The sequence below is a fragment of the Flavobacterium aquidurense genome (assembly GCF_002217195.1).
Taxonomy (GTDB): domain Bacteria; phylum Bacteroidota; class Bacteroidia; order Flavobacteriales; family Flavobacteriaceae; genus Flavobacterium; species Flavobacterium frigidimaris.
Genome location: NZ_MUGR01000026.1, coordinates 11,176 through 126,518 on the forward strand (window position 1 = coordinate 11,176; position 115,343 = coordinate 126,518).

Genomic DNA, 115,343 nt, shown 5'->3' on the forward strand with positions numbered 1-115,343 from the left:
GCTAAGTTTCTGAGTTTTTTTGCTACGGGGGTGCTAAGGCACAAGGTTTTTTAATTTCAAATCTTAAATAATCTTATGTAAATTCATGAATACAAGTTTGCGACTTTGCTCCCGATCACTATCGGGATTGCGAGATTTAATCGATACATAGTTCTTTAAAAACCTTAGAACCTTAGCATCTCAGTGTCTCAGAACCTTTAAAAAAAAGCTATCCCCCAATCATTTCGCCGCCATTAACATGAATAAATTGTCCCGTAATATAACTGCTGTCTTCGCAGGCGAGAAATACATAAGCAGGAGCAACTTCTGAGGGCTGGCCGGCTCTTCCCATCGGATTGTCTTTTCCGAAATCAGATAATGTATCAAAACTCGCTACAATCAACGGCGTCCAGATTGGTCCCGGAGCAACCCCATTTACACGTATTTTTTTCTTGGCAAGCATCGTAGATAAGGATCTGGTAAAACTAACGATCGCTCCTTTTGTACTGGCATAATCAGCAAGATGTTCACTGCCGCGATAAGCTGTAACAGAGCTCGTATTAATAATAGTATCGCCTTCTTTTAAAAAGGGTAATGCTGCTTTTGTAATATAAAAGTAAGGATAGATATTCGTTTCGAAGGTCTTGTGAAGCTGTGCTGCAGTTATCTTCTCGAGTTCATTTTGAGGGAATTGTACGGCTGCATTATTGACTACAATATTGATCTTTTTGAATAAAGTGTGGCACTTTTTTACTGCGCTTTTGCAAAATTTCTCATCCTTCAAATCTCCGCTAATAATCAGGCATTGTCGGCCTTCTTTCTCAATGAGTTCTTTAGTTGCCAGTGCGTCTTTATCTTCCTTTAGGTAAACGATAGCAATATTGGCGCCTTCTCTCGCAAAATGAACAGCGACGCTGCGACCAATACCGCTGTCGCCACCGGTTATAAAAGCCACTTTTCCCAGAAGTTTTCCGCTTCCAACATAATTTTCTCTTATAATTTCAGGTTCCGGATTCATTTTATATTCGTTACCCGGAAGATTTTGCTTTTGTTCCGGAAATGTCTTTGTCTTTTTCATAATACTTGAATTTATAGTAATTAAGCTGACTCTAAAATAGTTAAGTGAGAGATAAAACATTAACCGAAAGAGATTTAAGATTGCCTCAATAAAACAGTTACAGAATTCGAATAGCAAACATGGGAATTATGTAACTAATTTGCATTTCAATTAAAAGGCACGCATACTTTTTTTTTATAAATTTGAAGGTTTGACTGACGTTATTTAAAAATAGAATCAGCTATTTTAAATAGTATTTTTCGAAGCGATTTTCAAATTAAAAACAAATTTATTCATAGAACTTTACTCCCCCAATACAGTATGGTATTAATCGTAGACGATATAAAGGCAAATATTATTGCTTTGAAGAAAACATTAGAACTACATGATATTGATGTGGATACGGCCGAATCCGGTGAAGAGGCCCTGAAAAAAATCCTGAAAACAGATTATTGCCTGATCATTATGGATGTCCAGATGCCGGGACTTGATGGTTTTGAAGTAGTAAAAATTCTATCCGGTAATAAACGCACTAAAGACATTCCCGTTATCTTTCTCTCTGCACTAAACATCGAAAAGAAATATATTTTTAAAGGATATGAAACCGGTGCTGTCGAATATATTACCAAACCCGTTGATACTGATTTGCTGATGTTAAAGGTGAAAACCTTTCTTAAAATCTACGAACAGCAAAGGGAATTAAAAGGAATAAAAGAACTTCTTTCTAAAGAAATTCTAATAAGGAAAGAAGCACAGGATAATCTCGAAATTAAAATCGCTGAAAGAACCAAGGAACTGGTTTTGAAAAATGAAGAATTAGAGATGAAAAATCACGAACTGCAGCAATTCTCCTGGGTAGTTTCGCACGATTTAAATGAACCCATCCGAAAAATCCAGATTTTTATAAAAATCATCAAAGAACTTTATCTCGCAGACGATGTAAAAGCAGTTGATTATGTAAATCGTACAATTAAATCAGCAGAAAGAATGCAGACTTTAATTACAGATTTATTGGCCTACTCAAGATTGTCATCACAGGTAAAACCTGAACTAACAGATCTGAATGTGGTTTTGCAGGAAGTGCTTTCGGATTTTGATTATCTGATCGAAAGAAAGAATGCCACGATAAAAACAAATGAACTCCCAACAATAGATAGTATTCCGAGTCAGCTGAGGCAGGTTTTTCAAAATTTGATAGGAAATGCACTCAAGTTCTCCGGAAACTCTCAACATCCGTTGATTGAAATTACCTCTGAATTAATTGCCGATAAATCTTTTGACAGTCCTGTTGCTGCGGAAGGTAAATTTTGCAGAATTACGGTAAAAGACAACGGAATTGGTTTTGATGAAATTTATCTGGACCGGATATTCATTATTTTTCAGAGTCTCAATGACCGTCAGTCTTACGAAGGAACGGGAATTGGATTGGCGATTGCCAAAAAAATCATAGAAAAACATAACGGATTAATCACAGCAAAAAGTCAGGTAGGCAAGGGCGCAAGTTTTATTATTGTTCTTCCTTTAAAATACGAATAATTATAACCAAAAAACATGAAGAATAACTTTAAAAGAAATTTATTGATAAGTTCACTGATTTCGTTACTGGTTTTAACGGTCAGTTCTACGGCTTCATTTCTGAGTATAAAAAGCTTATTGAACAGTAATTTCTGGGTCAACCACACTCAGGATGTCATTTATAATCTGAACGAAGGTTCTGCTATAATTACGGAAGCTCAAACCAGTATGCGTGGTTATTTGATCACAGGTGACGAACAATTTATAACAAGGTACAATGACGCCGAAGTAAAATCGAATAGTTATTTTGAAAAAGTATCAGAACTGACGCTTGATAATCCGGCCCAGCAAACACAGTTAAACGAATTAAAAACCCTTCGTTCTAATTTTTTTAAATACCTGAACAACCAAATCGTAAAAAAACGTCTCGGAAAAAATGCTGCGACATTTGATCTCACTGAGGGGAGAAATATGATGAATGATTTGCGCGGGCAAATTAAGAAAATTGAAAACACAGAACAAAATCTTCTAAAAGAGCGCAACGATAACTCAGAGCGTTACGGTAAGTACAGTATCATTCTGATTATTGTTGCTTTTGTAATTGCCTTTATAATTTCGATTGTATTTTTAATCAGAATTTTAAAAGATTTTAATGAACGTGCTTTACTTCAGGCTGAATTAGAGAAAAAAGATCGCGAGACTGCTCAAAGAATCGAAGCGATAAGCTCTATCGCCAGTAATATTTCGAACGGAAATTACGACATTCGTGTAGACGATACTAAGGCTGATGCATTAGGAAGCGTGGGAGAATCCTTGAATAGTATGGGAATTTCGTTAAAGAGTTCTTTCGATTTATTATCTCAAAAAGAGTGGCTTCAAACAGGTATTGCCAGTCTAAACAATGTAATGTTAGGCGACAAATCACTGCAGAAATTATCAAAAGATGTTATCGAATTTGTGTGTCAGTATACGAATAGCAGCGCCGGGGTTTTGTATGTTCTGGAAGAAAATGAACTTTATGTTGCCGGAGGTTACAGTTATATCCCAAGCAAAAACCGCGAGCGAATTCAAAAAGGCGAAGGTTTAATTGGTCAGGCAATTGTTTCGGGAAAAATTCTGCAATTAAAAGCTTTATCTCCGGATGATATTCAGATTAATTATGCTTTAGGCCAGATAAAACCAACACATATTGTTGCGATTCCCTTATTGGATACAAGAGTTGAGGGAGCGATTGAACTGGCGAGTATTTACGGATTTTCGGACTTGCATTTAGAATTTTTGAAAAGCGTTTCCAACAACATCGGAATTGCCATTAAGTCGACTCAGAACAGAAAAAGAGTTTTAGAATTATTAGAAGAAACCAAATCTCAATCTGAAGAATTACAAGTACAACACAGCGAACTGGAAGCAATTAACGCTGAATTAGAAGCACAAACAGAAAAATTGCAGGCTTCTGAAGAAGAACTGAGAGTACAACAGGAAGAGTTGGAGCAAACCAACGAAGAGCTGTCTGAAAGAAGTGTCTTATTGGAAGAAAAAAACAACGAAATTCAAAAGAAATCTGAAGCATTAGAACTAACAACGCGTTATAAGTCAGAGTTTTTGGCAAATATGTCGCACGAATTGAGAACGCCTCTGAATTCAATTTTACTTTTAAGCCGTTTGTTATCTGAGAATAATAACAAAAGCATGGTCGAGGAAGAAATTGAATTTGCTAAAGTGATTCAGAGTTCCGGGAACAGTTTGTTAGGATTAATCGATGAAATTCTGGATTTATCTAAAATTGAAGCCGGTAAAATGGAGCTTGAATTTTTAGATGTTTCTACTAAAGAAATTACAGATACTTTATGGAATTTGTTCAATCAGGTGGCAAAAGAAAAAGGAATTAAGTTTGAAATTCTTTCAAAAGATGCGCCAATTGTGATCAAAACCGACAAAATGCGTCTGGAGCAAATCTTGAAAAACCTGATTTCGAATGCGATTAAATTTACAGAAAAAGGAACAGTAAGCTTAGAAATTAAAATTAATGAAGACGATGATAAAATCATTTGCTTTATTGTAAAAGATACCGGAATCGGAATTCCGTTAGAGAAACAACCTTTGGTTTTCGAAGCATTCCAACAAGCAGATGGTTCGACAAAACGTAAATATGGAGGAACCGGTTTAGGATTATCGATCAGCAGAGAATTGGCAAAATTACTTCGCGGCGAAATAATCCTGCATAGTAAAGTGCAGGAGGGAAGTACGTTTACATTGTGTCTTCCGGTTTTTGGATCCGCTATTCATAAAATTAATGTAGAGAGAATTCCGCCAACAGAATTTACAGAAGTAGAAGAAACAGAAAAAGCTCCGGTAAAAAATAAATATTTAAGCGCTACGATTCCCGATGAGATTGAAGACGACAGAAATTCGATTTTACCAACAGATAAAGTAATCCTGATTGTTGAGGATGACATTAATTTTGCGAAATCCCTTTTGACTTTTACAAGAAAAAAAGGATATAAAGGAGTTGTTTCGGTTCGTGGGGATTATGCTTTAAACTTTACTTTATTGTATAAGCCGGTTGGCGTTTTATTAGACATTGAGCTGCCAATAAAAAGCGGCTGGGAAGTGCTGGAAGAATTAAAAAATCACAGCGAAACCAAACATATTCCGGTACATATTATGTCATCGCATAAATTAAAACAGGAAAGTCTGCTCAAAGGTGCCGTAGATTTCTTAGACAAACCGGTGGCTTTCGAGAAAATTCCGGATGTGTTTTTACGAATTGAACACATTATAAATAAAGAAGCACAAAAGGTTTTAATTATTGAGGACAATCCGAAACATGCAAAAGCACTGGCTTATTTCTTAGAAACCTATAATATAAATTCAGAGATAAAAAGCGAGGTTTCGCAAGGACTTGACGCCTTAAATAAAACAGAAGTGGATTGCGTGATTCTCGATATGGGAATTCCGGACAAACATGCGTATCAGATTCTCGACGGAGTAAAAAAATCTCCGGGATTAGAAAACTTGCCTGTAATTGTTTTTACAGGAAAAAGTTTATCGATGAAAGAAGAAGTGAAAATTAAAAAATATGCCGATTCTATTATTGTCAAAACAGCACATTCGTATCAAAGAATGCTTGACGAGGTTTCGTTATTCCTTCATTTAGTTGAAGATAAAAAAGAAGGAAATGATAAGAAAGAAAGCTATAAAAAGCTAAATTTACTAAACAATATCCTTCATGAGAAAAAGGTATTGATTGTAGACGATGATGTTCGTAATATATATTCGCTGACAAAAGCGCTTGAAGTTTTTAAAATGAATGTAATTACTGCTTTTGATGGTAAAGAGGCGATCAAGATACTGGCAGAACATCCTGATACTGATATCGTTTTATTAGACATGATGATGCCTAATATGGACGGTTATGAAACGGCTGAAAAAATACGCGCCAACCCTAAATTTCTAAATTTACCGGTTATTGCCGTAACAGCCAAAGCCATGACAGGTGACCGTGAAAAATGTATCAAAGCCGGAGCCTCAGATTATATAACCAAACCAGTAGATATCGATCAGCTGCTTTCGTTATTGCGAGTGTGGTTGTATGATAAGATTTAGAGAAGGAAGAGAAGGAAGAGAAGGAAGAGAAAAGAGAAAAGAGTATAGAGGAAGGATTATAGAGGAAAGAAGTTTGGTTACAGATTAAATCTAAAAATCCTTTTTAACCTCTGAATCCCGATAGCTATCGGCAGTTGCAAAAAAATAAACTGTACAAATAGTAAAAAAATAATTCCTGGAATTAGTGGCGAAAAAACAAACCAAATTAAAAAGTAGACGAAATGAATAAAAAAAGACTTTTGATTATTGATGACGATTCTAGAAATATTTTTGCTTTAGAACACACTTTGCGTGCAAAATCATTTGATTGTTTGTCTTGTTTAAGTGCCGAAGAAGCTTTAAGAATACTAAGTTCGGATGAAGTTATTGATGGGATTTTGATTGATATGATGATGCCGGAAATGGATGGTTATGATGCAATTCCGCTTATAAAAGCACTTCCCAACAGAAGATCGGCTTTTATTGTGGCGGTAACGGCTCAGGCAATGATAGGCGACAAAGAAAAATGTTTGGAGGCCGGGGCAGATGCGTATATTTCAAAACCGGTTGATGTAGATAAATTACTGCTAATTTTAGGCAAAATTTGAGGGGATTATGATTGAGGATATCGAGTTAGAAACGCTTATTAATGAGGTTTATGAGTATTATGGTTTTGATTTTGGCAGCTATTCGAGAGCTTCATTAAAAAGACGTGTCAACAGGGTAATGCATTTAGATGGATTTACTCATTTTCATGAATTTCTTTCCAGGGTTCGTTATGATCCGGAGTACTATAAAAGAATGGTTGATGAGATCACGGTTAATGTAACTGAAATGTTTCGAGATCCTTCATTTTATGCTGTTGTACGAAATGAAATTTTACCCTTATTAGGTACAAAACCCTTCATCAGATTGTGGCATGCTGGCTGTTCTACAGGCGAAGAAGTATATTCGATGGCCATTATGCTAAAAGAAGCCGGTTTACTGCATAAATCATTAATTTATGCCACAGATATTAATTCGACCGTATTAGAAACAGCCAAAAAAGGAATTTTTCCTTTGCGGATGATGAAAGAATACTCAGAAAATTATCGTGACGCTGGCGGACAGGAAGATTTTTCGAATTATTACATTGCAAATTACGGTATTGCCAAGTTTAATGAAGAATTAGCTGAAAAGATGGTTTTCTCACAGCATAATTTAGTTTCAGATACATCATTCAATGAGTTTGATATGATATTGTGTCGGAACGTTTTAATTTATTTTGATAACGATCTCCAAAAAAGAGTTATTAATTTATTCGATGAAAGTCTGGCCGTTTTAGGATTTTTAGCATTGGGAACAAAAGAAACTATTAAATATTCGGTTACTCCCAACAAATACAAACAGCTGGATAAAGAAAAAATATGGAGGAAAGTAAAATAATATCAGGCTGTAAAGTCGTTATAATAGGAGGATCTGCAGGAAGTTTGAATGCTTTGATGCAAATCTTGCCGGAATTGCCGGAATTAAAAGGTTTTGCAATTGTAATTGTGGTACACAGAAAAAGTACAGACGATCAGACTCTCGAAGAACTGATTGCTTTAAAATCAAGTGTTTCAGTAAAACCTGTAGAGGATAAGGTGCCTCTTTTACCGGGTTTTGTTTATGTAGCGCCATCCAATTATCACTTGTTATTCGAAAAAAACGAGACACTTTCGCTCGATATTTCAGAAAAAATAAATTACAGCCGTCCCAGTATCGATGTTTCTTTTGAATCTGCAGCAGAAATTTACGGAGAATCATTAGTCGGAATTTTATTGTCCGGTTCAAATACAGATGGAACTTACGGTTTAAAAACAATTCAGGCCGCCGGAGGAACTATCGTAGTTCAAAATCCGCTTGCTGCTGATATGCCTTTTATGCCCCATAATGCTATTTTGAATACCCAGCCAGATTTTGTTTTGGATAATAACGAGATCCTGAAATTTATTAGTACGATCAATACGTAAGAATTTATTTTTCAGGTTTCATTTCATCTTCTGGAAGAACAATTTTGTTGAGTTCAGCTTCTTTGTCCGCCCTTCTTTGTGCTGCTTTACCTTTTCCAATTGGGAGCCCTGCAGTGACGTACAAAGATCTGTTGTAGACATTTGGGCCGTCTCCTTTCATTACAGGAACCAATCCGTAATAATACTGAACAGTTACGTTCAGACCATTTCCAATATTCATATGATACCCTGCGCCAAGAGCGATTCCGGCATCAATCACGCGGATCTGATCGCGGATATTCTTTTTATAAACAACATCATCTTTATTTACTTCCTTGGTAAACTCATCAAACGCTTTGGCCAATAAGCCAAACTGAGGTCCGGTTTTCAGATAGATATTATTCTTAAACTGATATTTGATCAAAATAGGAACATTGAAATATCTTATTTCACGGTTGACACTTCCTCCGGCAAAAGTATTGTCGAGATTGGTATCGTTTAGTGAATACACCGGAATTCCGTGTGCGCCCATCGGAGATTTTACAATTACTCCCGTATTAATCATCCATGCCGGATTTTGTTTCGATCGAAAATCAAAATAAAAACCAAGATTAAAGCCGGGATTTGTTCCCGAACTTTCCAGATCAGTAATAGTAGAAAAATTCACACCGCCTTCAAGGCCAAACTCCAGAAAAGGAGAATTAAGTTTGTCTCCAAAAATTAAGGAAATTAAAACTTGAGAGTGCGCAGGAGCCATACAAAACAATGCAATAAGTAATAATAAACCTTTTTTCATATGATCGGGTTTAAAGTCCAAAACGATACTGAAGCCCGCCCAAATATTGTGTACGGGTTCCTAAAAATCCAGCTTCTACTCGAAACATAATATGCTTGTTATATTGAAATTGAGATCCTACAATAAAATTCCACATATCCTTAGGTGCTTTATGTAACGAATACTGTACCGTTGATGATTCTGCCGTGCTCAAAGCACCATCTAATGTCGTCAGGAATGTTCCGGCTGATTCCAGCGCCCTGTTTGCAGTATTGTGCTTGGCAACATTGGCAGGGCTTTTTTGTTGAGAAGGAGTTAATCCGTCCCACCAGGTATCCACTTTTGTTTGGTTTTCAGATACTTTTGTCAATCCGTCATCTACTTTTTGTTGTGCATTGTCAAGATTTAAGACATCAGAGAGCGAAATGTTTCCTTTCGTATTTCCTTCAATATGTACTCTAAAACCACCTACCCAAACCGCAATATTTCTTTCGGGTTTTCGAAGCTTAAAAGTTTTACCTAACCTTGGTCCAAAAATATAAGAGAAAGCAGGTTTGTCCAGCGCACTAACATCGCTCCAGGACATATTCATATCCAGTGCCAGCCAGCCTCCGCCAATACCAATAGTAGGTGTTAATCCCAATCCAAATGTTGTAGCGCTAAAATTGGCTTTGGTATTAAAACTGGCTACTTGCGACCAGTTATTATCGGCATCAGGAATCCATATTCCTGCATTTATTTTAGTAGTTGGATTTGATTTTCCAAAAATTCCGTAGACATTTAAAAAAGGAAGCAGCCAAATGTCCGGTCTGATCGTAAGAGCTCCAACTTCAACAGACGATTTATCAAAACGAACAATTTCATCTAAATTATATAAGGGACCATTATTAAAGCCTACTTGTAAGTCTGTAATATTGATTTGAGAATCCTGCCAAAAGTAGTTTATAGAGAGTCCTGCAGAATAAGGTAATTTATAGCCTTTTTGAGCTACTTTTTCTCCCCAAATTGGTAAAGCATACGGGTATTTTTCTATGCAAGGCTGTCTTTTAATTCCTGATTTTTTGCTCCTACGATTTTTTCGGTGTAGACCTGCCCGAAAATTTGTATACTAAAGAATAATAATAAGGCTAATAGTAGTGTATTACATTTCATTGATTTCGTGTTTATAATTGTTAATTAATAGAACTGCGTAAAAGAAATATGTACTAATGGTATTATTAAAGGACTATATATGTATGTTTTTGGTTTGTAGAGGAATATATTTTTTCGGCTTAAAAGGATGAACTCAAAACATATGTTAATTATTGTTAAAGTTAACTAAAATTTTTTATCGGTAACCATATTTTTTTAAGAAACGCAATTTTTTATTTAAACGAAACGCAATCAGATTTTAAAGAATTAACCCTTTTTTGCCATGATGATTTATTAATTATTGGAGTTTGAATTGAAATAAATAGTATTTTTACGTCGTGAAATGGATAACTGTTATATTATCACTTTATTTAATGGCACTTTCAAATATGCCTTGTGCAGATATGGAAGTGAACAGTGCTGCTCACAAAATTGCCCAATTTTCTTCTGAGGCAAATCATTCACACGACAAACAAAACGATTTATGTTCCCCGTTCTGCGCTTGTAATTGCTGCGGAGCTCAGGTATTGACGTACCAAACTTCATTAAGTTTTGATTTTCCCGTGTCTTATTCTATTATTTCAATTCAGTTACCTGATTATACTTCAGTTGTCACTTCCAATTTCTTCGGGAGTATCTGGCAGCCGCCCCAAATAGCATAATGATGCCCGATTAGGTTCGGGATAGAGAGTTGTGGGTTTTCCACAGTATTTAATAGACATACCATGTCTAATTTCTCACGTCATTATACCATTAAAAATGTTAGATAAAATAATACAGTTTAGTATAAAGAACAAGTTCGTTATACTACTATTTACCCTTATATTAATAGCTTGGGGAAGCTATTCCCTTAAAAAACTGCCATTAGATGCTTTGCCTGATATTACCAATAATCAGGTGCAGATCATTACGGCGGCGCCAACTCTGGCAAGTCAGGAAGTCGAGCAATTGATTACCTATCCGTTAGAGCAGGCGGTAAAAACAGTTCCGGATATTATAGAACTCCGCAGTATTTCGCGTTTCGGATTATCGGTTGTCACCGTTGTTTTCGAAGATGATGTTGATATTTACTGGGCAAGAGAGCAGATTTTTCAACGCTTGAAACAAGCCGAGGAAAACATTCCCGCTTATGCCGGTTCACCTGAATTAGCGCCAATTTCAACAGGATTAGGTGAGATTTACCAATATGATGTTTATGCCAAAAAAGGGTATGAAAACAAATACGATGCTGTAAAACTAAGAACGATTCAGGATTGGATTATTATTCCGCAATTGCAAGGTGTCAAAGGCGTGGCAGATGTGAGTACCTGGGGCGGGAAATTGAAACAATACGAAATTGCCGTAAACCCAAATAAACTGAATAGTCTGGGCGTTACGATTACCGAAATTTTTGATGCTTTAGAAAAAAACAATCAAAATACGGGTGGTGCGTATATTGAAAAAGACCAGTATGCGTATTTTATACGTGGCGTTGGAATGGCAAAAGGCACAAAGGATTTAGGAAATGTGGTGGTTAAAAACCGAAATGGTTCCCCTGTTTTAGTTCGGGATGTTGCTGAGGTTCGTGAAGGTGTAGCGTTGCGTTACGGCGCATCGACCAAAGACGGAAAAGGAGAAATTGTTTCCGGAATGGTGTTGATGTTAAAAGGCGAAAACTCAAGCGCCGTTGTAGACAGAATCAAAGAGCGAATGATTCAGATCAATAAAAGTTTGCCTGAAGGCGTGGTTGCTGAAGCTTTTATCGACAGAGGTAAATTAGTAGATAATGCAATGGGAACCGTTACTAAGAACTTATTAGAAGGTGCATTGATCGTGATTTTTGTACTGATTTTATTTCTGGGAAATCTTCGTGCCGGTTTAATTGTAGCCTCCGTCATTCCGCTGGCGATGCTTTTTGCCGTTATTCTGATGAATGCCTTTGGCGTAAGCGGCAACCTGATGAGTTTAGGAGCAATCGACTTTGGGATTATTGTTGACGGTGCCGTGATTATTGTTGAAGCCACAATGCATCATTTACAAAAACTCAAACGAAAGAAAGACTTAACCCAAATCGAAATGGATGTCGAAGTCTATAATTCGGCTTCGAAAATTAGAAATAGTGCTGCCTTTGGAGAAATTATCATCCTGATCGTTTATCTGCCCATTCTCGCATTGGTAGGTACTGAAGGTAAAATGTTTAAACCTATGGCAATGACCGTTGGTTTTGCTATTGCAGGAGCTTTTGTACTTTCCCTTACTTATGTGCCAATGATGAGTGCTTTGTTTTTATCTAAAAATACAAAGCATAAAGAAAATTTCAGCGACAGAATGATGGCTTGGTTAGAGTCAGTATATGCGCCATTTTTAGAGAAAGCATTACAGTTTAAAAAGACCGTTCTGGCAATAGCGCTTGGTTTATTTGCATTTGGATTGGTTGTTTTTAATAGTATGGGAGGAGAATTTATCCCAACAATCGAAGAAGGCGATTTAGCAATAAATGCTACGATTATGACCGGAAGTTCGCTGACACAGATGATTGAAACGACTACTAAATACGAACAAATATTAAAAGCAAAATTTCCGGAGATTAAAACTATTGTCACTAAAATAGGAAGCGGTGAAATCCCGACAGATCCAATGCCAATTGAAAGCGGGGATTTGATTATTGTACTGAAAGACAAAAAAGAATGGGGCAAAAAATACCGCAACTGGGAAGAATTGGCTAATGCCATGAAAGAGGAAATGGAAGTAATCCCAGGTGCCAATATTGAGATTTCACAGCCTATTCAGATGCGTTTTAATGAATTGATGACCGGAAGCCGAAGCGATATTGCGATTAAAATTTTTGGTGATGATCTGGAAATTCTGGATGCTAAAGCGACAGAGTTAATTTCGAGAATTAAAAGTATCGAAGGAATTGGTGATTTAAAAGCGGATAAAGTAACGGGATTACCTCAGATTACCATCAAATATGATTATAATAAAATTGCTTTATACGGATTGAATATTTCTGATATCAACCAGATTATCCGTTCTTCATTTGCCGGAGAAAGTGCCGGAAAAATCTACGACGAGAGTAAACGATTTGATGTTGTAGTGAGAATGAATGAAGAACATCGCGCTGATATTACAGATGTAAGCAATTTATTTATTCCGTTGCCAAATGGCCAGCAGGTACCGCTTTCGCAGGTTGCGACTGTAGATTACGAGCAAGGTCCCGTACAGGTAACCCGTGAAGATGGAAAACGAAGAATTACAATTGGATTAAATGTTCGTGGCCGGGACATAAAAAGTGTTGTGGAGGAAATTCAGCAAAAATTAGACAAAGATTTCAAACTTCCTGCAGGCTATTATGTAACCTATGGCGGTCAGTTTGAGAACCTGATTGAGGCGACCAAGCGACTTTCGGTAGCATTGCCGATCGCTTTGGGATTAATACTGGTTTTACTTTATTTCACCTTTAAAAGTTTCAAACAGGCCGGATTGATTTTTACAGCCATTCCGTTGTCAGCCATCGGCGGTGTTTTTGCACTCTGGATGCGCGGAATGCCGTTTAGTATTTCGGCAGGAATTGGTTTTATTGCTTTGTTTGGAATTGCCGTTTTAAACGGAATCGTATTAATATCGTATTTCAATCAGCTCAAAAAAGAAGGAATATTAGATCCGCTCGAAAGGGTTCTTATAGGAACCAGAACAAGGTTACGTCCCGTTTTAATGACTGCAGCCGTTGCGTCTTTAGGATTTTTGCCGATGGCATTATCCACTAGCGGAGGAGCAGAGGTGCAAAAACCTTTGGCAACTGTGGTTATTGGAGGACTATTCACTGCAACTTTATTGACTTTAATCGTTTTACCGATTTTGTATTTGCTATTGGAGAAAAAAAACAACACCAAAGAGCGCGAAGATATACGCGAAGAACGCAATGATGATTAAAAAAGATTTTGTTTCACGCAGATTTTAATCCATAGAACTTTATGAAATTAAATCGGCTAAAATCTGCAGAATCTGCGTGAAACAAAAAATTAAGGCAAAGAAATTTAAAAAATAAAAAATGAATTCAATATATAATATAAACAGAAAACCCTTTGCGAACTTTGCGAAAAAGCTTTGCTCCCGATGGCTATCGGGATTGCGGTTAAGCATAATCTTATTGGTTAGCATGCTTTCGCAGGCACAAGAAAAAATCAGCTTAGAAAAAGCGATAGAACTCGCCAAATCAAACAACATCGACTTAAAAATTGCTGATAAAGAAATAGAAAGACAAACGGTTCTGAAAAAGACTGCATTTCAGCCGGAGGCACTTCAGGTGCAATATCAGGGAGGACAATTCAACAGCGTTGATTTTGACCATAATGTTTCCGTTCAGCAGTATTTTCCAATTGGGAATATTACAAAAGCAAACAGGCAATTGCAGGAAGAATTGGTAAAACTGGCCGAGAAACGAAAAGCATTGTCTTCTTATGAAACAGAAAAAGCAGTAACGCTGGCATATTATCAATACTTGTATGGAGTTTCTATGCAAAAATTAAACTCGGAACTGAATGATATTTATACCAAATTCCTAAAGAATGCAGAATTGCGTTTTCAGACCGGAGAAAGCGGAAACATCGAAGTAATTAGTGCGAAAGTAAGAGTGAAAGAGATTGAAACTCAAAAAGCACAATTAGAATATGATTTGGTGATTTACCAAAAGCAGCTGCAGTTCTTTGTTCAGACGGATGAAAACATTGTTCCTGATGATAAAACATTACTACAATATACTGTTCTAAGAGAAGAAGGAAATTCAAAAGCAGAAGGTTTAATGACGGATTATTATGAGCAGCAGATTTCGGTATTTCAAAAAGAAGCCAATACCTATAAAGCGATGCGAACGCCGAAATTAGGATTGGGTTATTTTGCGCAAACGATAGATACCAAATCGTTGTTTCAGGGATTTACGGCCGGATTGCAGATTCCGCTGTTTGGGGGAGTTAATACAGCAAGAGCACAGGCATCGGCAATCAGTATTTCGCAATCGCAATTGGCTTTAGATAAAAATAAACTAACGCTGAACCTGCAGAGACAGGAATTAGAGAACAATTTTGCAAAACAAAAAAAGGCATTAGACTATTATCAGAAAGAAGGCTTGCAATATGCGGATCAGATTATTAATACCGCGCAAAAAAGTTATGCTAATGGCGATATGAGTTACTGGTCGTACATCAGTTTTCTGAATCAGGCAATTGATATTAAAAAGCAATACACAGAGGCGACCCATAATTTTAATCAAAGTGCCATCGAAGTTCAATTTCCAACCATCAAAAACAATTAAAATGAAAATAAATTTAACTGCAATCCCGATAGCTATCGGGAGCAAAGCTTTTTCGCAAAGTTCACAAAGAAGATTAGCTTATAGCTTATTGCTTATAGCCTACAGCGGAATATTAATTTCGTGCAATGAAAAAAAGACTGAAGAAAAACCCGAAGAAGAAAAATCACAAACAGAAGTAGCTTTAAACGAATCCCAATATAAAACAGTCGGAATCGAAACCGGTTTTGTAGAAGACAGAAACCTGAACAAAGTCATAAAAGCCAATGGTTATACGACAGTTCCGCCACAAAATTCAGCCGAAGTTTCGACTTTGATTGGAGGAACGGTAAAAGACATTTTTGTTTTAGAAGGTACTTATGTCAACAAAGGAAAAGTTTTGGCGACCATCCAGAATCTTGAAGTGATCGAGATGCAGGAAGATTATCATTCGGCTACAGCCAATATCGAATATTTGCAATTAGAATACAATCGCCAGAAAACGTTAAGCGATGAGAATGTAAATCCGAGAAAAATTTTCCAGGAAGTAAAATCAAAACTAGCGGCAGAAAGAGCAAGGGCGCAGGCTGCAAAGAACAAATTAGAAGCTTTGCATGTGAGTACAAAAGGAAGTACATCGTTAGTACCCATTGTAGCACCAATTAGCGGTTATGTGGGAAAAATAAGCATTGCAAAAGGAGCTTATGCACAAACCGGCGTTGCATTGTTTGAGGTGGTTGACAATAGCCAGATGCATTTAGACCTGAATGTTTATGAGAAAGATTTGGGTTCTATTTCGGTAGGACAGGTAATTGATTTTGTCCTGACAAACCAATCGAATAAATCGATCAAAGGAAAGATTTTTGGAATCAATAAGTCCTTTTCTAATGAAAGTAAAACGGTTGCCGTTCATGCCAAAATCGAGCCGGCAGATGCAAAAGGACTGATTCCCGGAATGTATGTTTCGGCAAATATCAACATTACCAATGCTACGGTTCCTGCAGTACCAAAAGATGCTGTGGTTCGAAATGCAGAGAAATACTTTGTTTATATCCAGGAAGAAGAACATGAAGAACATGAGGAAGAGAAAGCAGCGCCAGGAAAACCTCACGAACATGAAATCCATTTTAAAGCAGTTGAGGTGATTCCGGGAACTACAGATTTAGGTTTTACCGAAATAAAATTTGTAGATAAAATTCCTCCTCATGCAAAAATTGTAACTAAAGGTGCTTTTTATCTGCTTTCAGCAATGAAAGGCGGAGGAGAGCATAGTCACTAATTTTTTGAGGCGCTAAGTGGCTAAGTTACTAAGATGCTAAGTTTTTTTTAGCGGGTGCAGAATTTGCAAGATTAAAATAAAACGCTACCTATAGACAATTGGCTCAAAATCCGTAATTTTAGAACATATTTAAACAAAGTTTAAAGTTTAAACTTGAAACAAATAAAACTTGAAACTCATTTTATGGAACATATACATAGAGAAGAAAAAATAATAAAAAAGAAACCAAAACAACCTACATGTTGTTGCTCACATGATGAGCCCGTTCATTCTGATGATGACGGACATGATCACGGAGACGGTCACGATCATGAACATAATGCGGAAGGCAGTTTGTTTCAAATATTTTTACCAGCCATAATCTCCTTTGTTTTATTGCTTATTGGGATTGGATTTGACAATTATTTTCCGCAAAACTGGTTTACAGGTTACGTCAGGATTGCCTGGTACATAATAGCGTATTTACCGGTTGGATGGCCAGTTTTGAAAGAAGCGTATGAAAGCATTATAAAAGGCGATGTCTTTTCGGAATTTTTTCTGATGTGTATCGCAACAATAGGCGCTTTTGCAATAGGCGAATACCCCGAAGGTGTTGCCGTAATGTTGTTTTATACTATTGGAGAAAACTTTCAGGGACTGGCGGTAAGCCGTGCCAAATCTAATATTAAAAGTTTATTGGATCAACGTCCGGATGAGGTCAGTATTTTAGAAAATAACATTGCCACAATAATCAAAGCAGCTGATGCAAAGATAGGATCAATAATACAGCTGAAAGCCGGAGAAAAATTAGGTCTTGACGGAGAACTGTTGTCTGATACCGCTTCGTTTAATACTGCGGCGTTAACAGGCGAAAGCAAGCCGGATACCAAAGTAAAAGGAGAAACAGTTTTGGCCGGAATGATCAACGGAAATACCGTTGCACTGGTAAAAGTAACCACAGCTTATAAAGACAGTAAATTGTCTAAGATTCTGGAAATGGTACAAAATGCCACGACCAAAAAGGCGCCTGCGGAATTGTTTATCAGGAAATTTGCCAAGATTTATACGCCAATCGTGGTGTATCTGGCGATTGCGATTTGTGTATTGCCATGGCTTTTTGTAGACAATTATGTCTTTAGTGACTGGTTGTACAGAGCTTTGGTATTCCTGGTAATTTCATGTCCTTGTGCCTTGGTCATCAGTATTCCGTTAGGGTATTTTGGAGGAATTGGTGCGGCGAGTAAAAACGGAATTCTGTTTAAAGGAAGTAATTTTCTCGATAGTATTTCAACCATTCAAAATGTGGTGATGGATAAAACCGGAACCATGACCGAAGGTGTTTTTAAAGTTCAGGAAGTTATTATTCAGGAAGGTTTTGATAAAGTTGAGATTCTGAAACTCGTTAATGTTCTCGAAAGTCAGAGTACACATCCTGTGGCAACGGCAATTCATAATCATGTGGGGCAGATTGATGCTTCAATTGAATTGAAAAACGTAGAAGAAATTTCCGGACATGGTTTAAAAGCCGAAATCAACGGAAAAGAATTGCATGTGGGGAATTTCAAATTGATGGATAAATTCAACATTTCATATGATATTGATCCAAATTCGGTTGTTTACACTACAATTGCCATTGCGTATGATAATAAGTTCGCAGGATATTTGACTATTGCCGATGAAATAAAAGGAGATGCACAGGAAGCAGTAAACAAACTAAAAGCATTAGGCGTTAAAGTAACCATGCTAAGCGGTGATAAAACCAATGTAGTGCAATTTGTTGCGGATAAATTAGGCATCGCAAATGCTTTTGGAGATTTGCTTCCGGAAGATAAAGTGAATAAACTCAACGAGATTAAAGCCAAAAACGAAACCGTAGCTTTTGTGGGCGATGGTGTAAATGATGCTCCTGTTATCGCCTTAAGTACCGTAGGTATCGCAATGGGAGGTTTAGGAAGTGATGCCACGATCGAAACGGCCGATGTTGTGATTCAGGATGATAAACCAAGTAAAATTGCGATGGCCATCAATATCGGGAAACAAACCAAAAAAATCGTATGGCAGAATATTACCCTGGCTTTTGTCGTAAAAGCTTTTGTACTGATTTTGGGTGCCGGCGGACTTGCCACAATGTGGGAAGCTGTTTTTGCCGATGTTGGAGTAGCGTTACTGGCAATTTTAAATGCCGTGAGAATTCAGAAGATGAAGTTTTAAATTACTTCATTCAAATAAAACAAAATCCCAATTCATTAATTTTGAATTGGGATTTTCTGTTTGAGTAATTATTTCTTCAAATGTGTGGGTTCCTGAATTTCTCCGTTACCAAAAGACCAATTCTCTAAACCATTATTTTCTAATAAAACAATGATCACATTATTGATCAAAATTTCGGTGGAAGTCGAAATTCTTGTCGCAATCTGATGGTATAACTTTTTCTTTTGTTCTACCGTTCTTCCTTGTCCTGCCGTGATTTGCACATAAATAATATCTTCAGAATGTGAAATACCAAGATAACTTTCAGGATATTTTATCTGATGCGATTCTAATTCTTCGATCACATGAAAATAATCGTCTTTTGGAATATTAAATTCGGCTATTAAAGACTCATGAATTGATGCTGAAATAGTATTTTTTGTTTCTAATGAAAGCTTTTTGGGAAGGCTGATTCTAACGAATGGCATTTTTTTGAAATTTAAATTTTTATAAAAATAAGGAATAGTAAGCGATGGAAATAAGAATCGTATTAAAAATTTAATTCTATTTTATTCCCTTTATTTTCAATTCTAACGGCTGTTTTATTACTTTCAGAAGGTGTTTGCGTCGGATACCAGTTTCTATTTGGTTTAACCATAATCAGCAAACCTTCATCATCACCAACGGCAGCAAAAAGTTCGCTATTAGCATTTTTAGAAAAGAATGCTAAACCGTGTTCTTTGATCAATTGTTTTCCTAATGCTAATGGATTATCATTTACGATTCCTATTTCACTAATATTCAGAATTGATTGAGAACTGAATGATTCTGTTTGCGCATTATCAAGGTCATGACGGGCAATAAATTCTAATAAATTACCATTATTATCATAGAAATAAACCGCATTGGCATTCCAGTTTTCGAAATTGGTAATGACTTTTTGATCTTCAATAAAAATTAAATCTACTTTGCTTTTACACCAATCAATGGCTTCGTCTAATTTGTTCTCAGGAATATTGAACGCAAAATGATAAATAGAACTAAATTGAGGATTTTCAACGAATTTTAGAATAGAATCTCCCGCCTGAATGCTAATCGATTCTTTGGTTTTTTCTATAATAGTAAGATCAAGAATGTCTTTATAAAAAGTGGCAGTTTGTTGTATATCGCTGGATTGAATTTGAATGTGTGCTAACTTCATGGTGGTATTTTTTATAAGAAGAAAAAGCTTCTTTCGTTTCAAACAAATTTAAGAAATGATGGAAGGATTATGATTCACAAGCTATTTTATACTTCAATGAAAGGATAGTAAATTATGATTAAAGTTTCTCTTATTGTAATGCCTAATTTTTTAAACACATAGAAACATAGATTTAAAACTGCAATTTAGATTCTTTTAGAAAATCATGATTTTTTCACAAAGTACTATGAGATTTATTTGTAGTGAAACGTCTTTCTACATTTATTTGAGCTATGTTTCTATGTGTTTAAAATTTAAAAAAAAAGCCCATTTCATATGAAAATGCCACAAAGGTTAGACACTGTTTGGGGTAATTTGCAAATCATTTTATTTCGGCATTGTTGGTGTTATAATTCTTCGTGTTGGCGTACTCAAAGTTTCTATAAAAGCCAAAAGATCGCTGATTTCTTCTTTGTTTAAATTCAGTTTTTTTAGCATAAGATCAGCTTTTGGAATTAAGGAATCTCTTGCCGTTCCCAGATATTTTTTCTGAACAGGAGAAGGGTTTCCTAAATTGTATAATTCTACAACATCCAGTAAAGTAGGAAAATGTCCGTGATGCATCCAGGGTTTAGTATTGGCTACTTCACGCAATGTTGGTGTTCTGAATTTACCAATGTCTTTTACGTCTTTAGTAACATTATACCGTCCGAAATCTTCATTTTTGGTACCAAATAAAGTTTGTCCGTCATTATGAAACTGATTGTCGCTGAAATAAGGCGTATTATGACAATTGATGCATTGCGCTTTCGTTCGGAACAAATGCAGGCCTTTTACCTGCGAATCGGTAAATGCTTCCGATTTTCCGCTAACGAAATTATCAAATTTGCTTTTCGGACTATTGATCGATCTTTCAAAAGTTGCAATGGCATATTGTATTCTTTGCAGATTTACTTTTTTGTCTCCAAAAGCGGCCTCAAACAGCGGTTTGTATCCTTTAATTTTAGCGATTTTATCAACGGCAATTGTCAGTTTTTCATTCATTTCAAGAGGATCACCAATCGGAAATTGTGCCTGATCTTCGAGACTTGAAGCACGACCGTCCCAGAATAAAGAGGTGGCATAGGCCGAGTTAAGAATCGTCATCGAATTGCGTTTTCCGGTTTGGCGATCATGACCAAAGGAGCGTGTTAAATTATCTGTCCAGCCCAATTCAGGATTGTGGCACGATGCACAGGCAATTTGTCCGCTAACGGATAATCTTGGATCAAAGAACAATATTTTGCCCAGACTTTCTTTTTCCTTCGAATACGGATTATAATCCGGATAGGGAACGGGAGGAAGCACGCCAATATCCTGAAATGTAGCTTTATCGACATTTTCGTGTAATGCTGCTGCGGGCCATTTTGTAACATCACCGCCGGAATATAGTTTTCGTAATTCCTGAATGTCTATGTAATCAGGCTGTTCAACGGTTTTGTAGGCCGTTAAACTCACGAGGAATAGGAGAGGGACGATTAGTTTTTTCAATTTTTTTGTTTTTGTTTGATTTGTTTCAGGTTTCAGTCGCAGTTTGCGTTTTTTTTTACTTGTAAACTTGTCAAACATAGCCCGTGGTTTCAACCACGGGCTATGTTTGAAGATAGAAATAAATTAGGTTACAACTTTGTCATTTATGAAATTATAAAACTGCGACTGAGAACTTTTAAAGCGTAACTTCTTTAGGACACGGAATATTTAAAGCCGCTGGTTTTGGATAAACCCTGTTGTTATACATTCTGTATTGTGTCGAAACGGTTCCTCCAAATAGTTTATCGTTTGTTAGTTTTAACTCAAATGAAATCTCAAATAAACCGGCACTGATTTCCTTGTAAGTTCCTTCGCCTGAAATAGCAATAATATGAGTATTTGATGCGCTGGACCCAATAGTTAAATCTTGTGGAATCACCAATACGGTTCCCTGCGTTTTGCTGTTTCCGTTTTCAGGAAAAAATTCTAAAGCAGAAGTAATATTAAATCCCGGAGAAATAGCAGCAGATGCACTTTCGTTAGAAAACCATCTTTTTAAACCAAAAGAGTTTACTGTATTTGTTCCGGTGGCAACATTAAATCCAATTTTAAAGGCATCGTGATACACATCGTCATTAGGATTTGCTGTTCCTTTGTCGCTGTAAAGTATAGCATTCTCATTGTCCTTTGTTACCACAACAGGAAAGGTTAAAGCATTAAAAGTCTGCCATGTACAAGTGTTATTGTTGTTAAACCAATGTTCACCATAAGTTAAATAAAATGCATTGGTAGGATCTGTAAATTTTGATGCAGGATTTGCCTGTAGATCTCTTGGTGATTTTGTCGGTTTTACAATTGTTAAATTAAGGCTTCCGGTTGCATTGTAATTTGGAATATTTACTAAGGTTATTTTTGACTCATAACGCGCATCATCATTCTGAAGATCTTCCAGCAATGTCAAATGATAAGTTACAGAACTTCTGTTATCTCCATAATCATCATGAGTAAGCGCGTATTCGAAACCATTTTGAAATTTAAAAATTGATGCATTCTCTATTTCAGAAGGAAAAAAGCCGTTAGGGAAATTTACTTTAAAATCGATTGTCTCGCCAACTACGCCTTGTATTACATATTGATTAACCGGAAAAGTATAATTGGTTTTAATTTCACCTAAATCAATTTTGAAAGTATCATTTGGATATTCTGTATTCAGGTTTCCGATATGAACTGCAGGATCAGATACCGTTTCTAATTTTAAAGTGATACTTTGATTGTCCGTCCATCTTTTATCAAAAGAAACAAAAATGGTATCCGTTACTTTGTTTCCTTCAAATACTAATTGACTGACCGGGTTTACTGTAAAGCTTTCGTTATCGCCAGTCGATGAAACTGCACTAAAATTGGCCGTTACAGCACTTTTAAGATTACGGGTTGTTAAGGCAACCGGAACTTTTAACGTTTTTACAGAGCTGTTTACATAAGTAGATTGAGGTGCCAGACTTCCGTTTACAGCAGGATATTCTAAAGGCACGTTATCTTTTGCCAAAAAATTAAACCTTAAAAAAGGATCTATCTCAGAACCTAATTTATAATCGTCTTTGGAGCAAGAAGTTATTAATAGAGCTATAAACAATATGCTAAATATCTTAATACGAGTCATTTTGTTGTAAGTTAGGGTTAAGATTAGTGTTGAATGTTGGTATTGGGAGAACAAATTTTAAAGAAGGATATGCCACACTGCAACTAGTAGAAATACAACCGTCATTTCTGGAAATATTTTTATGATTGCGTACGAGATCAAAGAATAAATGGCCTTCAAAACAAAGTTCTTTTCTTCTTTCTAAAAGAATATTTTCTTTAAGATTGGCTGTATTGGTTAGCAAAGTCGCATTTGCACGGGCGCGAATACTATTGATATCTGCCATTGCTTCATCTGGTTTATTGGTTTCAAAAGCTGCTTTGGCACGGATTAAGTACATTTCGCTTAATCTAAAAGCTACATAACCGGCATTATTTTGGAATTTTTTAGTAAAGTTGTAGCTCACAGGCGTAAGAACGCCATTCACTAATGTTTGAAGTGATTGTGTAAGAAATAGTTGTTTTCTTAAATCTGTATTTTCATAAAGAGTAACCAAATCATCAGAAGCAACATATTTATTATAACTGGTTGCCGAAGTATATCCAAAATAACTTGACATAGAATTGCCGGCAATACCTTCTGAATTTCTTGGAATCGAAAATTCTAATAAAATTTCAGAAACCGGAAGATCTGTTTTTGCCCATTCTGCAAGGTAATTTTCTTTTTCTGTTAACCTAATCCCGGAATTTGTGATGACATCATTTGCAGTTTCGTAAGCATTTGTCCAGTCATTTTTTTGCAGATAAACTCTGGCAAGCAGCGCTTTTGCACTGTTAACGTTGAAGTAAGAGTAAACGGGACCTGAAAGTACCAAAACAGAGTAATTGTCAATTGCTGTTTTTAGATCGGTTATAATTAAATTATACGTATTGGCTACAGTTTCTCTTTCGGGATATTCTATTCCTGCTTTTATTGATTTTGTGTTGTAAACAATCCCTAAATGAGAAGCATCTGAGGTATAACTATAATTTTGGCTGTACACCTGTGATAAAAGAAAATGTGCATAAGCTCTTATGGTCAATGCTTCTGCTTTAATTTGTTTCTTTTCTTCGTCAGTCGCATCGGTTAGGGCGGGAGTATATTCTAAAATTAAATTAGCCTGATTGATGATATCATAACTTCCGTCATAAAATGATTTGTAATTACTGGTAAGCGCCAGATCATCAAAAGAATAAACCTGCTCAATATTCCCTGATGGAGAAATTTGCCCTCTGCTGCTTCCGGAAGCCGTTGGGGTAAATTTTAAATTTCCTCCTTGCAAATCAGCATAAACAGCAAATCGTTCATCTTTTACATTAGCTTCAAGCTCCGTATAAAGTCCGGTTAAAGCAGTTACTACTCCTTGCTTGTTTTGCAAAAGCTCATCGACAGAGGTTTGAGTTCCGGGTTCCTGTTCTAAGAAATCACTGCAGCTTTGTAGTGAGAATATCAGGAAAAAAAGTGTGATGTATTTTGAATATTTCATTTCTTTAAAATTTAGCATTAACTCCCAGCGAGATTGTTCTGGCCTGGGGATATATAAAACTGTATTCTCGTATTCCGTTCATTCCTTTTGGACTTTTTTCCTTATACCAATATGCCACATTCGAAGCATCTGCAAAAACAGACAGAGCATCCAGAAAAGTATTTTTTAGGGGTACATTATAACTTAAATTAATATTGCTGATTCGGACATAAGTACCATCATATATGTACTTACTTAAATTAGGAATAATAGGTGAAGATGTTACTGCTGACTGTGAAACATTATCACCCGGATTTCTCCAGTAATCGTACGCATTTACAGAAAGATTTCTATTTAACGTATTAGAATACTTGTCGATATAAACATCACCAACAAAGACATCGCCTCCTAGTTGAAAATCACCTCTTACAGATAAGGTTAGATTATTATAAAATGTAAAACTGTTAAAAAAACCTCCGTAGGCATCTGCCTGTGTGTCACCAATTGGTACCCAGTCTGCAACAGTATGAGAATCATTATACGTTTTGGTATCGTATATTTTCCCATCCTTTTCTACAAGATCTCTACCTGTAGCGGGATCAACTCCAACCCATTTTATTCCCCATAAAGTAGTTGTGCTATAGCCTATTTTTTGTGCTAAGGCAATATTTCCTAAAGCGTAATCACTTCCTAAACCTTTTAGATTGGTTACTTTACTTTCGACAGTAGAAATATTGAATGTTGTTGTCCATTTAAAAGCATTACTTTTTATCCATTTAATTCTGGTAGTCAATTCAAAACCTTTATTATACATGCTTGAGGCGTTTAACTGAACAGAATTATATCCTGTTTCTGTTGGGATATCTCTTGTTGTAATTAAATCGGTTTTGTTGTCATAGTAATATTCTAAAGTCAATTCGATTCGTTTAAAAATATTAAAATCAAAACCAACATTAAATTTTGTGTTTTTTTCCCAGCTTAAATTCCCGTTTGGAGCAGCACCGGTCGTTGCTCCGATATACCCGTTATAATCGTTTTGGCTAATATTATATAAACCTTTTGCTCTGTAAGAACCAATTCTTGAATTTCCTGTAGAACCGTAACTCACTTTAAATTTTAGAAAATCAATCCATGTATTTGACTGTAAGAAATTTTCATTGCTTGTAATCCAGCTCAAACCTGCGCCGCCATTAAGAGCAACGTTTGTATCATCTCCAAAAACAGAGCTTTCGTCACGTCTTAAATTAGCTAAAACATAATAACGTTTTTTATAGTTATAATTCACCTGAGATAGAAATGAAACTCTCGAATTATAGCTAATTTCACCTCTGGAACTCTGTCCGGCTTTAGATTCATCAACCAAAGGAGTTGCAGGATTATCATCTCTGACAGCATCACTGATTTTATTAATTTGATCCGGATTGACAAATCCTACTCCGGATTTAAAATTAAAATCTGTTTTATCTTCAGATAATTCAAAACCTGCGACACCATCAATTTCATGATTTTCGTTTAATTGTTTATTAAATAAAACTTGTCCCTGCCAGTTCCATTTTGTCGAATTTCGTTGATTGAGAATTCGGCGTCCCCATGCAGGATACAAAATTCCGTTAAGAGTAAAAGATCCATTAAACTGACCACTTTCATTTGCAGCAGAAAAATAGCGATCCTGCTCTTTATCCGTATAATCCATTCCGAAAAGTGTCGAAAATTTTATAGCCTTACTAAGCTGATACGATAAATTTAAACTTCCGAGAATGCCAAATGTCTGCGACTGATTTTTATTTTGTTCAATAGCAGCCAGCGGATTTCCTCTTGTAATACCGCTTACTCCCAAATCTGCATAAGAACCGTCTGCATTGTAAACTGCGAGAGTTGGCAAATAAGCAAAACTAGAAAAGATATTTGGGGCATCTTTTTGTACGTAACTTGGATTCAGCATTAAGTTGGCACTCCATTTCCCTGAATTGAATCCCAGATTAATTCCTGCGTTTAATTGTTTGGTATCATTGCCTAGTTGAGGTTCATCAATTTTTAAATAACTTACGTTCGTACGATAGGAGAATTTTGAAGTCGATCCCGAAACATTAAAATTGTATTTGTTATATATTCCGCTTCTGTTTAAAACCTCGAACCAATCTGTATTTATACCATTATAAGCAACAGGAGTATACCCTGTTGTGGTATTTTTCATGTAATCATTTCTAAGTTCAGTAAATTGTTCTCCACTTAGATATTTAATTCTGTTAATAGCAGAAGAAATTCCCAATTGGTTAGAGAAACCAAATTGTGTTTTTCCTTTTTTTCCTTTTTTTGTCGTAATTAAAATTACGCCATTTGCACCGTCAGCACCATAAATACCCACGGCAGCAGCATCTTTTAAAACGGATATCGTCTCAATATTCTCAGGAGCAATTTTCATTAGCGGGTTGGCTAAATCTTCAGAAGTATCACCGCTTCCATTAAAAGAGATGGCATCAATCGCATATTCTTCACTCATTACAACACCATCAATAATAATTAACGGCTGTGTAGAAGTTCCGGTTTTTGCTCCGGTTAAAGATGATAAAGTTCCCTGCCCACGAATATTAATTTTTACAGGACCCCCAATACCAGAAGTATTTTCGACCATTACACCGGCAATTTGTCCGGTAATCATTTTGTCGATACTTTCTGAAGCTTGTTCTACAGCTATATCTTTAGCATTTAATGTAGAAATACTCCCTACAATCTCTTCTTTTAGTTTAGTAGTTCCATAAGAAGAAGTAATTACAACCGGATTTAATTCGTCTGTAAATTCTTCAAGATAAAAAGTAAATTCAGTTTTATTTTCAACTCTTGTCGTTTGAGGCTGCATTCCTAAATACTGAATTTCAAGAACAATATTTTTAATGTCATTGCCTTTTAGTTTGTACACAAATTTTCCGTTTGCATCTGTAATAGCACCCATTCCGGTACCTTTTACCAAAACTGTAACGCCCGGAAGAGGCGATTTATCCTTAGCATTTAAAACAGTTCCTTTTATCAGTCTTTCGCTTTCAGCTAAAACAGCGTTTGGAAGTGCAGGAGCAGCGTTCGTTAATAAAACCTGTTTTTTCTGGATGTAAAACGAAATGTTTTTACCGGCAAATAATTGCGTTAAAGCAGTTTCTAAAGTCACATTCTGAACATTAATATCTGCTAGTTGCTCAGCATCAATTTTTCGGGCGTTATAAATAATCCTAAAATCGGTTTGTTCTTCAATGGCTTTAATAATCAAACTAATAGGTTTGTTTTTGAGCTGTAAAGTGATGTTTTTATTCTGAGAAAAACCTTTAAAACTGGATAAAAGCAAGGCTAGGAAAAATAGAATTTTCCTTAAATCGTGTATCGTAAAAGTCATGTTTATTTAGTTATGGAAGATTGGTAATGGTTATTGTATTTCCTTTAACGGAATAATTAAATGGCGTGTCACGTTTTAGAAGTTCTAAAATGTTTTCGACACTGGATTCGCTAATTTTAATAGTACCGGTAAAATTCTGTTTGGCCAAAACAGCATTTTCATTGATAATTTCGACGTCGTAGGTACGCTGAATGATTTTAGCGATGGTAGAAAATGGAGTATCTTTAAAAGCAAGTTCACCTTTTGTCCAGGCAGAGTAGAAGGCAGGGTCAACTTCTTTTGTGGTTATTTTTTTAGAATTGTTTTGCCAGGTTGCCATTTGATTGGGTTTTAGCAAAATAACATTTTGTTTGTTGTCGGCTTCATACATCTGAATACTTCCTTCGACCAAAGTACTGTTGACCGTTGGGTTTTCAGGATAAGCACTTATATTAAATTTCGTTCCCAAAACTTCAACATCGACCTGATTGGCATTGACAATAAAAGGATGTTGTTTGTCTTTGGCGACTTCAAAAAAAGCTTCTCCGGTCAGGTAAACATTTCTTTTTCCGTTGATGCCAAATTGCTCCGGATATTTTAAGGTAGTTCCTGAATTTAAACTCACAACAGTTCCGTCAGAAAGCGTCAATTTGAATCTTTTTCCGTACGGCACTTTAAGTGTATTGTAAACGACTTCATGGTCCTGAACTTTTCCGAAATATATGATCTGATTTGCGAATTTCTTGGCAATTACTTTTTTATTATCATCAAGCACTAATTTCGTTTGATTGTCTTTTGTAAGATATTCAGAACGGCCATCTGCCCATTCCAAAACAATCTCTTTTGATGATGCAGTTTTTTGACTCCAATTAAAAGCTAATTTGCTCAACCCGATAAGGACCACAAATACAGCAGCATATTTGAGATAATGAAGTACTTTGTTTTTTGGACGAATTGAAAGTACCGGAACAGATTCCCCCGAAATAGTATCAGAAAGCGCAGTTAATGCCCAGGTTTTCTTTAAGGTAATAAAGTATTCTTTGTTTTCTTCTGATGCTTCAATCCATTCAAACAGTATTTGAACTTCTTGTTCTGAAGCTTCATTAGAAAGGTATTTATAAATGATTTCCGATGTCATATTTAAGTTTTTAAACTTCTCGTTACAGTAAGTACACTTCAGAATCAAAATACCCTACCTATTATTTTTAATTATTACAAATAAGGATAAAAATCAAGAACAGATAGTCCGATAATCTAGTCTTTAAAATCTTCAAAGCCTTTGTCATGTGGGCTTCAACCGCTTTTAAGGTCACTTGCATTTCTTCTGCTATTTCTGCATTTTTTTTATCCTCGAAGCGTTTTTTTATAAAAACTTCACGCGTTTTGGGCGGAAGTTCACTTATGCATTCCTGAATTAAACGCTCTAATTCGGTTAATTCTAAAGTATCAAACTGAACCGAGTTTAAGATTTCGATATCCAGTTCTCTTTCTTTCTGATTCAAAACTTCGCTCTTAAATTTATCCTTCACTTTATTGTGCCGAATCATGTTCAGGCATTTCGATTTGGCATACGTGTATAAAAAAGACTGGATCCCATTTATCGATTCAACAGTGTCGCGGTTTTGCCATAAATGCAGGAAAGCTTCCTGAGCCAGATTCTCGGCTTCGTCTTTATCATAAATAAACTGAATGCTAAAAGCAGTAATTCTGCGAAAGTATTTGTCGTAAAAATAAGTGAAAGCAGTTTCGTCTCCTTCTTTGAAAGATTCAAAAAGATGTAGTTCGAAACTGGTAGTATTGTTCATTATAAAAGGATCACTTTTTTAGAAAGCAATATAGGTAATTTATCAAAAAGACCTTTTTTGCACAGAAAGCGGCAAATATAAAAGTTTATTTATATTAATTCTAAATAAAATTCAAATAATGATAGTTTCAAAAAATATTATTCAGAATAAGTGTAAAAAATGTGTTTATTTTATAAGTTATAATTAAGTTTAGTGCTGCTGCGCGTGTTTATTAAACCATATAAGTTATATAAGCTTAGTGTTTTTTGGGGAATTTATAAGTCATATAAGTGAACGTAACGGCGATATTTATTTTAAACAATAGAAACTTATATTTATGATAATTATTAATTGATTTTAAGGTAAGTAGAAAGTATAAGGACCACTTTAATATGAACTTAAATTACTTATATGTTGAAAAAAAAACTTTTAATTATTGGTAAATTAATTTTAATTTGTATCATTGTAGTATAGAATAGTATAATAATCTAAAAATTATTTAATGAAACAGTATCCTTTCCTACTTAAAAACCTGTTTTTGTCCATTTTGCTGATGGCATTTTTTTGCAATTCGGCATTAGCACAAAAGAACATCAAGATGACTTTTGGCAAAAGTGGTGTTATAACTTATGATGCAAAACAAAAAACAATTGCCGTAAGTCAATCCGGTAAAGTTATTTTTAGCGGCGCAAAAGCTTCGGTTATCATCAATGGTAAAACAATTGGTGTAAACGATTATCCGGACGCCGTTTTTGCAAAAGAGGTGATCAGCGATGATTTAGGTAAAGGTTTAAAATATACGCTTACTTATAAAGAGAAAAATAAGGCTACATTGATCCAAAGTTTTTATACGTATAACAGTCAGGATTATTTTATCACTCAATTAGAAATTTCAGGCAACGGACAGCAAATAGCTACCCATTATATTGCGCCTTTGGATTTAGGGAAAATTGTTTTTGATAAAATAGAAAACCTGCAAACAGTTTTTGTTCCTTATGATAACGATGCTTTTATAAGTTACAACTCTAAAAAACTAGATACTATTTCGCATAATACAAGTGCCGAAGTTGGCATCATATTCAATAATGCATCCCGTAACGGTTTTATTGTAGGTTCTCTGGAACATACCGTTTGGAAAAGTGCCGTAAAAACAATCAATCAAAACAAACAGCCTTCATTTTCGGTCTGGGCAGGATATTCAGAAAAAGAGAATACACGTGACAGTATTGCACATGGTATTGTAAAAGGCGATAAAGTAGTCTCACCAAAATTCTTTGTGGGTTATTACTCAGATTGGCGTAATGGTATGGAACAATATGCCAAAACCAATCGTATTGTAGAGAAACCGTATGTTTTTGCATGGGACAAACCAACTCCGGTAGGCTGGAACAGTTGGGGCGTTTTGATGGAGAAAATCAATTTTGAGAATACGACTAAAGTGGCTGATTTCTTTGCTAATTCGGTTCCGGAATTTCGGGTTGGCAATACCGCTTATATCGATCTTGATTCGTTTTGGGACAACATGGTAAAAGGCGGTTTTACAGGAGATTTCAGTAAACTTAAAGAATTCGCTGATTATTGCAAAAAGAAAGGTTTAGAACCGGGAGCCTACTGGGCACCGTTTACAGATTGGGGCTGGAAAGATGGCCCAAACCGTAAAGCCGAAGGAAGTAACTATACGTTTGGCGAAATGTGGACGAAAACCGGCAATACTTATTTTGATTTTGATGGTGCGCGTGCCATCGATCCTACACATCCCGGAACACTAAAACGTGTTGATTATGTGATCAGTAAACTTAAAGAATGTGGTTTTAAAATGATTAAAATCGACTTTTTAGGTCACGCAGCTGCGGAATCGACTTCGTTTTATGATAAAAATGTAACAACAGGAATGCAGGCTTATAAAGTAGGTATGGAACATTTGGTAAATGCACTGGACGGTCAAATGCTTATTTATGCGGCAATTTCTCCAAATATGGCAACATCACGTTACGCTCACATTCGTCGAATTGCCTGTGATGCCTGGAAAACAATCGAGCAGACAGAATATACCTTAAATAGTGTAAATTATGGTTGGTGGCAGACGTATTCATACGATTATATCGATGCAGATCATGTGGTTTTTGCAGATGTTACAGAAGGGGAGAACCGCGCAAGACTTATTTCGTCAGTTATTACAGGTACACTTATTACGGGTGATGATTATAGCAAAGACGGAATCTGGAGCAAACGTGCAAAAGAATGGCTTCAGAATAAAGAAATGCTTAAAATTGTTGAAAACGGTGTGGCATTCCGTCCGGTAGAAGGAAATACAGGAAAATTAACTACAGAAATTTTCGAGCAAAAAATAGGCAATGACTGGTATATCAGTATTTTGAATTACGGAAATACAAGCAAAAATTATGCAATTCCATTAGAGAGATTAGGCGTTAAAAACGGGAATTATAAACTTCACGATGTTTTTACCTCAGAAAATGTTGAAGTAAAAAACAATACGATTAATCTAAATTTGGGTGCCAAAGATGCTTGTCTATTCAAAATAGTAAACCGTTAAAGAATTGACATGAAAAAGCATCTCTTTAAAAATGTCATAGTAGTATTGACGCTCTTTATCAGCGCATTCAATACCAGTAATGCTGCGGTTGTACTGCCCTCTTTTTTTACCGATAATATGGTTTTACAGCAAAAAAGTGCCGTTCCGTTTTGGGGAGAAAGTGATGGTAAATCGGTAACGATTACAACTTCTTGGGATAAAAAAAACTATACAGAAAAAGTAGTAAATGGTAAATGGAAGGTCGTTCTTAAGACCCCAATTTATGGCGGTCCTTATAGCATTACTATAAATGACGGATCCATTAAAACGCTCAATAATATTTTGATTGGCGAAGTTTGGTTGTGTTCCGGACAAAGCAATATGGAAATGCCATTGGATGGTTGGGGAAAAATAGATCATTATAAAGAAGAAATTGCAAACGCCAATTATCCTCAGATACGATTATTACAGGCAGAACATATAGAAAGTACTTTACCGTTACATACACTAAAAGTACAACACGACGGATGGAATGTTTGCAGTCCTGAAACCGTAGCCGATTTTAGCGCAACAGCGTATTTTTTTGCGAGAAAGATTTACAAAGAAAAAAAGATCCCGATTGGGTTAATTCATTCTTCCTGGGGAGGAACACTAATCGAGGCCTGGACAAGTTCCGGAGCGTTAACGACTATTCATGATTTTGATGCCGAAATTCAGGCGATGAAATCAGAGGTTGATCAGGAGGCTTTATTGAAAAAGTATAATGCCGATATGGCCGATTGGGAAATGAAATTGAGAGGTTCCGATAAAGGATTCGAGACAGGAAAAATAATTTGGGCAACACCCAATTTTGATGATAGTTCCTGGAAAACCATGTCTTTGCCAGTCTATTTTGAAAACAAAGGATTACCCAATTTTGATGGTGTAGTCTGGTTTCGAAAAAAAGTAAATATTGCTGCAAACAATACGGACTTTACCCTAAGTTATTTGGCAGATGATGACGATATGATTTGGGTAAACGGAAATTATATTGGAGAAACGAAAGGGTATAATGTAAAACGTCATTATACTATTCCGGCGAAGTTCCTGAAAAAAGGTGAGAACATTATAACAATAAGAGTTTTTGACGGAGCAGGAAACGGGGGAGTTTACGGAGATGAAAACTTCTCATTAAAATCATCAAAGGAAACGGTTTTATTAAACGGAGACTGGAAATATACTATTGGTGCAGACTTAAAAGATTTGCCGGCAAAACCGTACCTGGCTCAGGGCCAAAACAGACCAAGCGCGATATACAATGCTATGATTGCCCCTCTGACAGATTATAAGATAAAAGGAGTCATCTGGTACCAGGGAGAAAGCAATGCCGAAAGAGCCTATCAGTATCAAAAATTATTTCCGTTGTTGATCAATGATTGGAGAGCTCAGTTTAAAGATCAAAATCTGCCTTTTTTCTTTGTTCAACTGGCGAATTACAGGCAACAAAAACAAGAACCGGGAGATTCAGATTGGGCAGAGCTGAGAGAAGCACAATTCAAAACTTTGAAAGTATCCAATACCGGAATGGCGGTGACAACTGATATCGGGAATGGAGAAGACATTCACCCAAAAAACAAACAGGATGTTGGAGCGCGTTTGGCAAATATCGCTTTGGCAAAAGTATACAACACCAAAATTGATTATTCGGGACCGCTTTATAAAGCATGCGTTATAAAAGCGAATGTGGTTACGTTAGATTTTGATTTTAATGAAAATATAAAAGCCAGAGATGACCGCCTGAAAGGATTTTCGATTGCAGGATCAGATCAAAAGTTTTATTGGGCAGAAGCAAAAATAGTCAACGGCAAAGTCGAAGTATATTCACAAGAAGTACCAAATCCCGTGGCAGTTCGATACAATTGGGCTGATAATCCAATTGGGAATTTAACGAATGGATCAGGATTACCCGCATCCTCTTTTAGGACAGATGACTGGAAAGGAATAACACAAGAAAAGAAATAAAAATAAAATATAATAAAAATGAAAAAACACATTACCAACTTAAGGCAATCTTTTGGGATAGCATTTTTTATGCTGGCGAGTTATTGCAGTCCCGTATCGGCGCAGCAAATTATCTCAGTAAAAACAAAAAGTAATGCGCTTGTTTTGCAGGTAACTCCGGGAAAAGAAGTCAACACGATTTATCTGGGAGAAAAACTGGCAAATGATTTTGATTACGTAAAAATACAAGCTCAGTTCAAACAGGGAACTGATTATTCTGGAATTTATAATGCAGCATATACGCCATCCGGTTCTAAAAACCTATTAGAACCTGCGATTGCTGTAACGCATGCTGACGGAAATACTTCACTGGATTTATTATATGTAGATCATAAAACGACAACGGTAAGTACAGGAGTTTCTCAAACAGAAATTACACTCAAAGATAACGTATATCCTGTTGAGGTGCATTTGTTTATTCAGTCGTACTACGATACTGATGTTATCGAGCAGTGGACAACGATTAAACACGCTGAAAAAGGAAATATTACTTTAAACAAGTATGCATCGGCGAATTTGTATCTTAAAGGATATAATAATTTTTATCTGAACCAATATCATGGAGACTGGGCAAAAGAAATGCAGCCTGAAGAAACAAAATTGACTCACGGAATTAAAGTTTTGGATACAAAATTAGGATCTCGTGCCAACTTATTTCAACCCTCTGTATTTATGGTTTCTTTAGACAAACCAGCTACAGAAGACGAAGGAAAAGTGTTGTTTGCAGGTTTAGAATGGTCAGGAAATTTTCGTACAGATCTAGAATTGGATCCGTTGAATAATCTTCGTGTTATTTCAGGAATTAACAATGCAGCAGCAGCTTATTCACTGGCAAAAAACACCGTATTTACAACGCCTAAATTTTGGTACACCTTATCATCTAAAGGAAAAGGAAACGCAAGCCGTAATCTACACGACTGGTCCAGAAATTACAAAATATTAGACGGTAAAGGAAGTCGTATGACATTGCTAAACAACTGGGAAGCTACTTATTTTGATTTTGATGAAAATAAACTAAAAGTACTGATCGCCGACAGTAAAAAGCTGGGCGTTGATATGTTTTTATTAGACGATGGATGGTTCGGAAACACTCATCCTCGTAACAATGATGACGCGGCTCTTGGAGATTGGGACGTGAACAAAAAGAAATTACCAAACGGAATTGGAACATTGGTGCAAACAGCCAAAGACAATCAGGTAAAATTCGGAATCTGGATTGAGCCTGAAATGGTAAATCCGGCCAGTGATTTGTATAAAAAACATCCGGAATGGATTGTGAAACAACCGGGTAGAGCGGAGCATTATTTCCGTAACCAATTGGTGTTGGATTTATCAAACCCAAAAGTTCAGGATTTTGTTTACGGAGTGGTAGACAATCTTTTTACAGAAAATCCGGAATTGGCGTATATCAAATGGGATTGTAATGCGGTGATCTACAATGCATATTCAAGCCATTTAAAAGATAAACAAAATAATTTTTATACTGATTATGTAAACGGATTGTATAAAGTTTTAGAGCGTATTCGTGTAAAATATCCTAAAGTACCTATGATGCTTTGTTCAGGAGGCGGAGGAAGAGTAGATTATGCGGCATTAAAATACTTTACTGAATTCTGGCCAAGTGATAATACAGATCCTTTAGAGCGTGTTTATATGCAATGGGAATACTCGTATTTTTACCCGGCACTGACCATTGCGGCACACGTAACAGATTGGGGAAAACAACCAATAAAATACCGTACGGATGTTGCCATGATGGGAAGATTAGGTTTTGATATTGTAGTAAAAGATCTGAACGAAAAAGATTTGGCTTTTGCTCAGCAAGCGATAAAAAACTACGGAGCATTAAGTAATACGATTTGGCAGGGAGATCAATACCGTTTGCAAAACCCATGGGGTAATGACGCTGCATCAGTAATGTTTGTAAATAAAAATGGTAACGAAGCAGTAGTTTTTAGTTATTCAGTGAATTCAAGATACGAAGCGGGAGCACATTTACCAATAAAATTAAAAGGATTACAAGCCGGACAAAATTATAAAGTAGAAGAAATAAATGTGTATCCGGATAAAAAGGCAGTAGTAGAAACGGCCACTTATTCAGGTGATTTTTTAATGCAGGTAGGTATCAATCCAAATGTGAATTCTTCTAATACAAGTGTGGTTTTAAAAATTACAAAGGCCTAAATCTCAAACATTAGTATATATTTGTACTATCATTTCTAAATAAATACCTATTAAAAACGTTTATGAAGCAAATTATTCAGCAGATAAAAAATCTTGAATCTATAAATTCCTTCTCTAAACATGAACAATTGGTTCAGGGAATAATTAACGCCATTGATGAAAAAGTAGTTACAAAAGGAGATCTGCTTCCGTCTGTAAATACTTTTATAAGCGAATTGGGTTTTGCAAGAGAAACAATTGCCAAAGCTTATAAGGAACTTGTTCACAGAGGCATCATCGAATCAAAAAACCGACTGGGTTATTTTGTGGCGACCAATGATGTAAAACAAGAACTAAAAGTGGCGTTGCTGATATTTGCATTTGATATTTTTCAGGAAACGTTTTACGAGAATTTCAGAAAAGGTCTTGGGAAAAATATCCAATTGGATATCTTTTTCCATCACAATAATTTTGATACTTTCGAGAGTATTGTTCAGAATATAAAGGGAAAATACGGAATGTTTGTTATTGCTCCGATTCCGAGTAAAAAAACACCGCCTGTTTTAAAACAATTGCCTACCAACAGAGTGTTGCTGGTAGACCGTTTTATAGAAACAGATGAAGATTATAATTATGTTGCACAAGAGTTTGGAGATTCGTCTTACAATGCTTTTGTGCAGCTTAAAGATAAAATTAAAAAGTACGATGAGATTATTTTCTTCTTCAAGCCATCGTCTGCAGAACCCGATGAAATCTTAAATTCTTTTAAAAGATTCATGAAGGATTATGATATCAAAGGAGTTATCAAAGAAGAGTATGTATCCGGTTCTCTGGAAAAAGGAAAAGTATATTTTACGATTCACAATCTCGAGCTTTGGGAAATGTTGAAAGACTCTAAAGTCAAAGGACTTAAAATTGGTTCAGACATTGGCTTTATATCGCATAATGATGATATCGTAAAAGAAATCATCTTTGATGGCGTTACCACATTCTCAACTGATTTCTCTGAAATGGGAAAAAAAGCCGCTAATTTTGTCCTGAACCGTAAAAAGATTCAGGAAATTATTCCAACAATTCTTGTTGACAGAAATTCGTTGTAATTTATGATTGTATTGTCCATTGTTAGTTTTTTACTAATTACCGGTTTTATTGCCTTATTTTCAGCTTTAAAAACACGCACAAAAAAGGTACAAACCACTAATGGACTTTTTTTTGCAGATCATAATAACAATTTCTTTATAGTAGGAGGAGCCTTATTACTAAGTAATATTAGTGCGAATCAATTTATAGGCGAAAACGAATCCATATACACCAACAATATGAGCGTTATGGCATGGGGCGTAAGTTCTGTGTTGGCTATGTTGCTTGTAGCGGAGTTCTTTTTGCCTATTTATTTTCGTACCGGAGCCATGACAATACCGGATTATCTGGGAAAACGTTACGATAATTCGACCAAAAGACTCGTATCGATTGTATTTCTCTGCAGTTATGTGGTCAATTTATTACCGGCCGTTTTATACGGTGGAGCGGTTGCACTTACCGGAATGTTCAACTTTTTATATCCTTTAGAATTAACGTATTGGCAAAACATCTGGATTATGGTCTGGGTCATAGGTCTTACAGGATGTGCGTATTCCGTTTTAGGAGGACTGCGGGCAATATCTATAAGTGATACCATTTTAAGTGTTGGATTATTGACTATCGGAATTGCTTTTCCGTACTTCGGATTTAAATTCCTGGGCAATGGCGACTGGTCTAAAGGATTTCATATTTTACTTTCAGAACACACAGAACATCTGAATGCTATTGGTGGCCCGCACGATGAAATTCCGCTGAGTACCATTTTTACCGGTATGTTTATCATGAACCTTTATTATTGGGGAATGGAACAGTTTATCGTTCAGCAGGCACTTTCTGCAAAAAGTTTATCGCACAGTCAAAAAGGAATGGGATTGGCTTGTTTAGGAAAGTTATTATGCCCTTTTATTATTAACATCCCCGGATTGGTAGGCGTTCATCTTTATAAAAATCTGGAAAATACTGCTGAGGTTTTTCCTCTGGTGGTAAAAGATACATTACCCGGCATTATGATTGGTTTAACTGCTGCCGTTGTTTTGGGAGCAGCAATAAGTACTTTTAATGCAGGTTTAAACAGCAGCAGTACACTTTTTGTACTGAACCTTTATAAACCCTGGTTAGAAAAAAGAAACAAAGAAATTACCGAGAAACATCTGGTCTACACCGGTCGAAAATTCGAGATCATTGTTTCGGCTCTGGCCATGTTTTCAGCCCCGTTTATTATGTTTAGTAAAGCAGGTTTCTATACTTATCTGCAACAATTGGGCGGAATGTTTTGTGTGCCAATTTTCACGATTATTCTGGTTGGTTTCGTGTCTAAAAAAGTACCGCCGCAAGCCGCTAAAATCGGAATGGTATTTTTTATTTTTAGTTATATCATCTTCAATTATATATTAGATATCAAACTGCATTATTTGCATATGCTGGCGTTATTATTTGTGTTTACCACAATATGTATGCTGGTGGTTGCCAGGTTTTATCCAAAATATAAATACACCGAAATCAAAATTGAATCTGTCGAATTATCGCCATGGAAAAACCGTTATTGGTATTTTGCTTTACTGCTGACAGGTATGGTCAGTATATTCGTTTTGTTTTCGAAATGGGGAATAGCGTAGGTTTGAAAGGTTCAAAGTAGCAAAGGCTTTCTTGTAAAGGCGCACTCTAAGCAGTGCGTCTTTTTTTTGTTACACTACAAACCCGGCAGGTTTTTTAAAACCTGTCGCCTTTAACCACTAAAATACTCACACTCGATGATGGGTAAAGATGGGCAGTTTTCTTCGTCAAACACATCTGATTGCCTTTTTTTTTATGATTTATTAAGAATGATTTTATTAATATTTATGAGTATTATTTCAAATTTAAAAAATAAATATTCATCAATTAAAATCACTTTAAAGTCCTTATTTTCTTTGTTTAAGGAGTATTATTTATATTTTTTGTCTGAGATTTCTTTATTTTATTCGTTACTTTTTTTTCTTTTTCCTTTTTAAAGGCAGGTATTAATAGTAATGCTGAAATAAATACTTGAAAAAAATAACAAATTCTTAAAACATAAATTTGGATGTTATGAAAATATTTGTATGTTTGTAATGTTGTAGTATAGTATAGTATAAGTCAATTCGTTTTCTCATATTTTTAAATGCTCAATATTCAAAAAACCAAACAAAAGATTTTATTAACTAAAAACCAAATCATTATGAGAATTGCAATAAGATATTTATGCTTGTTAGTAGTTATGATGTCCGCCGGTACACTTTATTCCCAAACCATCACCGGTAAAGTTACAGATAATGAAAATTTACCACTGCCCGGTGCCACAGTAATTGTAAAAGGCACACAAAATTCAACCGTAACGGACATAGACGGAAGTTACAAATTAAACAATGTTAAATCAGGATCATCCTTAGAATTCAGTTTCATAGGATTCAATCCACAAAGTATTCCTGCTAATAGTGCAGTTGTAAACGCGGCTTTAAAACCAAGTTCACAGGAACTAAATGAAATCGTTATTGTAGGTGCCAAGGTAAAAAGAAGCGACCTTACCGGTGCTGTAGGAAATGTTTCAGGTGATAAATTAACCGAAACGCCCACGGCCAATGTGGTTCAGGCATTGCAGGGACGTGCTTCCGGGGTTTATGTTACACAAAGTCCCACACCTGGAGGAAGCGGTAACATTAAAATTAGAGGAAACAACTCTATACAATATGGAACAAATCCAATATTTGTAGTCGATGGTCTTATCATCGATGGTGGATTTGAATCTATAAACCCAAATGATATTGCGAATGTTGATATCTTAAAAGATGCTTCTTCTACTGCAATTTACGGAGCGAGAGGAGCAAACGGAGTTGTGGTTATTACGACCAAAAAAGGAACAAAAGGAGAAGGTAAAGTCAACTTTGATACCTGGGTTGGACTGTCTGAGTTCAGTAAAATGTTACCATTAATGAACGGTCAGCAATTATTTGACCTTAGAGTTGATGCTTTTGCAAATCAATACATGGATCAGAACCCGACTGCAGATCGTGCAGCTTACGTGAACCAAATTAAATCAGATGGTTCTAAAGTATTTGCGCCTTATGAGTTAGACTCTTACAGAAACGGTAAAAGTTACAATTGGTTAGATGAGATCAAGCGTACCGGAGTACAGACGAATTATAACCTTTCGTTTTCAGGCGGAGGTGATAAAGGTTCTTACTTTATGAGTTTCAATTATGCTGATCAGGACGGTTTACTTAAAAATTCTTCCTTTAAAAGATACAACGGTAAAATCAACCTGACACAAGATGTAAAAACATGGCTTCAGGTAGGTACAAATACTACTTTTTCGAATAGCAAGGCGACTTATATCAATGATAGTGCTTTTCCTAATGCTTTAGGAGCGAACCCGTTATTGCCAATTGATCCGACTGCAACCTATTTGAAATACGGAGATGCGTTAAATTCAGATGCTTACAATCCGATCAGAAGTTTAACTATCGATGATAATAGTACGAAAAACCGTTTGATGTCAAGCAATTATTTAAATATTAAAGCTGCAGAAGGTTTAAATTTCAGAACTACTTTTTCTATTGATGTAATTGATCAGGCTAACTTTAAATATTATCCATCAGATACAGGACAATCTATCAGAAATTCTGCAAGCGGTGAAGCAAATCACTACAGATATAGTGAGTTAAATTACCAGTGGGATAATACAGTAACGTATAATAAAGTAGTTGGTAAACATGATTTTAATGCACTTGGAGCTTTCTCTATTCAGAAAAACACCAATAACAACTCAGAAGTTACCGCAAGAGGCTTTGCTTCTGATGACTTTACTTATATGTACTTAGACGGTGCTTCGCAAAAAAATAATTTCACGCTTAAATCTGATTTTATAACGACAACATTAATGTCTTATACCGGAAGATTAAATTATTCTTATGATAAAAAATACTTTGCAACTGTTACCACACGTTTAGATGGTTCTTCTCGTTTTGGAGGCAACAACAAATGGGGAACTTTTCCTTCTGTGGCTTTAGGCTGGGATGTTGCTAAAGAATTTTTACAATCTGTAGAAGCTGTCAAATTATTAAAATTACGCGGAAGTTACGGTATTGCCGGAAATCAGAATATTCCAAACTATGCCTATGTAAGCCAATACAGACCACAATACACTAGCGGAACAGCAATCTTAAGATCAGACGGACGTTTGGGTAATCCTGATTTACAATGGGAAAAACAAAAACAATTGAATGTAGGTTTAGATTTTGCCTCCGAGAACAATAGATTGTCTGTAACTGTGGATTATTTTAATACCACAAATGAGAATTTGCTGATGGAAAGAACATTATCTACTGTTTCAGGTTTCAAAAACATGATAGATAATGTGGGTACAATGGTCAACAAAGGAGTTGAATTTAGTGCCAATTATAAAATCTTAAAAGAAAATGATTTGTCTTGGGATATTTCAGGAAATATTTCATCAGCAAAAAATAAAATCACCAAATTATATGGTGGTGCAGATGTGATTTATAAAAAAGGCGGATGGACTGGAGTTGAAATTCAAAGAGAAGGAAACTTATTCGTTGGAAAATCAATCAATTCGATCTACGTTTATCAGTTCGACAAAATCGCCCAGACAGCTGATATGGCCGAAATCAGCAAAATTGATTTTGGAGGAAGAACCGTTAAACCCGGAGATCTTGTTCCTGTTGACAGAAATAAAGATGGTAAAATCGATGATAATGACCGTTATGTAGTAGGAAATACAGATCCTGATTTTTACGGAGGGTTTGCAACTGATTTTACTTACAGAGGTTTTGGATTGAATGCGGTTTTCGCTTATTCTTATGGAGGAAAAAAAATCAGCTCTGCTTATGAAAGTTATATGAATTCAGGCGGAATGAGCGCTGCTCATACGGATCTTTTAGACCGTTGGACACCGGAACACACAAATACAAATGTACCACGAGCATATTATGGCGGAGGAAGATTCAATACCTACGAAACGTCATTAGCGATCCAGAATTCATCTTTCTTGCGTTTGAATGCACTTACATTATCCTACAATTTACCAAGTCTGTTTTTAGAAAAAGTATACCTTCAAAATCTGCGTTTGTACGTGACAGGATCTAATTTATTTACGATCACAAAATACAAAGGCTACGATCCTGAAGGAGGAGATGGATATCCTAACTCAAGAATGTTTGTTTTAGGACTGAATGTTTCATTATAACAATTGTTTTGGCAATAATTAAAAATACAATTATGAAAATAAAAATTTTAACAGCAATGGCATTCGTAATGCTTTTTGCTTCCTGTTCCGATTTTTTAGAGCAGGATCCAAATACTTCTCTTACAGAAGAACAGGCTTTTTCGACCTTAAAAAATATAGATCCGATTGTTTTAGGTATGTATATCTCATGGAGAAACATACAAAAAGACAGGGGAGGATTAATGTTTCAATTAGGAACTGATGAAACACAACAAGGTGCACTTCAGGTAATGACAACTCCCGGACAAGCCGGATTAGATTATTATAATGGGTTCCTGTCTAAAGAAAATACTGCATTGGCAGAACAATGGGATTCTCGCTGGCCAGTGGTCAGTACTGCTGCTAAAGCCGTATTTGCATTGAATAATAATACAGAACCTGATGTTGAAAAAAGAAAAATATTATTAGGAGAAGCCAGTTTTATCAGAGCTACTATTATGTTTGAGCTGACTCAGTATTGGGGAGAAATTCCAATTCTTGATGAGACGCGCAGCAAAGAATTAGGTCATGCCAGACAACCGTTAAAAGATGTTTATGCTTTTATTATCAATGATCTTAAAGTAGCAGAAGAAAACTTGCCGCTTACACAAAAAAATCCCTCTTTTCCTGTAAAATATCTTGCTCAGGCATTATTGGGTAAAGTATATTTATATGCGCCGGAAGCTTCAGGGGCACGTGATTATAATTTAGCAAAAGAATCTTTTGCTAAAGTTATAAACTCCGGAAAATATAATCTATTGGCAAATTATGCAGATGTTTTTAGCCCGGATCACGCCAATTCTTCAGAGTCAATTTACGAGTTTCAGTTTACCAATGATTATCCGGACAACAATCAGATACAATGGCAAACAGGATCAAGAGCATTAGCAAATATAGATCAGTACGCTTATTTTGGAGGGTATGACTTGTTAGTGCCTACAAAGTATTGTTATAATGACAAGACAACAGGAGGAATCTGGGAAACAGGAGATAAACGTAAAGATGCCAGTATCCGTTATGATTTTACTTATAAAGGTATTGTACCAACAATTCCGTCAGGTTTTGGTGGTGATGAGCTAGATCCTCACGTAAAAAAATACGAAGATATCCGTATCGACGGAAAACAATCTTTTTGGAATTCAGGTAAAAACAAACCGTATATCCGTTATTCAGATGTATTGCTTTGTTATGCAGAATGTCTGAACGAATTAGGAAATACTCCTGATGCAGAAGGATATGTAAATCAGGTTCGTAAACGTGGTTTTGGAGGAACTTTGCCTGCAGGAATGGAGTGGAGCGGACTTTCGAAAGAACAATTCAAAGAGCAGATGCTGGATGAGCGCATGCGTGAATTAGCTTTTGAAGGCTGGAGAAGAATGGATCTTATTCGTTCAGGAAAATTGGTGCAATACGTAAAAGCACGCAACAAATGGACTGCTGAAAGCGGTACTATTGCAGAATTCCACAACAGATATCCAATTCCTTTGGTAGAGATTCAGCTCAACGATGATATCAGCGATGCGGATCAGAATCCTGGTTATTAATATCAATTAAGACAGTTTTAATGTAATTTTTTATTTTTTGGTCATGTGATTTTGGTTAGTCACAGTTTGATTTGTAATGCCATTTTGGATTTAGGTAATAACAGTACTTAGGGAGTTTTCTGTTAGAAAAAACTTAGTCCAAGATGGCATTCTTTTTTTTTAATGTTTACAAAATTTGTAAACCAATCAGGTAACAATATGAAGTTTAATACTATTCAGATTTATATATATTTATTGGTTTTAAATGCTTTTTCCTTTAGTGTTTTTTCACAAAACAAAGTAAGTTTAAATTCTACCGATATCGTTTGGAAGGTAAAACCACAAGCAGAAGTAGGGCAGGACAGTCTTAAAATGTTCACCTCAAATTATACACAGACAAATTGGGTAAATGCCGTTGTCCCGGGAACCATTTTTAACTCGTATGTAGTAAGCGGATTAGAGAAAGACCCCAATTTTGGGGATAATATCTATCAGGTAGAAAAAGCAAAATACGATCGCAGTTTTTGGTACCGCACAGAATTTAGTGTTCCCGAAAATTTTACAAAAGATATTATCTGGCTTAATTTTGAAGGAATCAATCGCGAAGGTGATATTTACCTTAACGGAAAAAAATTGGCAACGCTTAGCGGAATGATGCAGCGCGGTAAATTTGACATTACCAAATTAGTGCATCGCACAGAAAAAAACGTATTGGCAGTTTTGGTCAGTATTCCAAAAACACCTTTAAATAATTACGGAAGTCCAACTTATATTTCAAGTGCGGGCTGGGACTGGATGCCTTATGTACCGGGATTAAATTCCGGAATTACAGATGATGTTTATCTCAGCAACACAAATAAAGTTACAATTGCAGATCCCTGGATTCATACTAATTTGCCTTCTAATGCACGTGCGGACCTTGAAGTAAAGATAGATCTTAAAAATTCTTCGGCACAAAACCAGGAAGGTGTTCTGACAGGCGTGATAATGCCGGGAAATATTACTTTTTCGAAAAAAATCAGTCTCGAAGCAAACGCAATTACAAATGTAAAATTAAACAAAGAACAGTTTCCGGAACTTTCGATTCAGAATCCTAAATTATGGTGGCCAAATGGTTATGGAGACCCTAATCTGTATAGCTGTCAGTTTACTTTCAAAATTGGCGATGTAGTTTCAGATGCTCAAAAAATAACCTTCGGAATCAAGAAATATACCTATGATACAGAAGGAGGTGTTCTGCATATTTCGATCAACGGGAAAAGAGTATTCCTTAAAGGTGGAAATTGGGGAATGAGCGAATATATGCTGCGCTGCAGAGGAGACGAATACGATCTTAAAGTGAAACTGCACAAAGAAATGAATTATAATATCATTCGTAACTGGCTGGGTTCAACTACAGATGATGAATTCTATGAAGCCTGCGACAAATATGGTATCATGGTTTGGGATGATTTTTGGCTAAATGCAAATCCAAACTTACCCTTAGACATTCACGTTTTTAACAGCAATGTTATTGAGAAAATAAAACGAGTTCGAAATCACGCCAGTATCGCCATCTGGTGCGGAAATAATGAAGGATTGCCACAGCCTCCGCTTAACGGCTGGATTGCTGAAAATATCAAAACTTTTGATAATAACGACAGATATTATCAGCCTTGTTCAAACACAGGCAATCTAAGCGGCAGCGGACTTTGGGGCAATAAAGATCCGAGGTTTTATTTTACCAAATACCCTGCGGCTTATGTAGGAACGGGAGATGGCCCAAGTTGGGGTTTAAGAACCGAAATGGGTACAGCCGTTTTTCCTAACATTGAAAGTTTTAAGAAATTTATTCCTGAAAAAGACTGGTGGCCACGAAATGAGATGTGGAACAAACATTTTTTTGGAGAAAAAGCTTTTAACGCTTCGCCCGATAATTATGATAAAAGTATCAATGAACGTTACGGAAAACCAAATAACCTCGAAGAATATACCACAAAAGCCCAATTACTAAATATCGAAACCAATAAAGCCATGTACGAAGGCTGGTTAGACCACATGTGGGAAGATGCTTCGGGTATTATGATCTGGATGAGCCAATCTTCCTATCCTAGTATGGTTTGGCAAACTTATGATTATTACTATGATTTGACAGGAGCTTATTGGGGCGTAAAATCAGCTTGTGAACCAATGCACATTCAGTGGAATTCAGTAAATAATTCGGTTAAAGTAATCAATACTACCGGAACTGATTTTAAGAATCTGAAAGCCGAATCAGAAGTCTATAATATGGATGGAAAATCAGTTGCCAAATTCAAGCAAAATGCAACGATAGATTCGTATTCAAATACAGCAACAGAGAGTTTCGTGATTCCGTTTTACTCGAATCAAAAAGATCTTGCTTTTCAGAAAAATGCAATCGCTTCTTCGACAGATGGAGGAAATACCAGAGACATTACTGATGGAGATTCAAACAGCCGTTGGGCAAGTAATGCTACTGATAATGAATGGATTTATGTAGATCTTGAAAACGAATATACTATAAACAGAGTAGTTTTAAACTGGGAAAATGCCTTTGGAAAAGAATATAAAATTCAGGTAAGTACCGATGCCAAAAACTGGACAGATGCAAGTGTTATAACAGAAGGAAAACAAGGTCTTGAAACTATTTCGTTTGATGAAACAAAAGCACGTTACGTTAGAATGTTAGGCATAAAACGCGGTTCTGGCTGGGGATATTCACTTTATGATTTCAAGGTTTTTGGTGCCGATGCCAATACTTCAGATTTGAGTCCGGTACATTTTATCCGATTAAAATTAAAAGATGCACAAAACAAAACAGTAAGCGAGAATTTTTATTGGAGAGGAATCAATATGAAAGATTTCACCGAACTGAACAAACTGCCAAAAGTAAACGTAAATGTTTCGAGTAAAGTGGTAAAACAAAACGGGAAATATGTTATAAAAGCCAAAGTTTCAAGCCCGTCAGGAATTGCTTTTGGAGTTCACATCCAGGCATTGAATGACAAAACAGGATCTCAGATTTTACCGGCAATTATAAGCGATAGTTATTTTACCTTATTAAAAGGAGAAAGCAAAGAAGTGACTATAGACTTTGACGAAACACTTTTGAAAAACGGAGAAAAGCCAGTTATAAAAGCTGTTCCTTATAATAAATAAAAAAGATTTTATCCTAACAGGTTTCCAAAACCTGTTAGGTATGCTTAAAAACCCAAAATATTATCAACATAAACCTCTCAGGTTTAGTTGAAACGAACTGTATACGAGAATTTAATACCAATGTGTTATAGATTAAAAATCATTTCCAATCTTTTTATCCCGATAGCTATCGGGAGTGGCAAAAAAAACAACTAAAAACAACAACTATGAACATTAAAAAGTTGAAAGCACTGCTTTTTATACTATTGCCTTTTTTAGGCTATTCGCAAAGCAATCCGTTAGAATTGTGGTATACCAAACCCGCTTCTCAATGGGAAGAAACATTGCCATTAGGAAATGGCAGATTAGGAATTATGCCTGATGGTGGAGTGACAACCGAAAAATTGGTTTTGAATGAAATTACCTTATGGAGCGGAGGCCCGCAAGATGCCAACAATTACAAAGCATATTCTTTTCTACCTCAGATTAGAGAATTGTTATTAGCCAATAAAAACAAAGAAGCCCAAAAACTAATTGATGAGCATTTTATCTGTACAGGAGCGGGTTCCGGAAGCGGAAATGGAGCTGATGTACCATTTGGAGCCTATCAGGTTTTGGGAAATATGACGCTTCAATTTGATTATAATACCCAGTCAAAACCGATTAATTACAGCAGAAATCTGGACATTCAAACCGCAGTTGCCGGAACTCAGTTTACTATTGACGGCGTAACCTATAAGCGTGAATATTTTACAGGATTTGGCGATGATGCTTCTTTTATCAGATTGACAGCAAGCAAAAAAGGGAAATTAAATTTTACCGTTCAGTTAGATCGACCGGAACGTTTTAAAACCGTAAATAGTTCTGATAATTCGCTTGTTATGACCGGTCAGCTTAACAACGGAACTAACGGAAAAGGAATGAAATATAAAGCAAAAGTAAAAACTCAGCAAGTAGATGGAAATGCTTTATACACTAACAATAAAATTGAAATAAAAAATGCTACAGAAGTCGTGATTTTTATTTCTGCCGGAACAGATTATAAAGATAAAAACTTCGAATCATCTGTAGATAAAATTCTGGATGCAGCGATGCAAAAGGAATATCAGGATCAGAAGAAAATACATATTGAAAACTACCAAAAGTTGTTCAATCGTGTGACTTTAAATTTAGGAAAAACGGCAAAGAAAACACTACCAACCAATGAGCGTTTAGATACTTTTATCAAAGAACCAGATGCAGATAAGGGACTTCCTGTTTTGTTTTATCAATACGGCCGTTATTTGAGTATTAGCAGCACGAGATTAGGATTGTTGCCGCCAAACTTGCAGGGATTATGGGCAAAAGAAGTACAAACGCCATGGAATTCCGATTATCATCTGGATGTAAATGTGCAGATGAATCACTGGGCATTAGAGACAGCCAATTTATCCGAATTGAATCTTCCTCTAAAAGATTTGACTAAAGATCTTATGCCTAATGGAGAAAAAACAGCCAAAGCTTATTATAATGCTGACGGTTGGGTGGCACACGTAATCACAAACGTTTGGGGCTTTACAGAACCAGGCGAAAGTGCTTCATGGGGAATCACAAAATCAGGATCAGGCTGGTTGTGCAACAATTTATGGAGCCATTATTTGTATACCAATGATCAGGCTTATTTAGCTGAAATTTACCCAATTTTAAAAGGTGCAGCACAATTTTATAAAAATATGTTGGTAAAAGATCCTGAAACAGGATGGTTGGTAACTTCGCCATCTGTATCGCCGGAAAACTCATTTTTATTACCAAATGGCGATGCGTCTCACGTTTGTATGGGACCTACAATAGACAATCAAATTATTCGCGAATTGTTTAATAATGTGATAATAGCATCTAAAAAACTAGGATTGGATAATGATTTAAGTATTGAATTAGACAAACAATTAAAATTATTACCGCCTCCGGGAGTTGTTAGCCCTGACGGAAGAATTATGGAATGGTTAAAAGATTATAAAGAAGAAGATCCCCAACACCGTCATATTTCTCATTTATATGGTTTATATCCGGGATCTTTGATTACTCCTGAAAACAAACCAGAACTTGTAGACGCAATTAAAAAAACTCTTGAAGTAAGAGGAGATGACGGAACAAGCTGGTCAATTGCCTACAAAATGCTGTTTTGGGCTCGTTTAAAAGATGGAAACAGAGCTTATAAATTATTTAAGACAATACTTAGACAAACACATGATACCAATATTAATTATGGCCCTGGTGGTGGTGTATATGCCAATTTACTTTCTGCAGGTCCACCGTTTCAAATTGATGGAAATTTTGGTGCAGCTGCCGGAATTGGCGAAATGTTGATTCAAAGTCATGCCGGATTTATAGAATTATTGCCTGCAATGCCGGATGCCTGGTTAAACGAAGGTGAAGTAAAAGGGCTTAAAGCAGAAGGAAATTTTACCGTAAACATCAAATGGGAAAAAGGTAAAATAACGAAATATGAAGTGTTATCTCCTGTACCAACAAAAGTAAAAGTGAAGGTGAACGGAGAATTAAAAGAAATTACTTCGTCTAAATTGTAATAGCAATTAGACCTGACAGGTTTTAAAAACCTGTTAGGTCTAATATATGAATAGCCCTCAGCTTTAGCTGGGGGTTAATAAAATGATAAATAATATGGCTTTAGCCGAAATCTTAGCGTATTTCGACTAAAGCCATTTTTATATTCGACTCTTTTGATCTCCAGCTAAAGCTGAAATCTATTCAAAAAAACATATTTCATTAAATTCTATACAATGAAAATAAATAAAATAATACTCTTTGGGACTTTACTAAGTTCAATAGTGCTCGGAGCACAAAATGCCGATAAAATCACTTCACACGTAAATCCGTTTATAGGTACAGGAGCCGCACACGGATCACCACTTTCGGGAAATAATTATCCCGGAGCAACGGTACCGTTTGGGATGGTGCAATTGAGTCCCGATACACGCAACACACCTGATTGGAGTGTCGCCAGCGGTTATAATTATAACGACACCACCATTGCAGGTTTTAGCCACACACATTTAAACGGAACTGGTGTTGCTGAATTATTCGATGTTATGTTGATGCCTTTTAGTGGTCCAATAGTGAAAGAAGAAGCGGGGCAAAATGCTTATCAATCCAAATTTTCACATGATAAAGAAACTGCAAAACCGGGTTATTATAGTGTAGAACTTCAGGATTATCAAATAAAGGCAGAACTGACGGCGACTGCGCACGCCGGTTTTCATAAATATAGTTTTCCTAAAAATAAAGAAGCCCATATCGTGATTGACTTAGAGCATTCGATGAAAAAATCCGATTGGAATACGCGTATTATTGCCTCACAATTGTCATTTCCGAATGATCATACGATTGAAGGATATCGTATCATTACAGGTTGGGCACCAATGCGAAAAGTATTTTTTCATGCCGAATTTTCACAGCCAATAATTCGTAATCACGTAACCGATGGCGGAAATGTGTATGAGAATGCCAAAATAGTAAACGGAAATGCAATAAGAGCCATTCTAGATTTTGATACGTTAAAACAACAAGAAGTTTTGGTAAAAGTGGGAATCTCCGCAACCAGTATCGAAAATGCAAGACTTAATGTAGAATATGAAATTCCTGCCTGGGATTTTAATGCAACCGTAAATACCGCAGATGCTGTGTGGGAGAAAGAACTCAGCAAAATAAAAATAGAAGCTACAGCAGAGCAAAAGCAGATTTTCTACACCGCTTTGTATCACACATTTATTCAGCCCAACACTTTATCAGATATCAGTGGTGATTATCCGGCTGCAGATTTTACCACCAAAAATGCATCCAAACCGTATTATTCCACTTTCTCTTTGTGGGATACGTATCGTGGCGCACATCCATTATATACGATTACGCAACCGGAACGTTCTGTTGATTTTGTGAATAGTATGCTGGCGTATTACACAGTCTTTGGTTATTTACCCATCTGGCAATTATGGGGACAGGAAAATTATTGTATGATTGGCAATCACGCCATTCCGGTTGTGGTGGATGCTGTGCTGAAAAACTTACCCAGAATTGATGTCGATTTGGCTTTTGAAGCCGTAAAGAACTCAGCAACACGTGAACATCAGGGATCGCCATTTGGTATTTGGGAAAAGCACGGTTATATTCCGGAGAATTTAAAATCACAATCAGTTTCTTTGACTTTAGAAATGGCGTATGATGATTGGTGTGTGGCAGAATTGGCAAAGAAATTAGGTAAAACTGATGATTGCAATCATTTTATAAAACGTTCTCAATTCTATAAAAATCTATACGATAAACAAATTGGTTTCTTCAGAGCAAAAGACGATAAAGGCAATTGGATTGGCCCTTTCGATCCTTTAAAATATGGGGCAAATGGCGGTTATCCGTTTACGGAAGGAAATGGCTGGCAGTACTTTTGGTATGTTCCGCAAGATGTAAAAGGATTGGTGAATTTAGTTGGAGGAGATCATTTATTTACCAAAAAACTAGATACTTTTTTCACCTTAGAAGACAAACCAGAAGAAGTAAACGACAACGCTTCAGGTTTCATTGGTCAATATGCACACGGAAACGAACCAAGTCATCACATTGCTTATCTCTACAATTATGCAGGTCAACCCTGGAAAACCCAACAATATGTAGCAGAGATTTTGAAGAAAATGTACAATACAACTTCATCCGGTTATTCCGGAAATGATGATTGCGGGGAGCTTTCGGCTTGGTATGTTTTTAGTGCAATGGGATTTTATCCTGTAAATCCTGCAAGTAGTTTGTATATTATTGGAACCCCAATTCTAAAAGAAGCATCGATTCAGTTGAAAGATGGAAAGGCTTTTAAAGTTATAGCAAAGAATGTTTCTGATAAAAATATTTACATCCAAAGTGCCAAACTAAACGGTAAAACGTACACCAAAACATTTATTCGTCAAGCGGATATTGATGCCGGAGGAACTTTAGAATTTGTTATGGCATCTAAACCGAATAAGAAATGGGGAACGAAATTGGAAGACAGACCGATTGAGTAATTTGAATTTTGATGAGAAAAATTAGCCACGGATTACGCGGATTAAACGGATTCTAGCTGATTTTTTTTACTATTTGTGCGTATTATTTTGTCATCCTGAGGAACGAAGGATCACACAAGAAATTCCGCATGCAAAATCGCCAATCTTTGTCGATCTACGAGTGTGATCTCTCCTTCGTCGAGATGACAAGATTGCGTAAATTATGAGTAAAATAAAAAATCCGTTTTTTATCCGCGTGCCATATTCCATTCTAAGAATAATAACATTATGACAATAAAAAAAGGTTTGATGAAATTAATCATCAAACCTTTTTTGTTTCCAAAGACCTGATAGTTTTTCTAAACCTCTCAGGTCTAATATTTAAACTACTAACTTAAACAGAAATGGATTCTTCATTCTTCAATAAAGACAAATGTATTGTAACTCCTGAATGGCTTTTCTCTTCAGATAAAACACTTTCAAAAACTTCCTCAGCTTCCGCTTTTTTATCCAAACCTAAAAGCCCTAATCCCTGCATGTACAAACAGTGAATTTTATTTCGTTTGTCTAAATCATCTTCCCAAATCATAAGATCCGGAAGCGATACTGCAAAATAGTCGATTGTAACATGATCGTTGAGGTGTTTTTTAGCGTAAGCGACTAATTTTTCAAAACGTTTATCCGCTTCAGATTGTTGGTCTAATTTTAAGAAAGCCAAGCCCTGATAGAATATTTTATCCGGTTGCTGATCGTTATAGAAAATCGCTGCCGTTGGTTCATCTAATCCCTGCGTTGCTTTGTTCCACCAGTTTTTAGCTTGTTCAGGATTGTTTTTCTTTTCGAAAGCAACACCCAACCAATAATAAATATCATTTTCCTGAGCGCCCGGTAGTTTTCCTTCGCCTAAATTATCAGGATACCTTTGTGCTTGTTCCAAAAGTTCTATGGCTTTTTCGTAATTTCCTTCTGAGATTTGTTGTTTGGCAATTTCGGTTAAAGCAACCAGATATTGTCCGCTCACTTTTCCTTCGCCGCCTTCCCACGGATGGAAAATTCGGTTTTGTAATAAGGTTAGGGCTTTATCGTGTTTACCTAAAAGGTTGTACAAAGCCACTCTTTCTAAATAAACATCATCACGCTGAATCACCAATTCTAAATGTTTTTCTAAGAAAGCCAGTCTGAAAACCAAATCCCTGTTCAAACGTTTGTACAATTGATCCAGTTCCATTAAAATTCTTGAATCAGTCAAGTCTAACGAGAATGCTTTCTCTAAACTTGCAAGTGCTTTTTGTTCGTTTTCTAGTTTGTTATAATACCCCAAAGCCAAATTACGGTGCACAGTTGGGAAAGTATCGTCTATCGCAACAGATTGTGCCCAGCAAGAAATCGCATCATCATAGAATTTTGAAGCGTACCAAAAGTTGCCTAAATAATACAACGCTTTCGCATCATTACTTTGCTTCTGAATCACGTTTTGAAGTACTATTGCAGCTTCAATCTGATTTGGGAAACAATAGTCCGGTTTTGCCTGAGAAGCCATTTTGAAGCATTCTTCGGCTTGACCGAAATCATTTAATTTCTCATAAAAAGAACCTGCATAATACCACGCAATTGGATAGGTTTCTTCGTCTTTTAATCCTTCAGATAATAAACTTACAGCTTCCTTATATAAACCAGCAGCAGCATAATCCAAAGCATATTCTATATACGTATGAATATTATTTCTGATCAGAGTGTTGAAATATTTCAGCTCTTTTTTGTCATTGCTTAAAAGGTATTTCTCGTAAAGCAACCCAAAATTGAAGCAATCATTTTCTAAATAAGTATTCGTCAATTGAAGCGCTTTTTCTGTTTGATTTAACTTTCGAAGAAAAGCCACTTGCAAATGCAATGCTTTATGATCTTCGGTATTTTTAGAAATTGCTTTTTTGATGTGGGTTAATGCCAATTCAAAATCACCGTTTAAAGCATCCAATTGCCCTACATAAAAATAGCCCTGATTTTGCCAGGCCGCATTCCACGTTGACTTGTAAAAAGCATCATAAGCTTCTTGATTCTTATTCTGATATTTCAGACACAATCCCAGATTGAAATATGCTTCACCTTCATACGGATTTGGATTTCTTTGTGTCAATGTTTTGATAGCTGCTCTAAAATAAGGCTCAGCTTCTGTAAATTTTGCTCTTCGCATCAACCACAATCCCATTGCATTATTCGAGCGAATATCTCCTGCATCACGTTTTATGGCTTCTTCATAATACGGAACCGGGCTGTAAGTCGCGTGTCTGTATTGTTCTAAATGTTGCGCTGTCAGGAACAATTGTTCATTATTCTCAATATCTTCGGGAGCAAGAGCAGGTTTTGCAGCTTCCGGAATTTCGGCTTCATTTGGACCTTCATACGTCCAGTCTACCAAAACTTTATCATCAGCATCAGTTACTGAAATCGATAATCCTTCTAAAGAAGTATTCTCAAAATCAATCGTTTCTTCAAATGAATTGTAAGGTGAAGCATCGTATTGTTTTTGGAGTAAAACATTTCCATTATTCTTTAAAGTAACTTTTGTATTCGGATAAACGCCCGTTGTATACGCTTTTATCACTAATTTGTTGTCGATACTTTCCAGATTTACCATAGCATTTTTGGTCGCATTTTTTACAATTCCCAAATCACGATAGGGCATAAAATACTGCGTAAAATCTTTCTGTTCACCCGGCATAATCCAGGTAAAATCAGGCTGATTATCGGTGTAAACACCACACATTAATTCTATGTATGGACCATCTTCATCGGTCAGGTTACGATCCCAGGCGCAACCAAAATCGCCGTGACCCCAAGTCCATTGTTTTTTTCCCGGAGAAACATGATGATTGGCGACGTGTAATAATCCGCCTTTTGAATCATTTTCGTAGCCGCCGACAAAATTATATTTGGATGCAATCGCCATATACGACGTTGGAACCGGAATATTTTTATAACGGGAAATATCAGTTCCCGGCGAATAATCGACTTTATAATACGTTCCTTTTGCAATAGGGAATGACGAAACATCACGTTTACCATGATCAAAAACAGCATTTACATCTGGTGGAAAAACCGACTGATAATCATCATTTACCTTAACGGCAGGGTTGGCCCACCATAAAAAGGTTTGCGGGAAAGAGGTTCTGTTATACAATTGTACTTTAATTTCCAGATACGCTTTGTCAGGATACAATCGGAAACCCGCCATACCTTTTGTTCTAAACATACGCTCGACTTCGCTGCACCAAACTGTTGCACTTCCGTCTTCGTGTTCTTCAATCGTAAAATCAACAGGATCAAAAGTCGTTGGTCTGTGGTGTTGTGGCCAGTTGAACTCAATTCCTCCCGAAATCCAAGGGCCTGTAAGTCCTACCAAAGCCGGTTTCACCACCTGATTGTAATACACAAAATGACGTTCTTTGGTTTTATCATAAGCCATATGAACACGTCCGCCAAGTTCTGGCAGGATCATTATTTTGACAAATTCATTTTCAAGATAAACCGCCTGATATTCTTTATCCATTTTTTCGTCTGCTATTTTTTCAATAACCGGATAAGGGTATACAGATCCGTTACTTCCCTGATACACTCTTTTCTCAATAAATACAGGATTTTTTTCAGGTTTGCCCACCTCATAGGTTTGCAGGATTATTTTTTCCTTCCAAACATTTACTTTTTGCATGATGTAATGAAATTTAAATTATAGAATATTCTTTGATTTTTTATCAGAAACCATCAGTTCCTCAATCTCTTCGAGACTTTTGTTTTTGGTTTCAGGAAGTTTTCTAAATACAAACACAAATCCTAAGGCACAGATAATACCGTACAACCAGAAAGTGCCTGATGTACCCAGATATTCGTTGAAAATAGGGAATGTTTGTACTAAAAGTGCAGAGGCGATCCAGAGTGCAAATGTGGCTACAGACATCGCAACACCACGGATTCTGTTAGGGAAAATTTCAGATAAAATCACCCAGGTAATAGGAGCGAGGGACATGGCATAGATAGCAATGGCTAGTAATACCAGTAATAATAAAGGGAAACCGGTAACATTGGTATAGTAAAAATAACCCAATAATGCATAGATTACGGCAAGTGCGCCGGAACCAAAAAGCATTAACTTTTTACGGCCAATTTTGTCTACAGTTCCCATGGCAACCAACGTAAAAATCAGGTTGATACTTCCGGTAATCACAATATTCATGAACAAATCATTGATGCTGTAACCCGCCGAAACAAAGATTTCCTGAGCGTAGTTGAAAATGATATTGATCCCGCACCATTGTTGGAAAGCAGCGAGAACAATCCCAATTGTTAGAATTGGTAAAGCTTTTTTGTCTAGTAACATTCTGAAATCGGTTTTCTCTGTTTCATGAGAGAACGTTTCTTTTATTTTTACCGAAGCTTCTTTGGCGTATGCCAAACCTCCAATTTTTGTAAGTGTATTTTCTGCCGAATCATAATTTCCTTTTTTGGCCAAATATCTCGGGCTTTCCGGAATTAAAAACATTAGAATAAAGAAGAGAACTGCGGGGAAAAATCCTGCCCAAAACATCCATCTCCAACCCGTTTGTCCGTTCCATGAAGCCAGAATTTCAGCGTGAGAATAACCAGCCGGAATAACTTCGGTAATCAACATATTCGTGATTTGTGCGGCAAGAATACCAATAACGACGGTAAGTTGATTGATCGATACAAAAAGGCCTCGGGTTTCTTGTGGCGCGATTTCAGCAATATATAAGGGAGAAATTGTAGATGCGATCCCAATTCCGATACCGCCAATGATTCTCCAGATAATAAAGATCGTAAAAGTTTCTGACGCTCCGGTACCTATCGCCGATATAGAGAATAATACTGCGGCAGCGATCAACATAGGACGTCTTCCGTAAGTATCTGCCAGTTTTCCGGCAGCGGCTGCTCCAGCAACACAGCCCACAAGTGCACTACTCATTGCCCAGCCTTGTAAAGCAGGAGAATCTGAAATGCCAAAATAAATTTCGTAAAATGGTTTTGCACCACCTATTACAACCCAGTCGTAACCAAAGAGTAAACCACCCAATGCTGCGACAAGGCTAATTGATAGTAAAAAGGTATAATTATAATTTTTCATAAAAAGGTTTTAATAGCTTTTGTAAAATTAGCGGAATAGGAACCTTTGATTTATGGATATTTTTTTTGAATAGATGGACTATAATATGATTTTTTTGTGCTTTATCCTAAAATACGAAAACAATTGCGCTACTGCTTGTATTCAGTGCGATATTGTATGGGTGATGTACTCATTATTTTTTTGAATAAACGAGAGAAATACAACGGATCATTAAACCCCAAAGCAAAGCTTATTTCCTTTATGCTCATAGTGGTAAAGCTGAGATACTGACAGGCTTTTTGCATTTTTAAGTAATTGAAATAATGTATAGGAGAGTAGCCTGTTTGCTTCTTAAACAAGGTAAAGAAGTGCGATGATGAGTAGTTGAAATAAGCCGCCACATCATTGATTTTTAAGGATAAATCCAAATGCTTTTTCATATAGTCAATTGCGGACTCAATAGTATTATCCTCTGAAAATTGCCTGTTTTTTTTAATGAAAAATCGCTCATATAAAAAAGCGTTCAGTAATTGCCACAAAGAGAGATTGGCATATTCAAGATTACTGGCACTGTAGCCGTCTTCCATAACATCGAGTATGTTTTCAAAAAGTTCGATACGTCTTTCTTCCAGCGATAATTGGGGCGCGGTGTCCGGAAATTCGGTGATGAATTTTTCATAGAAATGTGGTGCTTGCGGTCCGGTAAAATGCAGCCAGTAAATACTCCACGGATTTTGTTTTAAAGCATAATAATCATGCGCCACTTCGGGAGGTATTATATAAAAGGTATTCGCTTTGAGCGTTATGGTTTTATTTTCTTTACTAATAATGCCTTCACCTTTATAACAATAAATCAATATATATTGTTTGCTTCCGTGTTTACGTTTCATCGAGTGATGGCTTGCATTTGGGAAAACGCCAATATCGGTAAAATACAAACTTGATATAAGTCCGTTATTTTTTATTTCCGAAAGTATATTTTTAGGAATCACAATCATGCGCTGTCCTAAAAAGCCTTCTTTAACTTTTATCTTTTCCTTTTGTGATGAATTCTTCATTTTGTTGAGAGTATTTTTCAAATATCGTAATTTAATCCATGTTTTTAGAAAAAATGTCCATTTTGATGAAAATAATCAGGATTACATTTGAAACATTAGAATAACAATGATGTTTTCAATCTCTTTTTTAAAACAATATGAATCCTATTAATAAGATTGTATACGAACCTTTTGGGGTTTGTGATGGCAAAGAAATCTTTAAATTCAAACTAACTAATGTTCACGGAAATTACGTTGAACTGCTTAATTATGGAGCCGTAGTAAAATCCATAGTAGTGCCTGATAAAAATGGAAATAAAGAAAATGTAGTTCTTGGATTTCCAACTTTAGACGGATATTTAAAAGATACTTCTTATATAGGAGCAACAGTTGGACGTTTTGCCAACAGAATCAATAATGCCGAGTTTTCAATCGAAAATAAAACTTTTCATCTCGATAAAAATGACGGTAAAAACAACAATCATAGCGGTTCGGCAGGATTTAATAACAAGATATTTGATTTTATTGTAAACGAAGATTCGGTGGCTTTTACTTTAGAAAGCAAAAATGAAGAAGGCGGTTTTCCCGGAAATGTAAGCACAAAAATCATTTATAAATGGACGGATAAAAACGAACTTAAAATTGAATTTTTGGCTGTAGCCGATGAACCAACACCGCTCAATTTTACCAATCATTCCTATTTTAATTTATCGGCCTGCGCCGAAAAAATACACCATCATAAACTTAATATTCAGTCGACTAAAATTCTCGAAAGCACACCGGAATATATTCCGACGGGAGAAATAATTCCGGCTGATGATTATTTGTTTTTTAATTATAAACTAACCGATGTAATGCAAAATAACGGATTGAATATCTATTATGTTTTTGATAGAAATGTGGCCAATGAAAATGCGGTCTGCGAATTGTTCGAAGAAAAATCAGAACGATTAATGCGTGTTTATACCTCATATCCGGGCGTGCAATTGTACACGGGAGATTATTTAAACAGCACAACAATTGGCGAACATTCAAAAAAATACAAGCCTTTTGACGGACTTTGTTTAGAATGCCAATATTATCCGGATAGTCCTAATCATGCCAATTTCCCCAATACCATATTCAAAGCAGGACAGATTTATAATGAAACGATTACATATGCTTTTGATATTATGATTCCAAAATATGCCACAGATTATGAAGATTAAAATGATTTTTTTTCGCCACGAATTGCACAAATTTTCACAAATTAATTCGTGTTAGTTCGTGAATTCGTGGCTAGAAAACTTTGCTAAAAAGAATGTTCTCTGTAATTTTTTTGCTACAGATTATAAGGATTAAAATGTTTTTTTCTACCATAAATTGCACAAATTTTCACAAATTAATTCGGACTGATTCGTGAATTCGTGGCTGAAAAATTTTGCTAAAAAACTTTACAAACCACTAAACTTTAAAAACTATATAAATGAAAAAAATGTTTATTCATCGCTCTTTAAGTTTGCTGATACCTGCACTATTTTTTGCACAGGTAAGCGTTAAAGCACAAAATGAAGGACTTTCTCTGAAGTCAAAAGACAATCTCAATAAAATTGAATTGTCTTTAGCAGAAAGAGGAAAGCTGTCTTATAATGTTACCCGCAAGGATAAAACCATAATTTTGGATTCTCCGCTTGGTTTGACTTTTGAAAACAATGATTTTACATCAGGTTTATCGGTTGTAAAAGTTTCAGCTATTGAAGAAAAACGTGAAAAATATGAGCTTAAAGTGGCTAATAATAAAGTCGCAGATCATGTCTTTAAAAGTAAAAGCGTAACATTCAAAAACAAGCAAGGTGCTTTAATGACAATAGATTTAATTGCGGGTGCTGAAGGCGTTGCTTTTAGATATAAATTCACTGACAAAGAGCCACAAAAGAGAGTGGTTACCAATGAAATTACAGGATTTCATATCGAACAAAATGCAAAAGGCTGGCTTCAGCCGTATAATAAGGCAGGAGATTATACGCCGGGTTATGAAGATTTTTATGTTAATGTCAAGTCTGGTGATCCAATAAGTGGCGCACGAAATGAATCTGTGGGTTGGTGTATGCCAGCGCTTTTTAATGTAAATGGTACTAAAAACTGGGTGCTGATTGCAGAATCAGAAGCAGATGGCACATTTCCGGGCTGTCATTTATTACCGGATGCTAAGAATGGAATTTACAGTATAGGATTTGCTAAAAAAGACGAAAAATTTACCCTGCCTTTACCGGATAAAGAAGCTTATCCAGAATCAAATTTACCATGGACAATGCCTTGGAGAGTGATCATGATTGGTGATAAAGCAGGAGATATTTTATTATCGACTATGATTACCGATTTGGCTCCAGCCTCAAAAATTGAAGATACTTCCTGGATCGTTCCCGGAAAAGCAGCCTGGTCTTGGTGGTCACATCCTGAAGATTTTACGCCAGAGATGTATAATAAGTTTACGGATGTTTCGGCTTCGTTTGGATTCAGATACACACTTTTTGATGCCGGATGGGAAAAAGCCAATAAGGAAGGAAAAATTATTGATTATGCTTTGTCAAAAGGAGTTCAGCCATTAGTTTGGGGATATTCGGCAGAATATTTTGATTCGCAAAAAAGAAAAAATAGGTTTAAGGAACTGGCAAATATGGGCGTAAAAGGCGTTAAAATAGACTTTTGGTGTTCGGATCGTCAAGAGGTTATGGCAGCGCTGCAAGGTGTTTTTGAAGATGCCGCCAAAGAGCATTTATTGGTAAATTTACACGGTACAACAATACCAAGGGGCTGGCACAGAACATGGCCTAATTTTGTAACGGCAGAAGCTATTTTAGGAACCGAAAGTTATTTTTATGAGCCAGGATTTCCGGAAAAAGCAGCAGAACAAAATACAGTATTGCCTTTTACAAGAAACGTAGCAGGACCTGCTGATTATACACCGTTTGCATTGACTTTTAGAAAATACACACGTTTAAATACTGCAACACACGAGCTGGCGATGGCGATGATTTATACCTCAGGTATTATTCATTTTGCTGATTCTGAGGAGGTTTTTAATTCACTTCCTGATGCACTTAAGAATTTATTGAAAGAGATGCCTGCAACCTGGGATAAAACAGAATATATAATTGCAGATCCTGGGAAAACGATTGTTTTATCACGTCAGAAAGACAATCTTTCTTATATTGTTGGGATAAATGGTACAAATGCAGCAGAGCCAATTTCAATAGATCTTAAAAAATACGGTAAAGGTTTTTCAAAATTCAGAATTATCTCTGAAGGGAAAGATGCTTTAATGGATTTTAAAGTTGAAACGTATCCTTTAACTTCAAAATGGGAATATAATTTAGCTCCTAAAGGCGGATTTATTATTCAATTTATAAAGTAATACGACTTTTTTAATTGTTGGGATATTTAACCGCAAAGCACGCAATCCCGATAGCTATCGGGATACGCAAAGTTCGCAAAGCTATTTCAACATATAGCTTTGTGAACTTTGCTCTTTTATAAAACCCTCTAAAAAGAAAACCTTTGCGAACTTTGCGGTAAAAAACCTTTGCAGTTAAATCACCCTGCGGTTAAAATTTCGCCATCCAAAACCAATCAATAATAAATTGAAAAAAAGTAAAGGCAAAAAGGCTTTTGCAAAACTAATTTCTGACGGATCATGAAACGTTTCTACTTGAAATTTTGACCAGTTTTCTTTACTGACATCGGCATTATCAAAGATTTTTGGATAAAAATACAAACGCATTTTTTCATGAAACTGCTTTGTTTCTTTCAAAAACAAAAGCTGATTTCCTAAGTCAGATTGGGCAATTTCGTTCAGTTGAAGCTGCGTATGCAAAGTAGGAATAAATTGCGCTATAAACTGACTCGCTTTATTGCGTTGCTGTAATTTATGCTCTAATTCCTGAGATTGTTTCGCCGAATCGTCATCACCTGCTTGTTGCATGGCGTAATACCAAAGCCATCTGAATTCTTTATCCGGCAAAGGATAAGTTTTAAATTGCGGATAATGATTGTAGAATTTATCCATCGTTATTTTTTTATCCATATCCCATTTTTCATGATAGGCATTTCGTTGTTTTACCGTTAGTTCCAGAGCTTCGGGAATTGGAAATTTATTGACAATATACGTATTGATTACGGCCGGTAAAATAATAATCAAAAACAACCAAATGGTTAATAAAATAACAGCATTGAAGTTGGAATTCTTTTGTAAGGAAACAATGAAAAAGCTGATCGCAAACCAAAAAAGAATGTACAGAATTCCGAGCCCGTAAAATGTAAAAAGTGACTGGTTTAGCGGGATTTTCAAAAACAGAATGGCTATAAAAAGCACGATCGTTAAAAGTGCAATCAGACTTAAAATTCGGATATAAAACAATTTCAGAATGTATAAAAAAGTGTTTTGACTTTGAGTAGCCACAATTTTCCAGGTGCCGCTTTCTTTTTCCTCTGAAACCAGATTATAAGAAAACGCAACGATTAAGAGCGGAAAAAGATAAATCAAAACAAAACTAAAGTCGATATTTCCGGACAAAAGATTATTCGGATTGTTAAGTTCCGAATCGTATTTCTGACCTTCCAAACCACGAATGGTAACACTTTGTATGGACGGGTTTACATCTCGCTGACCAATTGCCAGACTATTAACGGGCAAAGTTGCATTAACCAGCGAAAATTTGATGTAATAGAGCAGAAGCCCCATTTCGTCTTTATGAAAAGCAGCATTTCGGGCAATATGTTCTTTTTGATAAAGTGCCGCTTCTTTGATGTTATTTTGTTGCTTTTGCTGAAATTGTTGTCCAATCAAAAGGCTTATAAAACAAATTACTAAAAGGAAAACCAGTCCAATTTTGGTTCCTTTAGATCGTATGAAATTTTTAAAAAGTAATGCTAACATATTAAATGGCTTTAAGGTTTTTAGCTGCAATTCGAATCAAAACAAAAAGCATTATTATCCAGAGAATTATAGAAATAACAGAAACAATTTCGGATTTTAAAACCTCCAGAATTCCTTTTGGCTCATAGTGAAATTCGGCCACATCAGCCCAATGTTCTTTGTTGATTGTTAAAGGTTTGTCATTAGGGCCGGGCTTTTTATTACTGATATATTTTACCTGCAAACCATTCATTTTTTGCGCCATGTTGTAGCGATAATCCTCGGCTTGTTTTTGAAAATCGATATACGAATCATAATCTGTATTCGATAATCCCATCGATACGTTTTTTATGGCGATATAGGGATTTAAGAAAGAAACGGTTTTAGAAAAACTATTTTGCTTTTCATAAACCTGAAGTAATTTTTCTAAATGCTGATTGTATATTCTGGAGCTTATTTTTTCACCTTCGGTCATAATAAATCCGGAATAATTAAAAGGAAGTTTTTGTACAGAATCGACTTTGTAAACGCTTAAAAGGGAATCTTTAATGGCTTTATAATGCAAATCATTCGGATTATGGCTGTCTCCTTGTTTGAGAATATCTTTTTCGATATCACTCTGAAACTGGATTTTCGATGGCGCTTCAAAAATATATGCTCCAATTGCCTGAGTGGTTCTTGGTAAAATAATGGTAAAAACCAGCCAAATCCCGATCAATGAAATCAGTGCTTTTTTTGATGTTTTACTTGATGCAGAAACTAAAACGGCAATGATGCAAAAGAAGATCAGATAAACAAAATGAAACAAAATAAACAATAGAATTTTGATGGTTTCATCTCCAGAAATGCTAAAATTTTGAAGTAATAACCAGATCAAAACCAATACAATAATCGTGGGAACAAAAAGAATCATGATCACGCCGGCAATTCCGAGTATTTTGCCTCTTAATAATTGTTTCCAGCTAATTCCCTGACTTAAAAGCAATTTTAAAGTTCCGTCTTCTCTTTCGGCTGCGACCGCATTAAAACCTAAAAAAAAGATCAATAGCGGCAATAAAATTTGTAAAACCATGGCAATACTTATTTCACCAAATCGAAGCATACTGTTCGAAAATCCTGCTTCAGAGAAATTGGCGGTATTTTGTTTGTGCGCTTCCAGAAATATGGCGTTCCCGAAAAACGGTTCCATTCCAAATTCAAAAACACTGAGAGGTGTACTTTTTCTGAAGGCAAAATTCCCGTAATGCGCCATTCGGTGCGGGTTTTTGTCCGGATTTTTCAACCAGTCTTCTCTGGATTCGTGCTGGTATTTTTCGCTGGTTTCGTTTTGATTGCTATAATTTTCCCAACCTGAAAACGCAGCATAAAGTAAAATTATCCCAATAAATAGGGTGATTATAAAAACTGCTGTATTCTTAAATACGGAGTTCTTTAAATGTTTGGCGATTAAAATTTCTGTGTGTAGTGATTTCATACCAATTAAAATTTATAAGTTACAGTCAGGCTAAAATTTCTGGGAGCACCGGGAAATAATCTCAGGTAATTCTGAGCACCTAACCAATAGGTTTTATTGAATACGTTACCTGCATTAAGCGCAATTTGCATATTGCTTTTGTTGGGTTTGTAATAAACAGCGGCATCAAAAACGGTAAAATCAGGAAGTGTAAAAGCTCTTGTAAACCAAGGCACTTTGCTGCTCTGGTATTGCATACCAAAACCAATTCCTAAATCCTTCAAACCCGAATCGGAATTGAAATTATAACGCGTCCATAAATTGGCGCTGTTTTTTGGTGTATTTTGCTTTCGGGCACCAATTAGCGAAGCATCACGATCGTTTGTAATTTTGGCATCGATATAACTGTACGAAGCATTTATTTGCCAGTCGGCCGTGATATAACCAGCCAGATCACACTCGAAACCACGGCTTCTTTCAGCACCTCTGGTGACCAGTAAATCGGGATTGGCCGGATCATTGGCATTCATCAAAATATTACGCTGATTGATCTCGTAAACAGCGGCATTAAAACTCATCGAATTATTGAAGAAAGTCGCTTTTAAACCCACTTCTTTCAAATTACTTTCAAGCGGATTAAACAAACTTCCGGCAGGTAAAGACCCGGTTTGAGGCATCAAAGTCACTGTATTCGATTGTGGCTGATAACCTTCTAGATAAGTTGTGTAGACATTAATTTCATTATTAATGGCATAAGTGACACCCACGCGAGGCAATAAAGCCGACTTTTTAACTGTCAATTCATTGTTGGATTCATAATTGGTAATGTCTTCAAACCATTCGTTACGCAAACCCAGTAAAAAAGTAAATTGCTCCCACTGAATCTGATCCTGAATATAAATGGCATTTGTCGTTGTCAATGCTGATGGCAGCGCAGTTCTCACATTTAAGGTATAATCATCTGCGCTCGTAATGGTATACGTTGGATTATTCAGATTGAAATAATTGACATTGGGTTTTGGTAAAATCACACCATCAATCGTCGTCGTTAGATAATTGGCAGCGTTTGCCGGAACAAAAGTACTTGCTACAGTTCCGTCTTTTAGTACATAACCTCTTGCTGCATTTTGTCCGCCGCCTTTGGTTTTATTCCAGGAGCTTAAATCGTATCCAGCCAATAGTTTATGTTTGATTTTTCCGGTTTTTAGATCGAAATTAAAATACGCACTCAAATTATCGATATCCCAATATTGCTGGCGTTGCACAAATTGCATCATGGCCAGACTGGTTACCGGCTGATTGTTCATATCAACGGCAAAACCGTTTGTCGTTCTGTGTTCCTGAAGATCTTCTGTCCAGGATTGTTTCATGTATTGGGCATTAAAACCTATTTTAGAACTGAATTTATGGGCGAAACTCGTCGTGAAAATCATTTCTTTCGACTTGAAAAAATCACTGGGAGCGCCCAGATTTAGACTAATTGGTGTTTTATTTAAATTCGTAACTCCTGCAACCGCACCAAAAATAGGCTGACCACGATCGAGAATTCCGGTCATGTCACTCAATATCAATTCAGTATTAATTGCCGTTTTTTCATTTGGAATATAACTGAAAGACGGAGAAATCAAAAACGACTTATTATTCACTAAATCACGAAAGGATTTGGCTTCCTGATACGCTCCGTTTACACGGTATAAAAGAGTTTTAGATTCGTTAAGAGGTCCTGTAAAATCTAAGCTTCCGCGAAAGGTGCTAAAACTCCCTACACTCAGACTTACTTCTTTTCGATCAATAGATAAAGGTTTTTTAGTCACCAAATTGATGCTTCCGCCCGGATCGACAGAGGAAAATGTGGCACTCGACGGACCTTTAATCACTTCAACACGTTCGATATTGGTAGTTAAAGGCTGTAAAAAGTAATATTGACGGGTTCGCATTCCGTTGATGATCTGTCCTTCTTCATTTTGACTGATACCGCGAATCGTGTACTGATTGTAATAACTCGCCGGAATTACGCCACTGGCCATCTTTACGGCATCGGCAAGATAAAAAGCTCCTTTATCAGCTATTAATTCTTTGGTAATTGTCGATATAGATTGCGGAATATCTTTGTTTAAAGCTGCAGTTTTTGTGGCAGCAAATGAGTAATCGCTATTGTATTTTTTTGATGAACGACCAACGATTTCAACTGTTTGTAATTCATTTCGGGCCACTTTTACAGAGTCTGGCGCAATGCTGTCTTTGGTTTTTTTGTTAATGATTTGAGATTGTACGCATTGAGTACCAATGATTAAAAATATAAAAGGATATATATGTTTCATTTTATGTTAATGGAAATTATACTTCCTTTTTTATACCGTTTGTAAATACAAGTCTTCCAGTTCATTTGCCGATATTTTATCGGCTTCAATAACTGTTACCAGATTGCCTTGTTTCATGATCCCAATATGTGAAGCAACTTCCCTGGCTCTGAAAATATCGTGTGTAGCCATCAAAATTGCCGTTCCGTCTGAAGAAAGTTCTTTCAGGATTTGCGAAAATTCGTTTGAAGCTTTTGGATCTAATCCGCTTGTAGGTTCATCCAGCAACAATACTTTTGCTTTTTTGGCAATGGCAATCGCAATACCTACTTTTTGACGCATTCCTTTAGAATATCCGCCAAGATTCTGATCGTGTGCGGTTACTTGTAAACCTGCTTTAGTCAGGAAATAAGTCAGTTCGCCTGTAGAATATTTAAATCCGGCAAGAGACGAGAAGAATTTCAGGTTTTCTAACCCAGTAAGATTGGGGTATAACATGACTGTTTCAGGAATATAAGCAACATATTTTTTGGTTTCCTGAGCATTTTCTTTAACCGAGATGTTGTTGATTTTGAGTTCTCCGTCCGTTGGTTCAATAAAGCCCAGAAAGAGATTAATTGTAGTTGTTTTTCCGGCACCATTCTGACCTAATAGCGCAAATATTTCACCTTCTTTAATAGTAAGGTTCAATTTATTCAAAGCATTATTATGGCCATATTTCTTGGTCAGGTTTTCAGCTATAAGCATAGTTTTTTATGTATTTGGAATGATTTAATTTAGTTTTTAGTCACAGTAAGTTTTAGTCACAGTCGCAGTGACAGTCACATTTAAATTGTGAGAATAGGGATAGTTTACTACGGTTTCTGAAGAAAGAAATTAATTAGTATTGAAAATGAGATAACATTTTCACCTCTTATTCATACGATTTTTGTTTGAATAGAGTGTGTCAAATGAAAATGCAATCGATTCTCCTTTTACCAATTAAAGATAGGTAAGAGGTGTTTTTAATTTTCCGAAAATAAAAATGTAGTCAACTAAATTAGGGCAGGAGGCGCTCTAAGGGCAAAAAGACTGCCTTTAAAGAAGGTTGAAGCCACTTTTGTATAAAAGAATACATAAGAAGTTTGGGTATTTATCTTGTGAAAAGATAAAGCTTGAAATGTATTTGGAATAAACGTACTAAAAGCAAAGTGGCAAACGTGGCAATTACTATCTACAGTGTGACTGTGTGTGATCTGTTTTTGCCCCTCAACATATTGATGATCACAAGGTTTCTCTGTTAGTTGCTTGTAAACATGCTCATAAGAATGCACAGTCTGAAACAGCATTGCGAACAATACAGTCAAAGACATAAAAAGATTAATTAAGACAATTTTCTTTTTCATTCTTGTTTTGGAAATCCTTTGTTTATAGCGGGTACATGAGTTATTAGTTAATGCAACTTGGTTGCAAAGATAGATATCTTAATTAAAAAAATACCGCAATTGAACAATAATTTAAAATTATGAATTGAAAATGTTATAAAAGGAAGTATCAAAATACTTATACCGTACTTTTTCAAATTTAGGTTTGGAAGTTTTGCTTTTTGCATCTATCGTAAAATCTGCTGCATATAAAAAAATCTTTTCCGCCACTGCGATTCAAAAAATTCACAATATTATTCCTGTTAACAAAGTGATTTATTGTTATATATCCGGGAAATGGTTAGAAATCCTGTTAGAATATTTCTATTTTTACTAATAGAGTATCATTATCGGCTTAGATAATAATTGAATTTTTGATTTGGCATTAGCTTCAAAAAGGGCCAATTTCTATTAACGAGCTTTCTGCTCAATAAAAAATAAATTATGAAAATAGGATTAATCGGATTTGGAAAGACTGGAAAATCAGTAGCATCAATACTACTGGAAAATAAAAAATTTTGTTTGGAATGGGTTTTAAGACAAAGTACTGTTTTAGAACACAGATCTGTTCCCGAATTTTTTGGAATTCAGTCAGACGAACCCGGATTAATTTACTCCAGTTCCAAAACCACGATGGAAGAATTGTTAGACAAACATCCTGTCGATGTCATTATTGATTTTTCGTCTAATGAAGGGATTTATACGTATGGAAAACTTGCTGCCGACAGGAAGATTAAAATTATATCGGCGATCTCTCATTATAAAGACAAAGAGTTGCAATTATTAAAAGAACTGGCCCATAAAACCACCGTATTTTGGTCTCCAAATATTACACTAGGAGTAAATTATTTGCTTTTTGCGGCTAAATTTTTAAAGAAAATTGCACCGTGGGTAGATATTGAAGTCAACGAAGAGCATTTTAAAATGAAACAAGGAACTTCAGGAACAGCGGTAAAAATTGCTGAAGCTTTAGATGTTGATAAAGAAAACATCAATTCCGTCAGGGCAGGAGGAATCGTAGGAAAACATGAAGTAATCTTTGGATTTCCGTATCAAACTGTCCGCTTAATTCATGAATCGATTTCAAGAGAAGCTTTTGGAAACGGAGTTGTTTTTGTTGCCGAAAATTTAGAACACAAACAAAAAGGATTATACAATTTTGAAGATATACTGACTCCTTACTTTGCAGTTTAGTTTTGTTGCTAGTTCATTTGCCGCAAAGGCACTAAGGCGCAAAGTTTTTTTTAATAAGGTTTAAAATAATCTCGCAATCACGATGGCTATGGGGAACAGAGTCGCAAGCTTTGACCACAATTTTGTCATTTCTACTACAAAAAAAACTTTATTTCCTTCAATATTCAAACCCGACAGGTTTTTTAAAATCTGTCGGGTTTATTGTATGTGCTAATTTGATTCGAATAATAATTAATTTAAATTTAGTTGATATATCAAATAAATAATTATCTTTGATATATCAAATAAATTTAAGGAATTTAAAATGAGTCAGAAAAATCCAATAGAGATGGTACTTTAATAGTTGAAAGAATTATCTGGCCAAAGAAAAAGATGAGACTGGATAAAAGAAAAACCAACTGAAAATCACTGAAAAAGGTCATAAAACAATTGTCTTACTGACTCCTGTTTTTAAACTCAATCGCAAAACCGTCCTTGAAGGATTATCTCTTGATGAAATCCAATTATTAGATAAAATCCTAAACAAAATAATTTTAAACTGTAAAACTTCATAAAAAATGAAATACCTATTAGCCTTATTATTACTAACATTTTCAATGGGTTCCTATGCCCAAAATCAGTCAGCCTCAAAAGAAGAAATTAAGCTTACTGAATTAAATAAAAAACAAATTATTGATTCATTGGCTCAACAACTTGAAGAATTCTATATACGACCAAATGCCGTTGGAGATATTAAAAAGAAACTGAATGAGAATTATAAAAAAGGGCTTTATAAAGATCTTGTAAAACCAAATGATTTTGCCGGTAAACTAAGTTCAGATCTTGTAGAGGCTAGTAAAGACTTACATTTTGCAGTACGATATGATCCGGAATGGACAAAAGATCAGCTAAAAAAAGGAGATAAAGAGGTACAGAAAAAAATTAAAGCAGAGGAATTGGCTGAAGCCAAAAAGAAAAATTTCGGTTTTCAGCAAGCACGAATTTTAGAAGGAAATATAGGCTACTTAAAGTTTGATTATTTTGAAGATCCGGCAATAGGAAGTGAAACTGCAGCAGCGACGATGCAATTTTTAAGCAGTACTGATGCGCTAATTATCGATTTACGCCAAAACAATGGCGGAGCAATGGAAATGGGACAATTTTTAAGCAGTTATTTTTATTCAGGTAAAGAATTACCTCTTTATAAATATTACACTAATGACAAAAACAGAAAAAAAGTCGAAAGAGAAATGTGGTTATTGCCATCTGTACCGGGAAAACGTATGGAGGATGTTGACATTTATATCCTAACAAGTAACACTACTTTTTCTGCTGCTGAATGGATGAGTTATTCGCTTCAAAATTTAAAGCGTGTTACGATTGTGGGCGAAAAAACGGCTGGTGGTGCGCATCCGATTGATCGAAAGATATTACCAAATGGTTTTTCTGTAAATATTCCTTTTGGAGAAGTAAAAGATCCGATTACGAATACAGATTTTGAAGGAAAAGGTGTTATGCCCGATGTTGTATGCAAAAGCGAAGAAGGGGTAAATACCTCTCACATATTGGCTTTGCAAAAGCTTTCGTCAAAAAACAAAGAATTATCAAACCATCTTGATTGGTATGTTCCTATCGTTAAAAACAGACAAAAAAAGGCCAATGTTGACGCTACAATTTTAAAGTCTTACCAAGGTAAATATGGCAAAGTGGAACTGAAATATGAAAATGATAACTTATATTACAAATGGAATAATATAGCCACTTTGCTATTGACTCCCTTGGAACAGGATTTATTTCTGCTTGATGGAGTAGATGATTTCCGCATAAAAATGGTCTCAGAAAATAATGTTATAACAGGATTTAAAAGAATCTATCAGGACGGGCAGGAGAAGTTTTATAAAAAAGAGTAAAGGTTTTAGAATTTAATCTCGCAAAGTCGCAGAGTGGCAAAGTTTTTTCTTTATAAGTTTTTTAAACTTGGCGTCTTAGCGTCTTTGCGAAAGATTTTTTATTCATCTAAATCACTTCCTGAAAATCAAAGCTTTAGTATATTCAGCATTCATTTTGGCAATCGAAAGAATAGAAATTCCTTGTGGACATTCGATTTCGCACGCTCTTGTATCAGAACAATTTCCAAAACCTTCGGCATCCATTTGCTCAACCATTGTTAGAACCCTTTTTGATGCTTCGATTTTTCCTTGCGGAAGCAACGCCAGATGTGTTATTTTGGCACCAACAAACAAAGCTGCACTGGCATTTTTACAAGTCGCTACGCAAGCTCCACAACCAATACAGGCCGCTGCATCAAAAGAAGCTTCGGCAGTTTCGTAAGATATTGGGATGCTATTGGCTTCGGGAGCCTGACCTGTCGAAGCGCTAATAAAACCGCCAGCTTCGATTATGGAATCAAAAGCAGAACGATCGATTTTTAAATCTCTTAAAACCGGAAATGCTTTGGCACGAAAAGGTTCAATATAAATAGTATCTCCATCTTTAAAACTTCTCATATGAAGTTGGCAGGTTGTAGTATTTTTTAGCGGTCCGTGCGCTCTTCCGTCAATCATAACGCCACATTGCCCGCAGATGCCTTCGCGGCAATCGTGGTCAAATTCTATCACACGTTCTTTTTTCTGAATTAAAGATTCGTTCAAAAGATCCAGCATTTCCAGAAAAGACATATGCTCAGAAACATTATCAATTTCATAATTTACCATTTCTCCTTTGGAAGAAGTATTCAGTTGCCGCCATATTTTAAGATATAGTTTCATATTCTGATGCTTTTGATTTATTTGTAACTTCTAACTGCCAGTTCAACCGATTCGAATACGAGAGGTTCTTTGTGTAATTCCGGTTTTTGTGCCGCGCCTTTCCATTTCCAGGCCGATACATAACAGAAATCAGCATCATTTCGAACAGCTTCTCCGTCCGGAGTTTGATATTCTTCTCTAAAGTGTGCGCCGCAGGATTCTTCTCTTTGCAAGGCATCATGGCACATTAATTCGGCCAATTCGATATAATCTGCAATGCGTCCGGCTTTTTCAAGTTCGCTGTTTAAAGTATCGTCGCCCGTAATTAAGAGGTCTTTTTCAAAAGATGCTTTTAATAATTGGATTTCATTTAAGGCCTCTTCCAGTTTTTCTTTGCTTCTGGAAAGTCCGCATTTTTCGTAAAGCAATCGCCCTATTTTTTTATGAAAGTAATCTGCTGAAAGCGTTCCGTTACTATTCAGGAATTTATCTAATTGGGTTCTGACCGCTTTTTCGGCTTCATCAAAAGCAGGATGCGTAATGGCTGTTTTTGGAGTATTTAATTCTCCTGCCAAATAATTCGGAATAGTATAAGGAGCTATAAAATAGCCGTCTACACAGGCCTGAAGCAGTGAATTTGCACCCAGTCTGTTTGCGCCATGATCAGCAAAATTAGCTTCTCCCAAAGCAAATAACCCCGGAATCGTAGTCATTAATTCATAATCTACCCAAAGTCCGCCCATCGTGAAATGCGCTGATGGCGATATCAGCATGGGTTCTTTATAAGCATTGATTCCGGTAATTTTCTCGTACATCGCAAAAAGATTACTGTATTTGGCTTCAATAGTTTCTTTTCCCTGCGCCTTAATAGCATCCGAAAAGTCAAGATAAATGGCGTTTTTCATAGGACCAACACCGTGTCCGGAATCAATTTGTTCTTTTGCCGCTCTTGAGGAAATATCGCGTGGAGCGAGGTTTCCAAAAGAAGGATATTTGCGTTCTAAATAATAATCCCGTTCTTCTTCCGGAATTGTATTCGGATTTCTGTCATCTGCTGCTTTTTTGGGTACCCAGATTCGCCCGTCGTTACGAAGCGATTCCGACATTAAAGTAAGTTTAGATTGATTTTCTCCGTGTTGCGGGAGTGAAGTAGGGTGAAACTGAATCCAGCTCACACCTGCCATATAAGCTCCTTTTTTATGTGCTCGCCAAATAGCAGAGCTGTTGCAGCCCATTGCCAGCGTAGACAAATAATATACTTTTCCGTAACCGCCGGAAGCCAGAACCACAGCATCTGCAGCATGACGTTCGAGTTCTCCGGTTTCAAGATTTCGGGCAATGATTCCCTTTGCTTTTCCGTCAATCACTACCAATTCAAGCATTTCGTGTCGGGTATGCAGAGCGACTTTTCCTAATGAAACCTGTCGCAATAAACCCTGATAAGCACCCAATAGAAGTTGCTGGCCCGTTTGTCCGCGGGCATAGAACGTTCTGGAAACCTGAACGCCTCCAAAAGACCTGTTGTTGAGATATCCGGCATATTCCCGGGCAAAAGGAACGCCCTGAGCAACGGCATGATCAATTAAAGCTGCTGAGCATTCTGCAAGGCGGTACACATTGGCTTCACGAGACCTGAAATCACCGCCTTTTATAGTGTCATAAAACATTCTGTAAGTGCTGTCGCCATCATTTTTGTAGTTTTTTGCAGCATTTACACCACCTTGCGCAGCTACAGAATGGGCTCGTCTGGCCGAATCCTGAAAACAAAATGATTGAATGTTGTAACCTTGTTCTGCCAGTGATGCCGCACAGGAAGCACCCGCAAGCCCGGTTCCCACCACTATAATGTTTAGCTTTTTTCTATTTGCGGGATTTACGAGTTTCGCTTTTGCTTTATAATTATTCCATTTTTCGGCTAACGGACCTTCCGGTATTTTTGAGTCTATCATTTTTTAATTTGGATTTAAAATGAATTTGGGCACAAATTGTAAAAAGAAACTGAATAATAAGAAGGTCTAATTTACTATAAAAAAATGAGGTTTTGTAATGAAAAAACTATTTTTCGCTTATTTAGAATGTTTCGCTAATTCATATTTTATCCATGATTCTTTATGCAGATGAAGTGATTTTAAACTCCGCATAGTGAAAACCCATAGTTCAGAATGTTCCGGTTTCAAAAAATGTTAAATACTTAAGAGATAGGTGAGTTTGACAAAGTTTCAGAGATAATGGTCTGCTAAAATGGGTTTACTGCTAAGAATTAAGATATTTACTGCTTGATAAACTTCTCAACGTTTGGAATTTTCTCCAGTGATTTTGTGTTTTGTTTGAGAATTACTGCTGCCGCTTCATTTATTTTTTTGGATGGAACAGCTTTCCATTTTTCGATATCTTTCTCGTAGTCGTTGTGAAAAAAATATCGGGACAAATCCCTTATCACACAGTAAGCTGCAATCGAATGGCCATTTTCGCTTTCATAATTGCCATTATTAATAAAAAACTGCAATCTTTTATAAAGTCCATCTTTAGAGTAAAGTGCCAGCTCAGTCAATTTTCCTCTGTATTCTAAATCAGCAGAGCCTACACCTTTTAAATAGGGGAATAATTTATAATCGGCAAAATGCCTGCCTTCATGTCCAATGTAACTCACCCTGAATGTTTCTGATTTTAAATCATATGCTTTTTTTACACAAAATAAAGCTTCTTTGGTAGCCCAGCCTGCAGGATAATAGCGCCCCAAAGTAGCGTATTCACTCCAGCCTAATGTGATAAAATCATTCATAAAATAAACTTTGACAGGAGTTTCCTTTCCATCATAATTGAGTTTATAAACCGTATCTTTTTGTGTTTTCCAAACCAATAAATCATACAAACTTCCGGTTTTTCCAAATCCTGTGGTATGATAGCCTAAACTGGCGATGTATTTTTTTTGATAGACATTGATGCTGTCTTCATTAAGAGTAAGCTTTTCTGCCGGGGGAAAGTTTGTTTTTAGAAAATTAGAAACATTTTTCATGATCAGGGAATCATTTTTCTTTTCCTTATTTAAAAAAGACAATCGCCAGTAGTCCCTGTAAATTTTTAGTAATTCATCTATTTTTGATTTTCGGTTTTCCAAAAAATCACTTTTGTCTTCTTCAAATTTGAATCGGTTTTCGAAATCTGTTTTGAATTTTAAATCTTTTTCAGCTATTTTTTTAGTGGGATCTGTTTCCAGCAGAGGCAAAACCTGTTTAGGATTTCCATCTAATGCGAGAGAATAAATCCTCGTGTAATCAAGCTTTATACTGTCATTTTGATTCGATTGAGCATTTATTTTCGATAATGAAAAGAAAATAACAATAAGTAAAGCAGCTAGTTTTAAAGTTCTCATAGCCCAAAAAATATAAAGTGATTATAAGGTTTTTTACTTATAGAGACATTTCATTTTAGATTTTGTTACAGTGATTAATCCGTTGGGTAGAATTTCTCTGGGTATGCTATTTTGTAAACTTACCTAATGACGAATGATTTCTTTTCGGTGTAAAATTCCCCACTCGTTTAGTGCTCCAATGACATTGTACAATGTGTGGCTGTGTTCTGTTCTTGCATATTCAACAGTGGGCGGAAAAGTATCATAAACAGTTCTGGTAACGAGTTTGTTTATCTCCAGATCTTTAAGTTCTTTCGAAAGCATTTTGTCTGTAATTCCGTTGATATCTTTAGAAATTTCCTTAAATCGTTTTGGTCTGTTCGATAATGCAATCAAAATTGGTAATTTCCATCTACCGTTTAAAACTTCTAATGCATCTCTTACGGGACGCAGTGCAGCCAGACATTCTTCCGGTTGGCCACAAGCCATCTCATCTGTTATTTCGCTTTTTGTTTTCATATTTCTAATGTTACTATCCTCAAGGATAGCGCTATCCTTGAGGATAGTACTATAAAAGAGATAGTAAATGTAAATAAGTTTGTATTGTAAAACAAAATAATGATAAAAATGAGCAAAAAGATTCTGAATATAGTAACAAGCATCAAAGGTGATGCTTCTTTTAGTAATAAATTATCGAATGCTATTCTGGATAAACTCAAAGCTGAGTATAACCAAATAGAGGTAGAAACACTTGATCTTTCAAAAACACCTTTACCGTATTTAAGTGAATTGGATATTAGTGCATTTTATACGCCGGCCGAACAGCAGACTGATGCGCAAAAAGAAACGCTGAAGTATTCTGATAAAGCTACAAATGAGGTTCTGAATGCTGATATCATTGTGATTGGGGTACCGCTTTACAATTTTGGAATTCCTGCGGTACTAAAAGGCTGGATTGATCAGGTGGCGAGGGCAGGTAAGACGTTTAGTTATGATGAAAACGGGCCAAAAGGATTGCTGACAAATAAGAAGGTATTTTTATCAATTGCTTCCGGTGCAATATTTTCTGACGGGCCTTATAAAAGTTATGATTTCTCTGAACCGTATTTGCGTGCCGTATTAGGGTTTTTAGGAATTACTGATGTGACCACTTTTCGTGTAGAAGGAACTGCAATCCCTGATTTTGCTGAAAATGCTTTACCAAAAGCTTTGACTGCGGTTGAAGAATTCGCTTTTTAAATTGAAAATACAATTACGATAGTTGGACATTTTCGTATGTAGTAAACCCGACAGGTTTTAAAAACTTGTCGGGTTTTATGTTAAGTTTTTTGTAGATCAGATTTAACCACAATCATTGTCATCCACAAAAAAATGAGAGATTTTTAAAACCTGTCAGGTTTGAATATTCAAGTAAATTATTATTTCTCAATAATCATAGTTACTCCCTGACCTCCGGCAGCACAAATAGAAATGAAGCCTCTTCCGGAATCTTTTTCGTTTAATAGTTTTGCCATGACGCCAATGATTCTTCCTCCGGTTGCGGCAAAAGGATGTGCCGCGGCAAGACTGCTTCCTTTTACATTCAGTTTTTCCCTGTCAATTGCACCAAGAGTTTTCGTTAAGCCTAATTGTACACTAAGTTCAGGGCTCTCCCAAATTTTTAAAGTAGCTAAAACCTGCGCAGCAAAGGCTTCGTGAATTTCATAATAATCAAAATCCTGCAAGTTAAATCCTGCTTTATCCAGCATTCTGCTGGCGGCAAATAATGGAGCCAATAAAAGGTTCTGCTGATTTTTGGCATATTCTATAGCAGCAACTTCGGCAAAAGTAATGTAGGCTAAAACTGGAAGCTCTTGTGCTGTTGCCCATTCTTCGCTGGCTAAAAGGATACAGGAAGCGCCATCTGTAAGCGGTGTTGAATTTCCTGCAGTAAGTGTTCCGTTTACTTTGTCGAAAGCAGGATTTAGTTTGGCTAACTTTTCCGGCGTGCTATCTTTTCTTAGATTATTGTCCTTATCAAGTCCGTTAAAAGGCGTAATCATATCATTAAAAAAACCTTCGTCATAGGCTTTTGCCATATTCAAATGACTTTTTAGCGCTAAATCATCCTGATCCTGACGGGAAATTTTATAATATTTTGCCGTGATTTCAGTATGTCCGCCCATCGAAAGTCCCGTTTGTGATTCTTCATTTCGAGGAACCAAAGGCGTAAAATCTTTGGGACGTAATTTTAAGAAAAGTTTTATTTTTTCGCCCAATGATTTTGCTTTTCGGGTATCGAGCAAAATTTTCCTTAATTTTTCACTTACTGCAATAGGCATATCACTAATTGAATCAACGCCACCGGCAATTCCGGATTCGATTTGTCCAAGAGCAATTTTATTCGCAATATATATTGCACTTTCTATACCGGTATCACAAGCCTGCTGTAGATCACAGGCAGGAGTTGCGGGATCAAGAGAAGTTTTCATGACACATTCCCTAATCAGGTTACTGTCATAAGTATGTTTGATTACCGCTCCGCCGGCCACTTCGCCTAATAATTTTCCTTTTAAATTGTACTTATCAATAAGACCATTAAGCGCGGCAGTCATCATTTGCTGATTTCCAACGTCGGCGTAAGCAGTATTTGCCCTTGCAAACGGAATTCGGTTATAACCAACAATGGCTACTTTTCGTATTGTCGTGGTATTGTTCATAGCTTAAATTTTGTTTCAGGAAGATTTTCCAGATTAAAGATAAGCAGACTTATTTGAAAATTACAGATCAACAGGAGTAAAATCGCCATAATAGTTTGGTTTTGTTTTTTGAAATCCGGCTTTTTACATATTATCAGGACTATCAAATAAGGGATATATTCCAATTATAATAACACTTTTTATGAATGATTGGGTATCAGTTCAAAAAGAGAATTTTTACACAATAAAAGACATATCTTATTTTAAAAGTTGTATTTATTTAGAATGATTAAAAATAATTTGCATAACAGATTTTTAGCTATTACTTTTGCCAACGTAATCAAAACCAAATAAAATGAATATAATAACGATTAAAAAAGTTTTATTTTTTCTGATGCTTTTTACCTCATTGCAAATGATGAGTCAGGAAGCGGGAAAAGTAACAGGAAAAATTACCTTGAGTGGCAATGTTCCTGCAGAGAATGTTGCTGTCGCTCTTAAAGGAACAAAATATACAGCCGTGACAAATGAACACGGGCAATATGAAATTAAGAATGTTAAACCTGCGACTTATACGATTAGTATTCGTGCAGTAGGAATTCATTCTGTAGAAGATAAAATTACGGTTACTGCAAAACAAACCACTACTAAAAACTTCATGCTTTCTGAAAGTCAGGAAGATCTTGATGAAGTGGTAATTACCAAAAATAAGTACAAACAGGATAAGCCTTCCTTGTCGCTACGTCTTCAGACACCAATTTTGGAGATTCCACAAAACATTCAGATTGTAAGTGCTCAGACTCTAAAAGATCAGCAAATTACAAGTATGAGTGATGGAGTAATCAGAAACGTGAGTGGTGCTGTACGTTCAGAACATTGGGGAGATTTATATACGAATATAAAAATGCGTGGTTCTCAGGTTCAGGCTTTTCGTAATGGTTTTAATGTTGTTTCATCTTTCTGGGGACCTCTTACTGAGGATATGAGCTTTGTAGATCATATCGAGTTTGTAAAAGGACCGGCAGGATTTATGCTTTCGAGCGGGGATCCAAGCGGACTTTATAATGTGGTAACTAAAAAACCAACTGGAATTACTAAAGGGGAAGCTACTGTAATGGCAGGAAGTTATGACTTTTACAGAGCAAGTGTCGACTTTGACGGAAAACTGGATAAAAAAGGGAAATTATTGTACCGTTTTAATGCAGCAGCGCAAAAAAAAGGTTCACATCGTCCGTTTGAACACAATGACCGTTATGTAATTGCTCCGGTGATTACGTATCAGGTTGATGATAAAACAAAAATTACTGCCGAATATAATTTTCAGTATGCCAACATGACGGAGGTTGGATCTTATTATGTATTTGGTCCTGCATCTGAGGGATATGCCACTTTACCAGTAGGATTTACTATGACACAACCAGGATTGCCGGATACTAATATTCAGGATCATAGTGGTTACCTTATGTTTGAACATAAGTTTGATGACAATTGGAAACTGACGGCACAAACTTCATACTTTAAATATATTCAACAAGGATATAGTTCGTGGCCAAGTGCTGTAGGTTCTGATGATAATGCTCTTGGAAAAGGAAATATTATAAGAAATGTTGCTATTTGGGATGCCGAAAGTAATATGTATTTAGGTCAGATATTCGTCAACGGAAAATTTACTACCGGACCAATTACCCATAAAGTTTTAGGCGGGGCAGATTTAGGAAGTAAAGATTATATGGCAGATTGGGGACAATCTCATAATCTTGATACTCCGGCTAATCCATTTAATGTTTATAACCCAAATTACGGAACACCTTCTAATGGTTTCCCTGCTTTTGATCATACTACACCACTTTCAGTAAGAGCTGGTGGTAAAATGAATTCAGAATATGCAGCGGCATATGTTCAGGATGAGCTTGGTTTTTTTGAAAACAAAGTAAGAGTAACTCTTGCTGCAAGATATACCTGGATTAGTGAGACAAGTTGGGGAGAAACACAGGAAGATAGCCATATTACACCACGTGCGGGGGTTAGTTTTTCTGTAACAGATGACCTTGCCGTTTACGGATTATACGATCAGGCCTTTTTACCACAATCCGGTATCATTAAAAATGGAGATAAAGTAAAACCGCTAACCGGGAATAATATAGAATTTGGTATCAAAAAAGACTGGTTTGACGGATCGTGGAATACTTCAGCATCTGTTTACCGTATTATAAAAGAAAACGAACTTACTGCTGATCCTACAAATGGACCAAACGATATTTATAAAATTGTTTTAGGAGAAAAGAGAGCTGAAGGGATTGAATTTGATGTGAGAGGAAAATTATTTGACGGTTTAAATCTTATCGCAAATTATGCTTTTACAGAGTCTGTAGTAACAAGTTCTGCTATTTCGAGTATAACAGTAGGTTCTGTTGTTCCGGGATATGCTAAACATACTGCAAATGCATGGTTAAATTATACAGTTCAAAATGGAAAACTAAAAGGATTAGGGGCTTCGATTGGAGGAACTTTCCTAGATGGACGTCAGACAGATAGCTGGAGTGTAGGACTTGAAAAATTACCAAGTTATTTTAAACTTGACGGAGGTTTATCATATGAAACCGGAAAAATAAAAATTACGGCCAATGTATTTAATATTTTGGATAAATACCTTTATAGCGGATCTTATTATGAGTGGCTTAGTGCATACTATTGGCAAACAGAAGCTCCCAGAAACTTTAGGGTAGGTGTAACGTATAAATTCTAATTTATAAGCAACGGATGACGCAGATTTAAACGGGTTTTCACTGGTTTTTATTTTGCCTGTCTTTAGCTAAAAACAAAAAGCATCCGTCGTTATGGCGGATGCTTTTTTGTTTTTAAGGTTCAGAGGTGCAAAGCGACAGAGGTCTGAAGTTTTATTAAAATATAAATCCTTTTAATCTTTTAATCTGTGGCAAATATTATCCTTTATGAATCAACGGAATTACTTTTGATCCTATGAGTTCTATAGCGTTCATCAATTGCGTGTGTGTAAGTCCTGCATTATCCATCTGGAATGTAAATCTTGAGATACCGCCAAGAGATTCGCTGTGGCGTAAAATTTTCTCGGCAATTCGTTCCGGATCGCCAACAACCAAAACACCCTGATCATCAATAAGACCGTCAAATTTATCTTTTGTTACCGGTGGCCAACCGCGTTCTCTGCCTAATTTGGTCCAAAGTTCAGCATAACCCGGATAATATTCTTCGATGGCTTTTGCAGTTGTGCTTCCCACAAAACCGGGTGAATGCAAGCCTACTTTTAGTTCTTCGGGTTTGTAACCTGCCACTTTTCCGGCTTCACGATACAAATCGACTAAGGGTTTAAAACGATGTGTTTGTCCGCCAATAACAGCTACCATCAAAGGTAATCCCAGAGATCCTGCTCTCACAAAAGATTCCGGAGTTCCGCCAACACCTAACCAGATAGGTAGTTTTTCCTGTAATGCTCTTGGATATATTGGTAGATTATTCAAGGCTGGTCGAAATTTTCCGGACCAGGTGATAAATTCATTATCACGAATTTGAAGCAACAGATCTAATTTTTCGCTAAAAAGAGCATCGTAATCATTTAGGTTAAATCCAAAAAGCGGATAAGCCTCAATAGAAGATCCGCGTCCCACTACAATTTCAGCTCTTCCTTTCGAAATTAAATCCAGTGTAGCAAAACTTTGGTAAACTCTTACAGGATCTGCGGCACTTAATACAGAAACGGCACTTGATAATCGAATGCGTTTTGTACGGGCTGCTGCTGCACTTAATATGACAACTGTAGCCGAATCTAAAAATTCTTTTTTATGATGCTCTCCAATTCCAAAAACATCAAGTCCTGCCTGATCAGCCAACTCGATTCTTTGCAGTAATTGTTCCATTGCATCGACACTGCTCAAAGTGTTGTTGTCTCCGTACATCGCCGAAGCAAAACTGTCTATACCTATTTCTATCATATAGTAAAGATATTAAAATTTAATTTTCTGTTATCAAAAAAACTGCATTAAGGGTTAGCATTCGGAATAAATAGCAATCAATTTTAAACACGAATTTCACCAATTTGCACGAATTAGTTTGTGAAATTAATTTCACAAACTAAGGCTAACCAATTATGATTTGTGCAAATTCGTGCAATTCGTGTTATTTTAAACTTATCTACAAGTTACAATTTTTAAGTTTATAATTAATTTGTCATCTGTACCCTGAAATTAAATGATTTTTGTATCTGTATCTGATCTCTTTTACCCCCTAATTTTGTTAAGAAATTAAACAGCTACAGCAATGGATACCACAAAAACAGACAACATTCTATTCGATTCAATTAACATATCGTCTTTAAAATCTGTTGTAAATATTTACCAAAATAAGGTGAACGATAATGAAAGCAAATTTGTAAAATTACCGGGCCATTTTGGCCTTCCTTTAAGTGTTGCCACTTTTGATAATCGCGTAATCGGTTATGCTTTTGTTTTAATAAATAAAGTAGGAGAACCGGAAATTAACTCGTACTGGGAGCAGGAATTTTATAGTGTCGAGGTAGAGCAGGATTTAAAATTTCATGCCCAAAATACTTTTAATACGACGTTTGCAGATCCGGAATCACGCAAAATAAAAGTTCAAAATGCGACTGAAAGATTATCATCGTGGTTAAATTTTTGTAATTAATACAGTAAAGGTTACAGATTTAATTTTAGTAAATTTACAGGATACAGATAACGATTAAAAAATGGCAAGAGAGGTTTTATATCTAAAAATTGCAAATACTATTCAGGAACAAATTTTCTCCGAAACTTTAAAAATTGGAGACAAACTTCCGTCTATTCGTGCTTTTCAGAAATTGCATAATGTAAGCATGAATACCATAAAACAGGCTTTTTTAGAATTAGAAAGTAAATCGCTGATAGAATCACGTCCAAAATCAGGATTTTATGTCAGTAAAACTTCGAATAGAAAGCTGCTGATTCCTTCAATGAACAAGCTGAAGTTATCAGAACAAAAAATGACTTCTGAGGATTTGATCACAAAGGTTTTTGATAGTCTGAGCGATAAGGATATCACCCGATTTTCGATTGGGGTTCCGGATCCGAGTTTGTTACCTATTGCTAAACTCAATAAAGGTCTTGCTAAAGTTGTACGAAATCTGGCAGAAAGCGGTACAAGTTACGAACCTGTTCAGGGAAGTGCTAATTTGAGACGAAATGTAGCAAAATGGGCCATCGTATTAGAAGGAAAATTGACAGAGGATGATTTTGTCACTACTTCCGGCGCTATGAACGCTATTTTCAATTGTTTGATGGCCGTTACCAAACGCGGAGATACTATTGCTATTGAAAGTCCGGTTTATTTTGGAATTATTCAGATTGCCCAGAATATGGGACTTAATATTATCGAATTACCAACACATCCCACTACAGGAGTAGACTTAGAGGCTTTAAAGAAAGTGATTCATAAAGTGGATGTTTGCTGTTTTATGAGCAATTTCAGTAATCCTTTAGGCAGTTTAATGCCGGATGCAAATAAAAAAGAATTGGTAAAATTGCTTACCTATCATAATATTCCTTTAATTGAGGATGATTTATATGGTAATTTGTTTTTTGGAACTGTTAGGCCAAAGCCTTGCAAGTATTACGATGAAGCGGGAATTGTGATGTGGTGCGGATCAGTTTCTAAAACTTTGGCACCGGGATATCGGGTAGGCTGGGTAGCACCGGGAAAATTTAAAGATAAAATTATCAGGCAAAAAATGGCGCAGACAGTTTGTATGCCTTCGTTATATCAGGAAGTAATTGCCGATTTCTTAGAGCACGGAAGATACGATCATCATTTAAGGACTTTAAGAAGCACATTGTATACCAATTCACTGAATTTTCAGCGTACAATTGAGGATCATTTTCCGGAAAATACTAAAATTTCACAACCGCAGGGTGGTTCTTTTCTTTGGCTTGAGCTGGATAAAAGTATCGATACCGCTGTTTTGTATGATAAAGCAATCCAGCAAAAAATAGGTTTTGCTCCGGGCAGAATTTTTACACAGCACGATCAATACAACAATTGTATGCGGCTTAATTTTGGTTTGGAATGGAAGGAAAAAGTAGAACTCGATCTAAAACGATTAGGACAATTGGTGAAAAATAGTCTTTAAACACTTGCATTTAATGAACTATGCGATTTTTTAAACACATAGAAACATAGATTTTGTAAACTTATAAAAAGGAGTTTCACTTATTTTAAATTCACATAGCCAGCCAGCTATGTGAAAGAAATGGGTTTCTTTTTTGCATTCTTTATTTACACATAAAACCTATGTTTCTATGTGTTTAATAAAAAAAACAATTGTTATCTAATGAGAAAATCCAAATGAAACACTGATCAGAATGATTACAATAACGATTAATGTAATGACTACATACAGATAATCTTTCTCTAAAAGAAAAGAAAATAAAGACAGTAAAACACGTAATACCGGCGTTAGAAAAAGTAAGATGATCCCAACGAAGATTAGCGATTCTCCATTTCCCTGAATAGCGCCGTTATATATGGCTGCAATTACTTCGAAGATATTGCGGTCATTTTCTTTAAAAACAGAATAGTTTTCGATATCGTTGCTGTGGCCCATTAAATATACGATTCCGCCAATAAAGGCTACAGATAATGAAATCCATACACCATAGCGCAATAAATTACCAATAATGGTTTGAAAATCTTTTTCGCCAAATTTTTCGTGTTGCATAACTTTAGATTTTTCCATTAAGTCCGTTGTATATCATGTTTACTGCAAGCACAAAAATCAGGCACGCAAAAAAGATTCTTAGTTTTTTAGGATTGGTTTTTACCAGTACTTTTGCTCCTGCCATAGCGCCAAACAAAACACCAATAACAACAGGCATACAAATTCCAGGTTCGATATAACCTTTCTGAATATAGATGACAGAACTCGCCATTGCGGTAACACCCATCATAAAATTACTGGTTGTGGTAGAAACCTTAAACGGGATTCTCATGATATTATCCATAGCGATCACTTTAAAAGCACCGGAACCAATACCCAATAAACCCGACATCATACCGGCAATTCCCATCATGCTAAAACCACCCACTACATTTTTGGTTCCGTAATGTACCACTTGCCCGTCATGAGTTGGATAAGTGCCTTCTAATCGTAGTTTTTTAGCCAAAGGACTTGATTCTAAAACAATATGTTCTTCTTTTTTTCGAAGTGAATTTATAGCAGAAAAAATTAAGGTAAGTCCAAATAAGACTGCGATGAATGAAGTAGGAGCGATGGTCGAAAGTAATGCTCCGCAAACAGCTCCGATTGTTGTGGCAATTTCGAGGAAGATTCCCAGTCGCATATTTGTGATTCCTTCCCTGACATACGCTGCGGCTGAACCTGAGGAAGTTGCAATAACAGAAACCAAAGCTGCACCAATTGCATAATGAATGTCAACGCCAAGAATGACTGTTAAAAGGGGAATTATGATAATTCCGCCACCTAAACCTGATAATGAGCCAATAAAACCGGCTAAAAAAGCACCAAGAATCATAATCAGGGTAAATGTAAGTACTGTCATTCGGATAAATTTTGTTGGTGCTAATTTACGAATTGATATTTATTCGGGAAGATTTTAGGAGCTTAAATAAAGCTTAAAAATGCGAAATCGTTATTTTAGAACGATTTTGATTTGTTAATAAAAGTCATTTTTTTTTCCTCTGTATAAGAACTTAGATTTATATTTTTTTGAGAGAAGTGACTTTTATAAAGTTGCTTCTGCTTTTTTGTTAGTTTTTTGAAATATTATTTTTGATAATAAAAAAAGGAGCATAAAGCTCCTTGATATTTTTATATTAGAAAAAAATTAAAAACTTAATTCAAATTTATTGATAACCTTATTTACTTCTTCTATTTTATTTGAAACAAATTTTACATTTTCGATTTTGTCTAATTTTTTGTCTACAAAAACAGTAGATTTAGTTTTTGAAGTGTTTTTGTCTATCGATATTTTTTGGTCTAATTTTTTCATTTCTATTTTCTTTTGATTAAAAAGCCAACAAAATTTTTGCTACTATTAAAAGTGACATTATAATAATTGCCCGTCTCATGATTTTGTAATATACCAAAGATAAGAAAAGTTTTTATCAATTCGTCGTAGTTACTTGAAATCGCCATGCGGTATAATCTGGTTCTAATTTTGCAACTTCCGTAGAAAAAAATAAATTTATCCGGATATACTTCTGTATAAATATAAGTTGCATTTGCGACAGTAGCTAAAACAATATTTCGGTCGCCATTATCAGTTATATTAACATCATCAATATCAAATGTTCCATTTTTTTCATTACTATTAATTTTATCTCCGAAACCTAAATTTATAATATCGGGATTTTTTGTTATAGTAAACTTTATTATTTTACAGATATTTCCTTGTTTACCCGAACTTATAAACTCAAAAATAGTCGAATCAGTACTGACCTTTAAATCATAATGTGGATAATCCATTCATTTAAAATTTGCAGGTAAAAGTAGAAATATACTTTTATATAAAATATATTTAACAAGATAAAAATTGCTTTATAATTTGTTAATGTCTTAACCTCACAAATAAAAACTCCACTAATATAATGCAGTTTTTATAAAAATAAGAGTCGGAGTCCTTTATAAAATGGGATCATGATCTATTTTTTTGTCTTCATAACAGAATCTCTTTTTACTGTTGCGGTGTCAACAATCGCTGATGTGCTGTCGATAGTAGCATTTACACTGTCTACTGCTATTTCTGTTGAATCAATATAAGTACTATCGGCCGGAATGGTATCGTTTTTCTTGCAGGAAAACGAAAGTCCGACTACAATAAAAAGAAATGCGATTTTTGATTTGATTAGCGTTTTCATAATGTTATTTATTTCGTTAATAATTAATTATTTCAAAATTAGAACTTTAGGTTTTTAATCCTTTACATGATTCTTTATTTTGTTTTATAAAATACTCATTATAAGTGTTTTAATGTGTTTTGCCTGAACGAGAAAAAACATCTTATAAAAATGAGTGCCTAGCCCAGACAGGAACGGCATCCTTTTTCTGCCTTCTTTAGGCAGGAAAAGATATAGTGGATGGCTGGATCAGCTTCTAATTATTCAACTGAAATTTTTATTTATTATCAAGTGCGAAAGAAGTTCTGTCGGTAGCAGAAAGCAATAAGGCCGCTGCAGCGCTTGTGAGAACGGAATAATCAAATGGTGCTTTTATAGAAACGGAAATCGCCATACTAATGGCAAAAAGCAACATTAGTCCCGAGGTTCCTAAAGCTATAATTCTGGTTTTGAATCCGATGATTAAGAAGATACCAAATAGTATTTCGAAGAAAGTTGCCAAAGCACCTAATATTCCGGCTGTAGATTTGCTGGCAAAAGAATTTAAGGTTTGGGTGTAGGTGATAAAGTTTTCCCAATTTCCCCACGCTACTCCGGGAGCGCCTGGCGCGCCCCAAAATCCGAAACGATCTGCAACCGCTGACAACATTGTGATTCCGAGAACTATTCTTAAAATTAAACCTGCTTGTGGTATGGATATAGTTTTCATTGATGAATTTTTATGTAAAAATAGGGATGTTTTGATACAGTTGATTCTTAGAATTCTTAAATATTACGACACATTAAATCCATCTTCCTTATCCTTGAAAGCCCATGTTGCCATTGCTTCGATAACGGGCATTAAACCTTTTCCGGCATTGGTAAGCTTGTAGGTTACAAAAGGTGGAACAACCGGTTTTGCTTCTCTAATGATAAGATTATCAGCTTCAAGCTGCTTTAAATGCTGGATAAGCATTTTCTCTGTTACTGCCGGAATCGCTCTTTTAAGTTCGCTGTAACGCAAAGCCCCGCTTGAAAGATGGTAGATAATAATGGGTTTCCAATATCCTCCAATTTTTTCCATTACATAAGTTACAGGACATTTTTCTAAGGCATACTGCTTATTTTCCTGAATGGTAGATGTTTCTTTGATGGCTGTCATTTGTGCATACTTTAGGGTAAGTACTTGTATAAAAGTAAGTACAAATATACCTTTGTTAGAGATAATAAAAAAACATTTTAGCTATGAAAATTACAATTTCAGGTTCATTAGGAAATATAGGAAAACCTTTAACCACAAAACTAATTGCTTCAGGACATGAAGTAACGGTAATTACCAGTAACAAGGATAGAGTTGAAGCCATCAAAAATTTAGGAGCAAAAGCAGCAGTAGGCTCAGTTAGTGATGCTGTTTTTCTTAGACATACATTTGACGATGCCGACGCGGTTTTTGCCATGACGCCGCCAAATATGGGAGGAGAAAATATTATTGTAAATACCACAGCTGCCGGTCAGGCTTTTGCAACTGCAATAAAAGAAACAGGAGTTAAGCGTGTTGTAATGTTGAGCAGCATAGGTGCTGATTTGCCAAGTGGGAATGGCCCAATTGCGGGGCTGCATAATATCGAAAAAATATACGAAACGCTGCAAAATGTGTCGCTGACTTTTCTTCGTGCAGGATTTTTTTACACGAATTTATACAATGATGTTCCAATGATAAAAGGAGGGGGGATTATTGGTTCTAATTATCCGTCGACAATAGAAATCCCGTTTGTACATCCTGAAGATATTGCAAATGCTGTCGCTGAAGAATTACAAAAAAGAGAATCAGGAAAAAATATCCGTTATATCATTAGCGATGTCCGTACGCCAAATGATGTGGCGCAAACTTTAGGTCTTGCGATAGGTAAACCAGAATTGCCATGGATTGAATTTACTGACGAACAAGCTCTTGGCGGAATGAAAGAAGCCGGTTTACCATTAGAAATGGCAGGACTGTACGCAGAAATGGGTTCCGGTTTAAGAAGCGGAAAAATTCAGGAAGATTTTTTAAGCCGTAAATTGGCTGTTGAAGGGAAGATCAAATTAGAAGATTTTGCGAAGGAATTTGCTGCTAAATTCTAAATCGAATAGAAAGAGTTGGTTTTAGGATCAGCTCTTTTTTTTATAAAGTATTTTTATTTCAATAAACGTTTAATTTTCTGTTAACCAGTTCAATAATTTACTTCGTTTTTCTCTGCTCACAATGATGTCTTTATCAAAAGGAAAAGATAAATTTATTTTTAATTTTCTTGGAAAATAATCTGTTGCGTCAATAATAGCCTTTCGGCTTACTAAAAATTGTCTGTTCATTCTAAAGAAAGTTGATCCTGTTTTATATTCAAGTTCTTCAAGACTCTCTGTCATTGCATAGGTTTTTCCTGAATAAGCGTGCATGTAAGTGATTTCATTTTCAAGACAGAAAAAAGCAATTTTATCAAGCGTAAAAGGCAATAAACGATCGCGGTACCTGATCATGATCGTACTGCTGCTGGTTTTGTTCTTAGCTTCTAAAGTCGCCATTGCTGCTTCATATTTTAAGGCAATACTTCCAGCCATTACTTTTTGCATGTTCTGAAATTTGACAAGGGCTTTTTCCAGCGATTCGATACTAAAAGGTTTCAGGATATATTCAATTCCATTTGCCCTAAAAGCTTCTAGTGCATATTCATCAAAAGCAGTGCAAAAAATCACCGGAACTTCAATAGCGATTGCCTTTGCAATATCAAAACTTAGTCCGTCGCCCAATTGTATGTCACTAAAAATAAGATCCGGTTGGGGATTGACTGAAAAATAATCTACAGCTTCCTTAACAGAACTGAGAACACTTACAATTTCAATATCAGGTTTTATTTGTTTGAGATTGCTGACCAGATCTTCGGCAACGAGTATTTCATCTTCAATTATTATTATTTTCATGTGGCATGATTTTAAAGCTTACTGAAAAGAATTTTCCGTTATTCTTAATTATAATTTCTTCTCCTGACCATAATTGATAACGTTCGGCTAAATTACTTAAGCCGCTTTTTGTTGATGTTTCTCCGGCATTTCTGGGGTTTATGGCGTTAGAAACACTAATAAAATTGCCTTTTTGTTCTATCACCAGTTTCAAAGGGGTTTCTTTTGTAAATATATTGTGTTTGATAGCATTTTCAAGTAAAGGTTGTAAAGAGAACGAAGGAACAAAACCTTTTAAGATTTCATTATTTTCTATGATTAGATTCCATTCAAGAGCTTCCCCAAATCGTATTTTTTGCATTTCGAGATAGTTTTTACAGATGTTAAGCTCTTCCTGAAGTGTTGTCGCGGGACTATTGTTTAATGAAACTGCAGAGCGCAGAAAATCAGCTAACTGAAGCAGATATATTTCGCCAAGTTTTGGGTCTTTTTTATATAAAGCTTTTAATGTGTTTAAAGAATTGAATAAAAAATGAGGATGAATTTGCTGTTTTAATAATAGGTTTTCTGCCTGAGTACTACGAAGCTGCAAACGGGAATTTTCAAGCTCTGTCTGAATTTTATTTTGTCTGAATATTACAAAATCATGCAAGAATAAAATAATTGTAGTCAGAACTGTAGATATGGCTATAAAAGCGGCTAAAAGTTTGTAATTCTCTAAATGACTGGGAATTTTAGCGAGATAAGAGAATATAGGCCATAAAGTAAGATAAATTCCTATACCGAATAGATAACTTAAACTTAATCGACAAAGCTGGAATTTAAATACGTCATCAGGGAATTTTTTTGCGCTGAATTTTAGGATCCAGACTAATAAATTGCTTGTAATAAACATATAACATGCCGTTTTAATAGCAAGAACAAACAATGATGACAGAATTTCTTCGAATAAAAAGAGCAATAAAAAAGTAAAAGGAAAGGCAAGACTAACTAAAAGCATATTCAGTCGCCGAATTTCTTTGATATTGTATGGAGTTATCGTTTTTTTGATATTGTTTGTCATGGAAATATAATATCTAAACTGAGGTTTTGCTTTTTATTTGGTATATTAAATGTACAAATATCGGATTAAAAAGCAGGATTTATTCTTTGCCGTAAAATCCGACTACTCTTTGTAGTCGGATTTTTTGATGCTGTCTTTTAAATTTTTAAAAGATGTAAAATAAACTAACTTGTGCAGTATTATTTTGGAAATCAGTATTGAATCCGGCAGTTTTTACTTTACTGACGTCTGTTAAAGACAAATAATATCGTGCGCCAATTCCTAGCCCGTTTTGAAATTGATATCCAATTCCTGCTGCGACTCCGCCATCAATTTTTTCTGCAAATTTTGTACCCGAATTAATTCCAAGACCAGTAAAATCTTCATCGACTAAAATCCCAATTTGTGGGCCGGCTTCAAGATACAATCCAAAATCAGTTTTGTATTTTAAAAGAATTGGAACAGTTACATAAGAAAGCTTTATGTCTTCACCATCCATAAGCCCGCCTTTGATTTTTGCACCCTGGGTAGAATATAAAAACTCTTCCTGAACAGCAAAATGATCATTGAATTTATAACCTACAAGCGCACCTGCATGAAATCCTGTTAAACCTTCAGTATCGAAACCGGCATTGGTAAAGTCGCTATAATTGGCTCCGGCTTTTACACCAAAATAAAGGCGTTCTCCTATATTTTTAAAAAAGCTCTGACTAAAACTATTTGTAGTAACAAGAAGAATACAACCAATGAATAAATTTTTGACGATTTTCATAATTTTAAAATTTTATTTTATACTAATTATTTTTTTATACCCGTCAAAAGTATATTGAGTTCATTCTTAGAAAATGATAAATTGGGTCGAGGCGGACAAAATTGCAGGTGAAACGGATTTTGGCTTATTATCTAATCGAAAAATACCACTCAAATTTGATAAATTTATACAGATATACAATCAATTTATACCATTGCTGAAACCTGTTCTCCTGCTATATTTGTAATACTATTACAATTAAATAATAAAAAAGATGAAAGCTATAGGATTTAAAACATCATTACCAATAACTGAAGAAGAGAGTTTTATAACATTTGAAACTCCAAAACCAATTCCGGGTGCGCGTGATTTATTAGTAAAAATAAGTGCTGTGTCTGTGAATCCGGTTGATTTTAAAATTCGCCAGAATAGTGCAAAAGATACCATTCTTGAAACACCTAAAATTATTGGCTGGGATGCTGTTGGAGTTGTGGAAGCGATTGGAGATAAAGTAAGTCTATTTAAGGTAGGTGACGAAGTTTTTTATGCAGGAGATATCACGAAACCAGGAAGCAATGCAGAATATCAGGTTATTGATGAGCGAATTGTGGGCAGAAAACCAAAATCGCTGAGTATTGAAGAAGCTGCAGTTATGCCATTGACAGGTCTAACGGCCTGGGAAATATTGTTTGACCGAATCCGAATCAATCCTGAGAAGGACAAGGGCAAATCTATTTTAATCATTGGCGGTGCCGGCGGAGTAGGTTCGATCGCGATTCAACTTGCCAAAAAGATTGCTGGTTTAACGGTTATTGCAACGGCATCTCGTCCTGAAACTATTGCCTGGAGCAAACAGCAAGGTGCTGATTTTGTGGTAGATCATAAAAACTTAATTACTTCAGTTCACGAAGCGGGTTTTCAAAATGTAGATTTTATTTTAGATTTTGTTGATACTAATTTTTATTGGGATATTATGGTCGAACTGATCAAACCACAAGGACATATCGCCTCAATTACGGGAAGCAGTGATCCTGTTGCCCTGAATAAACTGAAAAATAAAAGTGTTTCGTTTTCCTGGGAATTAATGTACACGCGTTCGATGTTTGAAACGGAGGATATGCAGGAACAACACAATATCCTGAATAAAATTGCTGATCTTCTGGATAATGGTACTATAAAATCAACGCTTAATGAAACGCTTACCGGACTGACGGCTGCTAATTTCAAAAAGGCACACGAATTACTGGAATCAGGTAAAACAATCGGGAAAATCGCGATTAAATATTAAGAGGAGAAGGATATATTGTAAAATAGCTTCCTGATTCTTAATCAGGAAGCTATTTTTTTTATCCTAAAATGCAATGAAAATTATTCGATCATAGAAAGAATACTTTTAGGAATTTCATCAAAACCTTCTATAGAATAAGGCTTAATGAGGTAAGCTTTTATACCCAGCAGATCACATTTTTCTTTGTAGGCCGGATTTATACTTGTCGAATAGACAAAGCAAGGTATGTTTTTTAGTTCTGTTGTATTCAAAATTTCCTGTAGCGCTTCAATTCCGTCCACGATTGGCATATTGATGTCTGTTAGGATTACGTCGGGAATTTTGTTAGAAGAATTTTTCAGGTAATTTAAGAGTTCTTCGCCATTGGCAACAAGATTCACTTTTTCAAAATTAGTATTTTTAGTAAAAGCGTCGCTGATGATGTCAGCGTCATCGCTATCATCTTCGGCGATAAGAATATGTAAGTTATGTAAGTTTTGCATTTTTATGAGAGTGGAAAAAAAAGATTAAATATGGTGCCTTCATTAGGTTTACTTTCTACAGTTATATTTCCTGAATGATTCTCCATTATTTTTTTACAGATTGCAAGACCAATTCCGTTTCCGGAGTATTCATTTTTGGCATGCAATCTCTGAAAGATAGTGAAAATTTTGATAAGATGGGTTTTCTCCATTCCGATACCGTTGTCTTTGATCTGAATTTTTAAGAATTGATGTGTTTCGTTTGGAATTTCAGATTCAGAACTTTCGATTTGATTAATCTGAATAAGGGGAGGATGGTCTGCTTTGCCGTATTTTATAGCGTTTGAAATTAAATTGGAAAAAAGCTGGCGCATTTGAACTTTAGAAGCATGTACTATTGGCAGTTGTCCAATTTCAATTTTCGCTTTTTTATCACTGATTATGATTTCCAAATCATCAGTAACTTCAGAAATTACGTCAACTAAATTGACTTCTGTACGTTCTTCCTGCGCAGTATGTGACGAGTATTTCACTAAATCATCAACAAGTGAGTTTAATCGCAATGCAGATACTTTCATGACATTCATTGATTTAGTATCGGCCTCAGAAAGATAAGCGGCATCTATTCTGCCATTGTACATGACGATTTTTCTCAGGGGTTCTTTGAGATCGTGGGATATTACATGAATAAACTCTTCAAGATTTGCATTTATCCGATTTAGCTCGCTGATTTTTTCTTCAAGTTCTTTTTGATGCTGTATTAATGCGTCTTCATGTTTTTTCTTCTCCGTAAGGTCGGTAATGACAATACCAATTCCCTGAACGGCGGGTTCAAGATCTGTCAGAGCAATATAAGCGGGGAAAACTTTCTTTTCATCCTGAGTTTTAAATAGGATTTCATGGGTGGTAACGCCGTATTTCAACGCTTCGATAACCGGAACAAAATGTTCTGCATTATTAAAATATTCATGCAGATAGTTTCCTATTATTTTCTCAGAGGGAATTCCTATCAGTTTTGAAAAATAATCGTTGCAGTATAAAATGAGGCCGTTTCTTGAAATACTCAACGCGCCTTGTCTGAATTTCTCGATCAGCAGTCTAAAAGTATAATCGGCAGTTTCCAGCGAATAAAGCTGCGGAACTCCATTATTATTGACTACTAATGCATCGACATCCCCATCTTTTATAGCATCAACAATACTGTTTGATTCGTAAAGCTGTTCTTTTAGAGAGGCTATTTCAGCCAATAGAGATTCGATATTTGTATTATTTTCCTTCAAATTATTCTCTTATATTTAGGATTCTAAGTACCTTTTCTTTGTCTGAAAGATCACCTAAAATGATTCTTCTCGGATCAGGATTTGTTTTGATTAATGTAGGTATTGCTACAATCTGGTGTATTACTGCCTGTTCTGTATCCCGACTAATATCTATAATCTCTAATTCGTAATTATTTGCAAGATATTTGTCGCATATCCTGCGCAGGTTTTCAATGGCATGGCCTGATTTTACAGACATACCTGAAACAAAAAGCATAAACTTATGTTTGGTTGTACTAGTACCATCAGATGAGTTATCCATTTTTTTAAGAGTTTAAGGGTTTTATATTAAGCCCAACAAGTACTCTCTCTTCGTTAGAAAGGTCGCCAATTATTTTGCGAATGGGTTCCGGAAATTTTCTTACCAGTGTAGGTACAGCAAATATCTGGTCGCCTTCTGCCAATTGCGGGTTTTTAAGGAGATCTACAATTTCAATACTGTAAATTCCCTTCAGATGTTCTTCGGCATATTTTTTTATGTTTTCGAGTGCCGTAATAGATTTTGGCGTTTGCCCCGCAATATATAATCGTAATTGCCATTCGGCTACAACTTCTTTTTTCATTTTATTTTTCTTTTTTAGAAGTCAGTTTCTCCTGCAATTCTTCTGTTGCTTTTAGTATGCTTAATTCTTCCTCGGCAGATTCAAACTCATTCTTTAGTGCTTCTATATTGGCTTCAAGAACTTTTCGTTTGCGTTCAATTTCTCTGTCTTTTCGGTTAATCTCATTCTGAAGCTTGATATCTGACATTGTTTTCTTGAACTGATGCGATTGTCTTGCTGCTCCGGTAAGTATTCCTTGCGGGCCTAATTCTACATCCAGTAATTCTATTCCGTTGTTCGAAATTATAAATTCCCTTACCTGATTAGAATGCCCCATTCCTCTTGATTTTACAATAAATATTCCACGGTTTCTTTCTCCAATTCCTTCCATATCCCTAACCGTAATCCAGGTATCTACGAGTGATGAAACGGATTCTTCGGCAAGATCGGGTCTGAAATTATCCGTTTGTTTGTTTAATGACGTAAAAAGTGCCGTTATATTGTTTGCTTTCAGCATATCTATCAGTCTTACCAGCATTGAACGCACTTCATGTTCGCTTCCTACCGTTATGAGATTACTAATAGGATCGATGATAATTGTAGTGGGTTTAAATTCCTTAATAAATTTTCTAAGTGTAAGCAAATGCAATTCAAGACCATTAAGCGACGGACGTGACGAATGAATTCGCAAAGTACCTTTATCAATATGCTGTTGAAGATCGACACCTATTGATTTCATATTTCGAACCAATTGCTGCGGCGATTCCTCGAAGGCAAAATAAATAGTTTTTTCGTTGTTTTGACATTGTTGATTCGCAAAGTAACACGCCAAAGTTGTTTTGGCAGTACCCGCAGTTCCTGAAATCAATATATTGCTGCCGCGAAAAAATCCGCCGCCCTGAAACATATCGTTTAGTCCGGGAAGTCCTGTTGGAACAATATCAGAAGAAACCTCGTTGTCCAGTTTTAAGGATGTAATTGGCAGTACTGAAATTCCGTCCTCATCAATAAGAAATGGATATTCATTTGTGCCGTGTGTTGATCCTCTGTATTTTACAATTCGAAGTCTTCTGGTCGAAACCTGTTCGATAACACGATGATCCAAAACGATTACACAATCAGAAACGTATTCTTCTAGTCCCTGTCGTGTTAGCGTTGCTTCTCCGCGTTCTCCAGTAATAATTGCGGTTACGCCTTTGGTTTTTAGCCAATGAAACAATCTGCGCAATTCAGCTCTCAGAATCGCCTGATTGTCTAAACCCGAAAATAAAGATTCTACAGTATCAAGTACAACGCGTTTTGCCTTTATCGAATCAATGGCGTGTCCTAATCTGATAAATAAACCATCAAGATCGTATTCGCCCGCTTCTTCAATCTCAGATCTTTCGACCCTAACGTAATCTACAACGAGTTTTTTATCCGCTTTCAGCTTTTGCAGATCGAAACCAAGTGACTTTACATTTAAGGTAAGATCTTCTGAAGGTTCTTCAAAAGACATGAAGACTCCGGGTTCGTTATACTCTGTAATACCTTTAATTAGGAATTGCATGGATAACAATGTTTTTCCGCAGCCGGCACCACCACAGATTAGTGTAGGGCGTCCTTTTGGGAATCCGCCATCAGTAATCTCGTCCAGGCCGTCTACTCCTGTAGGAGTTTTGGGAAATATAAAACTATGTGATTTTGATTGTTCTTGCACGTTATATAATATTCTGTTTACTCAAATATACGTTTTCCTAGAATATTAATAATTAATATTTATTAAAGATTTAACAGCTGTTTAGCGGTAATTAAAGTTTATAATGAATTATTTGTGTTTAATCGTGTGAATAATATAAAATAATATTGAAATTATAGAATGTTTATTTTTAATTAATTCTTATGCAAAAGTAAATTTTTCTGTTTTTTAGTGAAATTTTTTTGTCAGAAAGCGTTTTGGCGGAGTTTTGCGCAGCAATCTCTTTTTTTCAGAATGAGAAGATTAACCGTTTATTATAGAGATTTAAGCATATTTTAATTTACAATTAAATCTATATTTTTAGAATATTGAGATAAGGAAGGTTTTCCATTAAAACTATTTGTCATTGTCCATGGTACAAGTTTTCTATTTTCAATAATTTCTTTTTTAGAATAAACAAGACTAAAATACATTTCTAAATCGTTTGGATTTTCCCGCATTGGTTTATTTTTTGATTCTTCTGGAATATCCTCGTAATAGTAAGCAGATTGTTTTAAAACAGGATATTTATTCAGTAAATATTGATTTAAAGTGAATCTCTGGCCATCACCTTTGTATAAATCTTCAGATAAAACAGGTGTAATAGTCAGATTTTTAATATTCTGCTTTAAACTTTTATATTGATCTGAAGTTGTTGAAAAATCAGATTCCTTCAAATTATCTTTTTGAGACAATTGCCTGATAACTGAAAGACGAACGTAATCGCCATTGATTTCGGTAACCTTAAATACAAAATAATATTTTTGATAACCCTGGCTTCCGTTAATACCTGTCTCTTTGCTAAAAATAAAGCTTCCTAATTGCAGTTCATGTTCTTTTGTATTGATGGCTTTTTTCCACATATAGGGTTTGTAAACCTTTTCTTTTAAGACATAAAAAGCAATTACAACAATAACAGAAATCAGAATTATTTTTTTCATTTGTTTGGATAGTGGGAGCGAAGTGCTTTTACAAATATCTACAAATTTTGATTAGGATCGAAGAAAAAATAATACACACTCCCGATAGCTATCGGGATAGAAGATTAAAATGATTTTTTAAAATATCTGCTAAATCTGCTGAATCTGCGTGAAAAAAATTAAACACATAGAGACATAGCTTTTAGGATTGTGTAAAAGGTGTTTCACTTGCAAATATTACCGCATAGTGCAATCACGAAACAATACGAGAAAAATAGCCGCTCCCGATTGCTATTGGGATAAAATGTTTAAAAGGATTTTTTTTTAAGATCTGCTAAATCTGCTGAATCTGCGTGAAAAAAAAATAAACATTCAATTGATGGTGTAAATATATGTCACCCCGATGAGGCTTAACTTCACGGATTTTTGATTTTCTATAAATATAACTGGAACTTTTTATCATTAATTAAAAAAGAAAAAAGAAAGCTCCGGAGGAGCGTTATATTTATAGCAAATATATTAGGTATTGTATTCAAAGCTCCATCGGAGCGATATATAAAAACATAACGCTATGAGTTTTATTACAAATGAATGACTTTTTCAGCTATAAAATCTATGTCTCTATGTGTTTAAAAAAACTAAGCGTAAAGGTTATTAAGAATCCAGCCAATTCTTAAAATTATTAATTTCTTTTTTACTTAAAATAATCGGTTCCGTATCCGGAATAGCGACATTCAATAAAATCTCAATTTTCTGACTTGAATGTTTAATGATTTCCTGAATGTTATTGCGGTTAATGATGTATTTGCGATTTATTTTAAAGAAAAGTAGGGGATTAAGTTTACTGATCAGATCTTTTAGATTGCTATTGTATAAATAACTGCTGCCGGAATCGGTATAGATAAACATATGTTTTCCTGTGGCATAAAAATAGGTAATAGAGCTATCGTTTATCGAAAGAAGCTTATCTCTGTGATTGACTAAAAAGTGCTGTTGAATATTGCTTTGATTTTCAATTTCAACAAGTGATTCAACAATTAGATTGGTATTAAAAGTTTCTTTTATGTTTTTGTATTTCACTAAAGCTTCGTGTAATTCGTCTTCTTCATAAGGTTTTAGAAGATAATCTATCGTAAAGTGCTTGAAGACTTTTACGGCATAAGAGTCATAAGCGGTAATAAAAATAACGGGGCATGAAACAGGCGCTTGTTCAAAAATATCCAGACTTTTGCCATCTCCCAAATGAATGTCCATAAAGGCAAGATCAACGGTGTTTATTTTAAAAAAAGCAACGGCATCTTTTACGGATTTTACTATTGTAATTTCGTTTATCGAGATAATACTTTGTTGTTCCAGAATTGATTTCAGATAGCTTGAAGCAAGATGTTCGTCTTCAATAATAACTATTTTCATATCGTTTAATTTTCTGTAAAGTTAAAAAAAAAGCTCCGTTAAAAACGGAGCTAATTTTATTACAATTCAGGATTGTTTAAACGGGCATCTAAAGGAAATGGAAGCGTATAACGCGGATCATTTTCTATTAATGTATAATTTTGATCGTTGAAAGTATGAATGATTTGTTGTTGAGTTGTTCTTCGCAAATCAAACCAACGGTGACCTTCTACAGCAAACTCACGTTGTCTTTCCTGAGCTATAAAATCAAGAAGCTGAGATTGTGTCATGGCAGCAATCGATGTGCTTAACGTGTTAAAAGCTGTAGCAGTATATCTGTTTTTAATAAAAGTGGTTACAGTTGTTCTTGCCGTTTCCAGATCGTTTAATTGTGCTGATGCTTCTGCTTTTGTCAAATACAATTCAGCTGTTCTGAAAGTACATTTTTGGGCGATATCACCACCTTTTCTAAATCTGAATCTGCTTCCACTTGCCTGATAATACAAAGCAAAACGTAAGTCGTTTGTTTTATCATAAGCACCTGTTAAGGTTGGCGCAGCATATGATGTACCTTTTAAAAGATTGATAAAAGGATCCTCAAGTGCCAATATAGATTCCGGACCGTTATAAAGGTTAGGTAAAGCAGCTGTGGTATTTAAGTTTATTAAAGCATTTTTGTATATCATTGCTTTATCTGCAGCTTCGATAGCTTTAGCCCATTCTTTTCTGTAAAGGAAAATACGAGATTCCATAGCATATAAGGCAGCCTTAGAAAAACGGTAATTAATGCCCGTTGTCTGAGTGTCTAAATTCAATAATTTTCTAGCCTCTTCGTTATCAGATAAAATCTGATCGTAAATAACAGCGACACTTTGAGGAACGTAAGCCTGCTCTAAATCTATTTGTAAAGCCAACGGAACACCTCTGTCTGTTGCAGCTGTTGCAGCATTGTAAGGTTTACTGAATATGTTCAATAAATCAAAGTAAGTTAAGGCTCTTAGTGCATAAGCTTCTCCAATTAACTGATCTTTCTCTGCAGAAGGTGCTAATTTTTGACTTGCTTCATTGATGATGACATTCGTATAGAAAATTCTGTTGTACAAAGCAGCATAAGGAAAGCTGTTTGTCGTTTTATCAGGATTGGCGTCTTTCCAGATATAATGATCTCTGTAGAAAGTAGCATTGTCATTAAATTCATCCAGGATCAATTCGTCTGCTCTAATGGCAGATAATGCTTTGTGAATTGCAGTTATCGAATATCCTTTTGTCATTACAGCTCTGTAGTCTGTTAAGGTTTCCGGAATTACTTTACCCACCGGCTCAACATCAAGATAATGGTCACAGCCTACAGTTGCAACAGCTACACTGGCAAAGAATACGTATTTTAATATATTTTTCATTTTAAATCAGATTAAAAAGTTAGGTTACATCCTAAAGAAATTGATCTTGGGATTGGTTGTGCATAGATATTTCCGTAAGTTTCAGGGTCAAAGTAACCTTTATAATCAGAGCTGATCACGAATAAGTTTCTACCTTCGATACTAAATCTTACACTGTCCATAAACAAAGTTTTTGTCGCTGTCTTAGGTAAAGAATATCCAAAACGTACACTGCTCAAACGCATATAGCTCATTTCATGGACCCAAGTATCTAAATAATTGTACATATTAAGTGGTGCTGCTCCTGGAGAAAACCATTGGTAAGCCATCCATGAATCTCCTGTTCCTGAAGTTTCACTCGTAATTCCGGGTATGTGCGAACCTGTATTAGTAGGTGACCAGGCATTTAGAACATCTGTAGTATAGTTTTGACCACGATCTAAAGCTGTACCATTAAAATTTGGTTTTTCAACAACTGTTTGTTTGATATTAAAAGTAGTGGCAATAGTAAGATCAAAATTACGAACTTTAAAAGTGTTGATAAAACCACCGGTAAATTTAGGATCTAAATCTCCGGCATAAGTAAACAAATTTCTTGTGTCTTCATCTGTAAGTTTTGATTGCGATAAAACTCCGGGGAAGAAATCTGCATAAGGGTCAAAAAGTGCAAAAAATGTTTGTGCGTTTACCGTTTCTCCTTTTTTGTTTACAAATAAAGGATAACCGTTTTCGTCAATTCCGTTAGTTTTTAATGCAAATACCGCATTAACCGGAAGTCCTTCTCTGGACGGCAAATAGCTATTAGATCTTGTCTGAATACGATCTACATTACTTTTATTATGAGCAAAATTTATAGTAGTATTCCACTTAAAGTTTGGACGATTGATGTTTTGTGTAGACAAAGAAATCTCGTATCCTTTATTCGTTACCTGCGCCCAGTTAGCGTTTGTAAATTCAAATCCGTTTTCGACAGGAAGCGATTGTAAACCAATTAAATCAGTACTTTTTCTTCCGTAAACATCGGTTACAATGCTAATACGATTATTGAATAAACCAAGATCCATTCCAAAGTTAGTATTAGTAGTTTTTTCCCATCTTAATTTATCATTAGGAGGAGAGATTACATTGATAATAGGTTCTGACTGTCCCGGTAAAATAACTACAGTTTTGTTTTCTCCCACTACATAAGGAGAAGTGTTTTTATCTATATTTCCTTGTAAACCGTAAGAAGCACGTAATCTTAAATTAGAAACTACTTCATTACCTTTTAAGAAATTTTCTTCAGATACTGCCCATGAACCGGAAACAGCCCATAATGGTAAGTATTTGTATTTAGGATCTACACCAAATAAATCCGATCCGTCGTAACGAACACTTCCAAAGAAAGTATATTTTCTGTCATAGGTATACGATGCTGTTGCAAAAAAGGAAGCAAATGCATTTTCGTTTTCATTTTTAATATAGGTTTTCCAGTTTGCATTTGCAGCAGTATCTGCATTCGGGAAAATAATTTGAGTTGTAGTTAATGTTTTAGGGTCGAAACCAAAACCTTTTGTGCTAATAGCAGTGCTTTTGTTGTTTCTTAACTCATTACCGGCCATAACTTCTATCTCATGTTTTCCTCCAAGAGTAGTGCTATAGTTTAGCATAGTTTTAATGTTATACTGAAAAAAGTCTGTGTTTGAATTTTGAATAATTCCGCCAACAGGAAGGAAATAAGTATCAGCGCCGTTTGAAAATATACGTGTTTTTTCTCTTTCTTTTCTTGTAAAGTAAGTATCCTTACCAGCGTATTTTTCAGAAGCATTATTATCAAACTGTAAACCAATTTGTGTACTTGCTTTTAAGCCTTTTGTAATAGTATAATCAACATCAAGTAAAGCTTTTACAGATCTTGTTGTTAATTCGTAATTCGTGTTTTCTCTTTCTTCTAAGAAATTAAAAGGAATATATACACTTCCATTTCCATATCCGCTCATATCTCTGTCATATTTATAACTTCCATCAGCATTAAAAGGAGTTAAATATGGGTTTACGTTTCTTGAATAATTAGCAGGATTGGTAAAAGTATCTGTATCTGATACATAAGTTGTTTTCTTGCTTTGCGTACCAAAAATTCCAACACCAACATGTAATTTATCTGTTACGGCAAAGTTGTTTTTTAAGGTAAGGTTGTATCTGTCAAAGCCAGTCCCAATAGTAGCTCCTTCTTCATTATAAGCTCCTAAAGAGAAATAATAATCCGATTTTTCTCCACCACCTGATAAACTCAAACCGTATTGCTTATTAAAAGTACTTCTGTACAATAAATCACCCCAATTGGTATTGTTGTTTCTTAAAGCGTTAATTGAGTTTTGGGTTGCAGGACTTAGAGACGAAAAACCTCCCGATCTATAGGCTCCTAATTCATTAGCCTGATTAAGAATACGGGAAATTTCTCCGTTTGTGTCTCTGTAAGTCAAATCTTCTCTTGAAGCCAAAGAAAGTTCAAGATCTACTTTTTGAGAAGAGTTTAAAAGGTTTAATTTAGAAAAATTAGGTTTTTCAGTCACGAAAGTATTGACGTTAAAGTCTACTCTCATGCTTCCTTTTTTTCCTTTTTTAGTCGTTACCACAATAACTCCGTTTGCAGCTCTTGCACCATAAATAGCAGTTGCAGCAGCATCTTTTAGTATGGTAATATCTTTAATGTCTTCAGGGTTTAAACCAGCGATAGAAAAATTGCTTAAAACATCGATATTGTCTTTGTCGTAGTTTTGAGGAACATCATTTCCTTCAAGAGGCAAACCATCTAAAACCCATAAAGGATCCTGTGCACCATTAAGAGATGCAGTACCACGAATTCTGATTTTCGAAATAGTTCCCGGAGCTCCTGTTTGTTGTGTTACGGCAACACCCGCAACCTGACCAATTAACATTTGATCTAAACTCGCAACACCCGCTTGTTTGATATCTGCCATATCAACTGTTGCAACAGCTGATGTCAGTTTTCTTTTTTCAATCTTTTGGTAACCTGTTACTACAATTTCTTTTAATTCGCTGACATCAGATTTTAAAGAAATAGTGTATTGGTTTTTATCTGTAATATCAATTGTATAAGGTATGTATCCCATATAGGTTACTCTTAAACTTTTGATGTTACTGTTGATTTTAAATTCGAATGCACCATCAAAATCAGTTACAGTACCAAGGCTCGCGCTCATGATAACTCCTTTTTCCTGTGTGTTGTTCGATACAGAACTGTTCTCGACAGAAACGGTAACTCCCGGTATTGGCAGTCCGTCGTTGGCATCAAGTACCCTTCCTTTAATAGTCCTTTCCTGCGCAAACCCGGATAGGGTAAGTAGGAAACTCAGCATGTAAAATAAATTCTTCATTGGTCGTTTTTGGATTGTATTAATTTTTATAGTGTGTTGTTTAAAGCTTTCTCTATACGTTGGATCAAATCGAAATAATGGTTTTTAGTTTCCTGATTTCCAATATTTCTTTTTGTTTTTAATAATTGCAGAATCTGGTTCAATTCTCCTTTTTTATCAGAGGTAACTTCAGAAACTCTTTTTAGGGAAGACTGATTGATGTTACGCGCCATTTTAGCATCATCCAGATAATCACATAAATGCGGCATGCTTAAAGTCTGTTCTAACTGAATAATTTTTTTAGCATCTGTTTTTTCAAAAAGTTTATTTGTTGAAACAATCAATACATCCACATAATTTTTCTGAGTCATACGTTCCATAATCGTAAGCGATTTGTTTTGGATAGTAGGAGCGAAAATGCTTTGGTGAATTGTTTTGAACAATTGTGTTACGGTAAACACATTCTCTTTGGCTTCATTACGCTGAAATAATTCGTTTTCAGTAATTCTCAACAAACGATCATCGCTCAGCAGACTGTATAAAATCCCGTATTGTAATTCCCTTGCAAGCGTATATGGCGTGTACTCGTAAGGTCCAAGCGGTGAATCCTTCAAAGGATTTGTCTTATCCAAAATTGGATTAAAGAACAGCCACTCCGGAAGTTTGATACTATTGCTTAATAAGTAAGAAACTGCTCTTTTCTGTATCGCTGCAGGAACAGCCACATAACTGGGTTTGTTGTCACCGTGAACGGTTGTGTTTAAATAAATACCACCAACATTGGCTAAAACATGATAGTTGTACAAATTCCATTGACCAATTGCACCAATATAAAGTTTACCCGTTTCATAGTAAGATTCATCTTTATCATACGTCCAATCCAGGATTTTGCTTACTACTCTTTTTAAGTTTTTAAGCCCGTATTCACTCGCTTTCATTGCATCATTACCCAAATCTTCAGATTGCGAACGAGGATCTATTGTACCATTTCCGTCTTGTTGTTCTCCGTAGAAATAAACAGGATCATCTTTGTGTTTTGCAATCAGTTCGTTCAAAGCATTATGCTCTTCAGTTGTGTCAGCATACCATCTGTAACCCCATTCGATAGCATATTTATCGTATTCACCAATTTTTGGCGTGATGGCTTCTACATGATCTTCCGGCTGCGCAATATAATTGTAACGGGCATAATCCATGATTGATGGAGCTGTTCCGCCCATTTTTGCTGTAAAAGCTGGAGATCGAAGTGATTCTACCGGATAAGCAAATGATGCTCCCATATTGTGTTTTAGACCAAAAGTGTGTCCTACTTCATGAGACGATACAAAGCGAATCGCTTCTCCCATGTGCTCGTCACTAAATTTGTTTCCTCTTGCTTTTGGGTCGATTGCCCCAGTCTGAATACGCATCCAGCTGTGTAAAGAAGTCATTACATTGTGCCACCAGATAATATCAGACTCGATGATTTCGCCACTTCTTGGATCTACAACTGCAGGTCCCATAGCGTTCGATTTTTGCGATGCGACATAAGTAATTACGGAGTAGCGCACATCATCGATATCAAAATCAGTATCTTCTGCTGTAGGTTCTTTTGCAATAACAGCATTTTTAAATCCTGCTCTTTCAAAAGCGACCTGCCAATCACGAACTCCTTCGATGATATAAGAACGCCATTGTTTTGGTGTCGATGGATCGATATAATAAACAATAGGCTTTTTAGGTTCTACTAATTCTCCTTTTTTGTATTTTTCAATATCTTCTTTTTTAGGTTCCAGTCTCCAGCGGGTGATGAGTTCTTTCTCCAGAACAGCATGCTGGCTATCACTAAAATACCAGTGCTCTTCAGAAAAATATCCAATACGTTTGTCTGCAAAACGCGGCTTCATAGGCACTTTATCCAATAAAATAATATTAGATGTTACTCCAATCGTAACAGATAGCGCCGGTCCACCTTCGCTTACAGAAGTAGTCAACTGCGACTTAACGACAATATTTTTAGGGAAAGTCTTCACATTTTCTATATACGAAAGTTCAGATTTTACAGATCCTCCAAAGCTGATATTGCTTAAAACATCGTTGAAGCTTTTTTGTTTTCCGTCAAAAACCTTATTGGCTTTGATAACAACTGATGTCGAATCACTATTTTTTGTCTCGATATCAAAAACTTCTATAATCGATTCTGAGAAATTATCATTAACAGATCTTGTAATAGCATCTCCAGCAGGAGACGAAATTTTAGGTATCGATGATTTTACCCAAACTTTTTTGGCAACAAGATCTTTATGAAAAGTGATGATCTTATTTTCATAATTCATCCCTTTATTTAATCCTGCATCATTAACAGGCAAAGGAACATTTGAAATTTTATTAACTACTAAAAATTCTCTTTGAAAAAGCGAATCGTTGATTTCCAGATAAAGATCCGTTTTTACCTGAATGGTATTAAATAATCCTTTTTTGAAAGTTCCCTGCTTGATCAGATCAGCGTATTTTTTCGCTTTAGGATTTTTTAATGAATCTTTAACTTGTTCCGTTTTGTCTTCTTTATTCTTTTTATTCTTTTTTTGAGAAACTACAGTACTAGTACTTAATATCATTACTATTAAAGCGATACTTTTTAGATTTCTCAACAATGCCTTTTCTCTCATCGAAAGTTAAGTTTAGGTTAATTTTTGGCTAAAAATATTGCATGGGTTACGTTAAAAAAAGCAAAATGGAGTGAGTGGCTTTTTTTTGGGAGTGAATGTTTTTTTTTATCCGATTAAAGGTAAAATGCAAGTAAAATCGCCATCTTTTTTGAAGGCCTTAAATCCGTCCTTAGCGTAGTATTTATAAATACTTTGTAAGTATTTGTGACCAAACTTAGATTCTTTCTCGAAGTTTTGCTTTTCGTTTAAATTATTGGTAATAATTACAACGTTTTCGTTAATGTCAATTGTGATTCTTAAAGGCATTTCATCAGAAGCAATATTATGTTTTATGGCATTTTCTACTGCAATCTGAAAAGCTAAATAAGGGACCTTTTTTGCCAGGAAGTTTTCATCTTTAATATTTACGGTAAAGACAAACTCTTCAGTAAAACGGGTTTGCTGCAAAAAGATGTATTTTTCTATAAAAAGCAATTCTTCCTGTACCGTAACAATATTGTTTACCGGAGGATTGATCAGATATCGGTAAATTTTAGAAAGATTTAAGGTAAACTTTCGTGCAACTCCTGTATTGCTGTCAATTAGCATATAAAGAGAATTCAATGAATTGAAAAGGAAGTGCGGATTGATCTGCTCTTTTAACTGATGTAATTGTATTATTGCTTTTTCCTTGTTGATTTTTTCATTTTCTAAAAGAAGCTTATTTTTTTCTTTTGATAAGATCTCTTTTTCATGAAAATTGCGACGGGTAAAAATGGTAAACAAATAAAAAGAGATAATCAGAATTGCCGTTGTAATAATATAAATTAATGAAGCGTATTTTTTTACCGCATCTACATCTTCATTTGAAACATTTTTGGGAAAATTCACGCATAAATACCAATTTGTACCTTTCATGTTCAAGCGTTGCGTGTATCGTACAATGTCCAGACCCAGATATTCTGAAAGGGCTACTTTTTTTGTATAACTCTCTTTATTTTTAAATGTGGTGTCAGCAGCTGATATATTTGTAACTTCAAAAATATTTTTTTGCAGTAGTTTTATTTCCGGGTGATAGATTATCGTTCCTTTGCTGTCAAATACAAAAGCGTAATTAATCGCTTTTTGGTCAATAGTTGAAAAGTAAGATTGCATTGCTTTTAAGTCAATATCATATCCGTAGCGAATTACAGTACCATTAGGCGCAACATATTTATAGTAAATACGCCAGAAAAAATTTTCATGATCTTCAATAATACTATTAAACCCATTGAGGTTTCCTTTCTTTAAAACTAAATCTTCTATCGAAGCCTCGAGATTTTTACTCTTTTTAGTATAGGTAAAATCTATTTTCTGATTGTTGATCTTAAACCAGTTGTTTCTAATAATACTGTCATTAGAATGAATTGTACTGAGTACTCTTAGGTTATCAGATAAATTTTTAGAGTTGCTAATAGCAACAATACGCTTAAGTTCATTTTGTATTTCTAAAAATCTTGATAATTCCTGTGCAGTAATTTCCTGTTTTATCAGAACATTACGAATTTCAGTTGCCGTATTGGATTTCTCGGAGATTTGAGTTATCAGACCACTTAATATGTAAATATAAAGTAATGTAAGGATAATAAAAATGATTCCTAAAATGAAGAAGTTCCTGCCGGAAAAGGTATTTTTTAATGTAAATTTCAAAGATGTATTTTAAAAAAAATAAGGAATTTTGGAGTCCTTACAGCAATATGTATTAATTTTTTTTCGTGTGCAAATATAAAACTTTTTGACTGATACACTTTTAGTTATGAAATCTTAACACTTATTTCAGGGAGTCGTTTAGTAAAAATCTTGTTAAGAGGAAAGAATGTTTCTCGTTGCGTAGATTTAACCGCCAAGAGCGCAAAGTTTTTTACTAAGCAAGGTTTTAATAAAAACGCAAAGTTCGCAAAGCTTTGTCTTTAATTAAGCTTTGCGAACTTTGCGAGATTAGTATTATTTTTTTTGATTAATTACCCAGAATTTCACGCAAAGTCGCAAAGCTGCCAAGTTAAAAAATGTAAAAAACTTTGTGACTCTGTGACTTTACGCGATTATAAAAAATGAATTGATTGCAAAGCTTTGCGAACTTTGTGTTTTCTAAGCGCACAGTAAAATAAAACCATAGCGTTCTTTGCAGTTAAATCGTAAAGTACTTCTATTCTCATTTCAAACCTGAAACCTGAAACCTGAAACCTGAAACAAAAATTAAGAAATCTGCAGATGTTCCAGTGTTTTTCCTACCAGTGTTTTTACCCCAACCGGTTTGAAACCTAGTTTTAAGTATAATTTTTTGGCACCCGGATTTTCTTTCTCAACCAATAAACCCAAAGTCTGTTTGTTTTTAGTCACATATTCCTCAATCAGAAACTCAAGTATTTTAGATCCAATTCCTTTTCCCTGATGATTTGTATTTACACCCAATGAGTCTATATAAAATTCACCACTCTGGGTTTCATTTTCGGGACTAAAGTCAGGATTAAAATTAAGTCTCACATAATCAATAATTGGTTTTCGCAATTCCTGTAATTTTCCTCCATCATAAACAGCCACAGCTCCAATAATTTCGTCATTTTCTTCCGCTACATAACAATTCTGATAAGAGTACTGATTGTTTTCGGATTCGACAAAATGCAAGAGAAAATAATAGGCCGTTTTAGCATCTCTTTCGGCAATGAATTTATAGATAATTTCTTCCATGGCCAACAGCAAATGTGCTGCAATACTTTCTGAATCTTCAATAGTTGCTTTTCTAATGATCATGATTTTTCTTTTTAAGAGTACAAAATTACGGTAACTTTTAAATATTACCCGTTTTCATTGAGATAATGCTTTAAATAGTTGCTTTTTCTGATTTTTCATTAAAACCAAACTCCATATGAGATTGAATTTTAATATTGTAAAGTATTTTAAATCAGTGTTTTATTTGTTTGTTGGTAATAAGAAACGGAAAAAAAGATGGAAAAAAGGAAGATTTGAAAAAGTGCTATTAAGACCTTATTTCTTTTTACGAAAAACAGTTTTTTGTACTAAAAAGACTAATTTTTAAAACTTGATTGTTGATAACTGTTTTTTCTTAGGGTAATTTTGAACTGCTTTTTTATGTTGATAACTCTATTTAGATTTAGTATAAATAGCTGATGTTTTGAGGGTTACGGGATATTATATTGCTGTTGATAAAAAGTAAATTTATTAATGGTTTTTAAAGGTCATGAACTGTTGATAATTGGATGGATTTTTAACATCAAAATAGGGGGCAAAAGAAGAACTGTGGGTTAATTTTGTAATTATAGAAATGACGTTTAAACCCCAAATAAACAAATCATTTTTATTCTTGATAAGTCATCATTTAATACTATATATATGTCTATATTCGATAAAAGAATCAATTATAAACCTTTTGAATATCCAGAGGTGCTGCAATTTACTGAAGCCATCAATAAAGCGTATTGGGTTCATACAGAGGTTGATTTTACTGCTGATACTCAGGATTTTCATTCGCATTTGAATGCAGCCGAAAAAACAGCCATCAAAAACAGTTTATTAGCTATCGCACAAATAGAAGTAGCGGTAAAAAGTTTTTGGGGTAACATTTACGAGCATTTCCCAAAGCCGGAATTCAACGGATTAGGAAGTACGTTTGCCGAATGTGAGTTCAGACATTCTGAAGCATATTCGCGTCTTCTGGAGGTTTTAGGATACAATGACGAATTCGAAAAACTGATGGAGATTCCGGTGATCCGCAAACGTGTCGATTATTTATCGAATGTACTAAAAGATACCAAATCTCAGGACAATAAAAAATATGTGGTTTCGCTGATATTGTTCAGTATTCTGATCGAAAATGTATCACTTTTTAGTCAGTTTGCGATTCTTTTGTCTTTTACAAGATTCAAAGGATACATGAAAAACGTGAGTAATATTATTGCGTGGACTTCAATTGACGAACAAATTCATGCGAATGGCGGTATCTATATTGTAAATAAAATACGTGAAGAATTCCCGGATTATTTCGACGAGGAAACTTTAGCGCTTATTCGAGAAACAGTTAAGGATTCGATCAATGTAGAAGCAGACATATTAGACTGGATTTTTGAAGATGGTGAAATCGAAACGATCAAAAAAGCAGATTTGGTCAACTTCATGAAATTCAGATTAGACGAAAGTCTGACACAAATCAATATTCCAACAATATTTAATGTTCCCGCTGAGGATTACAAGGCAATGGCATGGTTTGAGGAAGAAGTTTTTGCGAACAGTCTGGATGATTTCTTTGCGAAAAGACCCGTAGAATATACCAAACATGACAAAAGTATTACCGCAAACGACCTTTTCTAAAAACAGCAAATTACAATTATGAATACAATAGATACAATTTCAGGAAACAGCGCTCCGCTAAGCGAAGCAGACAATAAAATGTGGTGGAAAAACTCTGAAAGTGAGCAAATTTTAAATCGTGGTTATCTTTTAAAAGGGGAAACTGTAGAAGGGGCAATTGACAGAATTTGTACTGCTGCAGCAAAAAGATTATACAAACCCGAGTTAAAAGAGTCTTTTGTTGAAATGATCGAACGCGGCTGGATGAGCATTAGCTCGCCAGTGTGGGCCAATATGGGAACAGAACGCGGTTTGCCAATCTCTTGTTTTAATGTTCACGTTCCGGATGAAATCGAAGGAATTACACATAAATTGGGTGAAGTCATCATGCAGACCAAAATTGGTGGCGGAACATCAGGATATTTTGGAGAATTGCGCGAAAGAGGAAGCGCCGTAACCGATAACGGAAAGAGTAGTGGAGCGGTAAGTTTCATGAAACTTTTTGACACGACAATGGATACGATTTCTCAGGGAGGCGTTCGTCGTGGTGCTTTTGCAGCTTATTTAGACGTAGATCACCCGGATATCGAAGAATTTTTGAAAATAAAAAGTATCGGAAATCCGATCCAAAACTTGTTTACGGGAATCTGTGTTCCTGATTACTGGATGCAGGAAATGATTGATGGTGATGCCGATAAAAGACAAGTTTGGGCTAAAGTTCTCGAAAGCCGTCAACAAAAAGGATTGCCTTATATCTTTTTTAGCGACAACGTAAACAAAAACAAACCACAAGTTTATAAAGACAAAAACCTGCGAATTAATGCGAGTAATTTGTGTAGCGAAATCATGTTGCCGTCAAGCCTTGATGAATCGTTTATTTGCTGCCTTTCGTCAATGAATCTGGAGCTTTATGAGGAATGGAAAGATACCGAAGCAGTAAAACTGGCGATCTTTTTCCTTGATGCCGTTTTACAGGAATTCATCGAAAAAACAGAAGGAAACTATTATCTGGCAGCAGCGAATCGTTTTGCAAAAAGACACCGCGCTCTTGGATTAGGAGTTTTAGGATGGCATTCGTATTTACAAAAAAATATGATTCCGTTTGAAGGTCTTGAAGCTAAAATGAAAACCACAGAAATTTTTAAACATATCAGTGATAAAGCCGATAAAGCGACTCAGGATTTAGCCCGTATTTATGGAGAACCTGAATTACTAAAAGGCTACGGAAGACGTAATACCACCACAATGGCAATTGCTCCAACGACATCATCATCGGCTATTTTAGGACAAACGTCACCTGGAATTGAACCTTTTAGCAGTAATTATTACAAAGCAGGTCTGAGCAAAGGTAATTTTATGCGTAAGAACAAATACCTTAAAGCATTATTAGAAGAAAAAGGTCTTGATAACGAAGAAGTTTGGAGAGAAATCATGCTGAATGGCGGAAGCGTTCAGCACATGAGCCAGCTGAGTCAGAATGAGAGAGATGTCTTTAAGACCTTTAAGGAAATCAGTCAGTTAGAGATTGTACAGCAAGCATCAATCCGTCAGAAATATGTAGATCAGGGACAAAGTATCAACTTGAATATCCCTTCGGATTTACCTATTAAAGAGGTAAACCGTTTGCTGATCGAAGCATGGCAATTAGGAATCAAAAGTTTATATTACCAACGCAGCCAAAGTGTATCTAAAGAATTGGTTACAAGTTTAGTTAGTTGTAGTAGTTGTGAATCATAAAAGTAAAGGCTGTCTGGATTGACAGCCTTTTTTTTGTACCAATTTTGGCCCGCGGATTTTACGGATCGGGCGGGTTTTCGCTGGTTTTTTTAGCGTGCGGCATCTTTGTCAAAGTTGGTCATCGCATTTTTGTCATCCCGAACGAGGGATCTCTGAAAGTAACTCGACAAAAATATGTCACCACAATCTTGTCCTCTCGACGGAGGAGTGATCACACAAGAAATGTCACAAAGAAAATCACCAATCTTTGGCGAGTTCCGAGTGCGATCCCTCGTTCCTCGGAATGGCAAAATAGGCGAAATTACGGTTGTGGTTGCCTCGTTCCTCGCAATGAGAAATAGGGATAAAAAAAAGACTGCCTATTTTACAGACAGTCTCTTTCAAACTAAAAAAACAAAAAGTTAATGACTTTTACTATTTTCAAAACCCAAAATAGTAATCATATAAGGCGTATTCGAAACTTTGATCTTTTTTGCAATTGTCATACTGGATAAACTAAGCTGCAATAATTCTCCCGTTGTTGGAGAAGTGATATAGGCAAAATTCTCTGTTAATTGCATCTGAGGTTTAAGTGCAGCATCACTGGCTGTTTCTCCAATAATTTTTCCTTCTTTTTCGATTTGTAAACTGGTTAGATTAAATAATTTAAACTCACCTGAAAGCAATAGAATCCCTAATTTGCTGGTGTTGTAGCTTACTTTACATTGCATAATGTTGGTGTTTTGCAAAATTGGTTTGATGGTTCCCGCTGTAACATCAATTAAATAGGCACCTTTTGCGGCAGTAAATCCTATAAATTTTCCTTTGGCTTTAGTCTCTAAAATAGTTCCAAACCAAGCGGTTCCAAAATCTTCGGGAAGTGCAATTAGTTTTTGTTTTCCTGAACTTTCTACCACGAGAACACCGCTTGCAGAACCAAAAACAGCGTAAGTTCCGTCAGAAGCATTTCCATGAATTCCTTTTGTTGCAACAGTCGATTCAAACAGTGTTTTTCCTGTATTATCGATAATTTTTACTTTTTCAGGTAATGTTCCCGCAACCGAATTGTCTTTTTGGGTAACCGCGTAAGTTCCGTTTAAGAACGTTGCCATAGCCCCGTGATGTGCCAATAAACCTGCATTTATGGTTTTAAATTTGGCTCCGGCAGTATTAATCTCTGATTCTTTGGCTACAGATAATGTTCCGTCTCCGTCATTAAAAGTCAGCAATTCCCCAATTTTACTTTTAAAGTGCGTTGGCAGAAGTGATTGTCCGGTTAAGGAACCAAATTTAGGAGTTCCGTCTACATCAACATGATCTCCGTGGCTTTCGAATCCGCTGTCAAAAGTTTCTACCATATTATCTGCTCTGTGAACAAGTCCGGAATATCGGCCGGATTCTGTGGTATAAAGAGATGATTTTGCAAATTTGGCATTAAAAGAATTTATTGTTGCATCAACGGGATTTACGAGTGTAACTGCTGTTGTTTTTTCGTCGGAAAGTAATATTCTTAAATATTTGTATTCGGTCAGCGTTTCATCCAGCGTTTCAGGCGTATTGTCATCGTCATTGCTGCAAGAGAGCACGAAAGAAGATAAAGCAAATAGGAAAATGAGTTTGAAATAATTGTTTTTCATTGTAAACGTGTTTAAATTAATTTAGTTTTAAAAATGTGTAGATTAGAAATTGATGGTAATTGGCATTGATTTGTACACGCTCAGGTTATAAGAGGTGTTTTTATACAGAACTACCCAATTGTATTGCCCGGATTGCCATGATTTGTCTGCGGTCGTAGGGTTTCCTTCGGTATCTTTATCAGCGCCAACGACGATACTTTCTCCACCCCAAACGTCATTGATTTTTTGCAGTGTCGCGATTTTTGAAGCTGCCGGAAGTCCTTTGTGTTCTGCTTTAGAAATCACGATTACTTTTTTGAAATCAAGATTATCAATACTTTCGGGATGGTAATTAAGGCTCTTTTTGATCAAAACCGAATATAAAATACCGTCGCCCATGATCTGGCTTACTTGTGCATGCGCTGTAATGATATCATTCTTTTTGAAGATTAATTCCGGTTCAACCCAGGTATTCATATAATAAATTATATCGTCATTTCGCGAAAGCATATCGCGTCCAATTAGCGGATCAGCAGGCATA

The 115,343-nt window shown here is 35.6% G+C and carries 82 protein-coding genes (1 of these 82 running past the window's edge); 32 read left to right on the top strand and 50 right to left on the bottom strand.

Features of this window, described 5'->3' with window-relative positions:
* Nucleotides 1-208: 208 nt before the first annotated feature.
* Nucleotides 209-1,057 carry an SDR family oxidoreductase gene (locus tag B0A67_RS14045; protein ID WP_072954148.1) on the bottom strand — a complete coding sequence of 283 codons (849 nt, stop codon included), beginning with the start codon at nt 1,055-1,057 and terminating at the stop codon, nt 209-211.
* Nucleotides 1,058-1,357: 300 nt separating this feature from the next.
* Between B0A67_RS14045 and B0A67_RS14050 the strand changes: the two genes are divergently transcribed.
* The 5 genes from B0A67_RS14050 to B0A67_RS14070 all read left to right on the top strand — a co-directional run bounded on the left by B0A67_RS14050 (nt 1,358) and on the right by B0A67_RS14070 (nt 8,127).
* Nucleotides 1,358-2,572: a hybrid sensor histidine kinase/response regulator gene (locus B0A67_RS14050; protein WP_072954145.1), complete on the top strand. Its 1,215-nt coding sequence runs from the start codon at nt 1,358-1,360 to the stop codon at nt 2,570-2,572.
* Between the two features lie 15 nt (nt 2,573-2,587).
* Nucleotides 2,588-6,157, top strand: a complete 3,570-nt coding sequence (locus B0A67_RS14055) for a response regulator (RefSeq protein WP_072954142.1) — start codon at nt 2,588-2,590, stop codon at nt 6,155-6,157.
* 221 nt (nt 6,158-6,378) lie between these two features.
* On the top strand, nt 6,379-6,744 hold the full coding sequence (locus B0A67_RS14060) for a response regulator (RefSeq protein WP_072954139.1): 366 nt from the start codon (nt 6,379-6,381) through the stop codon (nt 6,742-6,744).
* Nucleotides 6,745-6,751: 7 nt separating this feature from the next.
* A complete protein-coding gene (locus tag B0A67_RS14065) occupies nt 6,752-7,561 on the top strand; it encodes a CheR family methyltransferase (protein WP_072954137.1) in 810 nt (269 codons plus the stop codon).
* Nucleotides 7,543-8,127 (top strand): chemotaxis protein CheB, encoded by a 585-nt coding sequence (locus B0A67_RS14070; protein ID WP_072954134.1) that lies wholly within the window; start codon nt 7,543-7,545, stop codon nt 8,125-8,127. The genes B0A67_RS14065 and B0A67_RS14070 overlap by 19 nt, the downstream gene beginning before the upstream one ends.
* A 4-nt stretch (nt 8,128-8,131) precedes the next feature.
* Here B0A67_RS14070 and B0A67_RS14075 read toward each other — a convergent pair whose 3' ends face one another.
* The 3 genes from B0A67_RS14075 to B0A67_RS25285 form a co-directional block, all read right to left on the bottom strand.
* Nucleotides 8,132-8,902: a porin family protein gene (locus tag B0A67_RS14075; protein WP_072954132.1), complete on the bottom strand. Its 771-nt coding sequence runs from the start codon at nt 8,900-8,902 to the stop codon at nt 8,132-8,134.
* A 10-nt stretch (nt 8,903-8,912) separates the two neighbouring features.
* The gene (locus B0A67_RS25210) at nt 8,913-9,524 is read right to left on the bottom strand and encodes a hypothetical protein (RefSeq protein ID WP_242670964.1); all 612 of its coding nucleotides are present in this window, start codon (nt 9,522-9,524) and stop codon (nt 8,913-8,915) included.
* Between the two features lie 386 nt (nt 9,525-9,910).
* On the bottom strand, nt 9,911-10,033 hold the full coding sequence (locus tag B0A67_RS25285; RefSeq protein ID WP_262494738.1) for a hypothetical protein: 123 nt from the start codon (nt 10,031-10,033) through the stop codon (nt 9,911-9,913).
* 317 nt (nt 10,034-10,350) lie between these two features.
* Here B0A67_RS25285 and B0A67_RS14085 point away from each other — a divergent pair, with 317 nt between their 5' ends.
* From B0A67_RS14085 to B0A67_RS14105, 5 genes are all read left to right on the top strand, one after another.
* Nucleotides 10,351-10,674, top strand: a complete 324-nt coding sequence (locus tag B0A67_RS14085; protein ID WP_242670965.1) for a DUF6660 family protein — start codon at nt 10,351-10,353, stop codon at nt 10,672-10,674.
* A gap of 97 nt (nt 10,675-10,771) precedes the next feature.
* On the top strand, nt 10,772-13,924 hold the full coding sequence (locus tag B0A67_RS14090) for an efflux RND transporter permease subunit (protein WP_072954129.1): 3,153 nt from the start codon (nt 10,772-10,774) through the stop codon (nt 13,922-13,924).
* Between the two features lie 118 nt (nt 13,925-14,042).
* A complete protein-coding gene (locus tag B0A67_RS14095) occupies nt 14,043-15,302 on the top strand; it encodes a TolC family protein (RefSeq protein ID WP_072954126.1) in 1,260 nt (419 codons plus the stop codon).
* A gap of 1 nt (nt 15,303) precedes the next feature.
* Nucleotides 15,304-16,557, top strand: coding sequence for an efflux RND transporter periplasmic adaptor subunit (locus B0A67_RS14100; protein WP_072954122.1), 1,254 nt, complete (start codon nt 15,304-15,306; stop codon nt 16,555-16,557).
* A 183-nt stretch (nt 16,558-16,740) separates the two neighbouring features.
* Nucleotides 16,741-18,747, top strand: coding sequence for a heavy metal translocating P-type ATPase (locus B0A67_RS14105; protein WP_072954119.1), 2,007 nt, complete (start codon nt 16,741-16,743; stop codon nt 18,745-18,747).
* A gap of 68 nt (nt 18,748-18,815) precedes the next feature.
* On the opposite strand, the gene B0A67_RS14110 is transcribed toward B0A67_RS14105, so the two are convergent.
* The 8 genes from B0A67_RS14110 to B0A67_RS14145 form a co-directional block, all read right to left on the bottom strand.
* A complete protein-coding gene (locus tag B0A67_RS14110; protein ID WP_072954117.1) occupies nt 18,816-19,214 on the bottom strand; it encodes a tautomerase family protein in 399 nt (132 codons plus the stop codon).
* 62 nt (nt 19,215-19,276) lie between these two features.
* A complete protein-coding gene (locus B0A67_RS14115) occupies nt 19,277-19,927 on the bottom strand; it encodes a VOC family protein (protein WP_072954114.1) in 651 nt (216 codons plus the stop codon).
* Nucleotides 19,928-20,293: 366 nt separating this feature from the next.
* Nucleotides 20,294-21,436: a cytochrome-c peroxidase gene (locus B0A67_RS14120; RefSeq protein WP_072954295.1), complete on the bottom strand. Its 1,143-nt coding sequence runs from the start codon at nt 21,434-21,436 to the stop codon at nt 20,294-20,296.
* Nucleotides 21,437-21,611: 175 nt separating this feature from the next.
* The gene (locus B0A67_RS14125; protein ID WP_123887411.1) at nt 21,612-22,961 is read right to left on the bottom strand and encodes a hypothetical protein; all 1,350 of its coding nucleotides are present in this window, start codon (nt 22,959-22,961) and stop codon (nt 21,612-21,614) included.
* A 100-nt stretch (nt 22,962-23,061) separates the two neighbouring features.
* Nucleotides 23,062-24,519, bottom strand: coding sequence for a RagB/SusD family nutrient uptake outer membrane protein (locus tag B0A67_RS14130; RefSeq protein WP_242670966.1), 1,458 nt, complete (start codon nt 24,517-24,519; stop codon nt 23,062-23,064).
* A gap of 4 nt (nt 24,520-24,523) precedes the next feature.
* The gene (locus B0A67_RS14135) at nt 24,524-27,880 is read right to left on the bottom strand and encodes a SusC/RagA family TonB-linked outer membrane protein (protein ID WP_072954106.1); all 3,357 of its coding nucleotides are present in this window, start codon (nt 27,878-27,880) and stop codon (nt 24,524-24,526) included.
* Between the two features lie 10 nt (nt 27,881-27,890).
* Nucleotides 27,891-28,997: a FecR family protein gene (locus B0A67_RS14140; protein WP_072954103.1), complete on the bottom strand. Its 1,107-nt coding sequence runs from the start codon at nt 28,995-28,997 to the stop codon at nt 27,891-27,893.
* A gap of 67 nt (nt 28,998-29,064) precedes the next feature.
* Nucleotides 29,065-29,664, bottom strand: a complete 600-nt coding sequence (locus B0A67_RS14145; protein ID WP_072954099.1) for an RNA polymerase sigma-70 factor — start codon at nt 29,662-29,664, stop codon at nt 29,065-29,067.
* A gap of 481 nt (nt 29,665-30,145) precedes the next feature.
* Between B0A67_RS14145 and B0A67_RS14150 the strand changes: the two genes are divergently transcribed.
* From B0A67_RS14150 to B0A67_RS14200, 10 genes are all read left to right on the top strand, one after another.
* Complete coding sequence (locus B0A67_RS14150) at nt 30,146-32,197, top strand: alpha-amylase family protein (protein ID WP_072954096.1); 2,052 nt, start codon at nt 30,146-30,148, stop codon at nt 32,195-32,197.
* A gap of 9 nt (nt 32,198-32,206) precedes the next feature.
* The gene (locus B0A67_RS14155; protein ID WP_072954093.1) at nt 32,207-34,177 is read left to right on the top strand and encodes a sialate O-acetylesterase; all 1,971 of its coding nucleotides are present in this window, start codon (nt 32,207-32,209) and stop codon (nt 34,175-34,177) included.
* 18 nt (nt 34,178-34,195) lie between these two features.
* Nucleotides 34,196-36,400, top strand: a complete 2,205-nt coding sequence (locus tag B0A67_RS14160; protein WP_072954089.1) for an alpha-galactosidase — start codon at nt 34,196-34,198, stop codon at nt 36,398-36,400.
* Nucleotides 36,401-36,462: 62 nt separating this feature from the next.
* Nucleotides 36,463-37,479: a GntR family transcriptional regulator gene (locus tag B0A67_RS14165; protein WP_072954086.1), complete on the top strand. Its 1,017-nt coding sequence runs from the start codon at nt 36,463-36,465 to the stop codon at nt 37,477-37,479.
* Between the two features lie 3 nt (nt 37,480-37,482).
* Nucleotides 37,483-39,075: a solute:sodium symporter family transporter gene (locus B0A67_RS14170; protein WP_072954082.1), complete on the top strand. Its 1,593-nt coding sequence runs from the start codon at nt 37,483-37,485 to the stop codon at nt 39,073-39,075.
* A gap of 581 nt (nt 39,076-39,656) precedes the next feature.
* Nucleotides 39,657-42,680: a SusC/RagA family TonB-linked outer membrane protein gene (locus B0A67_RS14180; RefSeq protein WP_072954292.1), complete on the top strand. Its 3,024-nt coding sequence runs from the start codon at nt 39,657-39,659 to the stop codon at nt 42,678-42,680.
* Nucleotides 42,681-42,712: 32 nt separating this feature from the next.
* Nucleotides 42,713-44,242 carry a RagB/SusD family nutrient uptake outer membrane protein gene (locus tag B0A67_RS14185; RefSeq protein WP_089069544.1) on the top strand — a complete coding sequence of 510 codons (1,530 nt, stop codon included), beginning with the start codon at nt 42,713-42,715 and terminating at the stop codon, nt 44,240-44,242.
* A 198-nt stretch (nt 44,243-44,440) separates the two neighbouring features.
* A complete protein-coding gene (locus tag B0A67_RS14190) occupies nt 44,441-47,380 on the top strand; it encodes a galactose-binding domain-containing protein (RefSeq protein ID WP_072954285.1) in 2,940 nt (979 codons plus the stop codon).
* Between the two features lie 206 nt (nt 47,381-47,586).
* Nucleotides 47,587-49,926, top strand: coding sequence for a glycoside hydrolase family 95 protein (locus B0A67_RS14195; RefSeq protein WP_072954079.1), 2,340 nt, complete (start codon nt 47,587-47,589; stop codon nt 49,924-49,926).
* Nucleotides 49,927-50,139: 213 nt separating this feature from the next.
* On the top strand, nt 50,140-52,407 hold the full coding sequence (locus B0A67_RS14200) for a GH92 family glycosyl hydrolase (RefSeq protein ID WP_072954074.1): 2,268 nt from the start codon (nt 50,140-50,142) through the stop codon (nt 52,405-52,407).
* Between the two features lie 373 nt (nt 52,408-52,780).
* Here the strand turns inward: B0A67_RS14200 and B0A67_RS14205 are convergent, their stop codons facing one another.
* The 3 genes from B0A67_RS14205 to B0A67_RS14215 all read right to left on the bottom strand — a co-directional run bounded on the left by B0A67_RS14205 (nt 52,781) and on the right by B0A67_RS14215 (nt 58,557).
* Nucleotides 52,781-56,092, bottom strand: coding sequence for a tetratricopeptide repeat protein (locus B0A67_RS14205; RefSeq protein WP_072954071.1), 3,312 nt, complete (start codon nt 56,090-56,092; stop codon nt 52,781-52,783).
* Nucleotides 56,093-56,110: 18 nt separating this feature from the next.
* On the bottom strand, nt 56,111-57,520 hold the full coding sequence (locus B0A67_RS14210) for a sugar porter family MFS transporter (protein WP_072954069.1): 1,410 nt from the start codon (nt 57,518-57,520) through the stop codon (nt 56,111-56,113).
* Nucleotides 57,521-57,648: 128 nt separating this feature from the next.
* Nucleotides 57,649-58,557, bottom strand: coding sequence for an AraC family transcriptional regulator (locus B0A67_RS14215; protein WP_072954066.1), 909 nt, complete (start codon nt 58,555-58,557; stop codon nt 57,649-57,651).
* A 137-nt stretch (nt 58,558-58,694) separates the two neighbouring features.
* Here B0A67_RS14215 and B0A67_RS14220 point away from each other — a divergent pair, with 137 nt between their 5' ends.
* On the top strand, nt 58,695-59,744 hold the full coding sequence (locus tag B0A67_RS14220; protein WP_072954059.1) for an aldose epimerase family protein: 1,050 nt from the start codon (nt 58,695-58,697) through the stop codon (nt 59,742-59,744).
* Between the two features lie 257 nt (nt 59,745-60,001).
* Nucleotides 60,002-61,930 carry a glycoside hydrolase family 97 protein gene (locus B0A67_RS14225; protein WP_072954056.1) on the top strand — a complete coding sequence of 643 codons (1,929 nt, stop codon included), beginning with the start codon at nt 60,002-60,004 and terminating at the stop codon, nt 61,928-61,930.
* A gap of 174 nt (nt 61,931-62,104) precedes the next feature.
* On the opposite strand, the gene B0A67_RS14230 is transcribed toward B0A67_RS14225, so the two are convergent.
* The 5 genes from B0A67_RS14230 to B0A67_RS14250 all read right to left on the bottom strand — a co-directional run bounded on the left by B0A67_RS14230 (nt 62,105) and on the right by B0A67_RS14250 (nt 68,568).
* Entirely contained in the window at nt 62,105-63,451 is a 1,347-nt protein-coding gene (locus B0A67_RS14230; RefSeq protein WP_072954040.1) for a DUF3526 domain-containing protein, read from the bottom strand.
* Nucleotide 63,452: 1 nt separating this feature from the next.
* Nucleotides 63,453-64,904 carry an ABC transporter permease gene (locus B0A67_RS14235; protein ID WP_072954038.1) on the bottom strand — a complete coding sequence of 484 codons (1,452 nt, stop codon included), beginning with the start codon at nt 64,902-64,904 and terminating at the stop codon, nt 63,453-63,455.
* A 5-nt stretch (nt 64,905-64,909) separates the two neighbouring features.
* Complete coding sequence (locus B0A67_RS14240; protein WP_072954036.1) at nt 64,910-67,204, bottom strand: TonB-dependent siderophore receptor; 2,295 nt, start codon at nt 67,202-67,204, stop codon at nt 64,910-64,912.
* Nucleotides 67,205-67,234: 30 nt separating this feature from the next.
* Nucleotides 67,235-67,930 carry an ABC transporter ATP-binding protein gene (locus B0A67_RS14245; RefSeq protein WP_072954034.1) on the bottom strand — a complete coding sequence of 232 codons (696 nt, stop codon included), beginning with the start codon at nt 67,928-67,930 and terminating at the stop codon, nt 67,235-67,237.
* A 287-nt stretch (nt 67,931-68,217) separates the two neighbouring features.
* Complete coding sequence (locus B0A67_RS14250) at nt 68,218-68,568, bottom strand: hypothetical protein (protein ID WP_072954032.1); 351 nt, start codon at nt 68,566-68,568, stop codon at nt 68,218-68,220.
* A 462-nt stretch (nt 68,569-69,030) separates the two neighbouring features.
* On the opposite strand from B0A67_RS14250, the gene B0A67_RS14255 reads away from it, so the two are divergent.
* Complete coding sequence (locus B0A67_RS14255) at nt 69,031-69,780, top strand: 4-hydroxy-tetrahydrodipicolinate reductase (protein ID WP_072954030.1); 750 nt, start codon at nt 69,031-69,033, stop codon at nt 69,778-69,780.
* 557 nt (nt 69,781-70,337) lie between these two features.
* The gene (locus B0A67_RS14260; RefSeq protein ID WP_084074439.1) at nt 70,338-71,669 is read left to right on the top strand and encodes a S41 family peptidase; all 1,332 of its coding nucleotides are present in this window, start codon (nt 70,338-70,340) and stop codon (nt 71,667-71,669) included.
* A 111-nt stretch (nt 71,670-71,780) separates the two neighbouring features.
* Here the strand turns inward: B0A67_RS14260 and B0A67_RS14265 are convergent, their stop codons facing one another.
* From B0A67_RS14265 to B0A67_RS14280, 4 genes are all read right to left on the bottom strand, one after another.
* The gene (locus tag B0A67_RS14265; RefSeq protein ID WP_072954026.1) at nt 71,781-72,527 is read right to left on the bottom strand and encodes a succinate dehydrogenase/fumarate reductase iron-sulfur subunit; all 747 of its coding nucleotides are present in this window, start codon (nt 72,525-72,527) and stop codon (nt 71,781-71,783) included.
* 17 nt (nt 72,528-72,544) lie between these two features.
* Nucleotides 72,545-74,455 carry a fumarate reductase/succinate dehydrogenase flavoprotein subunit gene (locus tag B0A67_RS14270; RefSeq protein WP_072954025.1) on the bottom strand — a complete coding sequence of 637 codons (1,911 nt, stop codon included), beginning with the start codon at nt 74,453-74,455 and terminating at the stop codon, nt 72,545-72,547.
* Nucleotides 74,456-74,775: 320 nt separating this feature from the next.
* Nucleotides 74,776-75,879: a hypothetical protein gene (locus B0A67_RS14275; protein WP_072954023.1), complete on the bottom strand. Its 1,104-nt coding sequence runs from the start codon at nt 75,877-75,879 to the stop codon at nt 74,776-74,778.
* A gap of 123 nt (nt 75,880-76,002) precedes the next feature.
* Nucleotides 76,003-76,377: a winged helix-turn-helix transcriptional regulator gene (locus tag B0A67_RS14280; RefSeq protein ID WP_084074437.1), complete on the bottom strand. Its 375-nt coding sequence runs from the start codon at nt 76,375-76,377 to the stop codon at nt 76,003-76,005.
* Between the two features lie 108 nt (nt 76,378-76,485).
* Here B0A67_RS14280 and B0A67_RS14285 point away from each other — a divergent pair, with 108 nt between their 5' ends.
* Nucleotides 76,486-77,097 carry an FMN-dependent NADH-azoreductase gene (locus B0A67_RS14285; protein ID WP_072954021.1) on the top strand — a complete coding sequence of 204 codons (612 nt, stop codon included), beginning with the start codon at nt 76,486-76,488 and terminating at the stop codon, nt 77,095-77,097.
* A gap of 179 nt (nt 77,098-77,276) precedes the next feature.
* Here the strand turns inward: B0A67_RS14285 and B0A67_RS14290 are convergent, their stop codons facing one another.
* Nucleotides 77,277-78,557, bottom strand: coding sequence for an acetyl-CoA C-acetyltransferase (locus tag B0A67_RS14290; RefSeq protein ID WP_072954019.1), 1,281 nt, complete (start codon nt 78,555-78,557; stop codon nt 77,277-77,279).
* 334 nt (nt 78,558-78,891) lie between these two features.
* On the opposite strand from B0A67_RS14290, the gene B0A67_RS14295 reads away from it, so the two are divergent.
* On the top strand, nt 78,892-81,282 hold the full coding sequence (locus tag B0A67_RS14295) for a TonB-dependent receptor (RefSeq protein WP_072954017.1): 2,391 nt from the start codon (nt 78,892-78,894) through the stop codon (nt 81,280-81,282).
* Nucleotides 81,283-81,478: 196 nt separating this feature from the next.
* On the opposite strand, the gene B0A67_RS14300 is transcribed toward B0A67_RS14295, so the two are convergent.
* Nucleotides 81,479-82,501 (bottom strand): LLM class flavin-dependent oxidoreductase, encoded by a 1,023-nt coding sequence (locus B0A67_RS14300; RefSeq protein ID WP_072954279.1) that lies wholly within the window; start codon nt 82,499-82,501, stop codon nt 81,479-81,481.
* Nucleotides 82,502-82,829: 328 nt separating this feature from the next.
* On the opposite strand from B0A67_RS14300, the gene B0A67_RS14305 reads away from it, so the two are divergent.
* Together B0A67_RS14305 and B0A67_RS14310 are read left to right on the top strand one after the other, a co-directional pair.
* Nucleotides 82,830-83,213, top strand: a complete 384-nt coding sequence (locus B0A67_RS14305) for a hypothetical protein (protein ID WP_084074436.1) — start codon at nt 82,830-82,832, stop codon at nt 83,211-83,213.
* A 61-nt stretch (nt 83,214-83,274) separates the two neighbouring features.
* Nucleotides 83,275-84,690, top strand: coding sequence for an aminotransferase-like domain-containing protein (locus B0A67_RS14310; RefSeq protein ID WP_084074434.1), 1,416 nt, complete (start codon nt 83,275-83,277; stop codon nt 84,688-84,690).
* 198 nt (nt 84,691-84,888) lie between these two features.
* Here B0A67_RS14310 and B0A67_RS14315 read toward each other — a convergent pair whose 3' ends face one another.
* The 7 genes from B0A67_RS14315 to B0A67_RS14340 all read right to left on the bottom strand — a co-directional run bounded on the left by B0A67_RS14315 (nt 84,889) and on the right by B0A67_RS14340 (nt 88,557).
* A complete protein-coding gene (locus B0A67_RS14315) occupies nt 84,889-85,278 on the bottom strand; it encodes a DUF1634 domain-containing protein (RefSeq protein WP_072954276.1) in 390 nt (129 codons plus the stop codon).
* A gap of 4 nt (nt 85,279-85,282) precedes the next feature.
* On the bottom strand, nt 85,283-86,119 hold the full coding sequence (locus B0A67_RS14320) for a sulfite exporter TauE/SafE family protein (RefSeq protein WP_072954015.1): 837 nt from the start codon (nt 86,117-86,119) through the stop codon (nt 85,283-85,285).
* A 285-nt stretch (nt 86,120-86,404) separates the two neighbouring features.
* Nucleotides 86,405-86,569, bottom strand: coding sequence for a hypothetical protein (locus B0A67_RS24990; protein WP_207557342.1), 165 nt, complete (start codon nt 86,567-86,569; stop codon nt 86,405-86,407).
* Between the two features lie 2 nt (nt 86,570-86,571).
* On the bottom strand, nt 86,572-87,045 hold the full coding sequence (locus B0A67_RS14325) for a DUF6934 family protein (protein ID WP_072954013.1): 474 nt from the start codon (nt 87,043-87,045) through the stop codon (nt 86,572-86,574).
* A 176-nt stretch (nt 87,046-87,221) separates the two neighbouring features.
* The gene (locus tag B0A67_RS14330; protein ID WP_072954011.1) at nt 87,222-87,437 is read right to left on the bottom strand and encodes a hypothetical protein; all 216 of its coding nucleotides are present in this window, start codon (nt 87,435-87,437) and stop codon (nt 87,222-87,224) included.
* A 256-nt stretch (nt 87,438-87,693) separates the two neighbouring features.
* The gene (locus B0A67_RS14335) at nt 87,694-88,125 is read right to left on the bottom strand and encodes a DoxX family protein (RefSeq protein ID WP_072954010.1); all 432 of its coding nucleotides are present in this window, start codon (nt 88,123-88,125) and stop codon (nt 87,694-87,696) included.
* Nucleotides 88,126-88,188: 63 nt separating this feature from the next.
* Nucleotides 88,189-88,557: a winged helix-turn-helix transcriptional regulator gene (locus tag B0A67_RS14340; RefSeq protein ID WP_072954008.1), complete on the bottom strand. Its 369-nt coding sequence runs from the start codon at nt 88,555-88,557 to the stop codon at nt 88,189-88,191.
* A gap of 83 nt (nt 88,558-88,640) precedes the next feature.
* On the opposite strand from B0A67_RS14340, the gene B0A67_RS14345 reads away from it, so the two are divergent.
* Nucleotides 88,641-89,519 (top strand): NmrA family NAD(P)-binding protein, encoded by an 879-nt coding sequence (locus tag B0A67_RS14345; protein WP_072954006.1) that lies wholly within the window; start codon nt 88,641-88,643, stop codon nt 89,517-89,519.
* Nucleotides 89,520-89,588: 69 nt separating this feature from the next.
* On the opposite strand, the gene B0A67_RS14350 is transcribed toward B0A67_RS14345, so the two are convergent.
* From B0A67_RS14350 to B0A67_RS14360, 3 genes are all read right to left on the bottom strand, one after another.
* Complete coding sequence (locus tag B0A67_RS14350; RefSeq protein ID WP_072954004.1) at nt 89,589-90,353, bottom strand: LytR/AlgR family response regulator transcription factor; 765 nt, start codon at nt 90,351-90,353, stop codon at nt 89,589-89,591.
* The gene (locus tag B0A67_RS14355) at nt 90,334-91,395 is read right to left on the bottom strand and encodes a sensor histidine kinase (protein WP_084074431.1); all 1,062 of its coding nucleotides are present in this window, start codon (nt 91,393-91,395) and stop codon (nt 90,334-90,336) included. Before B0A67_RS14355 ends, B0A67_RS14350 begins: the two co-directional genes overlap by 20 nt.
* A 145-nt stretch (nt 91,396-91,540) precedes the next feature.
* The gene (locus B0A67_RS14360; RefSeq protein ID WP_084074430.1) at nt 91,541-92,146 is read right to left on the bottom strand and encodes a porin family protein; all 606 of its coding nucleotides are present in this window, start codon (nt 92,144-92,146) and stop codon (nt 91,541-91,543) included.
* Nucleotides 92,147-92,399: 253 nt separating this feature from the next.
* Here B0A67_RS14360 and B0A67_RS14365 point away from each other — a divergent pair, with 253 nt between their 5' ends.
* A complete protein-coding gene (locus tag B0A67_RS14365) occupies nt 92,400-93,413 on the top strand; it encodes a zinc-binding alcohol dehydrogenase family protein (protein ID WP_072954000.1) in 1,014 nt (337 codons plus the stop codon).
* An 80-nt stretch (nt 93,414-93,493) separates the two neighbouring features.
* Here B0A67_RS14365 and B0A67_RS14370 read toward each other — a convergent pair whose 3' ends face one another.
* The 12 genes from B0A67_RS14370 to B0A67_RS14425 form a co-directional block, all read right to left on the bottom strand.
* The gene (locus tag B0A67_RS14370; protein ID WP_072953998.1) at nt 93,494-93,895 is read right to left on the bottom strand and encodes a response regulator; all 402 of its coding nucleotides are present in this window, start codon (nt 93,893-93,895) and stop codon (nt 93,494-93,496) included.
* 2 nt (nt 93,896-93,897) lie between these two features.
* A complete protein-coding gene (locus B0A67_RS14375) occupies nt 93,898-95,154 on the bottom strand; it encodes a sensor histidine kinase (protein ID WP_072953996.1) in 1,257 nt (418 codons plus the stop codon).
* 1 nt (nt 95,155) lies between these two features.
* Nucleotides 95,156-95,455 carry a circadian clock KaiB family protein gene (locus B0A67_RS14380; RefSeq protein WP_072953995.1) on the bottom strand — a complete coding sequence of 100 codons (300 nt, stop codon included), beginning with the start codon at nt 95,453-95,455 and terminating at the stop codon, nt 95,156-95,158.
* A 4-nt stretch (nt 95,456-95,459) separates the two neighbouring features.
* A complete protein-coding gene (locus B0A67_RS14385; RefSeq protein ID WP_072953993.1) occupies nt 95,460-95,756 on the bottom strand; it encodes a circadian clock KaiB family protein in 297 nt (98 codons plus the stop codon).
* A 1-nt stretch (nt 95,757) separates the two neighbouring features.
* On the bottom strand, nt 95,758-97,434 hold the full coding sequence (gene kaiC / locus B0A67_RS14390; RefSeq protein ID WP_072953991.1) for a circadian clock protein KaiC: 1,677 nt from the start codon (nt 97,432-97,434) through the stop codon (nt 95,758-95,760).
* 314 nt (nt 97,435-97,748) lie between these two features.
* Nucleotides 97,749-98,393: a hypothetical protein gene (locus B0A67_RS14395; protein WP_072953989.1), complete on the bottom strand. Its 645-nt coding sequence runs from the start codon at nt 98,391-98,393 to the stop codon at nt 97,749-97,751.
* 633 nt (nt 98,394-99,026) lie between these two features.
* Nucleotides 99,027-99,785: a LytR/AlgR family response regulator transcription factor gene (locus tag B0A67_RS14400; RefSeq protein WP_072953988.1), complete on the bottom strand. Its 759-nt coding sequence runs from the start codon at nt 99,783-99,785 to the stop codon at nt 99,027-99,029.
* A gap of 59 nt (nt 99,786-99,844) precedes the next feature.
* Nucleotides 99,845-101,164, bottom strand: coding sequence for a RagB/SusD family nutrient uptake outer membrane protein (locus tag B0A67_RS14405; protein ID WP_072953986.1), 1,320 nt, complete (start codon nt 101,162-101,164; stop codon nt 99,845-99,847).
* A gap of 11 nt (nt 101,165-101,175) precedes the next feature.
* A complete protein-coding gene (locus B0A67_RS14410) occupies nt 101,176-104,520 on the bottom strand; it encodes a SusC/RagA family TonB-linked outer membrane protein (protein ID WP_072953984.1) in 3,345 nt (1,114 codons plus the stop codon).
* Between the two features lie 26 nt (nt 104,521-104,546).
* On the bottom strand, nt 104,547-107,147 hold the full coding sequence (locus B0A67_RS14415; protein WP_072953982.1) for a zinc-dependent metalloprotease: 2,601 nt from the start codon (nt 107,145-107,147) through the stop codon (nt 104,547-104,549).
* 105 nt (nt 107,148-107,252) lie between these two features.
* Nucleotides 107,253-108,815 (bottom strand): histidine kinase, encoded by a 1,563-nt coding sequence (locus tag B0A67_RS14420; RefSeq protein WP_072953980.1) that lies wholly within the window; start codon nt 108,813-108,815, stop codon nt 107,253-107,255.
* A gap of 546 nt (nt 108,816-109,361) precedes the next feature.
* Nucleotides 109,362-109,916, bottom strand: coding sequence for a GNAT family N-acetyltransferase (locus tag B0A67_RS14425; RefSeq protein WP_072953978.1), 555 nt, complete (start codon nt 109,914-109,916; stop codon nt 109,362-109,364).
* A gap of 600 nt (nt 109,917-110,516) precedes the next feature.
* Here B0A67_RS14425 and B0A67_RS14430 point away from each other — a divergent pair.
* Nucleotides 110,517-111,491 (top strand): ribonucleotide-diphosphate reductase subunit beta, encoded by a 975-nt coding sequence (locus tag B0A67_RS14430; protein ID WP_072953976.1) that lies wholly within the window; start codon nt 110,517-110,519, stop codon nt 111,489-111,491.
* Between the two features lie 18 nt (nt 111,492-111,509).
* Nucleotides 111,510-113,207, top strand: coding sequence for a ribonucleoside-diphosphate reductase subunit alpha (locus B0A67_RS14435; RefSeq protein ID WP_072953974.1), 1,698 nt, complete (start codon nt 111,510-111,512; stop codon nt 113,205-113,207).
* A 401-nt stretch (nt 113,208-113,608) separates the two neighbouring features.
* Here the strand turns inward: B0A67_RS14435 and B0A67_RS14445 are convergent, their stop codons facing one another.
* Nucleotides 113,609-114,823, bottom strand: coding sequence for a hypothetical protein (locus B0A67_RS14445; RefSeq protein WP_072953970.1), 1,215 nt, complete (start codon nt 114,821-114,823; stop codon nt 113,609-113,611).
* Between the two features lie 42 nt (nt 114,824-114,865).
* Nucleotides 114,866-115,343, bottom strand: partial view of a DUF4625 domain-containing protein gene (locus B0A67_RS14450; protein WP_072954271.1) — the 3' portion only. It continues 428 nt past the right edge of the window; 478 of the gene's 906 nt are visible here — the last part of the coding sequence; the start codon falls outside the window, past its right edge; its stop codon occupies nt 114,866-114,868.

What these genes read in the sequence shown, in the direction of transcription:
- B0A67_RS14135 (WP_072954106.1), bottom strand. Translation starts at nt 27,880, where the DNA reads ATGACTTTTACGATACACGATTTAAGGAAAATTCTATTTTTCCTAGCC.
- B0A67_RS14445 (WP_072953970.1), bottom strand. Translation starts at nt 114,823, where the DNA reads ATGAAAAACAATTATTTCAAACTCATTTTCCTATTTGCTTTATCTTCT.
- B0A67_RS14055 (WP_072954142.1), top strand. Translation starts at nt 2,588, where the DNA reads ATGAAGAATAACTTTAAAAGAAATTTATTGATAAGTTCACTGATTTCG.
- B0A67_RS14140 (WP_072954103.1), bottom strand. Translation starts at nt 28,997, where the DNA reads ATGACATCGGAAATCATTTATAAATACCTTTCTAATGAAGCTTCAGAA.
- B0A67_RS14245 (WP_072954034.1), bottom strand. Translation starts at nt 67,930, where the DNA reads ATGCTTATAGCTGAAAACCTGACCAAGAAATATGGCCATAATAATGCT.
- B0A67_RS25285 (WP_262494738.1), bottom strand. Translation starts at nt 10,033, where the DNA reads ATGAAATGTAATACACTACTATTAGCCTTATTATTATTCTTTAGTATA.
- B0A67_RS24990 (WP_207557342.1), bottom strand. Translation starts at nt 86,569, where the DNA reads ATGAAAAAATTAGACCAAAAAATATCGATAGACAAAAACACTTCAAAA.
- B0A67_RS14255 (WP_072954030.1), top strand. Translation starts at nt 69,031, where the DNA reads ATGAAAATAGGATTAATCGGATTTGGAAAGACTGGAAAATCAGTAGCA.
- B0A67_RS14415 (WP_072953982.1), bottom strand. Translation starts at nt 107,147, where the DNA reads ATGAGAGAAAAGGCATTGTTGAGAAATCTAAAAAGTATCGCTTTAATA.
- B0A67_RS14235 (WP_072954038.1), bottom strand. Translation starts at nt 64,904, where the DNA reads ATGAAATCACTACACACAGAAATTTTAATCGCCAAACATTTAAAGAAC.
- B0A67_RS14430 (WP_072953976.1), top strand. Translation starts at nt 110,517, where the DNA reads ATGTCTATATTCGATAAAAGAATCAATTATAAACCTTTTGAATATCCA.
- B0A67_RS14285 (WP_072954021.1), top strand. Translation starts at nt 76,486, where the DNA reads ATGAGCAAAAAGATTCTGAATATAGTAACAAGCATCAAAGGTGATGCT.
- B0A67_RS14150 (WP_072954096.1), top strand. Translation starts at nt 30,146, where the DNA reads ATGAAACAGTATCCTTTCCTACTTAAAAACCTGTTTTTGTCCATTTTG.
- B0A67_RS14225 (WP_072954056.1), top strand. Translation starts at nt 60,002, where the DNA reads ATGAAAAAAATGTTTATTCATCGCTCTTTAAGTTTGCTGATACCTGCA.
- B0A67_RS14070 (WP_072954134.1), top strand. Translation starts at nt 7,543, where the DNA reads ATGGAGGAAAGTAAAATAATATCAGGCTGTAAAGTCGTTATAATAGGA.
- B0A67_RS14325 (WP_072954013.1), bottom strand. Translation starts at nt 87,045, where the DNA reads ATGGATTATCCACATTATGATTTAAAGGTCAGTACTGATTCGACTATT.
- B0A67_RS14090 (WP_072954129.1), top strand. Translation starts at nt 10,772, where the DNA reads ATGTTAGATAAAATAATACAGTTTAGTATAAAGAACAAGTTCGTTATA.
- B0A67_RS14280 (WP_084074437.1), bottom strand. Translation starts at nt 76,377, where the DNA reads ATGAAAACAAAAAGCGAAATAACAGATGAGATGGCTTGTGGCCAACCG.
- B0A67_RS14425 (WP_072953978.1), bottom strand. Translation starts at nt 109,916, where the DNA reads ATGATCATTAGAAAAGCAACTATTGAAGATTCAGAAAGTATTGCAGCA.
- B0A67_RS14215 (WP_072954066.1), bottom strand. Translation starts at nt 58,557, where the DNA reads ATGAAGAATTCATCACAAAAGGAAAAGATAAAAGTTAAAGAAGGCTTT.
- B0A67_RS14330 (WP_072954011.1), bottom strand. Translation starts at nt 87,437, where the DNA reads ATGAAAACGCTAATCAAATCAAAAATCGCATTTCTTTTTATTGTAGTC.
- B0A67_RS14270 (WP_072954025.1), bottom strand. Translation starts at nt 74,455, where the DNA reads ATGATAGACTCAAAAATACCGGAAGGTCCGTTAGCCGAAAAATGGAAT.
- B0A67_RS14230 (WP_072954040.1), bottom strand. Translation starts at nt 63,451, where the DNA reads ATGTTAGCATTACTTTTTAAAAATTTCATACGATCTAAAGGAACCAAA.
- B0A67_RS14295 (WP_072954017.1), top strand. Translation starts at nt 78,892, where the DNA reads ATGAATATAATAACGATTAAAAAAGTTTTATTTTTTCTGATGCTTTTT.
- B0A67_RS14095 (WP_072954126.1), top strand. Translation starts at nt 14,043, where the DNA reads ATGAATTCAATATATAATATAAACAGAAAACCCTTTGCGAACTTTGCG.
- B0A67_RS14305 (WP_084074436.1), top strand. Translation starts at nt 82,830, where the DNA reads ATGGATACCACAAAAACAGACAACATTCTATTCGATTCAATTAACATA.
- B0A67_RS14210 (WP_072954069.1), bottom strand. Translation starts at nt 57,520, where the DNA reads ATGAAAAATTATAATTATACCTTTTTACTATCAATTAGCCTTGTCGCA.
- B0A67_RS14365 (WP_072954000.1), top strand. Translation starts at nt 92,400, where the DNA reads ATGAAAGCTATAGGATTTAAAACATCATTACCAATAACTGAAGAAGAG.
- B0A67_RS14400 (WP_072953988.1), bottom strand. Translation starts at nt 99,785, where the DNA reads ATGAAAATAGTTATTATTGAAGACGAACATCTTGCTTCAAGCTATCTG.
- B0A67_RS14435 (WP_072953974.1), top strand. Translation starts at nt 111,510, where the DNA reads ATGAATACAATAGATACAATTTCAGGAAACAGCGCTCCGCTAAGCGAA.
- B0A67_RS14240 (WP_072954036.1), bottom strand. Translation starts at nt 67,204, where the DNA reads ATGAAACATATATATCCTTTTATATTTTTAATCATTGGTACTCAATGC.
- B0A67_RS14195 (WP_072954079.1), top strand. Translation starts at nt 47,587, where the DNA reads ATGAACATTAAAAAGTTGAAAGCACTGCTTTTTATACTATTGCCTTTT.
- B0A67_RS14260 (WP_084074439.1), top strand. Translation starts at nt 70,338, where the DNA reads ATGAAATACCTATTAGCCTTATTATTACTAACATTTTCAATGGGTTCC.
- B0A67_RS14115 (WP_072954114.1), bottom strand. Translation starts at nt 19,927, where the DNA reads ATGAAGTTAGCACACATTCAAATTCAATCCAGCGATATACAACAAACT.
- B0A67_RS14220 (WP_072954059.1), top strand. Translation starts at nt 58,695, where the DNA reads ATGAATCCTATTAATAAGATTGTATACGAACCTTTTGGGGTTTGTGAT.
- B0A67_RS14045 (WP_072954148.1), bottom strand. Translation starts at nt 1,057, where the DNA reads ATGAAAAAGACAAAGACATTTCCGGAACAAAAGCAAAATCTTCCGGGT.
- B0A67_RS14360 (WP_084074430.1), bottom strand. Translation starts at nt 92,146, where the DNA reads ATGAAAATCGTCAAAAATTTATTCATTGGTTGTATTCTTCTTGTTACT.
- B0A67_RS14180 (WP_072954292.1), top strand. Translation starts at nt 39,657, where the DNA reads ATGAGAATTGCAATAAGATATTTATGCTTGTTAGTAGTTATGATGTCC.
- B0A67_RS14185 (WP_089069544.1), top strand. Translation starts at nt 42,713, where the DNA reads ATGAAAATAAAAATTTTAACAGCAATGGCATTCGTAATGCTTTTTGCT.
- B0A67_RS14345 (WP_072954006.1), top strand. Translation starts at nt 88,641, where the DNA reads ATGAAAATTACAATTTCAGGTTCATTAGGAAATATAGGAAAACCTTTA.
- B0A67_RS14050 (WP_072954145.1), top strand. Translation starts at nt 1,358, where the DNA reads ATGGTATTAATCGTAGACGATATAAAGGCAAATATTATTGCTTTGAAG.
- B0A67_RS14160 (WP_072954089.1), top strand. Translation starts at nt 34,196, where the DNA reads ATGAAAAAACACATTACCAACTTAAGGCAATCTTTTGGGATAGCATTT.
- B0A67_RS14265 (WP_072954026.1), bottom strand. Translation starts at nt 72,527, where the DNA reads ATGAAACTATATCTTAAAATATGGCGGCAACTGAATACTTCTTCCAAA.
- B0A67_RS14335 (WP_072954010.1), bottom strand. Translation starts at nt 88,125, where the DNA reads ATGAAAACTATATCCATACCACAAGCAGGTTTAATTTTAAGAATAGTT.
- B0A67_RS14200 (WP_072954074.1), top strand. Translation starts at nt 50,140, where the DNA reads ATGAAAATAAATAAAATAATACTCTTTGGGACTTTACTAAGTTCAATA.
- B0A67_RS14105 (WP_072954119.1), top strand. Translation starts at nt 16,741, where the DNA reads ATGGAACATATACATAGAGAAGAAAAAATAATAAAAAAGAAACCAAAA.
- B0A67_RS14170 (WP_072954082.1), top strand. Translation starts at nt 37,483, where the DNA reads ATGATTGTATTGTCCATTGTTAGTTTTTTACTAATTACCGGTTTTATT.
- B0A67_RS14290 (WP_072954019.1), bottom strand. Translation starts at nt 78,557, where the DNA reads ATGAACAATACCACGACAATACGAAAAGTAGCCATTGTTGGTTATAAC.
- B0A67_RS14395 (WP_072953989.1), bottom strand. Translation starts at nt 98,393, where the DNA reads ATGAAAAAAATAATTCTGATTTCTGTTATTGTTGTAATTGCTTTTTAT.
- B0A67_RS14370 (WP_072953998.1), bottom strand. Translation starts at nt 93,895, where the DNA reads ATGCAAAACTTACATAACTTACATATTCTTATCGCCGAAGATGATAGC.
- B0A67_RS14385 (WP_072953993.1), bottom strand. Translation starts at nt 95,756, where the DNA reads ATGAAAAAAGAAGTTGTAGCCGAATGGCAATTACGATTATATATTGCG.
- B0A67_RS14405 (WP_072953986.1), bottom strand. Translation starts at nt 101,164, where the DNA reads ATGAAAAATATATTAAAATACGTATTCTTTGCCAGTGTAGCTGTTGCA.
- B0A67_RS14320 (WP_072954015.1), bottom strand. Translation starts at nt 86,119, where the DNA reads ATGACAGTACTTACATTTACCCTGATTATGATTCTTGGTGCTTTTTTA.
- B0A67_RS14275 (WP_072954023.1), bottom strand. Translation starts at nt 75,879, where the DNA reads ATGAGAACTTTAAAACTAGCTGCTTTACTTATTGTTATTTTCTTTTCA.
- B0A67_RS14190 (WP_072954285.1), top strand. Translation starts at nt 44,441, where the DNA reads ATGAAGTTTAATACTATTCAGATTTATATATATTTATTGGTTTTAAAT.
- B0A67_RS14075 (WP_072954132.1), bottom strand. Translation starts at nt 8,902, where the DNA reads ATGAAAAAAGGTTTATTATTACTTATTGCATTGTTTTGTATGGCTCCT.
- B0A67_RS14355 (WP_084074431.1), bottom strand. Translation starts at nt 91,395, where the DNA reads ATGACAAACAATATCAAAAAAACGATAACTCCATACAATATCAAAGAA.
- B0A67_RS14205 (WP_072954071.1), bottom strand. Translation starts at nt 56,092, where the DNA reads ATGCAAAAAGTAAATGTTTGGAAGGAAAAAATAATCCTGCAAACCTAT.
- B0A67_RS14310 (WP_084074434.1), top strand. Translation starts at nt 83,275, where the DNA reads ATGGCAAGAGAGGTTTTATATCTAAAAATTGCAAATACTATTCAGGAA.
- B0A67_RS14315 (WP_072954276.1), bottom strand. Translation starts at nt 85,278, where the DNA reads ATGCAACACGAAAAATTTGGCGAAAAAGATTTTCAAACCATTATTGGT.
- B0A67_RS14350 (WP_072954004.1), bottom strand. Translation starts at nt 90,353, where the DNA reads ATGAAAATAATAATAATTGAAGATGAAATACTCGTTGCCGAAGATCTG.
- B0A67_RS14250 (WP_072954032.1), bottom strand. Translation starts at nt 68,568, where the DNA reads ATGAAAAAGAAAATTGTCTTAATTAATCTTTTTATGTCTTTGACTGTA.
- B0A67_RS14410 (WP_072953984.1), bottom strand. Translation starts at nt 104,520, where the DNA reads ATGAAGAATTTATTTTACATGCTGAGTTTCCTACTTACCCTATCCGGG.
- B0A67_RS14340 (WP_072954008.1), bottom strand. Translation starts at nt 88,557, where the DNA reads ATGACAGCCATCAAAGAAACATCTACCATTCAGGAAAATAAGCAGTAT.
- B0A67_RS14155 (WP_072954093.1), top strand. Translation starts at nt 32,207, where the DNA reads ATGAAAAAGCATCTCTTTAAAAATGTCATAGTAGTATTGACGCTCTTT.
- B0A67_RS14110 (WP_072954117.1), bottom strand. Translation starts at nt 19,214, where the DNA reads ATGCCATTCGTTAGAATCAGCCTTCCCAAAAAGCTTTCATTAGAAACA.
- B0A67_RS14130 (WP_242670966.1), bottom strand. Translation starts at nt 24,519, where the DNA reads ATGAAATATTCAAAATACATCACACTTTTTTTCCTGATATTCTCACTA.
- B0A67_RS14060 (WP_072954139.1), top strand. Translation starts at nt 6,379, where the DNA reads ATGAATAAAAAAAGACTTTTGATTATTGATGACGATTCTAGAAATATT.
- B0A67_RS14380 (WP_072953995.1), bottom strand. Translation starts at nt 95,455, where the DNA reads ATGGATAACTCATCTGATGGTACTAGTACAACCAAACATAAGTTTATG.
- B0A67_RS14065 (WP_072954137.1), top strand. Translation starts at nt 6,752, where the DNA reads ATGATTGAGGATATCGAGTTAGAAACGCTTATTAATGAGGTTTATGAG.
- B0A67_RS14100 (WP_072954122.1), top strand. Translation starts at nt 15,304, where the DNA reads ATGAAAATAAATTTAACTGCAATCCCGATAGCTATCGGGAGCAAAGCT.
- B0A67_RS14145 (WP_072954099.1), bottom strand. Translation starts at nt 29,664, where the DNA reads ATGAACAATACTACCAGTTTCGAACTACATCTTTTTGAATCTTTCAAA.
- B0A67_RS14165 (WP_072954086.1), top strand. Translation starts at nt 36,463, where the DNA reads ATGAAGCAAATTATTCAGCAGATAAAAAATCTTGAATCTATAAATTCC.